112 protein-coding genes, 9 tRNA genes, 1 rRNA gene and 2 riboswitches are annotated in these 107,762 nt (G+C 41.4%); of the genes, 92 read left to right on the forward strand and 30 right to left on the reverse strand.

What is annotated here, in order from left to right:
* The first annotated feature begins 128 nt into the window (after positions 1-128).
* Positions 129-2,216: a BglG family transcription antiterminator gene (locus tag C6344_RS15805; RefSeq protein WP_106073088.1), complete on the forward strand. Its 2,088-nt coding sequence runs from the start codon at positions 129-131 to the stop codon at positions 2,214-2,216.
* 17 nt (positions 2,217-2,233) lie between these two features.
* Here the strand turns inward: C6344_RS15805 and C6344_RS15810 are convergent, their stop codons facing one another.
* Positions 2,234-2,845: a class I SAM-dependent methyltransferase gene (locus C6344_RS15810; RefSeq protein ID WP_060595568.1), complete on the reverse strand. Its 612-nt coding sequence runs from the start codon at positions 2,843-2,845 to the stop codon at positions 2,234-2,236.
* 155 nt (positions 2,846-3,000) lie between these two features.
* On the opposite strand from C6344_RS15810, the gene C6344_RS15815 reads away from it, so the two are divergent.
* Together C6344_RS15815 and C6344_RS15820 are read left to right on the forward strand one after the other, a co-directional pair.
* Positions 3,001-3,870, forward strand: a complete 870-nt coding sequence (locus tag C6344_RS15815; protein ID WP_106073089.1) for an SDR family oxidoreductase — start codon at positions 3,001-3,003, stop codon at positions 3,868-3,870.
* Between the two features lie 293 nt (positions 3,871-4,163).
* Complete coding sequence (locus C6344_RS15820; RefSeq protein ID WP_034664024.1) at positions 4,164-4,586, forward strand: pyridoxamine 5'-phosphate oxidase family protein; 423 nt, start codon at positions 4,164-4,166, stop codon at positions 4,584-4,586.
* 479 nt (positions 4,587-5,065) lie between these two features.
* Here the strand turns inward: C6344_RS15820 and C6344_RS15825 are convergent, their stop codons facing one another.
* Positions 5,066-5,248, reverse strand: coding sequence for a hypothetical protein (locus C6344_RS15825; protein ID WP_106037152.1), 183 nt, complete (start codon positions 5,246-5,248; stop codon positions 5,066-5,068).
* Between the two features lie 13 nt (positions 5,249-5,261).
* Positions 5,262-5,480, reverse strand: coding sequence for a hypothetical protein (locus tag C6344_RS15830; RefSeq protein ID WP_060595569.1), 219 nt, complete (start codon positions 5,478-5,480; stop codon positions 5,262-5,264).
* A 159-nt stretch (positions 5,481-5,639) separates the two neighbouring features.
* Between C6344_RS15830 and C6344_RS15835 the strand changes: the two genes are divergently transcribed.
* Positions 5,640-7,889: a hypothetical protein gene (locus C6344_RS15835; RefSeq protein ID WP_223251109.1), complete on the forward strand. Its 2,250-nt coding sequence runs from the start codon at positions 5,640-5,642 to the stop codon at positions 7,887-7,889.
* Between the two features lie 76 nt (positions 7,890-7,965).
* Here the strand turns inward: C6344_RS15835 and C6344_RS15840 are convergent, their stop codons facing one another.
* Together C6344_RS15840 and C6344_RS15845 are read right to left on the reverse strand one after the other, a co-directional pair.
* A complete protein-coding gene (locus C6344_RS15840; protein WP_034664017.1) occupies positions 7,966-8,262 on the reverse strand; it encodes a DUF3817 domain-containing protein in 297 nt (98 codons plus the stop codon).
* 136 nt (positions 8,263-8,398) lie between these two features.
* A complete protein-coding gene (locus tag C6344_RS15845; protein ID WP_060595571.1) occupies positions 8,399-9,073 on the reverse strand; it encodes a GntR family transcriptional regulator in 675 nt (224 codons plus the stop codon).
* Between the two features lie 154 nt (positions 9,074-9,227).
* Here C6344_RS15845 and C6344_RS15850 point away from each other — a divergent pair, with 154 nt between their 5' ends.
* The 15 genes from C6344_RS15850 (at position 9,228) to C6344_RS15920 (ending at position 28,906) form a co-directional block, all read left to right on the forward strand.
* The gene (locus tag C6344_RS15850) at positions 9,228-10,055 is read left to right on the forward strand and encodes a helix-turn-helix domain-containing protein (RefSeq protein WP_106039311.1); all 828 of its coding nucleotides are present in this window, start codon (positions 9,228-9,230) and stop codon (positions 10,053-10,055) included.
* On the forward strand, positions 10,045-10,977 hold the full coding sequence (locus C6344_RS15855; RefSeq protein ID WP_060595572.1) for a DMT family transporter: 933 nt from the start codon (positions 10,045-10,047) through the stop codon (positions 10,975-10,977). Before C6344_RS15850 ends, C6344_RS15855 begins: the two co-directional genes overlap by 11 nt.
* Before the next feature lie 99 nt (positions 10,978-11,076).
* Positions 11,077-12,132 (forward strand): tartrate dehydrogenase, encoded by a 1,056-nt coding sequence (locus C6344_RS15860; RefSeq protein ID WP_066031305.1) that lies wholly within the window; start codon positions 11,077-11,079, stop codon positions 12,130-12,132.
* Positions 12,133-12,204: 72 nt separating this feature from the next.
* Positions 12,205-14,391: a DNA topoisomerase III gene (locus tag C6344_RS15865; protein WP_106073090.1), complete on the forward strand. Its 2,187-nt coding sequence runs from the start codon at positions 12,205-12,207 to the stop codon at positions 14,389-14,391.
* Positions 14,392-14,588: 197 nt separating this feature from the next.
* A complete protein-coding gene (locus C6344_RS15870; RefSeq protein ID WP_066031303.1) occupies positions 14,589-15,671 on the forward strand; it encodes a glycosyl hydrolase family 8 in 1,083 nt (360 codons plus the stop codon).
* The gene (locus C6344_RS15875; protein WP_066031302.1) at positions 15,652-16,503 is read left to right on the forward strand and encodes a GGDEF domain-containing protein; all 852 of its coding nucleotides are present in this window, start codon (positions 15,652-15,654) and stop codon (positions 16,501-16,503) included. Before C6344_RS15870 ends, C6344_RS15875 begins: the two co-directional genes overlap by 20 nt.
* Entirely contained in the window at positions 16,493-18,208 is a 1,716-nt protein-coding gene (locus tag C6344_RS15880) for a DUF2334 domain-containing protein (RefSeq protein WP_106073091.1), read from the forward strand. The genes C6344_RS15875 and C6344_RS15880 overlap by 11 nt, the downstream gene beginning before the upstream one ends.
* A 37-nt stretch (positions 18,209-18,245) precedes the next feature.
* Positions 18,246-19,469 carry a glycosyltransferase family 2 protein gene (locus C6344_RS15885; RefSeq protein WP_249117116.1) on the forward strand — a complete coding sequence of 408 codons (1,224 nt, stop codon included), beginning with the start codon at positions 18,246-18,248 and terminating at the stop codon, positions 19,467-19,469.
* A 4-nt stretch (positions 19,470-19,473) separates the two neighbouring features.
* Positions 19,474-21,564, forward strand: a complete 2,091-nt coding sequence (locus C6344_RS15890; RefSeq protein ID WP_106048607.1) for a cellulose biosynthesis cyclic di-GMP-binding regulatory protein BcsB — start codon at positions 19,474-19,476, stop codon at positions 21,562-21,564.
* Between the two features lie 66 nt (positions 21,565-21,630).
* Positions 21,631-21,775: riboswitch (cyclic di-AMP (ydaO/yuaA leader) on the forward strand.
* A gap of 112 nt (positions 21,776-21,887) precedes the next feature.
* On the forward strand, positions 21,888-23,714 hold the full coding sequence (locus C6344_RS15895) for an APC family permease (RefSeq protein WP_106073092.1): 1,827 nt from the start codon (positions 21,888-21,890) through the stop codon (positions 23,712-23,714).
* A gap of 70 nt (positions 23,715-23,784) precedes the next feature.
* A complete protein-coding gene (locus C6344_RS15900) occupies positions 23,785-25,506 on the forward strand; it encodes a pyruvate oxidase (protein ID WP_106073093.1) in 1,722 nt (573 codons plus the stop codon).
* Between the two features lie 235 nt (positions 25,507-25,741).
* The gene (locus tag C6344_RS15905) at positions 25,742-27,448 is read left to right on the forward strand and encodes a T7SS effector LXG polymorphic toxin (protein ID WP_486187454.1); all 1,707 of its coding nucleotides are present in this window, start codon (positions 25,742-25,744) and stop codon (positions 27,446-27,448) included.
* On the forward strand, positions 27,438-27,887 hold the full coding sequence (locus C6344_RS15910) for a toxin-antitoxin system YwqK family antitoxin (protein WP_106037116.1): 450 nt from the start codon (positions 27,438-27,440) through the stop codon (positions 27,885-27,887). Before C6344_RS15905 ends, C6344_RS15910 begins: the two co-directional genes overlap by 11 nt.
* Before the next feature lie 10 nt (positions 27,888-27,897).
* Entirely contained in the window at positions 27,898-28,599 is a 702-nt protein-coding gene (locus C6344_RS15915) for an endonuclease V (protein ID WP_106037153.1), read from the forward strand.
* Positions 28,600-28,681: 82 nt separating this feature from the next.
* The gene (locus tag C6344_RS15920; RefSeq protein WP_003214145.1) at positions 28,682-28,906 is read left to right on the forward strand and encodes a hypothetical protein; all 225 of its coding nucleotides are present in this window, start codon (positions 28,682-28,684) and stop codon (positions 28,904-28,906) included.
* A 39-nt stretch (positions 28,907-28,945) separates the two neighbouring features.
* On the opposite strand, the gene C6344_RS15925 is transcribed toward C6344_RS15920, so the two are convergent.
* From C6344_RS15925 to C6344_RS15940, 4 genes are all read right to left on the reverse strand, one after another.
* A complete protein-coding gene (locus tag C6344_RS15925; RefSeq protein ID WP_106073094.1) occupies positions 28,946-29,209 on the reverse strand; it encodes a response regulator in 264 nt (87 codons plus the stop codon).
* Positions 29,210-29,307: 98 nt separating this feature from the next.
* Entirely contained in the window at positions 29,308-29,877 is a 570-nt protein-coding gene (locus C6344_RS15930; protein ID WP_034663987.1) for a GNAT family N-acetyltransferase, read from the reverse strand.
* Between the two features lie 70 nt (positions 29,878-29,947).
* On the reverse strand, positions 29,948-31,225 hold the full coding sequence (locus C6344_RS15935; protein ID WP_034663985.1) for an Nramp family divalent metal transporter: 1,278 nt from the start codon (positions 31,223-31,225) through the stop codon (positions 29,948-29,950).
* Positions 31,226-31,448: 223 nt separating this feature from the next.
* Positions 31,449-31,709, reverse strand: a complete 261-nt coding sequence (locus C6344_RS15940; protein ID WP_034663984.1) for a GlsB/YeaQ/YmgE family stress response membrane protein — start codon at positions 31,707-31,709, stop codon at positions 31,449-31,451.
* Between the two features lie 157 nt (positions 31,710-31,866).
* Between C6344_RS15940 and C6344_RS15945 the strand changes: the two genes are divergently transcribed.
* On the forward strand, positions 31,867-32,697 hold the full coding sequence (locus C6344_RS15945) for an EcsC family protein (protein ID WP_106073095.1): 831 nt from the start codon (positions 31,867-31,869) through the stop codon (positions 32,695-32,697).
* 24 nt (positions 32,698-32,721) lie between these two features.
* On the opposite strand, the gene C6344_RS15950 is transcribed toward C6344_RS15945, so the two are convergent.
* Positions 32,722-33,819 carry a DctP family TRAP transporter solute-binding subunit gene (locus tag C6344_RS15950; RefSeq protein ID WP_034663982.1) on the reverse strand — a complete coding sequence of 366 codons (1,098 nt, stop codon included), beginning with the start codon at positions 33,817-33,819 and terminating at the stop codon, positions 32,722-32,724.
* Between the two features lie 67 nt (positions 33,820-33,886).
* Here C6344_RS15950 and C6344_RS15955 point away from each other — a divergent pair, with 67 nt between their 5' ends.
* The 8 genes from C6344_RS15955 (at position 33,887) to C6344_RS15990 (ending at position 42,581) form a co-directional block, all read left to right on the forward strand.
* The gene (locus C6344_RS15955; protein ID WP_060595634.1) at positions 33,887-35,506 is read left to right on the forward strand and encodes an ATP-binding protein; all 1,620 of its coding nucleotides are present in this window, start codon (positions 33,887-33,889) and stop codon (positions 35,504-35,506) included.
* Positions 35,503-36,186: a response regulator gene (locus tag C6344_RS15960; protein ID WP_060595580.1), complete on the forward strand. Its 684-nt coding sequence runs from the start codon at positions 35,503-35,505 to the stop codon at positions 36,184-36,186. Before C6344_RS15955 ends, C6344_RS15960 begins: the two co-directional genes overlap by 4 nt.
* A 124-nt stretch (positions 36,187-36,310) precedes the next feature.
* Positions 36,311-37,579, forward strand: coding sequence for a C4-dicarboxylate transporter DctP (gene dctP, locus C6344_RS15965; protein WP_034666695.1), 1,269 nt, complete (start codon positions 36,311-36,313; stop codon positions 37,577-37,579).
* Positions 37,580-37,790: 211 nt separating this feature from the next.
* Positions 37,791-38,813: an AI-2E family transporter gene (locus C6344_RS15970; protein ID WP_034663979.1), complete on the forward strand. Its 1,023-nt coding sequence runs from the start codon at positions 37,791-37,793 to the stop codon at positions 38,811-38,813.
* 64 nt (positions 38,814-38,877) lie between these two features.
* A riboswitch (cyclic di-AMP (ydaO/yuaA leader) is annotated at positions 38,878-39,011 on the forward strand.
* 77 nt (positions 39,012-39,088) lie between these two features.
* Complete coding sequence (locus C6344_RS15975; protein WP_060595581.1) at positions 39,089-40,330, forward strand: dicarboxylate/amino acid:cation symporter; 1,242 nt, start codon at positions 39,089-39,091, stop codon at positions 40,328-40,330.
* 126 nt (positions 40,331-40,456) lie between these two features.
* The gene (locus C6344_RS15980) at positions 40,457-41,383 is read left to right on the forward strand and encodes an ABC transporter ATP-binding protein (RefSeq protein ID WP_066031295.1); all 927 of its coding nucleotides are present in this window, start codon (positions 40,457-40,459) and stop codon (positions 41,381-41,383) included.
* Positions 41,361-42,128, forward strand: coding sequence for an ABC transporter permease (locus tag C6344_RS15985; RefSeq protein WP_060595583.1), 768 nt, complete (start codon positions 41,361-41,363; stop codon positions 42,126-42,128). The genes C6344_RS15980 and C6344_RS15985 overlap by 23 nt, the downstream gene beginning before the upstream one ends.
* Positions 42,129-42,245: 117 nt before the next feature.
* Positions 42,246-42,581 (forward strand): hypothetical protein, encoded by a 336-nt coding sequence (locus tag C6344_RS15990; RefSeq protein ID WP_003214381.1) that lies wholly within the window; start codon positions 42,246-42,248, stop codon positions 42,579-42,581.
* A gap of 103 nt (positions 42,582-42,684) precedes the next feature.
* Here C6344_RS15990 and fbpB read toward each other — a convergent pair whose 3' ends face one another.
* Positions 42,685-42,834: a Fur-regulated basic protein FbpB gene (gene fbpB / locus C6344_RS15995; RefSeq protein WP_106037120.1), complete on the reverse strand. Its 150-nt coding sequence runs from the start codon at positions 42,832-42,834 to the stop codon at positions 42,685-42,687.
* Positions 42,835-43,184: 350 nt separating this feature from the next.
* Positions 43,185-43,505 (reverse strand): thioredoxin family protein, encoded by a 321-nt coding sequence (locus tag C6344_RS16000; protein WP_034663973.1) that lies wholly within the window; start codon positions 43,503-43,505, stop codon positions 43,185-43,187.
* Between the two features lie 184 nt (positions 43,506-43,689).
* On the opposite strand from C6344_RS16000, the gene C6344_RS16005 reads away from it, so the two are divergent.
* From C6344_RS16005 to C6344_RS16035, 7 genes are all read left to right on the forward strand, one after another.
* Positions 43,690-44,772, forward strand: coding sequence for a D-alanine--D-alanine ligase (locus tag C6344_RS16005; protein ID WP_060595585.1), 1,083 nt, complete (start codon positions 43,690-43,692; stop codon positions 44,770-44,772).
* Positions 44,773-44,853: 81 nt separating this feature from the next.
* Positions 44,854-46,218, forward strand: coding sequence for a UDP-N-acetylmuramoyl-tripeptide--D-alanyl-D-alanine ligase (locus C6344_RS16010; protein ID WP_060595586.1), 1,365 nt, complete (start codon positions 44,854-44,856; stop codon positions 46,216-46,218).
* A gap of 27 nt (positions 46,219-46,245) precedes the next feature.
* Complete coding sequence (locus C6344_RS16015) at positions 46,246-46,938, forward strand: alpha/beta hydrolase (protein WP_034663968.1); 693 nt, start codon at positions 46,246-46,248, stop codon at positions 46,936-46,938.
* A gap of 127 nt (positions 46,939-47,065) precedes the next feature.
* Positions 47,066-47,404, forward strand: coding sequence for an avidin-fold protein (locus tag C6344_RS16020; protein WP_034663966.1), 339 nt, complete (start codon positions 47,066-47,068; stop codon positions 47,402-47,404).
* 165 nt (positions 47,405-47,569) lie between these two features.
* Positions 47,570-49,060 (forward strand): degradosome RNA helicase CshA, encoded by a 1,491-nt coding sequence (cshA, locus tag C6344_RS16025; protein WP_060595587.1) that lies wholly within the window; start codon positions 47,570-47,572, stop codon positions 49,058-49,060.
* 110 nt (positions 49,061-49,170) lie between these two features.
* The gene (locus C6344_RS16030; protein ID WP_003214135.1) at positions 49,171-49,650 is read left to right on the forward strand and encodes a PH domain-containing protein; all 480 of its coding nucleotides are present in this window, start codon (positions 49,171-49,173) and stop codon (positions 49,648-49,650) included.
* Positions 49,640-51,139 (forward strand): PH domain-containing protein, encoded by a 1,500-nt coding sequence (locus C6344_RS16035; RefSeq protein WP_066031292.1) that lies wholly within the window; start codon positions 49,640-49,642, stop codon positions 51,137-51,139. Before C6344_RS16030 ends, C6344_RS16035 begins: the two co-directional genes overlap by 11 nt.
* Positions 51,140-51,195: 56 nt before the next feature.
* Here C6344_RS16035 and C6344_RS16040 read toward each other — a convergent pair whose 3' ends face one another.
* On the reverse strand, positions 51,196-51,801 hold the full coding sequence (locus C6344_RS16040; RefSeq protein ID WP_060595589.1) for a rhomboid family intramembrane serine protease: 606 nt from the start codon (positions 51,799-51,801) through the stop codon (positions 51,196-51,198).
* Positions 51,802-51,895: 94 nt separating this feature from the next.
* Here C6344_RS16040 and acpS point away from each other — a divergent pair, with 94 nt between their 5' ends.
* The 14 genes from acpS (at position 51,896) to C6344_RS16110 (ending at position 62,892) form a co-directional block, all read left to right on the forward strand.
* Positions 51,896-52,261, forward strand: coding sequence for a holo-ACP synthase (gene acpS, locus C6344_RS16045; protein ID WP_034663960.1), 366 nt, complete (start codon positions 51,896-51,898; stop codon positions 52,259-52,261).
* A 160-nt stretch (positions 52,262-52,421) separates the two neighbouring features.
* Positions 52,422-53,438: a LolA family protein gene (locus C6344_RS16050; RefSeq protein WP_106037124.1), complete on the forward strand. Its 1,017-nt coding sequence runs from the start codon at positions 52,422-52,424 to the stop codon at positions 53,436-53,438.
* 136 nt (positions 53,439-53,574) lie between these two features.
* The gene (gene alr, locus C6344_RS16055) at positions 53,575-54,756 is read left to right on the forward strand and encodes an alanine racemase (RefSeq protein WP_106037125.1); all 1,182 of its coding nucleotides are present in this window, start codon (positions 53,575-53,577) and stop codon (positions 54,754-54,756) included.
* Between the two features lie 293 nt (positions 54,757-55,049).
* The gene (locus C6344_RS16060; RefSeq protein WP_012008995.1) at positions 55,050-55,331 is read left to right on the forward strand and encodes a hypothetical protein; all 282 of its coding nucleotides are present in this window, start codon (positions 55,050-55,052) and stop codon (positions 55,329-55,331) included.
* A gap of 4 nt (positions 55,332-55,335) precedes the next feature.
* On the forward strand, positions 55,336-55,686 hold the full coding sequence (gene ndoA, locus C6344_RS16065; protein ID WP_003214169.1) for a type II toxin-antitoxin system endoribonuclease NdoA: 351 nt from the start codon (positions 55,336-55,338) through the stop codon (positions 55,684-55,686).
* Positions 55,687-55,803: 117 nt separating this feature from the next.
* A complete protein-coding gene (locus C6344_RS16070) occupies positions 55,804-56,679 on the forward strand; it encodes an RsbT co-antagonist protein RsbRA (RefSeq protein WP_045210228.1) in 876 nt (291 codons plus the stop codon).
* Positions 56,639-57,007 carry an RsbT antagonist protein RsbS gene (gene rsbS, locus C6344_RS16075; RefSeq protein ID WP_003214235.1) on the forward strand — a complete coding sequence of 123 codons (369 nt, stop codon included), beginning with the start codon at positions 56,639-56,641 and terminating at the stop codon, positions 57,005-57,007. The genes C6344_RS16070 and rsbS overlap by 41 nt, the downstream gene beginning before the upstream one ends.
* A gap of 2 nt (positions 57,008-57,009) precedes the next feature.
* Positions 57,010-57,411, forward strand: coding sequence for an anti-sigma regulatory factor (locus C6344_RS16080; protein ID WP_060595592.1), 402 nt, complete (start codon positions 57,010-57,012; stop codon positions 57,409-57,411).
* Between the two features lie 10 nt (positions 57,412-57,421).
* Complete coding sequence (locus C6344_RS16085; RefSeq protein ID WP_060595593.1) at positions 57,422-58,429, forward strand: PP2C family protein-serine/threonine phosphatase; 1,008 nt, start codon at positions 57,422-57,424, stop codon at positions 58,427-58,429.
* A gap of 59 nt (positions 58,430-58,488) precedes the next feature.
* Positions 58,489-58,818, forward strand: a complete 330-nt coding sequence (locus tag C6344_RS16090) for an anti-sigma factor antagonist (protein ID WP_060595594.1) — start codon at positions 58,489-58,491, stop codon at positions 58,816-58,818.
* On the forward strand, positions 58,815-59,303 hold the full coding sequence (gene rsbW, locus C6344_RS16095) for an anti-sigma B factor RsbW (RefSeq protein ID WP_060595595.1): 489 nt from the start codon (positions 58,815-58,817) through the stop codon (positions 59,301-59,303). Before C6344_RS16090 ends, rsbW begins: the two co-directional genes overlap by 4 nt.
* Complete coding sequence (gene sigB / locus C6344_RS16100; RefSeq protein ID WP_099679665.1) at positions 59,269-60,057, forward strand: RNA polymerase sigma factor SigB; 789 nt, start codon at positions 59,269-59,271, stop codon at positions 60,055-60,057. The genes rsbW and sigB overlap by 35 nt, the downstream gene beginning before the upstream one ends.
* Positions 60,057-60,656 (forward strand): PP2C family serine/threonine-protein phosphatase, encoded by a 600-nt coding sequence (locus tag C6344_RS16105; protein ID WP_034663944.1) that lies wholly within the window; start codon positions 60,057-60,059, stop codon positions 60,654-60,656. Before sigB ends, C6344_RS16105 begins: the two co-directional genes overlap by 1 nt.
* A 76-nt stretch (positions 60,657-60,732) precedes the next feature.
* On the forward strand, positions 60,733-62,892 hold the full coding sequence (locus C6344_RS16110) for a Tex family protein (RefSeq protein WP_060595596.1): 2,160 nt from the start codon (positions 60,733-60,735) through the stop codon (positions 62,890-62,892).
* A gap of 19 nt (positions 62,893-62,911) precedes the next feature.
* On the opposite strand, the gene cmpA is transcribed toward C6344_RS16110, so the two are convergent.
* The gene (gene cmpA, locus C6344_RS16115; protein WP_095286213.1) at positions 62,912-63,046 is read right to left on the reverse strand and encodes a cortex morphogenetic protein CmpA; all 135 of its coding nucleotides are present in this window, start codon (positions 63,044-63,046) and stop codon (positions 62,912-62,914) included.
* Between the two features lie 99 nt (positions 63,047-63,145).
* On the opposite strand from cmpA, the gene C6344_RS16120 reads away from it, so the two are divergent.
* The 16 genes from C6344_RS16120 (at position 63,146) to C6344_RS16195 (ending at position 75,066) form a co-directional block, all read left to right on the forward strand.
* Positions 63,146-63,613 (forward strand): SprT family protein, encoded by a 468-nt coding sequence (locus tag C6344_RS16120; protein ID WP_106073096.1) that lies wholly within the window; start codon positions 63,146-63,148, stop codon positions 63,611-63,613.
* 231 nt (positions 63,614-63,844) lie between these two features.
* Complete coding sequence (locus tag C6344_RS16125) at positions 63,845-64,822, forward strand: thiamine pyrophosphate-dependent dehydrogenase E1 component subunit alpha (protein WP_060595598.1); 978 nt, start codon at positions 63,845-63,847, stop codon at positions 64,820-64,822.
* Between the two features lie 20 nt (positions 64,823-64,842).
* Positions 64,843-65,880 carry an alpha-ketoacid dehydrogenase subunit beta gene (locus C6344_RS16130; RefSeq protein ID WP_060595599.1) on the forward strand — a complete coding sequence of 346 codons (1,038 nt, stop codon included), beginning with the start codon at positions 64,843-64,845 and terminating at the stop codon, positions 65,878-65,880.
* A gap of 17 nt (positions 65,881-65,897) precedes the next feature.
* Positions 65,898-67,028: a dihydrolipoamide acetyltransferase family protein gene (locus tag C6344_RS16135; protein WP_106048615.1), complete on the forward strand. Its 1,131-nt coding sequence runs from the start codon at positions 65,898-65,900 to the stop codon at positions 67,026-67,028.
* 18 nt (positions 67,029-67,046) lie between these two features.
* Positions 67,047-68,426, forward strand: a complete 1,380-nt coding sequence (lpdA, locus tag C6344_RS16140; RefSeq protein ID WP_106073097.1) for a dihydrolipoyl dehydrogenase — start codon at positions 67,047-67,049, stop codon at positions 68,424-68,426.
* A gap of 108 nt (positions 68,427-68,534) precedes the next feature.
* Positions 68,535-70,382, forward strand: coding sequence for a sigma-54-dependent Fis family transcriptional regulator (locus tag C6344_RS16145; protein WP_106073098.1), 1,848 nt, complete (start codon positions 68,535-68,537; stop codon positions 70,380-70,382).
* A 211-nt stretch (positions 70,383-70,593) separates the two neighbouring features.
* Positions 70,594-70,668 (forward strand) — tRNA-Asn (locus tag C6344_RS16150).
* 4 nt (positions 70,669-70,672) lie between these two features.
* Positions 70,673-70,763: transfer RNA gene (locus tag C6344_RS16155), tRNA-Ser, on the forward strand.
* 9 nt (positions 70,764-70,772) lie between these two features.
* Positions 70,773-70,844, forward strand: a tRNA-Glu gene (locus C6344_RS16160).
* Between the two features lie 20 nt (positions 70,845-70,864).
* Positions 70,865-70,939 (forward strand) — tRNA-Gln (locus C6344_RS16165).
* Positions 70,940-70,970: 31 nt separating this feature from the next.
* Positions 70,971-71,046 (forward strand) — tRNA-Lys (locus tag C6344_RS16170).
* Positions 71,047-71,053: 7 nt separating this feature from the next.
* Positions 71,054-71,136 (forward strand) — tRNA-Leu (locus C6344_RS16175).
* Between the two features lie 48 nt (positions 71,137-71,184).
* A tRNA-Leu gene (locus C6344_RS16180) sits at positions 71,185-71,268 on the forward strand.
* 771 nt (positions 71,269-72,039) lie between these two features.
* A complete protein-coding gene (locus C6344_RS16185) occupies positions 72,040-73,773 on the forward strand; it encodes an ABC transporter ATP-binding protein (RefSeq protein ID WP_106071751.1) in 1,734 nt (577 codons plus the stop codon).
* Between the two features lie 205 nt (positions 73,774-73,978).
* Complete coding sequence (locus C6344_RS16190; protein WP_060595603.1) at positions 73,979-74,356, forward strand: hypothetical protein; 378 nt, start codon at positions 73,979-73,981, stop codon at positions 74,354-74,356.
* A gap of 506 nt (positions 74,357-74,862) precedes the next feature.
* Positions 74,863-75,066 (forward strand): cold-shock protein, encoded by a 204-nt coding sequence (locus tag C6344_RS16195; protein ID WP_003214229.1) that lies wholly within the window; start codon positions 74,863-74,865, stop codon positions 75,064-75,066.
* Between the two features lie 287 nt (positions 75,067-75,353).
* On the opposite strand, the gene C6344_RS16200 is transcribed toward C6344_RS16195, so the two are convergent.
* The gene (locus tag C6344_RS16200; protein WP_106037132.1) at positions 75,354-75,815 is read right to left on the reverse strand and encodes a CarD family transcriptional regulator; all 462 of its coding nucleotides are present in this window, start codon (positions 75,813-75,815) and stop codon (positions 75,354-75,356) included.
* A gap of 272 nt (positions 75,816-76,087) precedes the next feature.
* Complete coding sequence (locus C6344_RS16205) at positions 76,088-77,137, reverse strand: NAD(P)-dependent alcohol dehydrogenase (RefSeq protein ID WP_034666054.1); 1,050 nt, start codon at positions 77,135-77,137, stop codon at positions 76,088-76,090.
* A gap of 205 nt (positions 77,138-77,342) precedes the next feature.
* On the opposite strand from C6344_RS16205, the gene C6344_RS16210 reads away from it, so the two are divergent.
* Entirely contained in the window at positions 77,343-77,744 is a 402-nt protein-coding gene (locus C6344_RS16210) for a MerR family transcriptional regulator (RefSeq protein WP_060595605.1), read from the forward strand.
* Positions 77,745-77,786: 42 nt separating this feature from the next.
* Here the strand turns inward: C6344_RS16210 and bglS are convergent, their stop codons facing one another.
* Entirely contained in the window at positions 77,787-78,518 is a 732-nt protein-coding gene (gene bglS, locus C6344_RS16215) for a beta-glucanase (RefSeq protein ID WP_060595606.1), read from the reverse strand.
* Positions 78,519-78,875: 357 nt separating this feature from the next.
* On the opposite strand from bglS, the gene C6344_RS16220 reads away from it, so the two are divergent.
* From C6344_RS16220 to C6344_RS16250, 7 genes are all read left to right on the forward strand, one after another.
* A complete protein-coding gene (locus C6344_RS16220; RefSeq protein ID WP_034666049.1) occupies positions 78,876-79,454 on the forward strand; it encodes a TetR/AcrR family transcriptional regulator in 579 nt (192 codons plus the stop codon).
* A gap of 72 nt (positions 79,455-79,526) precedes the next feature.
* Positions 79,527-80,966, forward strand: a complete 1,440-nt coding sequence (locus tag C6344_RS16225) for a DHA2 family efflux MFS transporter permease subunit (RefSeq protein ID WP_034666046.1) — start codon at positions 79,527-79,529, stop codon at positions 80,964-80,966.
* Between the two features lie 194 nt (positions 80,967-81,160).
* Entirely contained in the window at positions 81,161-82,054 is an 894-nt protein-coding gene (locus tag C6344_RS16230; protein WP_106037135.1) for an alpha/beta hydrolase, read from the forward strand.
* A 143-nt stretch (positions 82,055-82,197) separates the two neighbouring features.
* A complete protein-coding gene (locus C6344_RS16235) occupies positions 82,198-82,563 on the forward strand; it encodes an MmcQ/YjbR family DNA-binding protein (protein ID WP_106061844.1) in 366 nt (121 codons plus the stop codon).
* 104 nt (positions 82,564-82,667) lie between these two features.
* Positions 82,668-83,429: an SDR family NAD(P)-dependent oxidoreductase gene (locus C6344_RS16240; RefSeq protein WP_060595609.1), complete on the forward strand. Its 762-nt coding sequence runs from the start codon at positions 82,668-82,670 to the stop codon at positions 83,427-83,429.
* 105 nt (positions 83,430-83,534) lie between these two features.
* Positions 83,535-84,299, forward strand: a complete 765-nt coding sequence (locus C6344_RS16245) for a MerR family transcriptional regulator (protein WP_189313036.1) — start codon at positions 83,535-83,537, stop codon at positions 84,297-84,299.
* Positions 84,296-85,306 carry an alpha/beta hydrolase family protein gene (locus tag C6344_RS16250; RefSeq protein WP_060595611.1) on the forward strand — a complete coding sequence of 337 codons (1,011 nt, stop codon included), beginning with the start codon at positions 84,296-84,298 and terminating at the stop codon, positions 85,304-85,306. The genes C6344_RS16245 and C6344_RS16250 overlap by 4 nt, the downstream gene beginning before the upstream one ends.
* On the opposite strand, the gene C6344_RS19265 is transcribed toward C6344_RS16250, so the two are convergent.
* Positions 85,303-85,488, reverse strand: coding sequence for a hypothetical protein (locus tag C6344_RS19265; protein ID WP_248065149.1), 186 nt, complete (start codon positions 85,486-85,488; stop codon positions 85,303-85,305). The two genes, C6344_RS16250 and C6344_RS19265, sit on opposite strands and share 4 nt — an antisense overlap.
* A gap of 461 nt (positions 85,489-85,949) precedes the next feature.
* Here C6344_RS19265 and C6344_RS16260 point away from each other — a divergent pair, with 461 nt between their 5' ends.
* Positions 85,950-87,098 (forward strand): type II asparaginase, encoded by a 1,149-nt coding sequence (locus C6344_RS16260; protein WP_106031694.1) that lies wholly within the window; start codon positions 85,950-85,952, stop codon positions 87,096-87,098.
* A gap of 33 nt (positions 87,099-87,131) precedes the next feature.
* On the opposite strand, the gene C6344_RS16265 is transcribed toward C6344_RS16260, so the two are convergent.
* Both C6344_RS16265 and C6344_RS16270 read right to left on the reverse strand, forming a co-directional pair.
* Positions 87,132-88,031, reverse strand: coding sequence for an alpha/beta fold hydrolase (locus C6344_RS16265; protein WP_106037140.1), 900 nt, complete (start codon positions 88,029-88,031; stop codon positions 87,132-87,134).
* 56 nt (positions 88,032-88,087) lie between these two features.
* Positions 88,088-88,540, reverse strand: coding sequence for a MarR family winged helix-turn-helix transcriptional regulator (locus C6344_RS16270; RefSeq protein WP_060595615.1), 453 nt, complete (start codon positions 88,538-88,540; stop codon positions 88,088-88,090).
* A 239-nt stretch (positions 88,541-88,779) separates the two neighbouring features.
* Here C6344_RS16270 and C6344_RS16275 point away from each other — a divergent pair, with 239 nt between their 5' ends.
* Together C6344_RS16275 and C6344_RS16280 are read left to right on the forward strand one after the other, a co-directional pair.
* On the forward strand, positions 88,780-89,385 hold the full coding sequence (locus C6344_RS16275) for a TetR/AcrR family transcriptional regulator (protein ID WP_060595616.1): 606 nt from the start codon (positions 88,780-88,782) through the stop codon (positions 89,383-89,385).
* A 31-nt stretch (positions 89,386-89,416) separates the two neighbouring features.
* Positions 89,417-90,616, forward strand: coding sequence for an MFS transporter (locus C6344_RS16280; protein WP_060595617.1), 1,200 nt, complete (start codon positions 89,417-89,419; stop codon positions 90,614-90,616).
* Positions 90,617-90,671: 55 nt separating this feature from the next.
* Here the strand turns inward: C6344_RS16280 and C6344_RS16285 are convergent, their stop codons facing one another.
* Positions 90,672-90,974 carry a hypothetical protein gene (locus C6344_RS16285; RefSeq protein WP_223254340.1) on the reverse strand — a complete coding sequence of 101 codons (303 nt, stop codon included), beginning with the start codon at positions 90,972-90,974 and terminating at the stop codon, positions 90,672-90,674.
* A gap of 1 nt (position 90,975) precedes the next feature.
* On the opposite strand from C6344_RS16285, the gene C6344_RS16290 reads away from it, so the two are divergent.
* A complete protein-coding gene (locus C6344_RS16290; protein ID WP_060595618.1) occupies positions 90,976-91,761 on the forward strand; it encodes a GNAT family N-acetyltransferase in 786 nt (261 codons plus the stop codon).
* On the opposite strand, the gene C6344_RS16295 is transcribed toward C6344_RS16290, so the two are convergent.
* Positions 91,756-92,229, reverse strand: a complete 474-nt coding sequence (locus tag C6344_RS16295; protein WP_034666017.1) for a GNAT family N-acetyltransferase — start codon at positions 92,227-92,229, stop codon at positions 91,756-91,758. The genes C6344_RS16290 and C6344_RS16295 overlap by 6 nt on opposite strands.
* 53 nt (positions 92,230-92,282) lie before the next feature.
* On the opposite strand from C6344_RS16295, the gene C6344_RS16300 reads away from it, so the two are divergent.
* The gene (locus tag C6344_RS16300) at positions 92,283-92,552 is read left to right on the forward strand and encodes a YesK-like family protein (RefSeq protein ID WP_060595619.1); all 270 of its coding nucleotides are present in this window, start codon (positions 92,283-92,285) and stop codon (positions 92,550-92,552) included.
* Here the strand turns inward: C6344_RS16300 and C6344_RS16305 are convergent.
* Positions 92,549-93,088, reverse strand: coding sequence for a GNAT family N-acetyltransferase (locus C6344_RS16305; RefSeq protein WP_034666010.1), 540 nt, complete (start codon positions 93,086-93,088; stop codon positions 92,549-92,551). The two genes, C6344_RS16300 and C6344_RS16305, sit on opposite strands and share 4 nt — an antisense overlap.
* Entirely contained in the window at positions 93,085-93,480 is a 396-nt protein-coding gene (locus C6344_RS16310) for a VOC family protein (protein ID WP_034666005.1), read from the reverse strand. The genes C6344_RS16305 and C6344_RS16310 overlap by 4 nt, the downstream gene beginning before the upstream one ends.
* A gap of 192 nt (positions 93,481-93,672) precedes the next feature.
* Between C6344_RS16310 and C6344_RS16315 the strand changes: the two genes are divergently transcribed.
* The 5 genes from C6344_RS16315 to C6344_RS16335 all read left to right on the forward strand — a co-directional run bounded on the left by C6344_RS16315 (position 93,673) and on the right by C6344_RS16335 (position 97,117).
* Entirely contained in the window at positions 93,673-94,215 is a 543-nt protein-coding gene (locus tag C6344_RS16315) for a dihydrofolate reductase family protein (protein ID WP_060595620.1), read from the forward strand.
* A 108-nt stretch (positions 94,216-94,323) separates the two neighbouring features.
* Positions 94,324-94,797, forward strand: a complete 474-nt coding sequence (locus C6344_RS16320; RefSeq protein ID WP_060595621.1) for a MarR family winged helix-turn-helix transcriptional regulator — start codon at positions 94,324-94,326, stop codon at positions 94,795-94,797.
* On the forward strand, positions 94,781-95,404 hold the full coding sequence (locus C6344_RS16325) for a nitroreductase family protein (RefSeq protein ID WP_060595622.1): 624 nt from the start codon (positions 94,781-94,783) through the stop codon (positions 95,402-95,404). Before C6344_RS16320 ends, C6344_RS16325 begins: the two co-directional genes overlap by 17 nt.
* Positions 95,405-95,421: 17 nt before the next feature.
* The gene (locus tag C6344_RS16330) at positions 95,422-96,474 is read left to right on the forward strand and encodes an LLM class flavin-dependent oxidoreductase (protein ID WP_060595623.1); all 1,053 of its coding nucleotides are present in this window, start codon (positions 95,422-95,424) and stop codon (positions 96,472-96,474) included.
* A gap of 349 nt (positions 96,475-96,823) precedes the next feature.
* Positions 96,824-97,117: a hypothetical protein gene (locus C6344_RS16335; protein WP_034665989.1), complete on the forward strand. Its 294-nt coding sequence runs from the start codon at positions 96,824-96,826 to the stop codon at positions 97,115-97,117.
* Positions 97,118-97,150: 33 nt separating this feature from the next.
* Here the strand turns inward: C6344_RS16335 and C6344_RS16340 are convergent, their stop codons facing one another.
* Positions 97,151-97,714 (reverse strand): helix-turn-helix domain-containing protein, encoded by a 564-nt coding sequence (locus tag C6344_RS16340; protein WP_034665985.1) that lies wholly within the window; start codon positions 97,712-97,714, stop codon positions 97,151-97,153.
* 109 nt (positions 97,715-97,823) lie between these two features.
* Between C6344_RS16340 and C6344_RS16345 the strand changes: the two genes are divergently transcribed.
* On the forward strand, positions 97,824-98,411 hold the full coding sequence (locus C6344_RS16345; RefSeq protein WP_060595624.1) for a LysE family transporter: 588 nt from the start codon (positions 97,824-97,826) through the stop codon (positions 98,409-98,411).
* A 4-nt stretch (positions 98,412-98,415) separates the two neighbouring features.
* Here C6344_RS16345 and C6344_RS16350 read toward each other — a convergent pair whose 3' ends face one another.
* Both C6344_RS16350 and C6344_RS16355 read right to left on the reverse strand, forming a co-directional pair.
* Positions 98,416-98,967 (reverse strand): GNAT family N-acetyltransferase, encoded by a 552-nt coding sequence (locus C6344_RS16350; RefSeq protein WP_060595625.1) that lies wholly within the window; start codon positions 98,965-98,967, stop codon positions 98,416-98,418.
* A 127-nt stretch (positions 98,968-99,094) separates the two neighbouring features.
* Positions 99,095-99,988, reverse strand: a complete 894-nt coding sequence (locus C6344_RS16355; protein WP_060595626.1) for a LysR substrate-binding domain-containing protein — start codon at positions 99,986-99,988, stop codon at positions 99,095-99,097.
* A 202-nt stretch (positions 99,989-100,190) separates the two neighbouring features.
* Here C6344_RS16355 and C6344_RS16360 point away from each other — a divergent pair, with 202 nt between their 5' ends.
* The 3 genes from C6344_RS16360 (at position 100,191) to C6344_RS16370 (ending at position 102,329) form a co-directional block, all read left to right on the forward strand.
* Positions 100,191-101,180, forward strand: coding sequence for an aldo/keto reductase family protein (locus C6344_RS16360; protein WP_060595627.1), 990 nt, complete (start codon positions 100,191-100,193; stop codon positions 101,178-101,180).
* A 152-nt stretch (positions 101,181-101,332) separates the two neighbouring features.
* Positions 101,333-101,518 (forward strand): CsbD family protein, encoded by a 186-nt coding sequence (locus tag C6344_RS16365; protein WP_066031265.1) that lies wholly within the window; start codon positions 101,333-101,335, stop codon positions 101,516-101,518.
* A gap of 148 nt (positions 101,519-101,666) precedes the next feature.
* On the forward strand, positions 101,667-102,329 hold the full coding sequence (locus tag C6344_RS16370; RefSeq protein ID WP_060595629.1) for an O-methyltransferase: 663 nt from the start codon (positions 101,667-101,669) through the stop codon (positions 102,327-102,329).
* 36 nt (positions 102,330-102,365) lie between these two features.
* Here the strand turns inward: C6344_RS16370 and C6344_RS16375 are convergent, their stop codons facing one another.
* Together C6344_RS16375 and C6344_RS16380 are read right to left on the reverse strand one after the other, a co-directional pair.
* Entirely contained in the window at positions 102,366-102,686 is a 321-nt protein-coding gene (locus C6344_RS16375) for an AzlD domain-containing protein (RefSeq protein ID WP_106073100.1), read from the reverse strand.
* The gene (locus tag C6344_RS16380) at positions 102,683-103,408 is read right to left on the reverse strand and encodes an AzlC family ABC transporter permease (protein WP_066031263.1); all 726 of its coding nucleotides are present in this window, start codon (positions 103,406-103,408) and stop codon (positions 102,683-102,685) included. Before C6344_RS16380 ends, C6344_RS16375 begins: the two co-directional genes overlap by 4 nt.
* A 296-nt stretch (positions 103,409-103,704) precedes the next feature.
* On the opposite strand from C6344_RS16380, the gene C6344_RS16385 reads away from it, so the two are divergent.
* Complete coding sequence (locus tag C6344_RS16385; protein WP_066031262.1) at positions 103,705-104,580, forward strand: DMT family transporter; 876 nt, start codon at positions 103,705-103,707, stop codon at positions 104,578-104,580.
* An 80-nt stretch (positions 104,581-104,660) separates the two neighbouring features.
* Entirely contained in the window at positions 104,661-105,680 is a 1,020-nt protein-coding gene (locus C6344_RS16390; protein ID WP_066031261.1) for a S66 family peptidase, read from the forward strand.
* 36 nt (positions 105,681-105,716) lie between these two features.
* Here C6344_RS16390 and gltP read toward each other — a convergent pair whose 3' ends face one another.
* A complete protein-coding gene (gene gltP, locus C6344_RS16395; protein WP_034666069.1) occupies positions 105,717-106,967 on the reverse strand; it encodes a glutamate-aspartate/proton symporter GltP in 1,251 nt (416 codons plus the stop codon).
* A 369-nt stretch (positions 106,968-107,336) separates the two neighbouring features.
* Here gltP and C6344_RS16400 point away from each other — a divergent pair.
* The 3 genes from C6344_RS16400 to C6344_RS16410 all read left to right on the forward strand — a co-directional run.
* Positions 107,337-107,413 (forward strand) — tRNA-Arg (locus tag C6344_RS16400).
* A gap of 11 nt (positions 107,414-107,424) precedes the next feature.
* Positions 107,425-107,498, forward strand: a tRNA-Gly gene (locus tag C6344_RS16405).
* A gap of 134 nt (positions 107,499-107,632) precedes the next feature.
* Positions 107,633-107,762, forward strand: a 16S ribosomal RNA gene (locus tag C6344_RS16410); the annotation flags it as partial.

The raw sequence follows: 107,762 nt of genomic DNA on the forward strand, positions 1-107,762 counted from the left end.
GGACGTTGTATTTAATTTTGTCACAGCCCATGTGCCAAAGTCAGATCAACTTAAGATTGCATCGTTTGTTGAAAGCGTTTTATATTAAGGTGTGACAATAGACCTATTTTTGCAGAAGGAGGCATTTCATGTACATAACGGCACGAGAACAGAAGATCATCAAATACATCATTCAGCAAAATCGTTATGTCACCATTCGTGAGATAGCCGATTCTGTTCAGGTGAGTACAAGAACGATTCATAGAGAACTAAAATCGATTAAACCCATATTAAAGAGTTATGATCTTTCACTAGATAAACAGCCGGGGAAAGGCTTGAAGGCAGTCGGTGAACAGGAGGATAAACAGCGGCTTCTTGCTCATATGTCAAATGAGGATCAAATTGAATATAGCTCTGACGAACGGAAGCTCTTAATATTATGTGCCCTGCTTGAAGCAAAGGAACCGGTGAAATTATATACACTCGCAGCCGATTTGCAGGTAACAAATGCGACCATCAGCTATGACTTAGATGAACTGACAGAGTGGATCGCTCCTTACGGTTTGCAGCTGATCCGAAAACGCGGGTATGGCATTGAATTAAAAGGACCGGAAGAAGCAAAACGAAAGATTGTCGGGAACCTTATTGTTGACCGGCTAGATATTCAATTATTTTTAGAAACAATTGAAATGAATATCAAACATCGAACGAAAGCGACGGAAAAGGTGTTTGGCGTTGTCAGCAGAGGGCAGCTGCTTAAGGTAGAAAGACTGCTCTTTCATTTGAAAAATAGACTGTCACTCTCCTTATCTGATAGTGCCTATATTGCCCTTGTCGTTCACTTAACCTATGCCATTGAACGGATTCAGCTTGGTGAAACCATTCGAATGGAAGGGGAAGAGCTGCTTGAACTAAAGCGGACGAAAGAATTTGAATCTTCTCAGCGAATCGCAAGAGCGCTTGAACGTATGTTTAATGTGGAGATCCCTGAAGCAGAGGTCGGATATATGACCATCCACCTGCGCAGTGCCAATCGCAGCTTTGGGGCAGAATACCGTATTGATGAGATCGAGCTGGATATAGCGATCAGAACGAAGAAGCTCATTGATTTTATTTCAAATAAAACCGGCTATCATTTAAATGAGAATGATTCATTGTATGAGGGACTCGTGTCTCATCTTGAACCTGCCATGAACCGTTTAAAGGAAAAGATGAGAATCTATAATCCGCTCACACAACAAATAAAAAAAGACTACTTTTTGCTGTTCATGGCGATTGAAGAAGGAGTCGAGCGTTTCTTTCCAGAGATTGAATTTCCAGAGGATGAAATTGCCTTTATAGTGCTTCACTTTGGCTCAGTGCTTGAAATCAAAAAAGAAGAAACAAACATTCATGCACTAGTCGTTTGTTCAAGCGGGATTGGTTCCTCCAAAATGCTCGCCTCGCGGCTAAAAAAAGAATTACCGGAGATCGCCAAATTCGATTTATCCTCCTTAATGGAGCTAAAGGAAATTGATGCATCGAGCTATGACATGATTGTATCGACTGTTCCGATCCCATATGACCATATCGATTACATCATGGTCAGTCCGCTCCTAAACGAGGATGACGCCATGCGTGTGAAAGCTCATATTAAACGGAAGATCCCTTATATGATCGAGAAAAAAAGAACAAAAGAAGCTGTTAAAGAATCTGTGCAAGAAACGGTTGATATGATGGCGGTTGCAGAGCAGGTGACGAATTATATGTCTGTGATTCGCAGCATCTTGTCCCATTTTACCATCGAAAATAGAGAGACGCTGCCGCAGCATGAGGCAACAATCAGGCAGCTGCTTCGTCAGCTTGAAGAAGAAGGATCTATCACACATGCGGATGATGTAGCGAGCGGCTTACTGGAACGTGAACAGCAAGGCGGTTTAGGGATTCCTGGTACAGAATTTGCTCTTTTTCATTTAAAGCATGAATTCATCAAGGAACCAATCTTTCATATTTACGATCTTGATCAGGCATACGAGGTGAAAAGCATGGACGGCGGGCAGCAAATGATGTCACGAATGCTTATGATGCTGGCGCCGCAAAAGCTTGGCAAGGAAGGGTCTGAAATGTTTAGTCTGATCAGTTCATCCATCATTGAAAGTGAGGAAAGCATGGTGCTTTATGGACAGGGATCAAAGGAAGAGATTGAACAGAAATTGCATCAGCTGTTCTATCAATTTGTAAAAGAAGCAAAATGGTAAGAAAAAAAGCCGAGAGCTTATTCGCTTCTCGGCTTTTTGGCTGTGACACAGACAGCAAGTGTTGGACGAATTTCCTCATACTCAACAGAAAAATGGTCAAACCCCGCAAACTGTAAGTCATTCAATATGTTTTCACCCATCTCTTTTGTCCGGCTCGCATCAGCACCTTTTTCTCTTGGCTGCATCACAATGACGAGTTTTCCGCCTGGTTTCAACGTGTGATAAAGGTTGAGTAGGCCAGTCTTTGGATCATCCCAAATCGTAAAGTTGTTGACAGACAGTACTTTGTCATACTGCTCTCCGGGCAAGCGTGTTTTCTCGATTTTCCCTACATACAGCCGGACCTGTTTGTCTTTTGACCGTTTGCTGACGCGGGACTGTGCTTGCTCCTGCATGGTGGCGGAGGCATCTAGACCATCAATGTGAAGATCTTCATAATGCTTAAGCATATGTTTGATGCTGTAGCCGGGCCCATAGCCGATTTCCAAAATGTTTTCACTATCTGTCAGATCTAAGTGCTGGATGGCCCACTGATTCAATGCTTTATTTTCATTTGCCATAATGAAGCCTGCGATGCTTCCGAGCCAGCCTTTTGGTCTGCTAAAGGTTTTCGAAATGGTTGACAGCATTTGAGAACGCTCCTTTTTAATGATCATGTAACCGATTTTTCCCATCTTGAAACATGCCAATTTACAAAACGCATCTGTGCAGTTTAGGGATGTTTGAGTAAAAAAAAGAGGTGGTAATGAAAGGATACATCAACAAATCAAGGAGGAGCTTACACATGGATTTACGTGAATACTTAACAAATGGCATTCCGCGCCAAACACAGGATCAGCAGCCAGGCAGTGAAAGAGAAATGAATCCTGCGCCGATCTTTGAGGATAAATCATATCAAGGATCTGGCAAGCTCAAAGGGAAAGTCGCACTGATTACAGGCGGAGATAGTGGAATTGGACGTGCTGTATCTGTTGCCTATGCAAAAGAAGGTGCACACGTCGCCATTGTGTACTTAAATGAACATGAGGATGCAAAGGATACGCAAAAGCGCGTAGAACAGGAAGGCGTTAAATGTTTAACGATTGCAGGAGATGTCGGTGACGAAGCCTTTTGCGAGAAAGCGGTAGAAAAAACAGTTGAAGCCTTTGGGCAATTAGATATTTTAGTGAATAATGCGGCTGAACAGCATCCGAAAGAACGGATTCAAGATATTTCTAGTGAACAGCTTCACCAAACCTTTAGAACCAACTTCTATTCTTATTTTTATTTTACGAAGAAAGCACTGGATTACTTAAAACCGGGAAGTACAATTATTAATACAACATCCATTAACCCATATCGAGGCAACAAAGTGCTGATTGATTATACGGCGACAAAAGGGGCCATCAACGGCTTTACGCGTTCTATGGCACAGTCGCTTGTGAAAGATGGGATTCGGGTGAATGGTGTAGCGCCAGGTCCAATTTGGACGCCGCTCATTCCATCTACATTTGATGAGGATAGTGTGGAAAGCTTCGGGGCAGAAACCCCAATGGGAAGACCAGGACAGCCTGTAGAGCATGTCGGCTGCTATGTGCTGCTTGCTTCTGACGAATCGTCTTATATGACAGGACAAACACTTCACGTCAACGGCGGTTCCTTTATGAATACATGATCAATAGCGCCACCGCCCAGCTTTGATTGGGCGGTGTGTTTAGTATTTTTTGCGATTCTTCTGCACAGATGAGACAGACCATACGATAATGCCCACAACAACTGCCGCAATGACAAGTGAACTCAAATGGAACATCGTTTCATGATGCATGTTCAACTTCTCCCTTCATTGAGCCTGTTTTCTATAGCATCAGCCAGAAGATCTCTTTTTATGAAAAACACATTTCTTTGTTTAATGAATGGATTGTCGTGGAAACCTAAGAGTACGGATGAAATTTGAAGGAGTGAAACGATATGTCACAAGAAGAATTAAAACAAAAGGTACTCAACCTATTAGATGAACAAAAGGTCGGGACACTGGCGACCGTTGAACAGGATAAGCCGCATACCCGCTACATGACTTTTTTCCATGAAGGGCTGACATTATATACACCAACGAGCAAAGAAACACATAAAGCAGACGAAATTGAAAAAAACCCGAATGTCCATATTCTCATTGGTTATTCAGGTGAAGGATTCGGTGACACGTATGCAGAAATCGCAGGTACCGCAACATTAACCGATGATCCAGAACTGATCGACCGCCTTTGGTCTGAGGAGATGGAGAAATGGTTTAAAGGAAAAGATGATCCGAATCTAGTGATTCTGAAGATTGATCCAACCTCCATTCGTTACATGAATGAAGGAAGCCGTACGCCAGCAGAATTATCACTTTAACACTTGCGTAAGCTGGGGGTATGTGTTATAATTTTATATTAAGTGTTGAAATAAGCAAATAAATAAAGAAAGTAAACTTTCTTTTTTCTATGACATAATGAGAAGCAATAGAGCTTCTACTTGATAAGAACGAGACGCTGTCAAAGCGAACAACTTATTCTTTTCCTTCTGCACCCGCCCCCTATAAAAGCGGAAGAGTGGAAAAAAGACGTTTTGATTTACAATTCACACTGGCACGGCTTCGGAGCCGTAAGGACGAATGAGAGGTAGGGCTTTCGTTGTCTTGTTATCCAGAACTTCCATGGCGTTTACTTTCAAACGTAGGTTCACTCGGAACACATATGACACACTGATATGATCGAATCTTAATTCATACACTCCGTAACGGAGATCACACATTGATTATTTATTTGCATGAAAAGAGCAAGGAAAAGGCTGCCATCTATTTGGCAGCCTTTTTCATTGGGTTCATTTCATGATCACTCACTTCTTCCTTTCTTCTGATAATGCCAAATCCGCCCGATAAAAAAGAACATCACTGCAAACAAAATAGAAAAGACGAACATGTCCAAGAGTGTCACGCCTCTATTTGGGTGCACAATGCCAAACCAAACCCATTGCAGAACAAAAGAGATAGCAAAATAACTGATGGATTCTTTCATGATTTTCCCCATTTCACTTATTTTTTTGACCTTTTAGCCACAACATCCAAATGAAGAAGGAAGCAATGACACACGTAAGCAAAGTGATGGGCGGCAAGGTATGCCAGCTAGTCAGCCCCTTTACAAAACACATATAAAAAAAGAAAATGGAAATGGATACGAGCACCCATTGCTTGAACCAACGAGGAACACGCAGCCAAGCCGCTAGAAAGATAGAAGATAGCTTATCCAATGAGAAAAACTCCTTTTTTGAATCTGATTGGATTTTATCGCAAACAACGAAGTTTGTAAAATATGGAATTCGAAGGCTGGAATGGTATTCTTCTAGCACGAAACATTCTCGCTGCACTAACGTATAAGGTAAAGGAACCTCATGAAAGGAAGCGATCAAGTGAAAAGAATACCAGTGATTTCCCTCAGATATATTGTCTTCTTTATTCCAGCAATCATTCTTAGTGTCTTGGTGTGGAACCATTACCAAGATGATTTGTCAGCAGGGAAAGCGACGCAATATGACGTCAAACGAATTTTTACATTTGATGAAGGAAAACGAGTGGTGAGTGCTGTATCAAAAGACCAGCAGCTCCATTTTGGAATGTATGATCCTCAATCAGGAAAAAGAATCAGTGAATGGACCACGGAAAGCGATACGTTTAATGAAATGTTTCCATCCATTCAAGGTAACAATCTCTTACTTGCTTTAAAAAATAAAGAGGGGCAGCTGTTGATCGAGAAAATAACGCCAAGTGGAGAAAAGAAAGAGCTCGTTAAGCAAAATCTACTGATCCCCTCATTTTTAAAAACGAATACATATCAATGGAATGGACAGCTCGTGTTTACAGGAGAAATGGAAGGCGCCGCTGCAGTCCTCGGTGAGCTAAAGAATGGTCAGTTTCATGTGCACAATCTCAACGAGCTAAAGCTGCCAGCAAGGCCAGTCTCCATGGATGTCGTCATGAATTCCTTTAGAGGGCAGACGCCTATTCCTATATTTGAATTGACTTTGAAAAATGACCAGAAGGCATATGTTAGCGGTATCTCAAACGAGAAGCATCAGCTTGGTGTCTATGTCTCCAAAAACGCTGATCCGTTTAGCCTCATTGAAGATACAGTTGAGCAGAGGCTGCAAAAAAAGATTGGATCATCACAAAACTTTGCTGTCGCCGTAGAATCGAATTATCCAAAAAGGGCAAGGAAAGTGAATGCAGAGGGAAGGCTTGGGAAAGTCGTCCCAACACCAAAACCAATTTATCAAACCTATATCTACCAGCTTAATGAAGAAGAAGTTCTTATTGCAGGCTCTACTGCAAAGGACGAAGCAAAAGGCAAACTGACTGGATATATTTATAACCATCGCACGAATAAGGCGACGTCTGCCAGCAAGCTTTTTCAATCGTTGTCATATGAATCCTTACAAAGAGAAGAGCTCACTTTCAATAAAAATGTGAAGAGCGATTGGATCTATTATTCATTCGACAATCAATTAACGGGTGCATATGAGACGACGAGCAGCCAGCTAAAGGAATTTCCTTTGAAAAAAGTCATCTCAATCGAAAACGCGAGTCCTGCTCACCAAACGTCTGTTGACACCTTTATGCAATATGTCATGAAAGGCGGGCCACTCATTCTCAACTGGGCGATATGGCTGTTTATTCCACTACTGTTATTTGTACTAGCCATCTTCCTGCCGCCGATTTTGAGACTGGTGAGAAACAACAAGATTAAAGACAGTGTCACATTAGAAGCCAATATTGTATCTGTCAAAGAAACGGGCACCTACATCAACGAACAGCCGCTTGTCAAAATGCAGCTGCAATTTCAATATGATGGGGAAAACATCGAGAAGACGGTTAAAACAGTTGTATCCTTTACCCAGATACCGCAGCCGGGTCAGCGTATCGCCATTCTCTACAATCCGAAGAAGAAAAAAGCGATGCTCTTAAAAGAGGGGGACTTCTCACAGACAAGTGAGCCAAAGTTCATCAAAGGCGCTGTTTTAAGAAATATAGAATCATATGAAACCGTAGGACGAGGCACTGTCTTATCGCTTACATTTGAAGCAGATCAGAAAAGGTATACCATTCCGATGATTCAAGCCGCTGGTTTTGAATTTAGAAAAGGAGAAAAAGCCGATCTCGTCGCCATCAGCGGTCAGTTGAAAATGGCAGCCTATGGCCATGAAGTGCGGAATCGATCGGGGAAAGATGTGACGTTAACAGGAACCATTCAGCGAGTGAAGCAATATCCAGTCACGATTCATGGACAAAAGCCTGTCATGCTGGATGTGACGGTTTCAAGCGGAGATCAGTCTATTACAAAAACGGTCAGCCAATTCATCCCTGATCATATGCAGGTCGCACCAGGAACTCCAATCACGATCCAGACAAAGAAAGAAGAGCTGGATAGAGAAATCGGTCTCATGCAAGAGAAACAAGGAAGTGCAAAAGTGACCCATGTCGCATTTGCTGGCGTCATCGGCAACCAGCCGCTAGCAATCATTCAGATTGAGAGAGATGGCATGCTGTATGAAGTGAAACAGCCAATCGATCCAATGACTAGTGTACTGCCAGGTGATGAATTATGGGTGGCGTATGACGAAATGACGCGTCAAGCAGCCATTGTGAAATATGCATCAATTTAAAAAAGCGTTCCTTTAACAGAACGCTTCAGCGTGTAGACAAAGGGCTAAAACGACATTCGATTTAGCCCTTTTTTGATTAAGCCTTTGTATCATACTGGCGGAGCACCTTATCATAGGCGAAGTTGCCGAAAGGAATGAACGCTGCAAAAAAACCAGCGATGGACCATTTCAAATGCCAGCGAACTTTAAAAGTCACATATGCCAAAACAAGCATATAGATGACAAACAATGCGCCATGAAGAGAGCCTACAATGGTGACTGCCATCGGAATATCCGCAAAATATTTCAGAGGCATGGCAATTAAAAGAAGGGTTAAAAGAGACATACCCTCAATAAAACCCGCCTGTCGAAGACGGCTAATACTTGTATGCATATACAAATCCTCCTGTATAAAAGCTAGTTTCTCATCTTCTAATATAAACGAAAGATCGTCTGGACATGCTAAAATCTACGAAAAATTCAAAATATGTTCATGTAATGCTTAAAAAATGGGAAAAAGGAAAAATCACTTAATCCTTGTTTGTTTCAGAGAGTACTTGCTTTAAGTGCATCACATCATGTAATAAATGATCCGTCATCGCTTGAACGGCTTCTGTGGAGCGGCGCTCTTTCATTTCAGAATAAATGGCAGCATGCTCTTTTTGAATCGTCTCAGCACGCGCTCCGCCGCTAAAATGAAAGATACGGCAAAAATGAATGAGTGCATTCACATGATTCAATTGTTTACATAAGCGGTGATTGTGACTCGCTAGAATAATTTTTTGATGAAAGGCTTCATGTAACTGGACGATTTCTTTAGATGGCAGCTGCTGCTTGATTGCTCCGTCTGCCTGCTTGAGGACCTGCTCAATATCATCCAGCTCTCTTTGCGCGGCTTCCTTGCATGCAAGCTCAACAGCTAGCGTTTCTAGGGCGATTCGAACTTGATAAAGCTCCTCGACATCTTTTTCCGTTAACGTATAGACAGAGTAGCCTGACCGATGATCAGCGATCAAGAGCTCATCTTTTTCTAAAAGCCTCATCGCCTCTCTAACCGGTGATCGGCTTACACCAAATTGTTTGGCAAGCTGTGTCTCATTGATGCGTTCCCCTGGCTGAAACTGCCCATCAAATATCATTTGCTTCAGCTGTTCATAAAATTGCATATGGTATGGTGCTGGTCTTTTCATCTCGAATGAATTCATCCCGTCATTCCCTCATTTACACATCATCTTTTGTCTCATGTTATCCAAGTTTTTCCCTCTAGGCAAGCCTGCATCGGAAAAGTCAATATCGTACAATTCAAGAGAAAAAGGGTGTGCTACACTAATGATCAGTTCAGTGAAAGAGGGGATCGACATGAAAACACAAGAAGAACGAACGGTACATTTTGATCAGGACTTGCAATTAGAGGCGTATCGCTTTCATGGCATCATGCAAAAGTTCCCGAATCATTTTCATACATACTATGTGATTGGATTTATTGAGGACGGTCAAAGACGTTTGATCTGCCAAAATGAAGAATACATCATTGAAAAGGGAGACATCCTTCTTTTCAATCCATATGACAATCACGCATGCGAGCAGATTGATCACAGGACACTAGATTATCGTTGTTTAAATATAGAAGCAGATGTCATAGAGAAAATGTTTCAGCACAAGCCACATTTTAAAGCCCCTGTGTTTTCACAAAGTGAACTGACAAAGCCATTATATGATCTTCATCAAATGATCACAGAAGAAGCTCCAGCTTTGAATAAACAGGAAACGTTTTATTTCTTTATGAAGCAGCTGATTGAAGCCTATGCTGATACATCAGAGGAAAAAGCGTCAGCAGCGCATGCCGCCGAACAGAAAGTCCAAGATGTACAGCAATATATTGAAACATACCGCACGGAAAATATTTCGTTAGACGACTTAGGAGAGCTTGTGTCTATGAACAAATACTCCCTTCTTCGTGCTTTTACAAAGTACAGAGGGATCACGCCGTATCGTTATTTACAGACAGTGAGAGTGAACTATGCGAAGGAGCTTCTCGCCCAAGGAGTGAAGCCTGTAGATGCGGCAGTCTCCGCTGGTTTTTCTGATCAAAGTCACTTGAGTCATTTCTTTTCAGAATTTATTGGGCTCACCCCAGGGCAATATCAGCAAATTTTTGCAAAGCAGGTAACAGCAGATGAAAAATAAACAGCTGCTTGGTCATCTAGCGGCCATGTTCACTATTTTTCTATGGGGTTCGACCTTTATCTCAACCAAAATATTATTAACTGCTTTTTCTCCCACAGAGATATTATTTTTTCGCTTTTTTATTGGGTATCTGGCTCTGATGATGATCTATCCGGTCACCATGAAGGTGCAGCGTAAAAAGCATGAAGCGATGTTTGCGCTCGCAGGATTATGCGGTGTGGTCTTATACTATTTTTTAGAAAATGTCGCACTCACCTATACGTTCGCTTCGAATGCAGGTGTCATCAGTTCAGTTGTGCCATTCTTCTCATTTTTATTGGCTTATTTTTTATTGAAAGATGAGCCGCTGCATCGCCGATTTTTCATAGGCTTTTTTATCGCGATGACAGGCATTGTGCTGATTAGCTTTAATGGAATGACGACGTTCCAATTGAATCCACTCGGTGATGTGCTAGCATTAACGGCGACCATTGTCTGGGCCTTCTATTCTATTTTATCGAAAATGATCAACCAATATGGATACCATATCATTCAAGTGACGAGGCGTGTCTTTTTTTACGGCTTGCTTTGGATGCTTCCCCTGATCTGGCATTTTAAGATTCGTTTAGACTGGGAGCGATTGACGAACCCGTCGTTTGCCTTTCACTTGCTGTTTTTAGGCCTGTTCGCATCTGCCATTTGTTTTCTAACATGGAGCTTTTCGGTGAAAACGCTCGGTGTGGTGAAATCGAGTGTGTATATTTATGGCGTTCCTATTATTACGATGGTCATTTCAATGATCGTTCTTCATGAGAGATTGACCCTCATGTCTGTACTCGGAACGGCACTGACCTTAGGAGGACTGCTGCTTTCAGATAAAAAAGATGCGGGGAGGAAGAAACAGAAACCCTCGATGCTTTTCCAGGATAAACAGGCGCTTTGATCAAAAAAGCGTCTTTTGTCCATTGAAAGAACATGAACTCTCTAGTAAACTCAAATTTAAACGGTCGACGGTCGACCGACGATAAAGGGGGAGAAATGAATGAAGCATGTTTCAATTGCGGCGATACCAGGTGACGGGGTTGGGAAGGAAGTTGTACCTGAAGCCATACGAGTATTGAAAGCGGTGTCAGAATTACATGGCGGTTTGTCTTTTACCTTTCAGGATTTTCCGTGGAGCTGTGAATATTATTTAGAGCATGGCGAGATGATGCCAAAGGATGGATTACATCAACTGAAAACCTTTGACAGCATTTTCTTAGGGGCTGTCGGAGATGCCAATTTAGTGCCGGATCACGTATCGCTTTGGGGACTGCTTATTAAGATTAGGCGGGAATTTGAACAGGTGATAAACGTCAGACCTGCAAAACAGCTGAGCGGCATTCGCTCACCGCTTACGCAGCCAAAGGATTTCGATCTTCTAGTTGTCAGAGAAAACGGTGAAGGTGAATATAGTGAAATTGGAGGCCGTATTTATCAAGGAGAAGATCAGCTTGCTGTTCAAAATGCAGTGTTCTCAAGAAAAGGGACAGAGCGTGCGATGCGTTTTGCCTTTCAATTAGCAGAAAAAAGACGAAAGCATGTGACGAGTGCAACCAAATCGAATGGGATCGTCCATACCATGCCTTTTTGGGATGAAGTGTTTCAAGACGTAGCAAAGGATTATCCAGAGGTGGCAGCAGACTCTCAGCACATTGATGCGCTCTCAGCCTTCTTTGTAACAAGACCAGAAAAATTCGATGTGATTGTGGCCAGTAATTTGTTTGGTGATATTTTGACAGATCTTGGGGCAGCCATTATGGGAAGTATTGGCGTAGCGCCTGCCGCCAACATCAATGTAAATGGCAAATACCCATCCATGTTTGAGCCTGTACACGGATCAGCTCCAGACATTGCGGGAAAAGGAATCGCCAACCCAATCGGTCAAATTTGGACTGCTAAGCTGATGCTTGATCATTTCGGAGAGGAAGAGCTGGGTACGCACCTTCTCAGCACCATCGAATCAGTCACAGCAGACGGCTTTTTAACAGCGGACATCGGCGGATCCTATCAAACACAAGAAGTCACAAACGAAATCATCAAACGATTGAAGAAATAATCCGTCATTAGAACCGCATCTCCACGTCTGCTATAATAAAAGGATGGATAGAAGAAAGAGATGTGAAATCTAGTGTCAAAAACAGTTGTATTAGCAGAGAAACCTTCAGTAGGACGTGACCTTGCGCGTGTGCTGAAGTGTCATAAAAAAGGAAATGGTTTTTTAGAAGGAGATCAATACATTGTGACATGGGCGCTTGGCCATTTGGTCACACTGGCTGATCCAGAAGGCTACGGAAAAGAATTTCAATCCTGGCGTTTAGAGGATTTACCAATCATTCCAGAGCCGCTTAAGCTTGTTGTGATGAAAAAGACAGGAAAACAATTCCAAGCAGTGAAAGCGCAGCTTGCGAGAAAAGATGTCAAAGACATTGTCATTGCAACAGATGCTGGACGTGAAGGGGAGCTTGTCGCAAGATGGATTCTTGAAAAAGCACATGTGAAAAAGCCCTTGAAACGACTATGGATCTCATCTGTCACGGACAAAGCCATTCAAGAAGGCTTCAAACGATTAAAAGACGGCAGAGAATACGATAACCTGTATCGCTCAGCAGTTGCACGTGCAGAAGCAGACTGGATTGTCGGCATCAACGCAACAAGAGCGCTGACAACCAAGTTCAATGCACAGCTTTCCTGCGGACGGGTACAAACACCAACGATTGCCATGATCGCCAAACGAGAAGAAGACATTCAGCAATTTCAGCCGAAGCCGTTCTATGGATTGATTGCACAAGTAGATGGACTGACTTTGACCTGGCAGGATGCCAAAACAAAGCAAAACCGGACATTCCAAGAGAATGTGATCAAAGAGCGCTTGGCAGCATGCGAAGGAAAACCAGCAGTGGTTGATGCGTTGAAAAAAACAGCGAAAAAAGCTTTTGCACCGGGCCTGTACGATCTGACTGAATTACAGCGTGATGCGCATAAACGCTATGGCTTCTCAGCAAAAGAAACATTATCTACGCTTCAGCGATTGTATGAGCAGCATAAGCTCGTGACATATCCACGTACAGATTCACGGTTTATTTCAGCGGATATCGTTCCCACATTAAAAGACCGATTAAAAGGAATGAACGTCAGACCATACGCGCAGCATGTGAACCGGATTTTACAATCAGGTGTTAAAGCGCACAAAGGCTTCGTCAATGATGCAAAAGTGTCAGATCACCATGCGATCATTCCAACCGAGGAAGAGCTGTATCCAGGTGCATTAAGTGATAAAGAGCGTAAATTATATGACCTTATTGCCAAACGATTCCTTGCGGTACTCATGAATCCTTTTGAGTACGAAGAAACAACGGTTATCACCAAAATAGGCAGTGAAACGTTCACAGCAAAAGGGAAAATCGTGCAATCAGCTGGCTGGAAAGCCGTGTACGATGATTCCTATGAAGAAGAGGAATCAGCCGAGGTGGATCAACATTTGCCGCTGCTTTCAGAAGGACAGTCACTAGACGTACGACAGCTGAAAGAAACAAGAGGAGAAACGAAACCTCCTGCACGTTTTAATGAAGCGACCCTATTATCTGCCATGGAAAACCCAGCGGCATTTATGCAGAAAGAGGAAAAAGACTTAGTGAAAACCCTTGGTGAAACAGGTGGTCTAGGGACAGTAGCAACAAGAGCAGATATTATTGAAAAGCTGTTCAATAGCTTCCTAATCGAGAAAAAGGGCAAAGACATTTTCATTACATCGAAAGGGAAGCAGCTGCTCTCGTTAGTGCCTGAAGACTTAAAGTCTCCTGCGTTAACAGCGGAATGGGAACAAAAGCTTTCTAAAATCGCCAAAGGGCAATTGAAAGCTTCTCAATTCATGAGTGAAATGAAATCGTATGCCAAACAAGCCGTATCCGAAATCAAACAGACGAACCAAACCTTTAAGCATGACAATGTCACTGGCACCCATTGTCCAGACTGCGGAAAACTGATGCTGAAAGTGAATGGAAAACATGGAACGATGCTTGTTTGCCAGGACCGGGAATGCGGCCATCGTAAAAATGTGGCGAAGAAAACAAACGCACGCTGCCCGAACTGTCATAAAAAGCTCGAGCTGCGCGGAGAAGGCGATGGCAAAATCTTTGCTTGTGTGTGCGGCCATAGAGAAAAACTGTCTGTCTTCGAAAAACGCAAATCTCAATCCAATCAAAAGAAAGCCAGTAAGCACGATGTGTCTAAATATTTGAAGAAACAAAAGAAAGTGGAAGAACCAATTAATAATGCACTAGCTGAACAATTAAAGAAATTAAAATTAGATCAATAGTTTTATAAAAGCCCGTGCGGAAACGCATGGGTTTTTTAGTTTTACCGAGCATATCGATATATTGTTTTTCTGAAAATGGGAATAAATGTGCGAAAAGACTCGTAATTTGGTATAAAATATTTATTTAAATTTATACAAAAACGCTCTATAATAAATCGTTAGATGCTTAGAGAACGGGGAGTTGAAAGGGGACACGAATGCATACACGCATATATCGTACAGCAATTGTTTTACTCATTGTCATTCTACTAGGCGGATGTACCTGGAAACAGCAGAAAGAATCAGCTGATCCAGTATCAACACAGCCTGTTTTGCCTGGAGAATATTTTATCACTCACCACTTAATGACAGATGAAGGCTTGATTCGTACCTCTTTTGCAGAGGAACATATCTACTTATCTGAATCACTTGGACTTTGGATGGATTATCTTGTTCGAAAAAAAGATCAAAATTTATTTGACCAACAGTTGAGTGTTTTACAAGATCAATTTTTACTTGACCATCATCTTCTCAGCTGGCAAATTGAATCTGAACAAAAAAGTAAGGCCAATGCTTTAGTTGATGATTTACGTGTAGTGGCGGCACTTCAAAAGGCAAATCGTTTGTGGAAGAAGTCAGCGTATCAAACGACAGCAAAAGAAATCGCTCAAGCGTTAAAAGAAAAAAACATGTTCAAAGGCATATTGTCCGATTACTATGATGCATCAACAAATCGAACTTCACACACAATCACACTCTCTTATATAGATCCAAAAGCAATCAAAGAATTGGAATCCCTCCAAATATTCACGAAACAAATGACCAGTAACCAATTAGCCATTCTAAAACAAGCACCGAGAAAAAAAGGATTCTTTCCTAAGTCCTATGACATAAAGAAAAAAACATATTCATTCGACCAAGAAATTAATATGATCGATCAACTTTATACAGCTTTACATGCACACCATGCAAAGGTAAATACGTCCGAGATCATGAAATGGCTTAAAACGTCGTTTAAACAAGAAGGAAAACTGTACGGAAGATACAAACTGAGCACATTGCAGCCATCTGTCACATATGAATCGCCTTCGGTATATGCACTCGTCATTTTGTATGCCCTTAAACAAAATGAGCTGAAATTCGCAAAGACTGTCTATCAACGCATGAAAGAATTACAAACCCAAGATCCTCTCAAGCCTTATTACGGAGGATACATGAACGAAAAAGAGACACACTCATTTGATAACTTATTGCCTCTAATTGCAGAAAGGGAGCTCCTAAATGAATCGGTTGTTCAGTAACACGTATCGCTTGTACTATTCTCTGCTCCTCACGTTTGCAGGCCTTATTTTGTTTATGGGCTACCTTAACGTACAAGATGCAGAGAGCTTTATGATCATCGCACTGACATTTGTCGTGTTAGGCTGCGGTATTTTATTTGGTATCCTACCAGCATTAATTTTCACCTTACTGATTTTGTTCTTTATAGGAAGCGCCATGTTCTTTACAGAGCTTGGCCATGAAAATTCCCTTTTTTCAAATCAAACATTGCAAGATGTAGTGATTTGGGGCGTAGCACTTCTTTTTTTCGCTATTTCAGCGGGAAGCTTGCATGAACGGATTAATACGCTGCGTCACACCATTGAACAACAAAAGCAGGCCATCAAACAATTTGTGGCGATTGACTCGACAACAGGATTTGACAATGCTGAGCGGATGAAGCTCGAATTGTCTGAGGAAATGAAACGGGCAGAACGGTACAAACAGCCATTTGTCTTTATCCTTCTTCATATGAATTACGCAGCGGAATTCAAATCGTTATATGGAGAAAAAGAAATGCAGCACCTATTTCAGCAATTAAGTCTCAAGATTCGTGAAAGCGTAAGAGAAACCGATAAGAAATTTCGATTATCCGAAGAGCGAATAGGCTTGCTGTTAACTCATACACCAGAAGAAAATGTGTCAGTTGTCCTTGATAAGCTAAAGGGTAAATTGCAAACGCATGTCCTATTAAACGGTCGTGAAGTGACCTTGACATTTCATGTCTGTCATTTAACAAGCAGCTCGGATTATCGTACGCCACAGCAGTTTTTAAAAGAACTAGAAAAAGAGATGATGATGAATGAACTGTAATTCTTTGATGAAATGTTGTTTGATGATCACGCTTTTTACGATTCTTTCGTTTAAACACATTACTTCAGCCGATGCTCTTGTCACGCAGCCAAATACACTGATCGTTTATTCCACACCATCTGGGGAAGTGACTCCAGCCGTTCATATGCTGGATCTACTCGCCGGTCATTTTTCAAAACAGACGACGATTGTATCCGATGAACATTTGGCTGAAAAGAGGATCAATGAATTTCAGCAAGTCATTTATCTTGGTGAAATAAAGAGAACCTTGTCAAAACAAACCATTCGTGCGATGAACGAATCACAGCAGGTCATCGCCATTGGATACAATGCGGAACAGCTTCGCCCATTCTCCAAGCTTACTTTTCACAAACAAGATCATATCAGTCAATTGAAACATACACATGATCAGACATACCGTCAGCTAGAGAGAAGTATCAATGTGTTAACGGTTCGAGGGGCGGACTTGGAAAATGAATTTCTAGTGAAGAAACGTCAATCTGATCTGCCATTTGTGACTCAAACAAAAGAAGGTGCAGCATATATCGGTATCTTAGATGTCGTGCAGCACAACAAGCTTCTTGCAGAAGTGCTAGAAAAATACATGCCATCTTCTGCGCAAATGGCGACAAAATACTTAATGCTCGGGAACATCAGCCCAGCAAGTGATGAGAAAAAGCTGCTTGAACTTGGACAATACGTATCCGCACAGCATATTCCTTATCAAATTGCAGTGACCCCTGTTTGGATAGATCGAGCAACAGGTGATGAAGTCACACTGAGTGACCGCCCGAAGCTCGTGAATGTGTTAAAACAAATGCAAGAAAATGGAGCGAGTATCATTCTTCATGGCTTTAGCCGTACGTATCGAACGGAGGAATCTGGTCAGGGATTTGAGTTCTGGGATGCAAAATATGATCAGCCCATCGCGTCAAATGACCCCAAAAAAGCTGAGAAGAAACAAAGTAAAAGCCAATTCCCAAATGAAAAAGACTTTCATACGTATACCAAATCGTATCAGCAGCAAGAAATCGCCTATACAGAAGAAAAACTGACAAAGGGCATTGAGCTTCTTGCTAGGCAAGGCTTATATCCTCTTGCGTTTGAGGTGCCGCATGATGCGATATCACAACAAGGGTATGAAGTAATTTCAAAGCATGTGTCCAGTCTATTTGGACAGGTGCAGCTGTCAGACCGCACTTGGAAATCAGTCAGCGCATCGCCGCTTGTGACGTCTCCTGCCATGTTACATGGCATGACTTTATATCCTCAGCAGCAAGTTGAGCAAGCGTCTAATAAAGAAGGTTCAAATGTTTTAACTGAACAGACGATTCAATCCGTGCAGCATCTGCAATCAGCCGCAATCGGACTGTCCTATGATGTAGAATCAGGAATAGTCGGATTACAGGAGCTGATCACACAGATGGAGGCAATCCCTTCTAGCGAATGGCTGGATGTAAAAAAAACAAAACAGACGGTCCAAACTGCACATGTAAAAATCCAAACATCACGGAATGGACATATTCAAGTAGAGGAATCCAACATCGCCGAAACAAAAACAATCAAACGAAGTGGCATGGAAAATATGCTGCGAATTCTTACAGTCGTGGTGATGCTATTTATTGCGGCATTTGCTTTATACACATTGTATTTAAGACTGACAATGAAAAAACGAATTTTTAAGGAGAGAAAATTAGGTGGCTGATGTCTTATTTTATCTTTCATTACTACTGATTTGGACTATGCTCCTATACCACATGTTTCTCATGCAGGGCGGCTTTCAGCATTACCTCACCTATGAAAAAGTGCTGCCTAAATGGACAAAACAAGGGAAAGAGCTGCCAACCGTCAGTATCCTGATTCCAGCTCATAATGAAGAAGTTGTCATTCGGCAGACGTTAAAAGCGATGGTCCAGCTATCTTATCCTAAACACCTCCTTGAAATCATTGTGATTAATGACAATTCCTCTGATCGCACAGGAGATATTGTGCAATCATTCAGTGAGCAATATGATCATGTCCATATGATTGAAACGAAGCCGCCATTTGCAGGGAAGGGAAAATCTACTGCACTGAATGAAGGATTGAAGGCTTCGACAGGAGAAGTGATTTGCGTATACGATGCAGATAACATGCCGGAACAAAAGGCTGTCTATCATTTGGTTCTTGGGTTATTGAATGATCCAAAAGCAGGCGCCGTTGTCGGGAAATTCAGAGTGATCAATGCAGCCCAAAATTTGCTGACCAAATTTATTAATATTGAGACCATCTGCTTCCAATGGATGGCGCAGGGCGGGAGATGGAAGTGGTTTGGGATTGCGACAATACCAGGCACCAACTTCGCTATCCGCAGGCACATTTTAGAAGAACTCGGCGGCTGGGATGTCCAAGCTTTGGCCGAGGACACCGAATTAACGATCCGTGTGTATAACCTTGGATATGTGATTCGATTTTTCCCAGCTGCGATCACATGGGAACAAGAGCCTGAGACATGGAAGGTCTGGTGGCGGCAAAGAACGCGCTGGGCTAGAGGTAATCAATATGTTGTACTCAAATTTTTAAGACAGTTTATGAAGCTGAAACGAAAACGAATGATTTTCGATTTGTTTTATTTCTTCTTTACGTATTTCTTATTTTTCTTCGGTGTTCTGCTCTCAAATGGCATCTTTATTGTGAACCTATTTGTTGACCTTCACTTATCTGTAGGGGCTGTCGCACTGATCCTGTGGGGATTAGCCTTCTTCCTCTTTCTAACAGAAGTGATGATTACATTAAGTATTGAGAAAACAGAGCTCACCAAACAAAACATTCTCATTGTGGTCCTCATGTACTTCACCTATTCTCAAGTATGGATTGCGCTTGTCGTGTACTCCTTATGTGTAGAGGTGAAGAGCCGATTATTGAAACAAGAAGTGAAATGGTACAAAACGGAGCGTTACGATCAACAACAAAAGAAAAGCGGGTGACAAATTGAAATCGGTCAAATGGATGATTTTTATATTAGCGCTATCCCTTGCCATTCAGCCTTTTTTCATGGCAAGTCAAGCAATGGCGCAATCCAATCGAGTACAAGTGAAAGACGATTGGGTTCGCTCATCAAAAGGAAGTCAAACAGAAACGCAGCATCTATCAGAAGATGTGGTGACCTTGTATGGACAAGAAGACCGCACTGAATTTTCCTATCAAATGGAGAAAGAAAAAGTAGAGTCTAGCACTCTTACATTAAATATAGAGGCTTCACCATTACTCATTTCGCCATCGTCTTTCACAGTGATGATCGATGGAGAGATTGAAAAGACAATCCCTGTATCAGGGAAAAACCAAAAAAAATCGATTCAAATCAAATTGAACAAAGCGCAATTGAAAAAAGGATCTCATCAAATTCAGCTCGCATTTTATGGTGTGTTAAAAGAAGGTGTGTGTATCAACCAAGAGACACCTGCCAATTGGCTGAAAGTATATCCTGAAAGTGAGCTGGCGTTCAAAGGAGCTCAAACGAAAGACGTGACGTTAGACAGCTTCCCTTCACCTTTTATTCCATCAGGTGAGCAGAAAGAACAAACAGATATTGTGATTCCAAATACACCGGAAGCGGCTGAATTAGAAGCGGCTATGAAAATCTATCGTACGTTGAAAAACAAAGACCGTCTAGCAGACCTCAAACTCGTTCAAGAAAAGGACCTCAAGCAAATTGCGCATCCAACCATTGCTGTGGGAGCAAAAGGAAGCTGGAAAGGACGTATGAAATCGATCGAGCAAGCTGCGGGCATTAAAACAGAAAGCAATCAACTTACGTTAGCGGTGAGAACCCTGACAGCAAAGAAAAAAGAACAGCCCATTTTATTTGTCTCTGCTGAACAGCCAAGGACAATTGCTGAAAAAATCAATGTCCTGACTCAACCAGAACTGACGGGTCAGCTCACTGGTACCGACTTGCTGCTGCAAAAGGTGACAGCTAATGCTTCTAAGCCATCGCATCATATTCGTTTAATAGATTTTGGCGGAGATGATGTCACAGTTGGAACCAAAAAGACGGCATCTGATCACTACTATTATCCGAAAGCATTAATCGCTCAACAAAAATCAGGTGCAAAACTAAATCTATCATTTAAAAAATCGGATCCAGCGAACAAAGCGGAACGTCTAACAGTGATGATCAATAACGAACCGCACGACATACCGTTAACAAAACTAGGAAACAAAGATGAGAATGGATTCTATCATGTGTCCATTCCAGTAGACTCGCAAGTACTTCAAAAGAACGAGTATGTGGACTTGCAATTTGTCACAACGGGTTTTAAAAGCATGGAATCGTGCAGACATACGGATGAAGAAGGCTGGATTTACATTGACAAGAACAGCTCTCTTCAAATACCAGAAGGAACAAATAGTGATACACCGGATTTAGCCGCATGGCCGCTTCCTTACACTTCAAAAACGCAGCAAGGAAACACATTGATCATTATGCCAGATCAAATCAATCAAGCAACGATCAATCAAATGGCGATGCTGACAGAATCATTTAGTCAGCCGGAAGCTGCTCAATATCATTTGATCGAAGCATCGAATGTGACAAATGAACAATTGAAAAATAACTCTCTCATTTTTATCGGGGGCATCCAGACATTCTCTCTTTTAAAAGAAAAAGCAGACGATCTCATCGTTCCGGCGAAAAAGGGTCAATATGATGTATCCTCATTTGGCATGATCAACGAAACAACAGCTCGTATTGTATGGACGCAGCCATCTGTATGGAATAAAGAACAAACCATGACCGTTTTTGCAGGAATGACGGCAGCTGACGCTGATGTATCAAATGAAGTGATACGTTTCCTTCAAACAAATACGGAGACCGCAACAGTTGCAATAGAAAGCAAGAACAAAGATATGTTTTCTAACAATCAAACAGTCAGCAATGCAAAAAATGATCTTAAAAAAGGTGAAAAGCAAGGCGGCGGTGAGTCTTGGATTTACTTTGCCTGTATCGCTGTACTGATCATTTTTGTCGCTTTGATGATTGTTTATTTCGTACGAAAAAACCGCAAAAAGACTGATGAATAAACGGTCAAAAGACCTCGAAAAAATCTCTTTACTTTGGTGTCAAACGGGAGTATGATCTCTTTTATAAAAGACCAATCGCTGAATCATTTCGATGAGCGGGGGAACCAATTGTGGTGCAAGGCACCACGTGGGGTGAATCCTTTTTAGGTAGGGCAAAGTCTCATGCGCCCGAATCCGTCAGCTAACCTCGTAAGCGTTAAAGAGAGCAAAGACCAACCTGTGATCTAAAGAATAGGCACAGGGGCATTCTATTGCCTCTGTGTCTTTTTGGCGATCCATCTTTTGCAACTTAAATCGTTTGACACTAAAGGAGCGGGCATCACATGTACAGTTTGATGAAGCGTATTTTAATTGGTAAACCATTAAAATCACAAGCAGCAGGAGAACAAAAACTATCAAAAATCAAAGCGTTGGCATTATTGTCATCGGACGCATTGTCATCAGTTGCATACGGTACAGAACAAATCTTAATTGTTCTTTCTGTCGTTAGTGCAGCAGCATTTTGGTACTCACTCCCGATTGCAGGTTGTGTATTAATTCTTTTAATGGCGTTAATTCTATCTTACCGCCAGATCATTTATGCTTATCCAGAAGGCGGCGGGGCATATGTCGTCTCTAGCAGAAACCTAGGTGAAAAACCAGGATTGATCGCTGGTGGGTCATTGCTTGTAGACTATATTTTGACTGTAGCAGTGAGCATATCAGCGGGTACTGATGCCATCACATCGGCTTTTCCAGTACTATATCCATATCATGTTTTGATCTCAATTGTATTGGTCATCGTGATTATGGTGCTCAACCTTCGTGGATTGACAGAATCGGCATCTATCCTGGCTTATCCTGTATACTTGTTTGTATTTTCACTCCTTATCTTAATTGGAGTAGGTGGCTTCAAATTATTAACAGGAGGCGTACCACCAGCACCTGAGCATACAGCGGTAGGCACGCACGTACAAGGCATTACATTATTTCTGTTATTAAAAGCTTTTTCATCTGGCTGTTCTGCTCTGACTGGAGTAGAAGCCATTTCAAATACCATTCCATCCTTTAAAAAACCGGCTGCTCAAAATGCAGCAAGAACATTATTGATGATGGGTGGATTACTAGCCGTTTTATTTGTGGGAGTCACATTGCTTGCGTTTGGTTTTGGCATCTCGCCAAAGCCAGAAGAAACGGTTGTATCACAAATTGCATCAGACACTTTTGGACGTACGTTTTTCTATTACGTGATTCAGGCTGTCACAGCGCTAATCTTAATATTAGCGGCAAATACCGGCTTTTCAGCCTTTCCATTATTGGCTGTCAATTTAGCAAAGGATAAATATATGCCGCGTATGTTTACTGTAAGAGGAGACCGGCTTGGTTACTCCAATGGCATTATCTTTTTAGGCGTAGCCTCTATGCTGCTCATCTGGTTGTTTGATGGGAAAACAGAACACCTCATCCCGCTATATGCTGTCGGTGTGTTCATTCCATTTACCCTGTCGCAGACCGGCATGTGTGTGAAGTGGATTCGAGAAAAACCGCAGGGCTGGAAAACGAAAATGCCAATCAATATAGTCGGAGCACTGATTTCTTTTACAGTTTTCATGATACTCATTTTGACCAAGTTCCATCTCGTATGGCCAGTATTCGTTTTCATGCCTATTGTTCTATTTATCTTTCATTCCATTAAAAAGCATTACCTGTCTGTTGGAGAACAACTGCGTTTATTGAATGAAACAGAGCCTGTTGAGATTAAAGGGAATGTGGTCATCGTACCGATAGCAGGTGTAACACGTGTCGTCGAACAATCTGTCCAATATGCAAGGTCTTTGTCAGATCAAGTCATAGCGGTTCATGTATCCTTTGATAAAGAAAAGGATAAGAAAATTGAAGAGGATTGGGAAAAACTAAACAGCGGTGTACGGCTTGTGATGCTGCATTCTTCCTATCGAAGCCTCATTCACCCGCTTGATAAATTTCTTGAAACCATTGAGGCAAAAGCAAATGCACATCAATATAAAGTGATGGTGCTCGTGCCTCAATTTATCCCGAAAAAAAGATGGCACACCATTTTGCATAATCAATCTGCCTTTTTATTAAGATTCCGCCTATTATGGAAGCGTGATATTGTGGTGGCGACCCTTCCATATCATTTTAAAAAGTAGCAAAAGCAAGTTGAAACGTTTGATCAAAAGGATGCGGTGGTATGGAGTAAGAAAAAAGGAGTTTTCTCACATGCCGCAAAGAACCGCAGGAAAAGAAGTAACAGCGCTACTGGAAGAGTGGGGCGTGAAACATATTTATGGAATGCCCGGCGACAGCATAAACGAATTGATTGAAGAACTTAGGCATGAATCAAGCCAAATACAATTTATACAAACGAGACATGAAGAAGTGGCAGCACTTTCAGCGGCGGCTGATGCCAAACTAACAGGTAAACTCGGTGTCTGCTTATCAATCGCTGGACCGGGTGCTGTCCACTTATTAAATGGACTATATGATGCAAAAGCAGATGGTGCACCAGTTTTAGCAATTGCAGGGCAGGTTGCTTCAGCCGAAGTAGGCAGAGACGCATTCCAAGAAATCAAATTAGAGCGGATGTTTGACGATGTCGCTGTCTTTAATCAGCAGGTACAGACAGCAGAAGCGCTGCCTGACTTATTGAATCAAGCCATCAAAGCAGCTTATACCCATAAAGGTGTGGCAGTTCTCACCGTATCGGATGACTTATTTTCTCAAAAAATTAAGCGTAAACCCGTTTATACATCTCCTCTTTATGTGGAGGGAGAAGTACGGCCAAAGAAAGATCAACTGCTAAAGGCAGCTCAGCTGATTAACAATGCGAAGAAGCCTGTCATCTTAGCAGGTAAAGGATTAAGACATGCAAAAGAAGAGCTTCTTTCATTTGCAGAAAAGGCAGCTGCTCCTATCGTCATCACACTCCCTGCAAAAGGGGTTGTGCCAGACAGGCATCCATACTTTTTAGGTAACCTAGGTCAAATTGGAACGAAGCCGGCATATGAAGCGATGGAAGAATGTGATCTCTTAATTATGCTTGGAACCTCCTTTCCATATAGAGACTACTTACCAGAGGACACGCCAGCCATTCAACTGGATATTAAACCAGATCAAATCGGTAAAAGATATCCGGTAGATGTGGGAATCGTGAGCGACAGCAAGAGTGGTTTACATGAACTGACTTCCTACATTGAATATAAAGAGCAGCGTGGTTTTCTTGAAGCTTGTACAGAGCATATGATGAAGTGGCGAGAAGAAATGGCTAAGGAAAAATCCGTTGCTACTTCACCGATTAAACCACAGCAAGTCATTGCTAGATTAGAAGAAGCAGTCGAAGAAGACGCCATTCTTTCAGTTGATGTTGGTAATGTGACGGTCTGGATGGCGCGTCATTTTGAAATGAAACAGCAGGATTTCATTATCTCCAGCTGGCTTGCCACAATGGGCTGTGGTTTACCTGGTGCGATTTCGGCTAAGTTAAATGAACCGAACCGACAAGCCATTGCTGTCTGTGGTGATGGAGGCTTCACAATGGTCATGCAAGACTTTGTGACAGCTGTAAAATATAAGCTGCCGATTGTTGTCGTGATCTTAAACAACAACAATTTAGGAATGATTGAATATGAGCAACAGGTAAAAGGAAACATGAATTATGGTATAGAGCTGGAGGATATTGATTTTGCTAAGTTTGCAGAAGCATGTGGCGGCAAAGGGATCTCTGTGTCATCACATGAAGAATTAGCGCCAGCCTTTGATACAGCCCTTCAATCTGATAAACCAGTTATTATTGATGTCACTGTCGCCAATGAACCCCCGTTACCTGGGAAAATCACTTACACCCAAGCAGCAGGCTTCAGTAAATATTTATTGAAAAAATTCTTTGAAAAAGGTGAGTTGGATATCCCTCCACTCAAGAAAAGCCTCAAACGCTTTTTCTAAACACAAGGTAGTCGGTCTTCTGAAAAGAAGGCTGACTTTTTTTTGTGATGATTAGGGGAAATCATTTCAATTGTCACTTGCTTTCATCTCTATTGAAATTAAAGGATATTATTTTTGTAACTTAAAGCCTATTTTTCCAATTCGTTGATAAAGGTAAAATAGACTTTATGATCAATAATGGAGGGAGTGACTTCTTCTGGGCAAGATACTTGATGCAAAAGCACTAACAAGTGCCATGGACACAAGGGCAAAACACTACCAGGAACTCCGCGAACAAATGGTAGATTTAAAAAAAGCATTACAAGGTGTTTCTAATCTCGGTGACGACTTCACTGGGAAAGGTGCCGATAACATTAAAAGCTTCTACAAAGAGCTCGCTGGAAATGTAGACATGTTTATCAGCTTCATTGATAAGCAAAAGGCCTTTCATGAAGGTGTTTCTGGGACACTCGATGATACAAACTTTGGCGGCGATACCTTCGTAGAAGAACACTTTTTAGACAACGCAGTACATATGGGCATCAAAAACGCCAAAAGCATTGTAAAGGATCAAAAAAAGGCACTTAAAACCATTTTTCAGGACATTGATGACCTCATTTCTCTAGAGGTATTTGACAGCAAAACCTTTGATGAAAAAATTGCAAATGCAGAAGATGAACGAAAAAAGACAGTAAAAGACCTAAGAGAGCTTGATCAAAATTTAAAAGATGAATATGCTTTGTCAGAGACGGAGCAGCAGGCTACATTGGCATTGTACGCAGAAATGATGAATGCCACAAATGACGGAAAAGCGATTTCGCCTATGAATTTTGACAAGAAAGCGTATCAAAATAGCGAAATCTACAAGGCAAAAAGCGATATTGAGAAGCAAACTTCTGAATATCTCAAAATCAAAAAAGAACAAGAAGAAGCTAGAGAAATCGCAAAGGAACAAGAAGCACTCGCCAACCGCCCTTGGTATGAAAAAGCACTTGATTATGGTGGAAATATCGTGAATGAACTGACTGGAGTAAACGATGCAAAACGCGCCGCAACGGGCGTTGACCCGATCACAGGCGAAGAACTTACCGCAGGACAGCGCGTCGCCGCAGGCGGCATGGCAGCAGCGGGTTATATCCCAATCGTCGGCTGGGCAGGTCGCATTTTCAAAGGCGGAAAAGCTGTTTATAAAACAACTCAAGCCACCTCGGCCGCAGTCAGAGCAGTCGATATTTACAAGACATCGCAAAATTCTTTTGACGCCTTAAAAACATCGCAAAAAGGCTTATACGGCCTCACCGCCACCAACGGATTCAGCGAAGCAATTACAGGTAGAGACATGTTTGGGAATAAGGTCTCGAAAGAACAGCAGGAAGCGAGCATGAACGCGGCGCTGGGAATGCTTTTGCCGTTTGGGGCGAAAGGGTTTCATGGGAAGATGGGGATAAAAGAGACTGAGAAAAGGCGCATCGACTATTTGAGAAATAAATATGGGAAGATTGATTCCAAAGAATTAAATGAAAGAATTAATTTACGTGGAGAAACGATAAAAGAACTAAATAAATTAAAAGATAGTGGTATTAGCAAAAAGAAAATGGGACCCGCCTTTGCTGGAGTTTATGATAAACAGACTGGGAATTACTCATATGCAATAAATGATTATGATGGAAAGTTACCAGAGTTACACCCCTTAATAAATGCCAAATATGATAAAATGCCAAAAGAGGTTATAGATTCATATACATTTACAAAAGGTGCGGGGTCACATGCAGAGGTGATCGCATTGAATAATGCCTTAAAGGCTAACCCAGGCGCTAGTTTGGATAATTTTATATTGAATGTTGTTAGAACAGGTCAAAGTAGAGTGAAACCGGCGGGAATGATGTTTCCAAGGTGCCCTCATTGTGCTTACCTTACAGATGGGTCTAAAATTATCACGGAGGTTCCCAAAAATGTTAAATGATATATTGCAAAAAGATTTTATTTTAGAAAACGGCACTGAGTTTGAAGAATGCTTAGAATATGGAGGACCTTACGAACTAGCAATAGTGAGATACACTGAGGATGGTAAAGAAGAACTGTTTACGGGGTTAGCCTATGATATATATGAAAACGGGAATATTGAGAGTTACTTCTATGTAGAACAAGGAGTTAAACAAGGGAAGTATGTTGAATTCTATCCGAACGGAAATGTCAAGAAAATAGGACATCTAAGTAAAAATGCCGCAGATGGATATCAAGTTGAGTTTTTTGAGAATGGAAATAAAAAGTATGAATCTGAATGTGTTGCCGGTCGAGAAATGAATTATATAAAGTATGACGAGAATGGAAATGTTTTAGAGGAAAAAGCAGAACCTAATGAATCCGACTTGAAATATGCCGAAAAATTCAACAATTTATAATGTGGTTTGTATGAATAGTGAGGAAATGAATGAGTTATTAGAAAGATTTAAAAGTGAACAAAACGCTCTCTTGCCTAAAGTGCAATTAAAAAATAATTTTCAACTAGAGAACATAAGGTATATTGCAGGGGTAGATGTAGCTTATTTTGATATTAAAGGGAAAACAAATGGTGTTTGTTGTATCGTCGTCTTTGATTTGATAGAAAAACAAGTGATAGAAAAAGTGCATAGCCATGGAGAAATAAGGGTTCCATATATAGCAGGTTTTCTTGCTTTTCGTGAAATGCCATTAATCAAAGATGCAGTAAAAAAGCTAACGAAACAAGTGGATGTCTACATGTTTGATGGAAATGGTTATTTACATTATAGACATATGGGTATTGCTACCCAAGCCTCTTTTTTCTTAAATAAGCCTACCATCGGTGTGGCAAAAAGTTATTTGAAGATTAATGGAATAGATTTTACCATGCCTCAAAATAAAGAAAATGAATACACAGATATTGTTATAAATAATGAAATATATGGGAGAGCCCTCAGAACTAGAGTGAATGTTAAGCCTATTTTTATTTCATGTGGTAACTGGATCGATTTAGATACAACTACAGAAATTGTTATGAAACTTATTGATAAGAACAGCCGATTGCCAACCCCTGTAAGATTTGCAGATATTGAGACTCATGCTATTCGAAAAGAATTATTAGCAAAAGAATAGAGAAATTGTGAAAATACACATTCTATAGCTTTATTGAAAAGGTACCAAAGACACCAACCACCACAAAAAAGGAGAATAAACCATGCTATGGATCCTCACACAAAACCAGCAAACTCTGATTCATGTCCAAGAAGTCTCAGTAAGCGGCAAAAAAATTGAAGGGATGATCTTGGGAAGTACTTCTTGGGCAAAGATGCTCGGCAAGTATGACTCAAATGATCGCGCAGCCGAGATCCTGCAAGACATGATGAAGACGATTGAAGAACATCCAAATGCCACGATGACATACCGAATGCCACTTCAATAAAAAAGAAACCACCTTTCATCGCGAAAAGGTGGTTTTTGTTTAGGATGGTGTTTTTCCAAAGGCTAAGAATAAAGGGATGCCTGTGCCGACAAGGGTTGTGGTAAATAGGAACATACCGCAAATAAATAGAAAATGGCTGGCTGAAAAGACGAGTGCCAGAATGAGAAAAACGATGCTGAGTCCTACCATGCTATAGGATGGGACAAAGCGGCGTTTGTAGGTGGCTTTCTTTGTTAGGAATGAGAAGAAAATACCAAATACCAAAGGGACAATCCATAAGTAAAATAAAATAATAAGAGACATACATCATACCTCGATTTTTCCTTCTATTTTATCAGATGCCGATCACAACGGATACTACAAAGCTTCACTTTGTAAAATAATTCATGCAATCGACACAATTAAGTAGGCTGATTCATCGAATACGTTTTTTGTTTCATATATTCAGGCTGTAAAAGGGCGTACACACAATGATCGGTAAAGCGATTGCCCAGCCATTCACATTGCCTTAATATTCCCTCAAGCGAAAAGGATAATCTCTCTGCAATGCGTCTGCTTTTCTGATTGTCGACAGCAGCCCTAATCTCAATACGGTGCAGTCCGCACTCTTCAAATAAATAGCGAATGACCGCTTGGCAGGCTTTTGTCATGATGCCTTTTCCTTGATAGCCTTCTCCGAGCCAATAGCCGATTGAAACGGTCCTATTGATCCAATGAATTTGATGGGTGCCAATGATGCCGACGAGTTCTCCATGTGACCAGATGCCCGCTTGAAAACCGTTGTTCTGCATCGCTTGCTGCATGGCGCCTTGGATAAACGCCATACTGTCTTCCTCTGTCTGCGTTGAATCCACCCAAAGCATCCATTCACGTAAATGCTCTCTCGACCGCTGAATGAGCAAATACAGACTTCTTGCGTCTCTTGGCTCAAGCAGCCGCATGGATATCTCTTGATCCTGATAAACAAACATGAACCCACATCCTCTCAGGGGAATTCTACCATAACCAAATGGAAAGAAAAAGACAGCTCAACACTGTCTTTTACATAAACGTATCTACAATTAAGAAAAGATTAAGTGCTACAACAAGAGCTGCTATCACCCAAGATATTCCTGTCACCCAGCGGGCATTCGTTAATTCGCCCATAATTCGCTTTTTACTTGTAAATAAAATGAGCGGAATTAAAGCAAAGGCAATACCAAAGGATAAGACGACCTGACTCATCACAAGCGCGGAGGTCGGGTTCACCCCAGATGCAATGATCGCAATAGGGGGAATGATGGTAATCAGCCGGCGGACATATAGCGGGATTCGGTATTGAATAAAGCCCTGCATAATGATATCGCCTGACAGTGTACCAACAGAAGAGCTGGATAGTCCGGCTACAAGCAGACCTACACCAAATAAGATGGCTGATACAGGCCCTGCGAGTGTACCAAAATGCTGAAACGCAACATCCAGATCTTCAACAAAGAGACCATTTTTATAAAATAAAGCGGCTGCCACAATCAACATGCTGGCATTGATGGCCCCGGCGACTATCATCGCAATGAGGATATCTAAAAACTCAAAGCGGAAAATCTGCTTTTTCTCCTTTTCCGTTCTGCCGACGACTCTTCTTTGGGTTAAAGCTGAATGTAAGTAGATTGCGTGAGGCATCACAGTGGCACCTAAAATTCCAGCTGCAAGCAGCACGCTGTCTGCGCCATCAAATTTTGGAATGAACAGTCCGCCAGCGACACTTGCGATATCTGGTTTGGCGACAAAGGTTTGCACAGCGAAAGCGATCACGACAACGAACAGCATGCCTGTAATACCTGCTTCTAATGCTCGATAGCCTCGTCTTTGCAGCTCTAATATCGCAAATGAACCGATAGCGGCGATAATAGATGCTTCAAGCAGCGGGATTCGAAAGAGCAAGTATAAACCAAGTGCCGCCCCGATAAACTCAGCTAAATCCGTGGCAATAATGACGAGCTCTCCCTGAATCCATAAACCGATTGAAACGGGTTTTGGAAACTCTTCACGTGCGATTTCAGGTAAGTTTTTACCTGTCGCGATTCCAAGCTTTGCGGATAAGGACTGGATGAGCAAAGCCATGAGATTTGATATGAGAATGACCCATAAAAGGAGATATCCGTATTTGGAGCCAGCCGCAATGTTGGTGGCGAAATTTCCTGGATCAATATATGCAATGGCTGCGATAAAAGCAGGGCCGAGAAAAGGAAGGAGCCTTCTAAATCCTTTGACCTTTCCTTCAAGTGCACGCTCAGCTGCCGCTGACATGTGTGCCTGTGCCTCGATGTATTTGTTTGTCATATGTCATCACCTAGATTCTACAAAAGTTTTGCTTTGGCACAAAAAGTTTCCTTGATGCAATTTTTAATCATCATATGCCCATCTTCATGAAAAGTCAACTATCTGAACTAATAGGTTTGTTTATCATATGTAAGTGAAAAAAATAGATACCTTGTCAATCCATCACATAAAAAACACCGCCTCTTAGACGGTGTCCCTACTGCTTCCTCTGTTATTCGTTTTTTTAAGATACCCTTGATCCCACACTACGGAAGATCAGGCTTAAGATAATGACAAAGATCGCTGCTCCTAAGATTGCTGGAAAGATCGCAAAGCCTGCCAGACTAGGACCCCACGTTCCAAGTAATCCATGACCAATCCAAGCACCTGCAAGCCCGGCAATCATTGAACCGATCCATCCTCCTGGTACACTACCTCCAGCGAGTGCACTGCCAATAAGGCCGATGACAATCGCCACAACTAATGAAATCAGAAATCCTAACATGTTGATCACTCCTCTTTTTGTTTGTGTATTAAGCAATAACCGTTTTGAAAAAGTTTCAAACCTTTCGAAACCGCTTCAATGTTCTATACGTATGATGAACAAGGATTGTGTATAATAACAAACAAATACTTGAGCGGCATCTAAGGAGGCAAATGGCATGGAGGAAAGAGAGTGGCTAAAAGCACAATTAAAGGAGATTGAACAGTGGGAGAAAGACCAGCAAAAGGTATGGTTTTGGGAGAAAATCAGCCGCCTTCCATTTCAAATGCTGGACAAGCTGACGCCTGCCTTTATTCAGAAAAAAATTGGTGTACTGCTAGATGAAATGGGGCATTACATTCAATCAGGCGGTGCCTATTTGACATCAGAAAAAGGCATCATCCATCAATTTCAAAAGAAATGTGCTGATGATTCCATTCAGCGCATAGAAGATATTGAAAAAGCTCCTATTGAAATCATGGATGCCATTAGTGAACATATGGGGAAAAACAGGACGAACCTCGCCACGGTACAAGGTGCCACAACTGGTGTCGGCGGTATGTTTACGCTGGCAGCAGATATTCCTGCGGTACTGGGTCTTTCCCTTAAAACATTACAGGATATTGCCGTCACCTATGGCTATGATCCTAAAAACAAGGAAGAGCGGGTCTTCATCATAAAATGCTTACAGCTGAACTCTGCTGATGTGGTGGGGAAGAAATCTATATTAAAAGAGCTGAGGAGCTATCAAGCTTCAGAAGGAAAGCACGAAAACATGATTTCCCAAATCCAAGGGTGGCGTGAAGTGGTGTATAATTACCGGGATTCGTTTGGCTGGAAGAAACTGTTTCAGCTTGTTCCCATAGCAGGCATTTTGTTTGGCGCAGTCTCCAACCGCTCACAACTAAAAGGTATTGCCGAAACAGGCATGATGCAATACCGAAAGCGAAGAATTGTCACAAGATTAGAAGAGCTCACGCAGCAAGAACAGAGTGAATCTGGTGCATAAAAATCCCTTTCTCAAAGGGATTTTTTATTTGGTCTCATCCTCATCTTGAAAAGCATGGATAGGAGAATGTTCATAACGCGCACGCAGCTCGCGAATCTGCTTGATTAGGGTGGAACCAATGGTTTTTTCGGCTTCCTCATACAAAGGATCGAGGGCTTTCACCCATTTTTGTCTTTCTGCTGGCGTCAATTCATGAATGGCAATCGGCGATTCCCGTTTAATGTCCTCTAGCTGATCTTTGTTCATCTGTTCTGCATGTTTTTCATTCCAAGCTGTTGTTTCTTCCATGGCTTCAAGTAAAATTCGTTTCGTTTCAGGTGTCTGGCGTTCAAAGAAGGATTGATCTGTTAAGACCACATAGCCCAAATACCCGTGATTACTGATCGTCATATAGTCTTGTATATGATAGAATTTTTTTGAATAAATATTTGAAATGGTATTTTCTTCACCGTCTACTTTTTTTGTCTCTAATAGCTGGAACGTTGAATTAAACGATTCCTGATAGGGCTTTGCGCCAAGAAGTTTGAATTGTTTTTCAATCATGTCGCTTTGCATAATGCGGAGAGATTGGTTTTTTAAATCACCAGGCTGTTTGATTGGACCTTTATTAGAGGTGATTTGCTTAAAGCCATTTGTCCAATAGGCCATTCCCTTTAGCCCGTCTTTTTGCAGGGTGCCAAACAATCTTTGGCCAATTGCACCGTGTAGGCCTTCTTGAACCGCATCATAATTAGAAAAAGCAAAGGGAAGGTCAAGAGCCAGCCACTCAGGGGACAGCATGCCGAGCTTCGAGGTAGACGGGGCGATAAATTGAACTTGATTCTCTTTAAGTGCATTAATTTCTTCTATATCAGAATAAAGACTCCCGTTGGAGAAAATCTGAATGCTGATCTTCCCATCAGATTTTTCGTGCACAAGCTCAGCAAATTTCTTTGCGGCAAGTCCTTTTGGTGTATTATCTGCCACGACATGGCTAAATTTGAACACAAGCTGATCCTTCAGCCCTGTCTGTTCATCATCAAAGGTCGTCGCTGATTTTGGCATCATATGATAAAAACCAAAGTATAAAGCGGTTACAAAACCGATTATGAGCAATAGTGTATAGGCGAGTAAATTCTTCATGCGTCCGATCCCCCTTATGTCAAGCATACTTGACCGAGGAAGAATTCGTAAAGATACAGGTGAAAAAATGATGAGAAATCGATTGAAATTACAACAATTATCTATTAGATGGAAGCTCACCATCCTCACATATTTCGTTGTCATTTTCGCCCTTTTAATCGGAGGAATTGTCCTTGTTGGGGGAATCCAGCAAACAGAGGAACGAGAGCTTCGAAAAAGGCTCATGAACACGGCGAGAACAGTGGCTGAGATGAATGAGGTGAAGCAGGCGTTAGCTGATCAAACAAAGGAACGTAACCGATTACAGCATGCCATCGAAGAGATTCGGATTATTCAAGACGCTGACTACATTGTCGTCATGGATATGGATCATGTGAGATTAACGCATCCAGTAAAAACAAGGATTGGTCAGCGCTCGGAGGGGACAGATGAAGAGCCTGCTTTTGCAGAGCATATTTATTTCTCAGAAGCAGAGGGAGAGCTTGGGACAGCCATCAGAGCCTTTTATCCAGTGAAGGATGATCAATTTAATCAAACAGGGGTTGTCCTTGTAGGGAGAACGCTGCCAAGTATGATCGATATATTAGGAGAAATGAAGCGGGATATCCTCATGATCCTTCTGCTGACGCTCAGCTTTGGGCTTGTAGGCTCATTTTTGCTCGCCCGTCATATTAAACAGCAAATGTTTAAGCTGGAGCCGCATGAGATTGTCAGAATGCTAGAGGAGCGCACCGCAACCTTCCACTCTATTAATGAAGGGGTCATCGCCATTGATAATCAGCACATGATCACCATTTTTAATGAAAAGGCGAAGCAAATTTTTGGTGTGACAGGGGATGTCGTAGGCCGGAATATTTGGGATGTGCTGTCTGACACAAGACTCCCTGAGATCATTGATCGCGCTGAACCCGTTTACAATGAAGAAATTCATATGAGCGGAAAGCGGATTATGAGCAGCCGGATTCCGATTGTCATGAAAAAGAAAATTATCGGAGCGGTCGCCATTTTTCAGGACCGGACAGAAGCGGCAAAATTGGCAGAGGAGTTAACCGGAGTCAAGAACTTTGTTGACGGTCTGCGGGTGCAAAACCATGAGCATATGAACAAGCTTCATACGATTGCCGGGCTGATTCAGCTTGGTAAACCCGATCAGGCGCTCGATCTAGCCTTTCAAACGACGGAAGAACAGGAACTTGTGATGGACTTTCTTCACCGCGTCATTCAGCATGATGCCGTTGCGGGATTATTGATGAGCAAAATCAGAAGGGGCAAGGAGCTAGGCATAAAGGTCGAAGTAGACGAACATAGCTGTCTGCGTGATTTCCCTGAGCGTCTAGATCAGCATGATATGACGAAGCTGCTTGGCAATCTGATCGAGAACGCCTTTGCCTCGTATGATACTGTAGAAAGAAACACAAAACGCATTTCTATTAGTATTGATCAAACCGAGGATGTCCTCGCGATGTTAATTGAAGACAATGGCTCCGGGATTGAAGAGGAAATGATTCCTTATATTTTCGATAAAGGTTTCACACACGGCAAAGAAGGCGGAACAGGCTATGGCCTGTATATTGTAAAAACGATTATCGACAAAGGAATGGGAAATGTAGAAGTCACATCAAGCATCGGCATTGGTACCACCTTCTCAATCGAATTCCCAATGACAATAGAGGAGAGAGACAGATGACTCAGATTAAGGTGCTATTAATTGAAGATGACCCGATGGTGCAAGAAGTGAATAAAGAGTTCATTAAGAGTGTTCCTGGCTTTCAAGTTGCGGCAGTCGCAGGTAATGGGGAGCAGGGCATCCAGCTGATCAAAGAAATTCGTCCAGACCTTGTTGTCCTCGATGTATATATGCCAAAAAAAGATGGCGTGAAGACGCTTCAAGACATTAGAAAGCAAAAGATACAGGTGGATGTGATCGTTATTTCTGCGGCAAAGGACAAAGAGACCATTGGCATCATGCTTCAAAATGGCGCACGAGATTATATCATCAAGCCGTTTAAGTTCGAACGTATGAAAGAATCACTTGAAAACTATAAAGCGTTTAAATCTAAAATTCGCACAGCAGCAGAATTTTCTCAGGAGATGCTGGATGATATCATACGAAAGCCTGCTGTTAAGCAGGAGGATACTTGGCTCCCTAAGGGGCTGAATGTGCATACGATGAATGAAATTAAAGCCTATATGGGCTTGCAGGAAGGCCCGCAGTCTGCAGAGGAAGTTGCCAATGCACTCGGCATTGCCCGTGTCACGGCACGCCGGTATTTAGACTTCTTAGTGAAAGAAGGCGAGCTGAAATTAGATATGCAATATGGCGGGGTTGGCCGGCCTGTCAATAAATATATCGTACATTCTGACTAAGAGACCAAAAAGACCAAAATGTACGATATGTCCATAAGCTTCACAGCCTTTGGTGAAATCGCTATCATTTAGCTACAGATAACAGTTAAGCGTTTACATCAAAGGGTGAGGGAGTTGATTTTTTATGAAGAGGCTTTTGAAGAACCTGACATTTCAGGTGATTGCAGCTGTCATTATCGGGATCATTGTCGGGATGGTTTGGCCAAACGTCGGAAAAGAAATGAAGCCGCTTGGTGACACCTTTATCAATGCCGTTAAAATGGTCATCGCGCCAATCATTTTCTTAACCATTGTTCTTGGTATTGCCAAGATGGGGGATATGAAAAAGGTTGGAAAAGTTGGGGGAAAAGCATTTATTTATTTTGAAGTCGTCACGACGCTTGCTTTGGTCATCGGTCTTTTTGTGGTAAATATCATGAAGCCGGGTGCAGGTCTGGACTATAGCAAGCTTGAAAAAGGGGATGTTTCACAGTATACCCAAAATGGGGGACAGGGTATCGACTGGATGGAATTTGTCACACACATCGTACCATCTAATATGGTAGATGCTTTTGCAAAGGGTGATATTTTACAGGTCTTATTCTTCTCTATTTTATTCGGTGTTGCGCTTGCTGCACTTGGCGAGAAGGGGAAAGGAATCATTGAGTGGCTTGATAAGCTGTCACTTGTTTTCTTTAAAATCATTGGATATATCATGCGTGCTGCGCCGCTCGGTGCATTTGGGGCAATGGCTTATACGATCGGACACTTTGGTTTGGCATCGATTAAACCGCTAGCGAGTCTGATGCTCTCCGTATATATGACCATGTTCCTGTTCATCTTCGTTGTGCTGAACATCATTTGTAAAATGTATGGCTTCAGCCTGTTCGGTTACCTGCGGTTCATCAAGGATGAAATTTTAATTGTTCTTGGCACAAGCTCATCAGAATCCGTGCTGCCAAGAATGATGGATAAAATGGAACGCTACGGGTGCTCTAAGTCTGTGGTTGGTCTTGTCATCCCAACAGGGTATTCCTTTAACTTAGATGGAACCTCGATCTACTTATCGATGGCTGTGGTCTTCTTGGCACAAGTGTTTGGTGTAGACTTGTCCATCGGTCAGCAGATCACCATCATCCTTGTCCTGATGCTCACCTCAAAGGGAGCGGCTGGGGTGACAGGAAGCGGATTTATCGTGCTGGCTTCTACACTCGCTGCACTACAGGTCATTCCGCTAGAGGGGCTTGCACTTCTGCTTGGAGTCGATCGATTCATGAGCGAAGGAAGAGCCATTACAAATCTTATTGGAAATGGAATTGCAACAATTGTTGTTGCGAAAAGTGAAGGTGAATTTGACGAAGCGAAGAGTAAAACAGCCCTTCAAGAAATGCGCAATATGAAGCAAGCTGTATAGTATAAAAACAACCTAAAAACCGAAACCTTATGTTCTACATGGGGTTCGGTTTTTTCTTGTGCTGAAAAGAAAAAACATTAAAGCTTGATAAAATTAAAACGAATCGTAAGACCTTATTGACCTTTTATTATATAATTTACAGAAAGATCCGATATAATGTATATCAGATCCGATGAAAAATAGACTTTAGTCCTGGCAGGTGTGTAACGTAATGGCGGCATTTTTTAAATTGTTCGAAAAACCCGGTGTTAAGCGGTTTTCTGTATTTGTAGTATTAGCCACAGCCTTATATCTATTAAGAGGAATGATGAATTTAATTCTCTTGACCTTCATATTCACCTTTTTGATGAATCGGTTAGAAGAGGTCATTAGAGGTTTTTTAAGTCACTTCCTGAAAATAGGACAGAAATCGGTTATCACCATTTTGTATATTCTTTTGGCTGGTGGATTGACGTTTGGCGGATTCGTGTTTGTGCCAATTATCGCCAAACAGGTGGAGCAGCTATTTCATTTAGGAAAGAAAATTGCAGATCATCCACAAGATTTACCCTTCTTTGATGTCATCACCAACGTATTCGGAGATTTTAAAATATCAGCTTACTTTGAGAAAGGGTTTAATTTCCTCTATACATACTTAACAGATTTCAGCACGTTCAGTATCCAGGTCATTATGTCCTTAATATTAAGCATGTTCTTCCTGTTCGAAAAGGAACGCCTCATTCAATTCATGAACAAGTTCAAAACGAGTAAAATCTCAGTGTTCTATCATGAAATAGCCTTCTTTGGACGTAAATTTTCCAGAACGTTTGGAAAGGTACTCGAAGCACAGTTTATTATTGCAACCGTTAACTGTGTCTTAACAACCATTGCGCTAGGCATTATGGGATTCCCGCAATTATTTGGATTAGCGGTCATGGTCTTTTTGCTAGGCTTAATCCCAGTAGCGGGTGTGGTCATCTCACTTATTCCACTCAGCATCATTGCGTATACCCTTGGAGGCGGCATGTATGTCCTTTATATTGTGCTGGTGATCGTCATCATCCATGCCATTGAAGCCTACTTCTTAAACCCGAAACTCATGTCAGCAAAAACAGAACTCCCTATTTTCTTCACATTTATTGTGCTGATCTTCTCTGAACACTACATCGGGATTTGGGGACTCATTATTGGTATACCAATCTTTGTGTTTATCCTAGATATTTTGGAGGTCACCAACAAGGAGGAAAGTAGTTAAAAAGTTCATTTGAACCTGTTTACAATTTTCTAAAAATAAGGTATAAATAGTATGAAAATATCATAATAACCACACGCTTAATCCTTCTAAAGGAATGGGGGACCCACTATTTTGGGGTGAATTTTTCTCTGTTGAGAAAAAAGGACATCTCTTCGTCCTAACCCGTCAGCTAACCTCATCGGCGTGAAGAGAGTAAACGGTGGTATATGTAAGGACACGCAGACCCACGAGAAAACTCTCTCGTGGGTCTTTTTGACGAGGAAGGGGAGATTTTATTGAAGCTGGCTACAAAAATTATTATTGCCCTTATTGCAGGTGCAATCACGGGACTTTTGCTTAACATTTTCGCTCCAAATGTATTCAAAGTGTTAGATCCTTATCTATTCACACCTCTAGGTCAAATCTTCTTAAATCTAATCAAAATGCTGGTTGTGCCAATCGTCTTCTTTTCCATTACACTTGGTGTGGCAGGCCTCGGAGATCCAAAAAAACTAGGCCGTATTGGAGCAAAAAGCATCTTATATTTTCTACTGACCACAACCTTCGCTATTATCATTGCGATGTCTTTAGCATTATTAATTAAACCGGGTTCCTTTGGTTCATTCGATACAAAAGGGGCAGAATACGAACCTCAAGAAGCACCATCTACGACAGACACTTTATTAAACATCATTCCATCAAATCCAGTTCAATCTTTAGTTGAAGGAAATATGCTGCAAATCATTGTTTTCTGTGTATTCTTAGGACTAGGAATTGCAGTGCTAGGCAAAAAAACAGAAGGATTACTCAAAATATTAGAACAAGGCAATGAACTCATGATGTACCTTGTAGGAGTGGTCATGAAATTTGCTCCATACGGGACATTTGGCTTAATTGTGACGGCTATTGGGAGTCAAGGTCTTGATGCCATTAAAGCCATGGGACTGTATTTTACAGTGGTGTTAGTAGCACTATTGGTGCATTTCTTTCTCACATATGGCTCAACCTTGGCTTTATTTGCAAAACGAAATCCATTTACATTCTTTAAAGACTTTTCGCCTGCGATGGTCGTAGCCTTTAGTACGTCTAGCAGTAGTGCGGTTCTCCCTGTATCAATGGAAACCGCTCAAAAGAAACTGAAAGTACCTGAGCCGATTTCTAGTTTCGTGCAGCCGTTAGGCGCTACGATCAATATGGATGGGACAGCCATTATGCAAGGGGTTGCAACCATCTTTATTGCACAAGTGTTTGGTGTGGAGTTAACGCTGATGCAAATGCTCACAGTTGTATTAACCGCCGTATTAGCCAGTATCGGGACAGCCGGCGTACCGGGAGTAGGCTTGATCATGCTCGCAATGGTCTTGAACTCGGTTGGGCTTCCTGTTGAAGGTATTGCGCTCATCCTTGGCATAGACCGCTTATTAGATATGGCAAGAACCGTTGTCAATATTACAGGTGACGCCGCATGTGCGGTGATTGTGACAGAAACTGAGAAAAAACACGAGAAAGACGCAGCATCACCGAACCTATCCATGTAATGTAAAAGAAGGGCTGACTCGATCAGCCCTTTTTTTCATGGGCCTCTTGTCTTGCGTGATATACTTTTAAAAGAATGAGCGGTCTTATTTGCCGCCATAGGCTTTACATCAGAAGGAGGAAACACTTTGCAGTCTGCTGTTCTAAAAGTAGAGAAAGTCGATAAACGAATTGGTCGGAAATTGATCTTACAAGATATATCTATAGAAATAGGGAAAGGAGAAATCGTCGGCTTACTAGGACCAAATGGGTCTGGAAAAACAACCTTAATTCGCTTGATCGTTGGTTTGATGAAAAAAAACAATGGCCGAATCATGATCAATGGATATTCACAGGATGAGGATTTTCTACACGCAATGTCATCTGTTGGTGCGATCATAGAAAATCCCGAATTTTATTCTTATTTAACAGGCTTTGAAAACCTTGAACTATATGCGGCGATGCACGATGGAGTGACGGAAGAACGCATGCAGGAAGTGGTGAAAAGAGTTCGTCTGGAGCACGCCATTCATCAGAAGGTGAAGACGTATTCACTGGGGATGAAACAAAGGCTTGGGATTGCACAAGCCATATTACATCAGCCGAACCTGCTGATTTTAGACGAACCGACAAATGGACTTGATCCTGCAGGTATGAAGGAATTCAGGGAGCACTTGCAAATGCTCGTACGAGAAGAAGGAACGTCCGTGTTATTTGCCACACATTTATTGCATGAGGTAGAAGAGCTATGTGACCGCATGATCATCATTCAAAAAGGACAGATCAAAGCCAGTGCGAAGCTCCGGGACATGGAGGGGAAAGAACAGATACTCATGAATATTCAGCCAGTGGAAAAGGCGGTTTCGTGGCTCGACACGCAGGCCTATACATATGAACGAAATGGAGCGCGTGTATTACTTCATTTGAACAAAGAACAAGTGCCTGAGCTGAACAAACAGCTTGTTATGGCTGGGTTTGATGTACTTGAAATGACGCCTCAAAAGCCATCAATTGAAGAGGCATTTATGAAATGGACGGAAGGCGGGACGGCAGATGCTTCAACTCATCAAGAATGAGCATAAGAAAATGATGAGGAAAAAGATCACATTCATTGCTCTTGGATTGATCGTTGTGTTTCAATTGGCGATGGCTCTAGCGTTGAAACGAGTCATTTCCAGCTTTGGTGGACAAGACACTGTCGCCAACTATTTTGCTTATTCCACGAATGTCGTATTTATTTTACAGGTGCTCGCAGTTGTCATTGGCGCGACCTTGATCTCAACAGAATTTCAAAAAAGAACAATCAAGTTTTTATTGATCCGGCCCAAAACAAGGCTGCAAATTTTTCTGTCAAAATACATCACACTTGTGCTGACGGTCATATATTTGTTTGTTTTTTATTATGTATTAGCTTTTTTATTTGGCTTTATTTTCTTTGGTACTGAATTTGATGAAAGTACGGGACGATTATTTCAGCATACGTTTGCTGTTATCGGATCTCAGTGGGTGGAAGTGATGATGATGGCAAGCTTCGCTTTTATGTGTTCCAGCTTGTTTAGGAACAGCCTCGTTGCGCTTGTGACCTCGTTTTTTGTTTTATATGCGGCGAAATCACTTGTGCCTATTATGTCTCTTTTAGAAAATCAGTGGGGGAAAATCCTGCTTTTTGCTAATACGGACTTTACTCAGTACAGCTTTCAAGGACCGCCGCCCTTTCATGGCATGAGTCCTTTGTTTTCTCTATTTATGGTAGGGGCGCATTTTGTTTTCTTTGTTGGCACGGCTTGGGTTCTTTTTTGGAAGCGTGATGTAAATGTGTAAAAATTGTGTCAAATAACAAGAAAAATTCGTGACATCTTTGTGAAAACGAGTCTGCATTTCACGATAACCGGCTGATTTTGTCTTATAATAAGAGGGAGTCTTGGAGGTGGCACTATCGTGAAAAATTTCATTACGGCTTTACCCATTTTGTTGTTGCTGTCGTTTTCGTTTGTGTCTTTTGCCTTCCAGTTTGATCATCTTATTTATTTCAGACTAGCGCTGGGGATCTTTTCGTTAGCGGGTCTTTTCTTTCTGTATACACTTAAAAGAAACATGAAATGGTTCATGGTTTATTTATATGCGAGCTGGATCATTCTTGCTGCCGTCACAACCTTTGAGGAGCCTGTCTTTTCTCAGTTCTTCTTCGGTGGTTTAACAATGACAATGGGTTATCTCACATATATGCTCATTTATTTAGGAATGAAGCAGGACCGTGTAGCGAAATCACATTAAAACAAAAGCCGATAAAATCACATCATAGATTTTATCGGCTTTTTTCTTTTTGTTGAAAAAGACAAAAGAGACGAGCAGCCAGCTGTGACTGCTCGTCTTATGTTTATGATTCACGTCCAGCAGCTGCAAGCTGCTCCTGATGCTTTTTGTCGATTGTTTCGTATATACTTTCCATCATTTTAGGGTCGCGCATGATGGCCTTCTTGTTCTCTTCAATCAATTGCTGATATGTTTTGATTTTCTTCTTAGACATGTGACTCATCGCTCCTTTATATAAGTATAGACGTCTATAGGATTTCATATAGTTGAAATTGATAATCATTATCAATTATCAACTCTATTATACAAAGCAAAATGTCAGAAGTAAAGAATCTATTCAGAAAATTCACGTAACCGACAAATTCGAAGCCTAATCGACGCTCATTCTTTCCCAGGAAATAATTCCTGTCATTTCTTGTCGTAAGTGAAACATCTATATAAAACATTCTTTTGCTCATTGAAACGTTTTGGATGTGCAACTCGTCTTATGGAGAGATTTGATGTAAGAGATGGGGAAGGAAAAAGACACCAGCAAGCGTTTGCTGATGTCCTTCGTTTAACCAATTAAGAAACGTGCCCTTGAAGAAACTCTGTCACTTCTTCAGGTGATTTTGCGTTTGCGCTGTGTAAATGACCTGTTTTTTCGCCATTTTTGAAAATCAACAGGCTTGGAATACCCATGACCTGATACGTTTCTGCTAATTCAGGGAAATCATCTTTGTTTATTTCAAACCATTCATGGTGAGCATAAGCCTCTAAGATGTCTGGAATGAACATGTCCATTCTTGTACAGTCAGGACACCATGTTGCAAAGAATTTAACGATGACTTCTTTGTCAGATTGAATGATTTCATTGAATTGTTCAGTACTTGTGATTTTTTTCAATTTGTCACAACTCCTTTTCAATGTCATTTTAATATAAAATAATGGCGAATGACATACAAATGCTCGGGAGGCGCTTACAACCTTTACAAATCATTTCAATTCCGTAACAACAAAAATTAATTAGAGCATTTTTGCTTGAAAGTGATAAGATAGTAAAGATGAATTTTAGTGGGGGGAGTATCCATTGAAAATAAGTTTAGGATTGATTTACGGCGGAAAGTCAGCCGAACATAATGTATCACTGCAAACAGCCCTTGCAGTTACAAAAGCACTTAACACTGAGAAGTTCGATATACATCCAATTTATATTACAGAAGAGGGCGAATGGCTAAGAGGAGAAAAACTCACTGAACCAGTTTCAAACGTCAAAATGCTTCAATTTGAACAGAACGCAAAGACGTTTTTACCAACTTCTTTAAATGAGAGCATGTTCCCGCAGCCTGCATCTGCTGATGAGAAGATTGATGTTGTCTTCCCATTGCTGCATGGGCCAAATGGTGAAGATGGAACGATGCAAGGATTACTTGAACTGCTAAATATCCCGTATGTCGGCAACGGCGTTCTTGCTTCTGCCGCGGGTATGGATAAAGTCATGATGAAAGATGTTTTTGCTCAAGCAGGACTTGCACAAGCAAAGCACCTTTCCTTCAATAAAAAAGACTATGAAAAGGCCACACCAGACAGCTTAGAACAGGTGGAACAAATACTTGGCTATCCATGCTTTGTGAAACCTGCCAACATGGGGTCAAGTGTTGGAATTAGCAAATGCCGCAGCAAAGAAGAGCTGCAAACCGCATTCGACTTGGCTTTCCAATATGATCGTCGTGTGGTCGTCGAAGAAGGCGTCGTTGGAAGAGAAATCGAAATTGGTGTATTAGGAAATGACGAGCCGAAATGCTCTGTCGTTGGTGAAATTGCACCTAAAACAGATTTTTATGACTACAAAGCAAAATATGAAGATGGCGATACAGATTTGATCATTCCTGCAAGCGTGTCAGAGGATGAATACAAGACGATTCATGATATGGCGATTAAGGCATTTAAAGCCCTCGATGGATCTGGTCTTGTACGTGCAGACTTCTTCCTCACAGAAAAAGGCGAAGTGTTGATCAATGAAGTGAATACAATGCCTGGATTCACACCATTTAGTATGTTCCCGCTGCTTTGGAAACACACTGGTGTAGAGTATCCAGAGCTGATTGAAAAGCTAGTGTCACTTGCAATTGAACGCCATCAAGAAAAACAAACCATTAAAACGACTTTTTAATGTGAGCAACAAGCAGACACTATCTTTAGGTAGTGTCTCTTTTCCTTCAAACGTGAAATGAGAAAGAGAGGCGAAAAAATCATGATCAAACGTACAGTGAAACAAATCGCCCAAATGGCTGGTGGGACACTATCTAATCAAGCTTTTGGCGAAGAGCAAATTCACGGAGTGACAACAGATACACGAAAAGTATCAAAAGGTGCATTGTTTATCCCCCTAATTGGAGAACATTTTAACGGTCACACATTTGCTTCTAAAGCAGTGGAGCTTGGAGCCGCAGCTGTTCTTTGGAATCAAAAAGAAGCCAATCCACCGTTCGGTGTACCTGTCATTCTTGTAGAGGATACACTGGCAGCACTACAACAGCTGGCAAAATCATACTTGAAAGAAGAAAAACCTCGTGTTGTCGGTATTACAGGAAGTAATGGGAAAACCACAACGAAAGACATGATTCATTCCGTCTTACAAACGGCTTATCAAGTTCATAAAACAGATGGTAACTTTAATAATCATATCGGTCTACCGCTCACCATTCTTGCAATGCCGGAAGGAACAGATATTGCTGTGTTGGAGATGGGGATGAGTGCAAAAGGTGAGATCGAGTTTTTGTCAAAACTCGCTGAGCCTGATGCAGCAGTCATCACCAATATTGGAGAATCTCATATGCAAGATTTGGGATCAAGAGAAGCCATTGCTGATGCAAAATGTGAAATCACAAAAGGATTAAAAGAGGATGGCATCTTTTATTACTTAGGAGATGAACCCTTGCTGCGCGAGAGAGCGACTGCACTTTCGCAGCGTGTGAAAACCTTTGGAGAAGCAGAAGACTGCGATATCAAGGTAACGCATATCAACCAGCTTGCAGAAGGAACTGAATTTCAAGTCGAAGGGTATGCCCAGGGGTTTCTCATTCCTGTATTAGGGAAACATAATGTAAAAAATGCCCTTGCTGCAATTGCCATAGGCCAGCACTTTGAACTGAATGAAAGACAAATCGCCCAAGGACTCATGCAAACAAAGTTGACAGGGATGCGTCTTGAGCTGTTTAAAACAGAGAAAGGAATCACTGTTATCAATGATGCGTATAATGCAAGTCCTACTTCCATGAAAGCTGCAATTGATCTTGTAGGAGATATGGACGGCTTCGCTAATCGCATTCTTGTCCTTGGAGACATGCTCGAGATGGGCAGCGAAGAAGAAAGGTATCATTATGAACTAGGCCGCTACATCAAGCCTGAATTTATTGATCATGTGATGACGTATGGCCGCCTAGGTGCATTCATCGCTGAAGGAGCAAAGAAATCATTCGGTGACGCGCGCGTGTCCTCATTTATGGACAAAGAGGAACTGAAGAAAAAACTTGCTGACGTAGCAGGTCCTGACGATGTTGTTCTAGTCAAAGCCTCACGCGGCATGAGATTAGAAGAAGTCATTACTGCACTATAAAGAGTGAGCGGCAAAGAAGGTGACAGAATGATTGGCTGTCTATGTATACATGGATTCACTGGCGCGCCCTATGAAGTGGAACCGCTGGCGCAATATTTAAAGCAGAAGACAGATTGGAACGTTCAGTCAGTCACGCTTCCGGGGCATGGAGATGAGCTTCAGCTCAAAGGCATTTTCTATCAAGAATGGATTGCAACAGCTGAATTAGAACTGCTATCTCTTTACCGAACATGCGACACCATTTTTTTGATCGGCTTTTCCATGGGGGGAATGATTGCTTCTTATCTAGCAGCGAAGTATCCGGTTGCTCGTCTCGTTCTTTTAAGTGCTGCGGCTAAATATGTGAATCCAAAACAAATGATTCAAGACACAAGGCAGATGTTGAAGGAATCACTGTCTGGGCTGATTGATACGAATCCTTTGTATGATAGATACCGCCATAAGCTAACGAGCACGCCGCTGTCAGCTGCTGTAGAATTTATGAAGCTGGTGAAGCAAACGAAGAGCTCCCTTGAGAAGCTTCACCTCCCTGTGTTAATTGTTCAAGGTGAAAGTGATGGGATTGTGCCCGCTTCAAGTGCAGAATTTATTGATCATAAAATCCCGTCTCGTCAGAAAGAAATGTTTTATTTACCTGATTGTAAACACCATGTTTGTCACGAGCCATGTGCACAGCAATTGTTTGAAAAAGTAGAGCAATTTCTAAAAAAAACAATTTAATCTATAGAAAAGCGAAAATGTGGCTAAACTAATATAAATTGAATCCCACTTGTTAAAAATTGCATCATTTTTGTCGAATGAGTGACAAGCCTATGGTACAATAGGAAAGAAAAGGTGGTTGATTCGGTTGTTTCATTATGACGGAAAAACCTTTGTCCCGCAGTCTAATTCGAGTAACGGAGAAGTATCGGCAGGAACCATATTTCAATATCGTCAGGACGGGAATATATTAACGGGCACATATCAAGGCGGCAGTATTGTATCTGGTGTACTTGTAGGAACTGTGAATGAGGATGGAACACTTCATTTTAGGTACCACCATGTCAGCAAAGACGGCAGCATGAGAAGCGGGTCTTGCAATTCTACACCTAAGCAGTTGGATAACGGAAAAATTCAACTGTTCGAAAAGTGGAAATGGATGGATGGAGATCAAAGTGATGGTGAATCTGTCATTGTGGAACAGTAGATATATCCATTTCTGTCTTGTTGAAAAACAAATAGTGTAATGGTAAGATATAAGGTAGGGTAATTCGGGCTTTGTATATAATGGACCTGTCCTTTCGGAAAAGGGCAGTTTTTAATGATCATTCACGAGATTACTGAAACAGCAATTAGAAGGAGTTTGAATAATTTGACTATAACGTTTCAAGATTTTCAATTAAGCGAAAGTCTCATGAAAGCTATTAACCGCATGGGATTTGAAGAAGCAACACCGATTCAAGCGGAAACAATTCCTCTCGGTCTTCAGAATAAAGATGTCATTGGACAAGCACAAACAGGAACAGGAAAAACTGCAGCATTTGGTATTCCTCTTGTAGAAAAAATCGACCCAGCGTCTCCAAATATCCAAGCGATTATCATTGCGCCAACAAGAGAATTAGCGATTCAAGTATCTGAAGAGCTATACAAAATTGGCCAAGACAAGCGTGCGCGCGTACTTCCGATTTACGGTGGACAAGATATCGGCCGCCAAATCCGTTCGCTCAAGAAAAATCCTCATATCATCGTAGGGACTCCAGGACGTTTACTCGATCACATTAACCGTCGTACAATGCGTCTTCAAAATGTTGAAACAGTTGTGCTTGATGAAGCAGACGAAATGCTAAACATGGGTTTCATCGAAGACATTGAATCGATCCTTTCAAATGTACCAAGTGAACACCAAACACTTTTATTCTCTGCGACAATGCCTGCACCAATTAAGCGCATTGCAGAGCGTTTCATGACAAACCCAGAACATGTAAAAGTAAAAGCAAAAGAAATGACTGTCTCTAACATCCAACAGTTCTACTTGGATATCCACGAGCGTAAGAAGTTTGACACATTGACTCGTCTTCTTGACATTCAATCACCTGAGCTTTCAATTGTCTTCGGCCGTACGAAACGCCGTGTTGACGAATTGACAGAAGCGCTTAACCTTAGAGGTTATACAGCTGAAGGAATTCATGGTGACCTGACACAAGCAAAACGTATGGTTGCGCTTCGTAAATTCAAAGAAGGTTCAATCGATGTGCTTGTAGCAACAGACGTTGCAGCACGTGGACTTGATATCTCAGGCGTAACACACGTGTATAACTTTGACGTGCCACAAGATCCAGAGAGCTACGTACACCGTATTGGACGTACAGGACGTGCTGGACGTACAGGTATGGCGGTGACATTTATCACACCGCGTGAAAAAGATATGCTTCGTGCGATTGAGCAAACGACTAAACGTAAAATGGAACGTATGAAAGAACCAACTCTAGATGAAGCAATTGAAGGTCAACAGCAAGTAACCATTGATCGTCTGCGCACAATCATCAGTGAAAACAACTTAAACTTCTACATGACAGCTGCTGCTGAATTGCTAGAAGATAATGATTCTGTCACAGTGGTTGCGGCTGCCATCAAAATGATGACAAAAGAGCCAGATGCAACGCCTGTTCGTTTGACAGATGAAGCACCAATGATTTCAAAACGCAATCGTAACAACCGCAGCTCTTCTAAACGTAGAGACGGTGGCGGCGGAGGCGGCTATCGCGGGAAAAGCCGTTCATCTTACGGTGATAAAAAGCGTTCTTCAAATGACCGCAATCGTTCTTCTAACGATCGTCGTCAAAAGAAATCTTATAACAACTAATTCAAGAGCGAATCCTTTGCAGGATTCGCTTTTTTTAACAGGTTTGTTGAAACTTTTTAGGCTTTGTTTCGTAATATATTGATAGAAAAGTAAGAGAATGGGGGAAGAATGTGAGAAAACAGCCGCAACGTCAAATTAGTTTAAATGGTTTAAAGGTATGGCGTCTTCAAAATGGAATTATCTCATTGATTTTCTTACTCATCATCATTGGGGTATTTGTTGCTAGTTATTATCTTCAATGGCCATATTGGATTGGCGCCATCCTCGCCGGTTTATGGGTCTTACAGGTCATTTTTGGCATTTGGCTTATACCGAAAATCCGTCATCGCATCTGGCGCTACGAAGTATTCGAAAATGAAATTGAAATTCAGCATGGACTCATTCGTGTCACACGTGTGATTGTGCCGATGGTGCGAGTCCAGCATGTCGATACATCGCAAGGACCGCTTTTAAGGCGCTACCGTTTGGCATCTGTTCAAATATCGACTGCTGCTACAGTTCATGATATACCGGCGCTAGAATTAGAAGAAGCAGATGAGCTTCGTGATTACATATCTCGTTTAGCAAGGGTGACGGAAGATGATGTCTGAACCAAAACGTGTACATCCAATCTCGATGTTCATTGATTTTATATCAGATGCCGTATCCATGATCAAAAACTTCATTATCCCTTTTTTCGTGCTTATTTTTGTGAACTCGAATTCGAGCATTCGTTTTTATGCATTTATCATTCTTGGTGTGCTTCTTTTATGGAAAGCTGTTTCAACCGTTTTAGCATGGAGGCGATTCACCTACCGGATGGAAGATGATGAATTTCGCGTGGAATCCGGCGTCATCACAAAAAAGAAAAAATATATTTCGTTAGAACGAATTCAAACGGTGAATACAAGTGAAGGTATCTTCCAGCGGATTTTCGGCTTGGTGCGGGTCCAAATCGAAACAGCAGGCGGAACGGACGGTCCGGAAGTGAGCCTGACGGCGATTACAAAAGCAGAAGCGGAACAATTAAAGCAATCAATTTTCAACCGGAAGAAAAGCTTGCAGCAAGAAGAGGTGTTGGATGAAAATAGGGATGTTCCGCATGATCCTCTGACAGCGCAACAACCTGTAGAAGAAGAAATGAATGTTTCCTATCGGATGGGTGTACCAGAGCTGCTTTTGGCTGCGACCACTTCAAGCGGAATCGGAGTCATTATTTCCGGGTGTCTTGCCATTTACACACAAATAGATGAAATTCTTCCTTTGGACGGATTCTTTAAGCGGTTCTCTTTTTTAAGTCATGCGAGTGTTGAGATTTATGCGATTCTCATATTTCTTGCCGTATTGATTGCGTGGATTCTTAGTGTTGGGGTAACAGCCCTTCAATATGCGAATTTTACCGCAAAACGAAAAGGGAAAGACATCATCATCACAAGAGGGCTCATCGAGAGGCATCAAATGACCATTCCACTTGCGAGAATTCAAGCAGTGAAAATCAAAGAAAATATTCTCCGTGAGCCTTTTGGCTTTGCGACGGTGATGCTTGTGAGCGCAGGAGGTTCTATTACAGAAAAAGAAACCTCTTCCGTCTTATTTCCGCTTATTCGGAAGAAAAAAATCAACGAACTGCTGTCTCAATTCACAGATCATTATCACTTGGCGCCAGAAGCTGAACTGAAAAAGGTGCCAAAGCGTTCACTCAAACGCTACCTGATCTCTTTCGGTTTTGTGCCATTACTTGTCGGCGTGATCCTATCTGTACGTTTTCCGCCATGGGGGTATTTGGCACTTATTCCGCTTCCTATTGCTTTGGTTTTTGGCTATTTAGCTTATAAACAATCAGGCTATACGATCAAAGATCCATTGATTCAACTGACATCAAGAGGCATTGGCAAAACCACTGGCATTGTCTTGAGAAAACGAATGCAAAACTATACGATGACGCAATCTTTCTTCCAAAAGAAAGGCCGATTGGCGAGTATTCACACCTTTGTGAAATCCTCTGCACTGCTTGATTCCTTTGGTGTGCATCACCTTGAGGAAGAAGATGCTGCTCGTGTAATGGATTGGTATTCGTATGAAAAAAATAAATCTTCTTAAACAAAAAATGTCGATCAGCTTCCCGTTCATAGGAGTGATCGACATTTTTTATGAGGTTAGTAGCGTCTTTTTTTTGAATGGAAAAATAGCGTAAGAGGTGCTAAAAGCATGCCGCCGATCAATCCAAATAAGTGAGCCATAATATTGATGTTTGAGTTAACGAAAGTCATGATGACAGAGACTGCAAGAATCGTTATGATCACCTGAGAATTGCCGCGGTCCATCATGTGCGGTTTAAATAGAACAAGGTATAAATAAACGCCAAACAAACCGAAGATGGCACCAGAAGCGCCGACATGTACATACTCTAAAGGCTCTACCCAATAGGTTCCGAGATTGCCAATGAACCCTGCACCAAGATAGATGATCAGAAATCGAACTTTCCCAAGCAAATACTCAAGCGCTGGAGCGAATAAGAACAAGGACATAGAATTGAACAAAATATGGGTCAGACTTCCGTGAAGGAAAATAGGTGTGACGAGCCGCCACCATTCTCCGGCAGCTACCCCATAATTGAAACCGACGAGATGGTCGTGACCAAGCTGTATAAGAGGGATAGGAATCGCAAATATAAGCCACAGACCAATTTGCAAAGCAAGGATCGTTGTTACGATTGGATACGATCTAATAAATTGTTGAAAGCTCTCCGTTCGAATAAACATAACAAACCCCTTTTGACTAGATAATGGTAAGTTTATAGTAACACGTTTATGAAGAGAACATCCAAATTAGTACGAGTATCATAGGAGGTACCTCATGATTAAAGGAATAGGCATTGATATTGTAGAAATCAACCGGCTCGCGCGAGTGCTTAACAGACAGCCTCGTTTACCAGAACGAATTTTAACGTTAAGTGAACAAGACATCTTTAACGAACTCAGTGAAAAGAGGCAGCTGGAATTTTTGGCGGGACGGTTTGTAGCAAAGGAAGCTTTCGCTAAAGCTTACGGAACGGGAATCGGCCGGCATTTAAGCTTTCATGACTTGGAAATCCAGAAAGACGAACATGGAAAACCTTTCATCAAAAGCAAGAAAACGATGGGCGACCAGGTTCATGTGTCCATCACTCACACGAAAGAATATGCTGCTGCACAAGTTTTAATTGAAAGGTTGTCAAGCTAGTCTGCATATTGTTTGTCCCCCCTTCATATATTGGGTAGTGCGATAAGGAAGGGCGAGTTGCTAACAGGCTTTGATGGTTCGCGGTACGCAGTTAACTCTTGAGGCGTACTGTTAAAGTCAAACAAGCGGTTTCTTCCTTTTAACACAATTAACGAAGGGGTTGAAAAGGGTGAGAAAAAGCTTTGTTTTGCTTGTAACGGGAATCCTTTTTGTACTGATTCTCTCCGCATGCGGTCAAAAATCTCAGCAGGATATCGTTGGAGATTTAAACAAAAAGGCAGAGGAAATGACATCATACAAAGCCAAAGCAAAAATGACCATTGAGACAGGAAATGACCCGCAGGAGTATCGAGTAGAAATTTGGTACAAGAAGCCGGAACTTTACCGTGTCTATTTAGAAAATCCGAAAAAGGATCAGAGTCAAGTCATTTTAAGAAATGGCAATGGTGTGTTTGTGCTGACACCTTCATTGAACAAGAGCTTCCGTTTCCACAGTGATTGGCCAAATAATAGCAGTCAGGTCTACTTATTTGAGTCACTCGTGAAGGACATTAAAAATGACAGTGCAGCTCAGTTCAAAGCGAAAGATTCAAAGTATGTGTTCGAAACCAAAACCAATTATCAGCACAACCAAATGCTGCCTACCCAAGAGATTACCTTTCATAAAAAAACAATGGCGCCTGCCAGTGTGAAAGTACTGGATAGCGACAAAAAGCCAATGGTGAAAGTGGAATTCTCTCACTTTGAATTCAATAAATCCTTTGACAAAGATGCATTTGATGAGAAGAAAAACATGACACTCTCTCAAATGGATGTAGCCACAAGTGCAGACTCATCTGACAGCTTTGCGGTGAAAACGCCAGTTGATATGCCAGAGGGCGTGAAGAAGATGGAAGAGAAAGAAATGATGACAGATGCTGGGAAACGTTATGTGATGACGTATGGCGGTAAGAAATCCTTCACACTCATTCAGGAAAAAGCGAGAGTAGCTGAAGCATCTACGCCTGTGACGATGAACGGCGAGCCAGTCGACCTTGGCATGACAGTTGGGGTTCTCACAGATCAATCCCTTTCATGGACATCTGACGGAGTGGACTACTTGATTTCTTCAAGTGATCTATCGAAGGAAGAGCTCTTGATGGTTGCAAAGAGTGTAGAAGGCCAGTCAGCTAAATAAATATCTCAGGCGAGAGCCTTGGAAATGAAACATCAGCCCTATGCAAGGGCTGATGTTTTTTGATTTGTTTCACATTATTCTTGATTTTTAGTATCATAATGAAGGTATTGAATCATTCAATAGGGAAGTGTGACGGATGGACACAAATGCCTTTTATAGAGACACATGGGCAGAAATTAATTTAACAGCAATTAAGCATAATGTTTCACATATGAAAGATCATATTGGTCAAAGTGTTCAACTGATGGCTGTGGTGAAAGCCAATGCATATGGACATGGAGATATAGAAGTGGCAAGAGCTGCCCTCAAAGCAGGAGCAGACTTATTAGCCGTAGCCTTTTTAGATGAGGCCGTTTCTTTAAGAAATAAAGGCATCAAAGCACCGATTCTTGTACTCGGCGCCGTACCGCCGGAATATGTCAAAGCCGCCGTTCGATACAATGTCATCATGACCGCTTACTCCATCGATTGGCTGAGAGAAGTCACCACAATGATGAAAGGGCAGATGGGACAACCTATACGTTTTCATTTGAAAATAGACAGCGGAATGAACCGATTAGGTGTGAAAACGATAGAGCAAGTGAACGAAGTGAAAAAGCTTGTCAGTGAACACTCTTATTTACAGCTGGAAGGCGTATTTACTCACTTTGCGACAGCAGATGAAAAGGATGAGGCCTACTTTGATCGGCAGGTCGATACCTTTCAAACATTGCTCGAGCCGCTTCATACGGACAAGCTGCTCGTTCATTGCGCCAACAGTGCAGCAGGTCTAAGGTTTAAAGACGTTTTGTTTAATATGGTTCGCTTCGGCATCAGTATGTACGGGCTGTCACCGTCAGAAGAAATCAAGGATGAATTGCCTTTCAAGCTGGAAGAAGCCATGTCTCTTCATACAAAGCTTGCCCATGTGAAGCACATTCAAAAGGGTGAGAGTGTCAGCTACGGGGCGGCGTATACAGCCAATCAAGATACGTGGATCGGCACGGTTCCAGTCGGCTATGCAGATGGGTGGATCAGGAAGCTGGCAGGAACGGAAGTGCTCGTTGGCGGAAAGCGCCGGAAGATCGCAGGAAGGGTTTGCATGGATCAATTCATGATTGAACTGAAAGACAATCTTCCAGTAGGGGAGCCGGTCGTTTTAATTGGTAAGCAAGGGGGAGACATGGTATCAGTCGATGAAATCGCAAAAAGGCTTGAAACCATTAACTATGAAGTCACTTGCTCGATTGGCCACCGCATCCCAAGAGTATATATGGAGGACGGCAAAAGAGTGCATGTACGGAATCCGCTGCTTCAAAGCGGGCCAAGCTTTTTATAAACAGTGTTCAAAAGAACGATGGTCAAACTGACTTCGTTCTTTTTTATTCGACAAAAGTAGGGTAAACATTCTCCCTTTTTTAGAGATTTTGGAAATACCGTATGATTTTCGGAAAAAAGCGTATAATGGGAAAGAGGAACTCCATTATCATCTTGATTTACGGGTGGCGAGCCGCTTCATGTTCTAATAAGAAATCATGAAAAAACAGCTTTGCTTGTGCATTGAATAATGGTATGATTAGTCTTGGAATGGATCGATACGGTATCCGTAAGTTTTGTGGAGGTGTATGTTTTTTGTCTGAATCCAGCGCAACAAACGAAATGAAGATTCGACTGCCGGAGACTTTAATGTCTGAGATCGAACGAGTAGCAGAGCAGGATAAGGTAACAAGAAATGAATTGATCTACCGAGCGACAAAAACGTATATTCGTGAACGTAATATTCGACAAAATCGTGAATCGATGAGACGCGGCTACATGGAGATGGCGAAAATTAATCTGAATATCTCTTCAGAGGCACAATACGCAGAGTTTGAGGCTGAGAATACAGTTGAGCGATTAGTCAGCGGGGGTTAAACATTTGATTGTTAAACGCGGTGATGTTTACTTTGCTGATTTATCTCCTGTTGTTGGCTCCGAGCAGGGCGGGGTTCGCCCAGTATTGGTGATTCAAAATGACATTGGAAATCGCTTCAGCCCGACTGCTATCGTTGCAGCCATAACAGCCCAAATACAAAAAGCGAAATTACCGACTCACGTCGAAATCAATGCAAAGCGCTACGGCTTTGAACGAGATTCTGTCATTCTTTTGGAACAGATTCGTACAATCGATAAACAAAGATTGACAGATAAAATCACACATCTTGATGATGAGATGATGGAGAAGGTTGATGAAGCCTTACAAGTTAGTTTGGCTCTTATTGATTTTTAATATGGTGATATTTGGTTGCTCTCCTGTGAGCAACTTTTTTTTGTGTTCATTTTTTATTAAGGCTATAATGGAGAGAGAATGAAAGTTATTGTTTTTTATGTATGTAGGGGGTAAAATATGTCGAATCATATCGTGTTAGCTTTTGCGAGAGCGCACCAAAAGGAATTAGAAAAAGAATGGACTGACATCTTCAAACGACTCGGAGAAGAAGAAACGGACATGATGCTAAACGATAAAATGTATGAAACGATTTGTTCCGAATATGTCCAGCTTATTCTAGCATCCCTTTCAGAGGCGAATGCTGAGGATTTTGAAGAAAAAGTGCAATCTTTTGCTTTAAAAATTGTACAAATGGGTATATCACTTAAGTTACTGGCAAAAGGGCTAACGGAAATCCGTTCACACTTATATCACAAAATGAACAGTGACAAAAATACTGAACAAGGAAGTAATGAGCTCATATGGGAAATTGATCGGTTCATCTCACCAGTTCATAACGAAATATTGAATCACTACTCCATCTCATGGGAGAAAACCGTCAACCTTCAAAAAATTGCGTTACAAGAACTTTCTGCTCCGCTGATTCCGGTGTTTGAGCACATCACTGTCATGCCTCTTGTCGGAACAATTGATACAGACCGTGCGAAGAAGATCATGGAGAATCTGTTAAATGGCGTTGTGAAGCATCGGTCACAGGTGGTCTTAATCGACATCACCGGTGTACCTGTCGTCGATACAATGGTGGCACACCATATCATTCAAGCGTCAGAGGCTGTGAGATTAGTAGGTGCAAAATGCTTATTGGTCGGTATTCGTCCAGAAATCGCCCAAACCATCGTCACCCTTGGAATTGATTTATCTCAAGTTACAACAAAGAATACCCTTCAAAAAGGAATTCAAACTGCTTTAGAAATGACAAATCGAAAAATTGTTTCATTGGAGGGGAAACCCAGTGAGAAATCACCCGAAGATTCCAATCTTAAAATTATATAATTGTCTTCTAATTTCGATACAGTGGGAGCTTGATGACCAAACAGCCCTTCACTTTCAAGAAGATTTGCTGAATAAAATTCATGAAACAGGAGCGAACGGCGTTGTCATTGACCTAACATCTGTTGATATGATCGATTCATTTATCGCAAAAGTATTAGGCGATGTCATCACGATGTCAAAGCTCATGGGGGCAAAAGTTGTATTAACAGGAATACAGCCGGCAGTCGCTGTAACACTCATTGAACTTGGTATATCACTGGAAGAAATTCAGACAGCATTAGATCTTGAACAAGGGCTTGAGACATTGAAGCGGGAATTGGGGGAATAGATATGAAAGACCAATCCTGTGTGAAAATTTTGACGGAATGGGACATAGTTGCGGCAAGACAACTGGGACGAAATGTTGCTAAAGAATTAGGCTTTGGAACAGTTGACCAAGCAAGAATTACGACGGCTATTTCTGAATTAGCACGAAACATCTATTTATACGCTGGTAAAGGTCAGATTTGTATAGAAGAAGTGATGGAGCGCGGAAAGCGTGGACTCAAAATCATTGCAGCCGATGAAGGACCTGGCATCATGGATATACGTAAAGTGATGGAAGACGGTTTTTCTACATCAGGCGGACTCGGAGCAGGTCTTCCGGGAGTCAGAAGACTGATGGATGATTTTAAATTAGATTCTACACAAGAACAAGGAACGGAGATACAAGCTGTCAAGTGGCTTCGCTAGGAGGGAAACCATGGATTTTAAGGAGGTAATGGAGCAGCGGTATCATCAGCTGCTCAGTCGTTATATCAGTGATCTAACTGAAACATCGCTTTATCAAGCTCAAAAATTTAGCCGAAAAACCATTGAGCATCAAATACCTCCTGAAGAAATAGTGAGTGTTCACCGAAAAGTGATTCAGGAGCTATACCCTGATTTGCCGGAAGATGTCTTTCATTCACTAGACTTCTTAATTGAAGTCATGATTGGGTACGGACTTGCCTACCAGGAACATTTAACACTCAGAGGCATCCAGCAAGAAATTAAATCAGAGATTGAAATTGCTGCAAATGTTCAGCAAACCCTTCTGGAAACGAAAATACCAGAAGGTGACACCTTTGATATTGGTGCCATTAGTGTGCCGGCAAAACAGATGAGTGGAGATTATTTTCACTTTGTCACCGATCACGATACAATCAATATCGCGATCGCAGATGTGATTGGGAAAGGCATCCCGGCTGCGCTCTGTATGTCGATGATTAAGTATGCGATGGATTCCTTGCCGGAGTCAGGGAGCGGCCCAACAAAGGTCCTAAAAACCCTTAATCGTGTTGTCGAACAAAACGTAGACCCAAGCATGTTTATCACCATGTTCTATGGCAGCTATAATACAGAAACACATGAATTTAAATACGCATCGGCTGGTCATGAGCCGGGCTTTTTCTATTGCAAAAAAGAGAATCAATTTTACGATTTAGATGCTAGAGGACTTGTCCTTGGAATCGCACCAGACTTTGACTACAAGCAGTATGAGAAGCACTTGGACGCAGGAGATATGGTGATCTTATTCTCTGATGGTGTCACAGAATCTAAGTCAGAGGACGGTTTCTTAGAGCGGGAGGATATCAAAGCGCTTATAGCAGAGCACCTATCCTACTCAGCTCAGGAAATGGTCGATGCCATCTATGCCAGCTTACTCAAGCTGCAAGATTTTCAGCTTCACGATGACTTCACTTTACTTGTGCTCAAAAGAAAGGTTTAGAAAGTGAAGATGCGGGTATATAAAATTCTAGGAAACAAGAATTTCGAGGTGAATGCATAATGAATATGACAGTGAAAGAGCATCAAATAGATCAAAAAACGAAAATTAGTGTCAGCGGAGAAATCGATGTGTACTCCGCACCTGAGCTAAGAGAAACGCTCATGCCTAAAGCCGAGGCGGGAGAGCATCTTGAAATCTGTTTGAAGGATGTTACGTATATGGATAGTACAGGATTAGGTGTATTTGTTGGGCTGTTTAAAGCGGCTCAAAAAGCAGGTGGAACATTAAAGCTTGAGAACTTGTCAGATCGGCTTGTAAGGTTGTTTGAAATTACTGGACTAAAGGACATCATTGACATTTCTGCAAAGACAGAGGGTGGGGTACAATGAACGAATCAGTAGATCTAATCGAGATGAAAATCCCAGCGAAACCAGAATACGTAGGCATCATTCGCCTGACTCTTTCAGGCGTAGCAAGTCGAATGGGCTATGTTTACGAAGAGATTGAAGACTTAAAAATTGCCGTCAGTGAGGCTTGTACAAATGCAGTTCAGCATGCCTACAAAGGTGAACATGGCGAAGATGGAGAGGTAGCTGTTCGCTTTCTTGTCTACGAGGATCGTCTAGAAATCATTGTCGCGGACAAAGGCGGTAGCTTTGACTTTAAGCAAAAGCAGGAAGACCTAGGACCGTACACATCTGCTCATACGGTCGATCAATTGGCAGAAGGAGGTCTTGGTTTATACTTAATGCAAACATTGATGGATGAAGTCGAGGTGCAAGCAAACTCCGGAGTTACCGTTGCGATGACAAAGTTTTTAAACAGGGAGCGAGTTGACCATGACACAACCATCCAAAACTATGAAACTAACTAAAGATGAAGTGGATCGCCTCATCCAAAGCTATCAAACCAATCAAGACGAGCAGGCGCAGCTCACGCTTGTCGAATGTTATACAAATCTGGTCGATATGCTGGCGAAAAAATATTCCAAAGGGAAAAGTTTTCATGAGGATCTCAGACAAGTTGGAATGATTGGTTTACTCGGCGCTATTAAGCGATATGACCCGCTCGTCGGTAAATCATTTGAAGCCTTTGCCATTCCAACCATCATCGGAGAAATCAAACGCTTTTTACGAGATAAAACATGGAGTGTCCATGTACCAAGGCGGATCAAAGAGCTTGGACCAAGAATCAAGATGGCAGTTGATCATCTGACAACGGAGACGCAAAAGTCACCTAAAGTTCAAGAAATTGCAGAATACCTAGATGTCACAGAGGAAGAAGTACTGGAAACCATGGAGATGGGCAAAAGCTATCAAGCGCTGTCTGTTGACCAAGGCGTAGAGGCTGATTCTGAAGGAAGTACAGTCACCATTTTAGACGTTGTCGGCTCACAAGAAGAGGGCTACGAACGTGTAAACCAAAAAATGATGCTTGAGAGTGTGCTTCATGTTCTGACAGATCGAGAAAAAGAGATTATCAATCTGACTTATTTACAAAATAAGAGTCAGAAAGAAACAGGCGATTTACTCGGGATATCCCAAATGCATGTATCGAGACTGCAACGGAAGGCAGTTAAAAAGCTACGAGATGCATTATCAGAAGATGCGTCTATGGAGCTAGGGTAATGAAGCAGATTGAACAGCATGAGCATGTGAATGCTATTATCTATCAATCGAATAAAGAAGGGAAATCATGCTGCGGGGACAGTTTTTTTATTAAAGCAGATGATGAAGAACTAATTTGTGCTGTGGCAGACGGATTAGGCAGCGGTCAGTTCGCCAATGAATCATCTTCTTTAGTCAGCGAAATTGTCGAAGAATATGGACATGAGGATATGACGACCCTCATCGACAGATGCAATCAGGCTATGAAAAATAAACGCGGGGCCACAGTTGCGATCTTAAAGGTGAATTTTTCCCAGCAGCAATTTACCTATTGTTCGGTTGGTAATATTCGGTTTATCTTGAATGCCCCTTCTGGCGACTATATTTATCCACTTCCGACATCAGGATACTTATCAGGGAAACCTAGAAAATATAAAACTTACACCTATTCCTACGAAAAAGGATCGACATTCATTATGTATTCAGACGGACTGAATGTGCCAAACATGAGAATGTGTTTAAAGCATAGTCATTCAGTTGCAGACATTGCCAAACAGCTTGAAACATACACACAAGACAAGAAAGACGATCTCACCTATGTACTTGGTCAGCTCATGTAAAATAGCTGACCTTTTTTCTGTTTTGCCGGTTTTTTTGATACACTAAAAGAGAAGACACAGTGAGAGGATGCAAAGTATGAAGACATCTGACTTTTTATTGAAACAAATTGCAACAGAATTAAAGCTTTCAACAAAACAAATTGAAAGTGTCATCAAGCTCTTAGAGGATGGCAACACCGTCCCGTTTATTGCCCGTTACCGGAAAGAGCAGACAGGCTCACTGGATGAGGTGCAAATTCAAACCATTTCAGAGCGCTATACATATATCCAAAATGTCATGAACCGAAAAGAAGAAGTCATTCGCTTAATCGCTGAACAAGACAAACTGACGGATGAATTAAAACAAAAAATTGAACAAGCTCATAAACTGCAAGAGGTCGAAGATTTATACCGGCCATTCAAACAAAAACGTAAAACAAAGGCGAATGTAGCCAAAGCAAAAGGGCTCGAGCCGCTGGCGGAATATGTACTCGCGCTGCCAAGCGATGAGATCGAGAAGAAGGCTGCTTCTTTTATCAACGAAGAAAAGGAAGTAAGAAGTGTAGACGAGGCACTTGAAGGCGCGCAGCACATCATTGCTGAACAGCTGGCTGATGATCCTGATATGCGGAAATGGATTCGCAGTGAAACGTACCAAAAGGGCAGTCTGGTCACATCAGGAAAAGACATCGAGAGCGATGAGAAAAACGTCTATGAAATGTATTACGATTATCAAGAGCCCATCAAAAAGATAGTGCCCCACCGTGTACTAGCGGTCAATCGTGGAGAGAAAGAAGGCATCTTAAAGGCAGCCATCGAACCACCTGCTGAAAATATTCGTTTCTATCTCGATAAGCAAGTCATAAAAGGCAAGCAGACGACGGCGAGACCGTTTATTGAAGCGGCAATTGATGATGCCTATAAGCGCCTCATTCAGCCTTCAATCGAACGAGAAATACGCAAAGAGCTGACAGAAAAGGCAGAAGAGCAAGCGATTCATATTTTTGCTGAAAACTTAAGAAAACTGCTTCTTCAGCCGCCGATGAAAGGGAAGCGTGTACTAGGAGTCGACCCTGCATTTCGTACAGGCTGTAAGTTAGCCGTCGTGGATGATACGGGCAAAGTCCATCATATTGGCGTCATTTACCCGCACCCGCCTGTGCAGAAAAAAGCGGAAGCCAAACAAAAAGTGAAAGAGATCATTCAATCATCAAACATTGAAGTCATTGCGATTGGAAATGGAACAGCCTCAAGAGAGACCGAACAATTCATCGCAGACCTGATTCAAGAGCTGGATCAGCCGGTGTCCTATTTAATCGTGAATGAAGCAGGGGCAAGTGTATACTCTGCGTCTGCACTGGCGCGAGAAGAGTTTCCAGACCTGCAAGTCGAAGAACGAAGTGCCATATCAATTGCTAGAAGATTACAAGATCCTTTAGCAGAGCTTGTGAAAATTGATCCCAAGTCTGTCGGGGTGGGCCAATACCAGCATGACGTGAGCCAAAAGCAATTAAACAGCTCGTTAACCTTCGTGGTGGAGACTGTCGTCAACCAAGTCGGTGTGAACGTCAATACGGCCTCACAGGCGCTGCTGCAATATGTGTCAGGTCTTTCAAAAGCTGTCGCAGGAAATATCATCAAGCGCCGCGAAGAGATTGGGAGATTCACAAGCAGAAAAGAGCTCAAGGATATTCCAAGACTTGGTGCTAAGACTTATGAGCAGTGTATCGGCTTCCTGCGCATCGCAGACGGACAAGATCCACTTGATCGTACAGGCATTCACCCAGAGAGCTATAAAGAAACAAAACAATTCTTACGCATGATCAAGATGACGCCAGACGATCTTGGCACAGAGCAGTTAAAGGAGAAAATTGCAGAGGTCAAACTGGACGAAGCAGCAGAGCAGCTTGATATTGGTATCATTACACTTCAGGATATCATCGATCAGCTGACAAGACCTGAGCGTGATCCGCGCGATGAAGTCCCAAAACCTCTTTTGAAAACAGATGTGTTGAAATTGGAGGACTTGAAGCAAGGAATGGAGCTGCAAGGAACGGTGCGAAACGTCGTAGACTTCGGCGCATTCGTTGATATTGGTGTAAAGCAGGACGGGCTTGTACATATTTCAAAGCTAAGCAACCGTTTTGTGAAGCATCCGCTTGACGTTGTATCAGTTGGTGACATTGTAACTGTATGGGTGGACTCCGTTGACCAGGTAAAAGGCCGCGTTGCCCTCTCCATGCTGAAACCAGAGTAAACAAAAAACGAGGCGCACCTTAGGATGGGGTGTGCCTTGATGTGACTGAATGTTTTTTTCTGTAGAAGTACCAGCATTGATTCAGCAATTTGATTTGGTAATGATTTTTTTCAAAAAATGCCTTCTGCATCTGATTTTTCAGCCAGTTGGGCATCGCCCATTCCTCCTTTGATCGAAACAGTGGGTGTACCTTCAATGTATGCAAAGGGGAAATTGTCCCGTTCGAGGTTTTTATAGAAAGGAACGATCTTGATTGAAGGAGAGAGAGTTACAGCAGTTAACAGAGCATATTTCTGAGCAGTTCTTTGGTAAGGCATTCCGCCATCAAGCTGTTTTTAATGACCGTCTCAAAACGACAGGCGGAAGATATTTGCTTGGTACACACAATATTGAGTTAAATCGCCGATATTTAGAGGAGCATGGAAGAGACGAATTGATCGGTATCATCAAGCATGAATTGTGTCATTATCATCTGCACCTTGAGGGGAAGGGCTATCAGCATCGGGACCGGGATTTTAAAGAGTTATTAAAACAAGTAGGAGCCCCGCGTTTTTGTACACCGCTAAAGACGGTACAAAATAAACGGCGTGTACAGAAACGTCATGAATATGTCTGCACAGGATGCGGTCAGTATTTTATCAGGAAAAGACGATTTGATACCTCTCGTTATGTGTGCGGCGTCTGCAAAGGAAAATTAAAATGGCGGCGTACAATCGATTAAGAGTGAAAAGCATTCCTTTATGGGATGCTTTTTTTTGTCCAATGGAACTGAGCATCGTGATATATAGGAGATGAAGTAGACATATTGAGACAAATAGAGACGCAAGTCTCATTTTGTCTCTTTTTTGATCGGTGTGAATCGTTCAAAACCTAAGTTTTCAAGTGCCATGATGTTGGCACGTTTTTTGCTTGTATATAAGTGCAAGCAAAAAAAGATAGGAGGTTTTACCATATGGAAATGGCACTCACAAAAGAAAAAGCCGTTTGGATGTATCAAAAAATGCAGGAAATCCGCCAATTTGAAGATCAAGTACACACGCTTTTTACAAAAGGGATCTTGCCAGGCTTTGTCCATCTTTATGCTGGCGAAGAAGCTGTTGCTGTAGGAGTCTGTGCTCACCTGAATGAACAAGACAGTATTACAAGTACACACCGCGGCCACGGCCATTGTATCGCTAAGGGCTGTGATCTAAAAGGAATGATGGCAGAAATCTATGGAAAAGCCACAGGTCTTTGTAAAGGAAAAGGTGGATCCATGCACATTGCAGATTTTGATAAAGGAATGCTCGGTGCTAACGGAATTGTTGGAGGCGGCTTTCCACTTGCGTGCGGGGCAGCCCTCACGGCTAAATATAAAAAGACAAATAATGTAAGCGTTTGCTTTTTTGGGGATGGTGCAAACAATCAAGGGACTTTTCACGAAGGAATCAATCTCGCCGCCATCTGGAAACTGCCTGTCATTTTCATCGCAGAAAACAATGGTTACGGGGAAGCGACGCCATTTTCCTATGCTTCAAGCTGCAAATCGATCGTGGATCGAGCCGCCAGTTATGGCATTCCGGGTATTCAAGTAGATGGAAAAGATGTGACAGCCGTTTATCAAGCAGCAGAACAAGCGATAGAACGAGCAAAAAATGGAGAAGGTCCGACATTGATTGAATGCATGACATATCGGAATTATGGACATTTTGAAGGAGATGCCCAGCGCTACAAAACAAATCAAGAAAAAGCAGAACACCAAGAAGAGAAAGATGCCATCGCTCTTTTTAAAAATGAATTATTAAAGAAGCAGCTGCTGACGAATCAGGAGATATCAAGTATTGAAGCGGCTGTAGCAGAAGCGATAGATGAAGCCGTTAGATTCAGTGAAGAAAGTGAATATCCAGATCATACCGAATTACTGACCGATGTGTATGTTTCGTATCAATAAATCAGAAAGGGGAGAGGAAAATGACAAGAGAAATCAGCATGTCTAGTGCTTTGAATGAAGCGATTAAACTGGCAATGAGAAGAGACGAAGATGTCATTTTAATGGGGGAAGATGTTGCGGGAGGCGCTCATGTAGATCACTTACAGGATGATGAAGCATGGGGCGGAGTTCTTGGAGTAACAAAAGGAATCGTACAGGAGTTTGGACGTGAGCGTGTCCTAGACACACCGATTAGTGAAGCTGGCTATGTAGGCGCGGCCATGGCAGCTGCTTCAACAGGGCTAAGACCAATTGCGGAACTTATGTTTAATGATTTTATCGGTACTTGTCTGGACCAAGTGCTGAATCAAGGAGCAAAATTTCGATACATGTTTGGCGGAAAAGCAGAGGTGCCGATCACGATTAGAACGACACATGGGGCGGGTTTTAGAGCAGCAGCCCAGCATTCGCAAAGTTTGTATGCGTTATTTACAAGCATTCCTGGATTAAAAGTAGTTGTGCCTTCTTCACCTTATGATGCCAAAGGGCTGCTGCTGGCAGCCATCGAGGATCAGGACCCTGTCATCTTTTTTGAAGACAAGACGCTTTACAATATCACAGGAGATGTGCCGGAGAGGTATTACACATTGCCGCTTGGTAAAGCAGATGTGAAGAGAGAGGGTTCTGATGTAACCATCTTTGCAGTAGGCAAACAAGTGCATACAGCACTCGAAGCGGCAGAAGAGTTAGCTGCTCAAGGTATTGAAGCGGAAGTGATTGATCCAAGAAGCTTGTCGCCGCTCGATGAAGAGGCCATTCTGACTTCGGTAGAAAAAACAAATCGGCTTGTCATTGTGGATGAAGCAAATCCAAGGTGCGGAATTGCCGCAGATATCTCTTCTTTGATTGCAGATAAAGGATTCGATTTACTTGACGCTCCAATCAAAAAAGTGACGGCTCCTCATACACCAGTACCATTTTCACCACCTCTTGAAGATATATATCTGCCGACACCTGATAAGGTTGTGAACACCGTATTAGAGATGATTGGCAAGAGTCATGACAAGATCTTGAACTAAAGAAAGGAGAGAGGGAGATGGCTGTCGAAGTTGTGATGCCTAAATTGGGTATGTCGATGAAAGAAGGAACGGTATCTGTCTGGAATAAGGAGGTCGGTGAGACCGTAAATAAAGGGGAAAGCATTGCAAGCATCAACTCCGAAAAAATTGAAATGGAGATCGAATCACCTGCTGAAGGAACCATATTGGATATAAAAGTGTCTGAGGGAGAAGGTGTACCGCCTGGCACGGTCATTTGCTATATCGGTGAAGGAAATGAACAGGTGGAGGAAAAGAAAGAAAGAGACGTCCAGTCAAAACCAAAGAAAGAGAGAAAGAAAATCTCCCCTGTTGCTCGTAAAATTGCGAATAGCGCAAACCTAGACATTGATACGCTGGTGGGGACAGGACCGGGGGGAAGAATTACGAAAGCGGATGTGCTTCATGCGCTTCCTGAACGGGCAGAGAAAAAACAAAATGAGACAGAGCATCAACCTGTTAACACGATGCGGAAAACAATTGCCTCAAGAATGATGGAAAGCCTGCAAACAAGTGCACAATTAACCATTACGATGAAAGCGGACGTGACAAAACTTACAAACTTACAACAACAGCTGAATGAAACAGCCATAGCCCGTCACGAGACAAAATTGACCATGACCGATTTTGTAGCCAAAGCAACGATCCTTTCATTACTCAAACACCCTGCGATGAACAGTCAATATCAAAATGAAAGAGTGGAAACTTTTGAGTATGTTCATCTTGGGATAGCTGCTGCTTTAGAAAACGGCTTAGCTGTGCCAGTTATTCGACATGCTGAGAGACTAGCGCTCATTGAGCTAGCGAAGACCATCAAATTGTATGGCAAAAAAGCACGTGAAGGCAAACTTCTTCACGATGAAATCGAAGGCTCTACCTTTACGATCACCAACCTAGGTGCATATGGTGTAGAGCATTTCACTCCGATTTTGAATCCGCCGGAAGCCGGTATCCTTGGCGTCGGAACAATGTATGAAACCCCTGTATATCGAGAGGATGAATTGTGCAAAGGGACCATCCTGCCACTCAGTCTTACGTTTGATCACCGCGTGCTGGACGGAGCGCCGGCATCCGCATTTTTATCAACGGTCAAAGCATATTTAGAAGAACCAATATCCATTCTTTTATAGGAAGAAGGTGAACGTATCATGACACTGGTCATTATAGGAGGCGGACCAGCAGGTTATGTGGCGGCCATAACAGCCGCCCGTTTTGGCAGGGAGGTTGTGTTAATTGATCAAGGTCAGCTGGGGGGTACCTGCCTCAATGAAGGCTGTATTCCGACGAAAGCGCTTTTGCAAAGCGCCGATATGTTTGAGCATGTGAAATCGGCTGTACATTTTGGAATTGAGCTTCCAGAACATGAGCCTATCATCCAATGGGATGTCGTTCAAAAACGGAAACAGTCTGTCGTCAAGCAACTAACTGATGGCGTTCGCTACTTGATGAATAAAAACAAAATCAGCGTGTTGAAAGGGAAGGCGTCATTTCTATCGGCACACGAGCTATTGGTAGAAAGTGAAGGGAAGTCTGAAATCATTCAAGCAAAACAAATCATTATTGCATCAGGGGCAGCGCCTGCTGCTTTACCTTTTGCACCTTTTGATGGGGAATGGATCATTCACAGCAAGGATGCCATGTCACTTTCTTCGATACCAGATTCGCTTTGTATTATTGGGGGAGGGGTGATCGGCTGTGAGTTTGCAAGCATATTTAGCAGAATGGGGACAAAAGTTGTCATGGTTGAGCGGGCAGTGCACATTTTACCTGAAGAAGATTGTGATATAGCACAATGTCTTCACGAGCAACTCGAAGAAACGGGTGTAGACATTTTGACGTCCGCCGCAGTCAAACAGCTTGATTCTTCTTCAAGAAAAGTAGTGGTAGAGAAAAATCAAGGAGAGCAGTGTGAAATCCAGTCTGATCGTTGCTTAGTGGCAATTGGCAGAACTCCGCAGCTTGGAGAGTTGAATCTTGATCAGGTCGGCATTGAATTTGACAGAAACGGAATCTACGTCAATGAACATATGCAAACCAATCTCCCGCATATCTATGCGTGCGGTGATGTGACAGGTGGGGTCCAGCTTGCTCATACTGCTTTTCATGAAGGAACGGTTGCGGCATCCCATGCATCAGGTGAACATGTAAAAGTCAATGAACAAGTGATTCCAAGATGCCTCTACACCTCTCCAGAAATCGCCAGTGTTGGTTTAAATGAAGAGAGTGCTAGAAAACAATATGAGGAGATTCAGATAGGGACATGTGCATTTTCTGCAAATGGAAAAGCATTAATCTTAAATCAACCAGCCGGTCAAGTAAAGGTCATTGTAGAACCGCAATATCAAGAAATTTTAGGTGTATCAATCATTGGACCGAATGCAACAGAACTGATTGGACAAGCGGCGGTGATGATGCATACAGAGCTGACCGCTGATACATTAGAGGAGTTTATTGCGGCACATCCGACACTTTCAGAGGCGATACACGAAGCCTTGCTGCAAACAATGGGACGAGCGGTGCACTGCTGAAAAAGACTCTATTTCTATCCGATTGACTTCTTGGGTTAGCCAATGTTAATTGAAAGCGCTTTTATAATTATCTATAATGAATAAAAAGCCCCCAGAGGAGAGGATGGAATGAATCCGACGCCTTGTTATTTAAATACGTGGAAACGTTTTGTTCGTGAAGGTTTGCTTGATCAGTCTCGTCTGAATAAGAGAGTGATGGAATCATGGCACAGGTGTAAACAGGCAAATGTTAATCCGTATTTAGATAAAGGACAGTCGTTGTTAGAAAAGGAATTATTCAGTGCCCAAAAAAAGAAATACTCATTATTCCTCAATGCTGCTCTTCCTTACTTAAATAAAATCAGTCAGCAATTAAAAGAATCTGACATGCTGGCCTTACTTATCGATGCAGACGGTTATGTGCTAAGTCTGACAGGAAGCCAAAGAACGATGGTAGAAGCAAGAAAAATTAATTTTATGGAGGGGTCGCGCTGGACCGAAACAGATGTAGGCACGAACGCTATTGGAACGGCACTCGTCATCGGGGAAGCTGTGACGATCAACGGAACTGAGCATTTTTCTGTCGCCTCTCACCATTGGAGTTGTTCAGCCGCTCCTATTCGTGATGCAGACGGTACGATCATAGGGGTGATTGATATCTCCTGTATGGCGGATAACAAGCACCCTTTTATGCTTGGAATGGCTTCAACAGTTGCTTATGCCATAGAGAGAGAAATTCAAGTCCAGCAAAAAAGGAGAGAGATGGAGCTGATCACTCATTGTCTCCAGCAGGTGGAAGCAGACGAACCGTATGTGGTCTGTAATGAAAAAAAGCAAATTGTTTCTGCAAGCAGGTCGATTAGAGAACGATTTTCTGACTGGTACGGAATGGATGTCGAGCGGCTTAAGGGTCATCCATTTGTTATCCGGGGAACGCAGATCATTCAATCAGAGCAAGATGGAAAGATGCTGGGCATGTCCCTTTCCCTTGAAGAAGCAGCGAAAAATAGCATCACCGTTTCTTTTGCTCAATTTCCCGGGGAATCCGGAACAAGCAAGGTGTTTCAACAGACGCTCAGCGAGATGAAGAGAGCGGCACAAACAGATGCCAATGTATATATTTGGGGCGAAACAGGTACAGGGAAGGAACTGGCCGCTAGGGCCATTCACTCAGCCAGTGAAAGGCATAGAGGACCGTTTATTGCTGTTAATTGCGGAGCCATTCCTGAAAGCCTGTTAGAAAGCGAATTATTTGGCTATGCTGAAGGGGCTTTTACAGGAGCAAAACGTCACGGAGCTAAAGGGAAGTTTGAACAAGCTCATAAAGGAACACTCTTTTTAGACGAAATTGGCGAAATCCCATATGCGATGCAAGTAGCACTTCTTCGGGTGATAGAAGAAAGGAAAGTCGTACCGCTCGGCGGGACACACGAAATCCCTTTGGATATTCGAATCATTACAGCGACTCACCGTAATATGAATGAACTACTGAAGGAAGGAAAAATACGAGAAGACTTGTATTACCGTCTTCATGTCTATCCGATCAACATCCCGCCGCTTAGAGAAAGAAAAGAAGACATTCGTGATTTATATCGTTATTACCAAAATAAGTACCACTGGAATGCGGTATTTCCTGAATCATTTTTTCAGACATTGCAGGAATACCACTGGCCGGGAAACATACGAGAGCTTTTTAATCTGTTTGAACATCTAAGGGTCCTCTTTCCGAAAGGCGGATGGATTGGTGAATCGCAATATGCTTCAGTATTAGAGACGATTGATCAGAAAAAGCAGAAGCTGCATCCAGCAGAGTGTACCGAGATTCCAAAAGAACTCACGTTTAGGGAGCGCATTCAAAAGCAAACAGTGATAGAAGCACTGCATAAAACAAAAGGTCATGTGTCAGAAGCAGCGAAGTTAGCAGGGGTGCCAAGAAGTACTTTTTATAAGTGGATGCGAAAGTTTAAGCTGTCTTAGTCTCCTGAGGAAGGCTGCATCAAGGCCCTTGGTCTACGTGAAGAGGTCGGGGGCTTTCTGCCAAGTTAAACAAATGGCATGGAAAAAGGCTTGACTGTTATATTAGTATATGTTAAATTATAAAAGCCGTCGCAAATGGGCCAGGAATGAAACGCTTAAAAATTCTTGACACATTTTTCTGGCATATATATAATGAAACATGTCTTATTATTCCGCAGTAGCTCAGTGGTAGAGCTATCGGCTGTTAACCGATCGGTCGTAGGTTCGAGTCCTACCTGCGGAGCCATAATGGAGAAGTACTCAAGTGGCTGAAGAGGCGCCCCTGCTAAGGGTGTAGGTCGCGTAAGCGGCGCGAGGGTTCAAATCCCTCCTTCTCCGCCATTATTGTATGGCCCGTTGGTCAAGCGGTTAAGACACCGCCCTTTCACGGCGGTAACACGGGTTCGAATCCCGTACGGGTCATGTTTTGTTTTTTGATTCGTTGGGCTATAGCCAAGCGGTAAGGCAACGGACTTTGACTCCGTCATGCGTTGGTTCGAATCCAGCTAGCCCAGCCATTTTATATATATGTTTTTCTGCATAGCAGATGAGCCATTAGCTCAGTTGGTAGAGCATCTGACTTTTAATCAGAGGGTCGAAGGTTCGAGTCCTTCATGGCTCACCATTGTCACGCGGGTGTGGCGGAATTGGCAGACGCGCTAGACTTAGGATCTAGTGTCTTTATGACGTGGGGGTTCAAGTCCCTTCACCCGCATTGTTTTTTCAAACAGTGCACTTATGAATATATGAGCACATCATACACGCGGTCGTGGCGGAATGGCAGACGCGCTAGGTTGAGGGCCTAGTGGGTGAATAACCCGTGGAGGTTCAAGTCCTCTCGGCCGCATCTAAGAAACCAAAGGTTGTAGACCTTTGGTTTTTTTGTGCTCTTTTTTATTAAGAAAGCTATCACAAATAACTCCTAAAATGTGAAAACATATTGATTTAAACTCTATTTTCTATTTAAGAACTGCTACTATAAAACCTTGTGTAAAACTAGAAAATTGGAAATATCGTAAAGTTTCAAAATTCAGATATTCGTTCGTTATATACTGTAGGAACAACAGTAACTATTGAAGGTCAATCTCTTATATCTTCAGCTAGTATAACTTCTGTTTAATCAACCTTCCTGTAAGCATCATCAGTGCAGATTTACGCAATAATTAACCTGTTGACCGATTGTAAATATGGATTTAAGATACTTTAAATATTGTATCTCGTCAAACAATTTTATGAGTTCTTCCAGGCAACATTAGACAATATATTTTTATAATTGTGGTTTGTTTAGAGGAACTACGTGATAATATATTGATCAAGATTATAGTCATAGTACAAATGGCGATTACATAAAGACGTTAGAAATATATACATATTCTATTGAAAAGAAATATACACATCTGGGTTTGAGGTATCATTTATCAAATGATATATTTTCTGGTTCTGGTTCATTAGGATAGTTAATCGTAATATAAAAAATACTAATTATATGGAGCTACCTGTGATGAACATTAATATATATGAGTCTAACTCTTAATTTTTTATTTATGACTTTTGATTGAAATGTAAGATAGATACTTTGTGGTGAATGTGGATAGTCTATAGCAGAAAGGATATTATTATGAAACCTAAAAATCCCTTATTCTTTTTATTACGTAAAATAAAACTGCCATTATTATTAATTTTATTTGCTATAACTATTTCATCTGTAGGGAGTATTAGTGGTTTGTTTATACCTCTATTTACTGGTAAAGTTGTTGATAAATTTTCTGAGAACACTTTTAATTTGGGATTTATAGCGCTTTTTTTATGTATGTTTCTAATAAATGCGGTCTTGAGTGGTATTGGTTTATATTTGCTCAGTAAAATTGGAGAAAAAATGATTATGGCAATTCGTTATATGCTGTGGGAGCATATAATAAAATTAAAAATCCCTTTCTTTGATAATAATGAGAGTGGTTCAATAATGAGTCGTATCACAGAAGATACTAATGTTATCAACGCTTTTGTATCTCAAAAATTACCGAATATAATCCCTTCTATAATAACTGTTTTAGGCTCTATTATTATCTTATTGAGAATGGATTGGCAAATGACTCTAATAACACTTATTATAGTGCCTATATTTTTAGCCATAATTATACCTTTAGGGGGAATGGTGAGAAAAATCTCAAAAGCAGCACAATCAGAAGCAGCTAGCTTTAGCGGATTATTAGGTCGTGTCTTAACCGAAATACGTTTAGTAAAGATATCGAATACTGAAAGTTTAGAATTAAAAAATGCTCATAGTAATCTTTTTGAAATATATAAATTAGGGTTAAAAGAAGCCAAAATCATTTCAATTATACAACCATTAACTAGCTTTATTCTTTTACTGACTATAGGAATTATTCTGGGATTTGGTGGTATAAGGGTTTCAACGGGGGCAATATCTGCAGGTACTCTAGTAGCTATGATTTTCTATGTAATACAATTATCTGGCCCTCTTACTAATTTTTCAACCCTACTTACGGATTACCAACGAGCGATAGGAGCTAGCCAGAGATTGAGCGAAATATTACTCGAACATAAAGAAGAACTAGATTCTAATAGACATGTTTCAAATATTGATTTCAGTAATAGAAATTTGAAATTTTCAAGCGTTAGTTTCAAGTTTGATGATAAACAGATTTTGAATAAAATAACTTTTGATATCCCAAGTAGAAAGGTTACTGCTTTTGTAGGTCCGTCTGGTTCTGGTAAAAGTACTATTTTCAATTTAATTGCACGATTATATGAATTGCCTTTGAGCAATGGGAGCATATCACTTGGAGGAATACCCATTAATGAATTTAATCTATCAGATTGGCGAAATAAAATTGGCTACGTAATGCAAACTAACGCGATGATAAATGGCACGATAAAAGATAATATAGTGTACGGCATTAAAAAAGAAATTAGTGAAGAAGAAATCATAAAATATTCTCAATTGTCTAATTGCCACGAATTTGTTACTTTGTTAGACAAAGGGTATGATACAATAATTGGAGAAAAAGGATTAAAGTTGTCAGGAGGTCAACGTCAACGAATTGACATTGCAAGAAACTTTATTAAAGACCCTGATATCCTATTATTGGATGAAGCAACAGCAAGTTTGGATAGTGAGAGTGAGAGGAAAATACAAGATTCACTAGAAGAATTAATGAAAAAAAGAACCACAGTAATAATAGCTCACAGATTAGCAACTATTAAAAAAGCAGATCAGATCATATTCTTAGACCAAGGAGTAATTACTGGTAAAGGAACTCATGACCAATTAATGCGTAACCATGATAAATACAGGCGATTTGTGTCAGCCCAAAAATTGGTTGACTAAATAAATTTTTGTATCTCTTTATGATTGATTTTAATTAACATTTGGATCATTTATGTTAAATGTATTAAGGAAGATAAAAAGTTTAGTGTAACCTTAAGATATAAAGTAATAAGATTATTTCTGCTAATTGACTGCATATACTTCAATTAAATAACATAAAATGGTTATGGTTTTTCAAGTATTTATCGAAAAAGGAGTTATGATAATGTTAAAAAGGTTTTTTTTGATTTTGCTCACATTAATTATGTCCATAGTATTAGTGCTAGTAGCTGCCAAAAATTCTCCTGGGGATAATGTCATTTCATTTGATGAACCTCGTATCTTAATGATATCAATGGGAATAGTTGCATTTTTATTCATTCCGCCGTTAATTATGTCTTTTTTTAGTAATTTTGTTGTAAGGGTTATATCTGGTGTATACCAATGTTTTATTGTTCTTTCCTTTCTGGGGCTCATTCCAATAGGGTTTTTTATTCCGAACGGCTTTTTGACTATTGTTGTTTCTATTGCAGGAACTTTAATTAGCATATTTAGCGTTATAGTAACCTTATCTATTGATAAAAATAAAGAAGTTAAATCTTAACTGAATAAATAAAAAACTTTAGAAAGCTCTATCCTTATTCGAGGAAAAGGGCTTTCTTTTTTAAGTTTTCTGTTGTGGATGACTAAATCTTTGATAACGTATTGTGCTTGTAGGGGTAGTTTTTCGAAAAGCAAAGTTTTAGAACGTAGCCATTAATACGCTGCAAAGTAGTAAAGAAGCGCTTAATATAATAACTATGTGTTAGTCATCCTCCTATCAATGCTCCAAGTATCAAGGACATCTTCATTAGCACAAGTTGGATAGTTATCTAAAAAAGAAGATATGTTAAACTCAAATTTTTTATAATACTTTTTATAATAGCTATTCTCAATTTTTTGACCTTACACATTTAAAAATTGCAATTATTTCCGATTCATGTTACAATAAGAATAATTATTTTTGTTCGGCGTAAAGGATAGCATGAAGAAAGACTTTTCGTCTTGAGGATACTTTGGGCAAGGATAGTATAATACATTGTGTGGTAAACGCACTAGGAGGCAACAAACATGGAACAAGGTACAGTAAAATGGTTTAACGCAGAAAAAGGTTTTGGATTTATCGAACGTGAAGAAGGCGACGATGTATTCGTACATTTCTCAGCTATCCAAGGTGACGGATTCAAATCTTTAGACGAAGGTCAAAAAGTAACATTTGACGTAGAGCAAGGTTCTCGTGGAGCTCAAGCTGCTAACGTTCAAAAAACTGCTTAATCTTCATTTTTAAAAACAGGTTCTCTGTAGAGAGCCTGTTTTTTTGTGTTTTCATTTATTTCTTCAATAAAAAACCCTACTCAGCGTACAAGTAGGGAGATGTTACAAGGTAATCGTAAAAAAATTCATGCTTCAAAGGTTTATCAACAGTATAGCATATTGGATTTACAATATGCGGAATTTGCCTAAATAAATTCTTTTTTCTTTCATAAGTTGAAGGGTGGATAGGTTCTTAGAGAACATGTAATCAAAAATGGTGAGGGGTGCCCAAAAGAGCGGCAGAGTTCTTAACAGAAACTTTTTATTTGCTTTTCTGTAATCCCTTTGATGACTTCTAATTCACTTAGCAAAAATTCATGGGCATCATCTAGCATTTTCTTTTCACTTGCATTTAGTGCTTTCTCTTTCTTCATACGCATCAGGTCACGTACAACTTCAGCACCGTCTTGGATGTTACCCGTTTTTATTTTGTTTGTATTAATTGTATGACGTTCTTTCCATGTCAGTATTTGATCTGATTTGCCATGCTGGAAAATGTGTATCACACTGTTTAATGCCAGTATATCTGTAACAGGTCTAATACGTGAACCCGACATTTTCCGTGTTGGTATCATCACTTTCATATGACTGATTGACATATTAATCACATAATACTGTTGTTTTTCATCAGAAAATTCTTTTTCTTCTATGGCTTCAATTATACCTGCTCCATGCATTGGATACACAATGTTATCACCAATTTGAAACATATCATCCACCTCCATATTAAGTACCTACTATAAGGGTACCACAAATCGATCCGAAATAATCAAATTTTTAATAATAACATGTTTATTTATTTTTTGTCAATAAATTTAGTTCTAAAAAAGAGAGATTATTTTGAAGAAATTTTGGGTGTGATTGTTTTTTTATTATCCATGATTTTTGAACATATCCTCTAGAATCCTCGCTATAAGAAAAACAGGATATCCACCATTAAAAAAGACCAGCCATTGAGCTAGTCTTTCAAAATAGAATCCGATCATAATGTCGAAATATCAATGACAAACCGATAACGCACATCACTTTTCAGCACACGTTCATACGCTTCATCAACTTGACTTGCGTTGATCACTTCAATTTGTGGTGCGATATTGTGAGCAGCTGCGAAATCGAGCATTTCTTGTGTTTCTTGTATGCCTCCAACGAGTGAACCGGCAATGCTGCGACGGCCAGTAATCAATGAAAAGACGTGGAATTGATCTGGCTCAGGTGGTGCACCGACGTTCACCAAGGTTCCATCCACACGAAGTAGGGACAAATAGGCGTCTATATTGATATTGGCAGAGACTGTGTTGAGAATGAGGTCATACTGACCGGCTAGTGACTGAAAGGTATGAGGATCACTTGTAGCAAAATAATCTTTTGCACCAAATGACAGCGCCTCTTCTTTTTTATTCAAAGAGCGGCTCAATACCGTGACTTCAGCGCCAAGTGCACGTGCGAATTGAATGGCCACGTGACCGAGTCCGCCCATTCCGACGATGGCAACTTTTTTACCTGGCCCTGCCTTCCAGTGCTTTAACGGTGAATAAGTTGTGATTCCAGCGCAGAGAAGAGGACTTGCGGCATCAAGGGATAGTTGATCTGGAATGCTGACGACAAAGCGCTCTGTCACGACAATCTTCTGACTATAGCCGCCGTAAGTCGGTTCCCCGTCATAATCGAGGTTATTATAAGTTTGGACGACCCCTTTCGTGCAATATTGCTCGTCTCCATTTTGGCAATATTCACAGGTGCCGCAGGAATCAACAAAGCAGCCAACACCTACACGGTCTCCGATCTGAAATTTCGTCACATCATCACCAACAGCGGCAACGACTCCAGTAATCTCATGACCCGGAACCATTGGGAAAATACCGCCGCCCCATTCATCAAAGGCACTGTGGATATCTGAATGACAGATCCCGCTAAATTGAATATCGATTAAAATATCATGTGGACGAAGCGCTCTTCGTTCAATGGTTGTCCGTTCAAAGCTCGCTTTTGCATGTGAAACACTTAAAACGTTTGAATGGTGCGTCTGACACATTCTTGATCATCCTTTCAAGTAAGATTCTTTACTTCTATACTGTACGTCTTAAAGTGAACTCTAAGTCAATAGAGAACCCTCTTCAAGCTTTTCAACATCCTTAAATAAAGAATTGAGCCAAAAGCATCTTGCGTTCTCTATCAAATTGGAGATGATGAGAAGAAGGAATTTCATAAGGTGAGAGAAGAAGAGAAGGGTGAAAACAATGAAAATAGCACAAGCTGCAAAGCAGCTCGATTTATCTACTGCTACGCTCAGATACTACGAGAATATTGGTTTAATTCGACCGATCCGGCGTGATGAAAACGGAGTTCGTGATTATGCTGAAGAGGATATTCAATGGATTGAATTTATCAAATGTATGAGAAATGCCGGTCTCTCAATTGATGCACTTCGAGAATATACGGCTTTATTTATCGAGGGCGAGGATCGTACCCTGTCCTCGCGGAAAAGTATTTTGGTCAATGAGAGAGAAAGACTTGTAGAAAAACAAAAGGAAATCGAAGAGACGATTAAGCGGTTAGATTACAAGATAGAAAGTTATGAAGATATTATCCACAGCTATGAACAAAAGCTGGTTCATCAACTAAAAACCAGTTCAATTTAAATGAAGAAAAACCTGTGACTTTTCACAGGTTTTGTGATGTGGTTATCTTTTTGTGTAACGCACCCAGTTATAATGTGCGTGGAGCGGTGTAACACCGTTATAGGAGCCGAGCCATTCATCGACACCTGCACCATTCCAGAGGTTCATCATAATCTTTCCTGGAGTTTGAGGGATTTGAGTAGTGGCAGTATGTTTTAATTGTCCATCTACATACCATTTAATCGAGTTAGGCTGCCAGTCAAATGCATACGTGTGGTAAGAGTTTGCTGCATCAAAACCAAGGTTGACGATCTTTTCATGATTTCCTACACCATTGGTATAGTAGTTAAACTGAACCTTTGTCGTATCTTTTCCTAGAAATTCGATATCAATTTCATCCCAAGGCGTACCATCAGTCGGTCCCGTATAAGTAAAGAACGAAGACACGATCCCAACATTTTTGGCTGGTTTCATGCTGACTTCATAAAGCCCGTAGCCATATGTTTGAGTGGAACGGTTTTCTCCGCAGTCAAACTTATTATAGGAGGGACTTGTGAGCGATAATCGCATTTCACCTAATGACGTCATGGAGACATTATTTGCACGCCACGTACAGTTAAACATGTTTCCATTCGAGTACCCATCGGCTTTTTGCCATAACCCCGTATTATAGTTGTTAAAAGGCTCGTAAAACGACCCGCCTGTTTGTGCCGAGGCACCCGCAGTAAATGTGGACAAACTCAAGACTAATCCAGTGACAAGCAGCATCAACATTCGTTTCAAACGGTAAGACATGTAGGCATTCCCCTCTCCTTTTTTGAAAGCGTTTTCCTAATTGATCATACATGATTCTCTCAAAATGGAAAATCGGTCTAATATATGATATTAAAGAGGATTTTTTGCTAGATTCTTCTCTTATTTCATAGGAAGTTACTAAAGAAAATGGTATAAACAGCAAAAGATCATCAAAAACTCATTCGTTAAAATTGAGTTTTTGATCTTTTCATGCCATTTAATAAAGAATGATTGACAAAGCGGACAGTTGTCCGTAAGATAATATCGGGACAATTGTCCTAATGAGAATCAAAAGAGATGAGATTTAACACATAGAGATAAGTGCAATATGGATGAAGGTAAAGAAGGTGAGGCATCATGGAAAAGGATATTGGAAAGGAAATTGAAGAGGTCGCTTTTTCTTTGTTTCAGGAATTTGGCGTGGAAAATGTCAGCATGCATAAAATTGCCAAAACGGCTGGTGTTGGGCAGGGCACTCTTTACCGCCGCTATGCCAATAAAAGTGATTTGTGCCTTTCTATCCTTGGAGAAAGATTTGAACAGCTGATCCCTGCTTTGCATCTTTACTTGAGCAAAATCAGTGACCAGCCGGTTCGTGAACGTTTGCGTTATGTGCTCGAAGAAATTCATCTCATCGTCGGTCATCATTTAGACTGGATTCGGATGCTTACAATCTCTGGAAATTTAGAGCAGACAAGTAAAGTGTATGATTGTCATTACAGTCAATCGCTTAAACAAATCATTCGTGATTTGCTGGAGGAAGCAGAAGAAAAAGGGGAAGCGAACATACAGGATATTGAGCTGACGACATTATGTATGTCCTCTCCGATGACGCCTGAACTGATGTTTTATATTTGTGAATCTGGTTATTCAATCGAAAAAATCGCTCAATTCGCTGCAGAGAAACAGATTTTATCTGTTTTCAATAGACATTGAAGTGGCTCATTTCTGACCAGCCTGACTTCCTATGATTGATCTAAATTGAAAAAGAAAAGGAGCCAACCTACTATGAACAAACAGCAAGCAGCAGCTTCTCATATTCGAACGCTGCCCATTATTATCTCATTTATTACAGCTGGTTTTATTGGCTTGTTCAGTGAAACAGCACTAAATATGGCGCTGAGAAGCTTAACGTTAGACTTTGGTATTGAAGCAACGACAGCTCAGTGGCTGACAACAGGATATTTATTAACACTTGGTATTCTCGTACCAATTTCAGGACTCATTCTTCAGTGGTTTACAACAAGACAGCTTTTCATTACGTCGCTCATCTTTTCGATCATTGGAACATTTATTGCGGCGGTTGCGCCAGTCTTTAGTATTTTAATGGTGGCACGTGTCGTACAGGCAGTCGGTACAGCATTGCTTCTTCCATTGATGTTCAATACGATTTTGGTGATCATCCCGCCTCATAAACGAGGCAGATCAATGGGGATTATAGGTCTTGTGATCATGTTTGCACCAGCTGTTGGTCCAACAGTCTCTGGTCTTATTTTGAAATCGCTGACTTGGCATTGGATTTTCTGGATTTCACTTCCGTTATTAATAGCTGCACTCGTCTTTGGTTTTATCTTTATGCAAAATATTACGGAGCCAACAAGACCAAAAATCGACATTTTATCGATTGTGCTTTCAACCATTGGTTTCGGAGGAATTGTGTATGGCTTTAGCAGTGCCGGTGAAGGCGGTGGCTGGAGCAGTATGCATGTTATCGTTGCAATTGTAGTAGGTGTCATTGGGATTCTTGTATTCTCTCTCAGACAGTTGAATATGAAGGAACCGATGTTGAACTTAAGTCCGTTTAAATATCCGATGTTTGTCATTGGGTTACTGCTGATCTTAGTGTGTATGATGGTGATGCTGTCTGCTATGATGATTTTGCCATTGTATCTGCAAACATCCTTGGCACTAACGACATTTACAGCAGGTTTAATGCTATTGCCTGGTGGAATTATCAACGGTCTGCTATCTCCAATCATGGGTGGGCTATTTGATAAGTTTGGACCAAAATGGCTTGTGATTCCAGGGCTTGTCATTGTCGCAGCGACGATGTTTGGCTTCACGAATTTAAGTGTGAATACATCGATTGGATACATTGTGACCCTTCATATTACGTTAATGGTCGGAATCGCGATGATCATGATGCCTGCACAAACAAATGGATTAAATCAGCTGCCGCCAGAGCTATATCCGCATGGTACAGCGATTATGAATACATTGCAGCAGGTGTCAGGAGCTATTGGTACTGCGGTCGGTATTTCGATCCTTTCATCAGGGACCCGCAGCTTTATGGAAAATGTGGCTGATCCCGCAAATCCGATGAACCAGCTGCTCGCCTTTACAAATGGCGTCCAGCATGCATTTATCTTTGCTGTGATCATGACCGTCATTGGTTTGATCATCGCTTTCTTCATTAAACGAGTGAAAGTAGAACAGCAAGTTTCATAAAATAGATGAAAAGCACTGAGGACCTAGCGCCGCAGTGCTTTTTTGATTTGCCCAATGCTTGTTTCAAAGAGAGCGAAAATGGGGAGATAGATAAAAAGTGAACCAATGAGAATGTGCTGCTGATTCAGTAGAAGGAAAAGAGGAAAAAGGAACGAATGAGTTAGAAGAAATGAATAAGATAGGAGACTGAGATCATGAACTTAGAAGAACAAATCAAAATCGCTGCGTCATTACGTCAACCAGCTGAAGGTTCATTACCGAGTCAATCGGAACTAAAACCAGTCCATCCTCCTGAAGTAAACAAAATGGAATATGACATTCCAACAAGTGCTGGCGAAACAAAGGTATGGGTATTTAAGCCGGTCAACACATCAAAGCAGCCGCTTCCTGTTTTTGTGAATTTACATGGCGGAGGATTTATCCTAGGCAGTGCTGAAATGGATAACCACTGGTGTCCGGTCATTGCAGACCGAGCGCAATGTATCGTCGTCAATGTGGAGTATCAGCTTGCCCCAGAGCACCCTTTCCCGGCCGCTCTTCATGAATGCTACGATGTGCTGAAGTGGCTGTATGAACACCCTGATGAGCTTCAAATAGATCCCAAAGCAATAGCCATTGGCGGACATAGCGCAGGAGGAAACTTGGCAACGGCTGCTTGTCTCTTAAATATTCAAAAAGGGAACAAACTCCCGATTGTCTATCAAGTGCTTGATTATCCGCCGCTTGATTTAGCCACTGATCCAGCACAAAAACCAGCGTTTGAAGAAGCGATCCCAGTTGAAATGGCGAGACTCTTTAATGCCTTCTATCTGCAAGGCCAAGATCCGCACAATCCGCTCGTTTCTCCGATCTTTGCCGATCGTTCATCCTTGGCACAAATGCCACCAGCTCTCGTTATCACAGCTGAAAGAGATTCGCTAGCTCAAGAAGCCGAACAATATGCGGAGAAGTTAAAAGAAGCAGGGGTAGATGTCACGTACAGACAGTTTAAAGGAGTCCCTCACGCCTTCACGCATGCCGGAGATTTAGCAATAGCTGAAGAGGCTTGGCATCTGATGAGTGATCAATTGAAGAAGGCATTTGAATAAGATAAGAACAGTGATGTAAAAGCACAGAACCCAGCGGGTCTGTGCTTTTATTGTTGTTAAGTGAATGAAAAAGATCAGATATCTGCCTTCATTGTCGATATAATAGAAAGAATAGAAGACGACTTAAAAAAGGAGCGAATCTAATGGAAAAAGAGAAACTACAGGCATTTTGTCTTTCTTTAAAAGGAGTAACCCATGATTATCAGCCAGAATGGCATGCAGATCGTTATCATATTGGTGGAAAGATGTTTGCTATGATGGGCGGAGATGCGAGTCGAAAACCTGTCATCACTTTAAAATGTGACCCTCAACGAGCTGAAGAACTAAGAGAGGCGCATGAGGGGATTATTCCGGGCTATTATATGAATAAGACTCATTGGAATTCGATTTACCTTGATGCGGACATTCCATCTTCATTTGTAGAGGAGTTAATCGAACATTCCTACCAATTGGTTTTTCACAAATTAACAAAAAAATCTCAACATGACATCCTCCAACATGATGAATGAAGTGAGACAAGTTAATAAACCGTGTGATTCTCTTCAAAATTGACTAGAGCGAAGTGCTGTCGTTATAATTTAACCAGTTAGAAGACGTTAATAGGGGGATATAATTGAGCTATACAGTCATTACAGGAGCAAGTTCAGGTATTGGGTATGAGGCGGCGCTAGCCTTTGCAGCACGAGGCAAAAACCTTATTTTAGCTGCACGCCGGCTCGAGAAACTCCAAGAACTGAAGAAAGAGATTCTTGATCAATATCCCGAGATCAAAGTAAACATACAGTCTGTCGATTTAACCGACATGGAGCAAGTGTATTCATTTTATGAATCGTTGGCTGAATATGAGCTTGACACCTTCATTAATAATGCAGGGTTTGGCCATTTCGGTTCAATAGGAGAACAGGATGTAAGTAAAATTGGGGATATGCTTCATCTGAATATCGAAGCCTTAACGATTTTATCCACTTTATTTGTTCGTGATTATGAGCAAGTAGAAGGGGCTCAGCTGATCAACATTTCTTCAAGAGCGGGCTATACAGTCGTCGGCAATGCCGTCACCTATTCAGCCACGAAGTTTTACGTGAGTGCCTTTACAGAAGGACTGGCACTAGAGTTGAAAGAAAAAGGAGCTAACTTACAGGCAAAAGTATTAGCGCCTTCCGCGACAGAATCAGAATTTGCAAAGCGTTCATTAGATGTAGACCAATTTGAATATGAAGGCAATATCAAGAAATATCATACATCAAAAGAAATGGCAGCTTGTCTGCTCGAGCTTTATGATCATGAAAAAACAGTCGGTATTGTTGACGGCAAGACATTCGACTTTGAATTGAAAGACCCGATTTTTACACATGCTGGTCCAAGTATGAAATAGAAATGACACATCACTGAGGGCAGATTTCCTCGGTGATTTTTTTATGGCATGATTGACTGTGTGGTAACCACATGGTTTAGAATGTGTACACAAGGAGGGAATCTAGTGACGTATGTAACAAGTGGAGAAGTATGTAAGCTATTAAACATCACAAAGTATACGCTTCGTCATTATATAGAACAGGATCTCGTACGCCCTGCGAAGGTTGCTCAAAATGGATACCAATTATTTGATGAAAAAGAGATTTACACCCTTTATCAAATCCTCTTCTTAAAAAAGGCGGGCTTCTCTTTAAAAGATATAAGCGAGACCTTTTTGAATGAACAAAGTATCACTCTGTCCTACCAAGAAATGCTGGATCAGGTCGAGAAGCAAATACAGGAACTAAGCGAAGTGAAACAGCGTCTGGAGCATATGCTGTCGATTCAAAACAGCCTTCAGCTTAATAAAACAACCATCCAAGATCGGCCAATTCGGTATTTAAAACAGATCCCGCATCATCTTCTAAAGGGTGAAACAGAGCTGGACTTTAAACAAATCGTTCATCAAAAGGAGCTGGATCTGTCTCTTTTTGAGGAGAGATATTATGTGATCAATCTGCAAGATGACACAACAATTTCTTATTATGTATCAAATGAACGTGATTATGATGTGAGACTGGATGCAGGTTCTTACGCGGTCAAAAGCTTTTTAGCTGGAGATGAAGAGAAGGTCATTGAAGAAATTGAGGCTTTTCTACATGAAGTACCTTTTACACAAGAGAGTGCACAACCTTCTTCTATCATCTTATATGAGAATGTACCAGTCTCTGTCACGTACCAAAATTCAATGGTGTACACAGTTGAACAAGGAGCGGGGAATAGAAGATGAAAAAAAGGATTTGGCTGATCATCGCAGCAGCAGTACTCATTTTCATCGCAGCATTTGTAGTTTATGAAAACAGCTTTGCTATGAATGAAAAGGAAGTCGTCATGGAGACTGAAAATGGGACATTATCAGGTATCGTGACCACGCCTAAGAAAGCGCCAATCAAAGGAGTTGTGCTTTTTGTACACGGGGATGGTCCTCAAAATGCCACATATGACGGAGGATACAGACCCTTAATGGAACGCTTTGCAAAGCAAGGCTATGCATCTATATCATGGGATAAGCCCGGGGTGGGTCAATCAGAAGGAAACTGGCTCCATCAATCCATGGAGGATCGTGCAAAAGAAGTAGACAATGTGATCAAATGGGCGAAAAAAGAGCCTGATCTTCAATCAAAACAAATCATCTTATGGGGAGCAAGCCAAGCAGGCTGGGTGATCCCAAAAGTAATGGCTGATCGAACAGATATCACAGCCTCCATTCTTGTCGGGCCTGCTGTCAATTGGATGAGACAGGGAAGGTACTATACACTTCAAACATTAAAAGAAGCGGATGCATCTAAAGAACAAATTCAAAAAACACTCAAAAAAGAAGATGAGCAAAACAAATTATTAGTAGAAGGCGCAGCATTTCGCACATATCAAAAGAAAACGGACGATCAAGAGATGACAAAAGATCGATTTGAATTCATTCAAAAGAACATGAAAGCCGATGCAACTTCAGATATCAAGTGCATCCAATCACCGACCTATTTGGTTTTGGCGCAGAATGACCGAAATGTAGATTCTGCTGAAACAAAAAGGATCTACGAAAAAGAAGTAGCACCTAAATGGTTGCATGTTCAAACAATTAGAGGCGTAGAGCATTCAATGCTGAATCCGCTCATTCATCATTCAAATACCCTGGTCACATTAGCAGCGATCGCCGCACCGAAAGACTTCCTGCTTAGCCAAGCGTACTTGGATCACTGTGAAAACATACTAGAGCAGCTAAAAACACCTTTGCATTAGGTGTTTTTTTCATGCGTTCTTTGATAAAACAAAGAATCAAAGATCCAGTAGATGAGACTGCTCATGATGACGATAGGCACAGATGCCGAGCTCCCAATACCATCAATGACAAAAAGCATGACAACCATTGCAATCAGTAAATAAGCGGCTAAATAAAGAGGATGGAAAGCCTTTGGTTGCAAAGAAAACAACAACTGCAAAGGAACCGCAAAAACGAAATAATAAACAAAAAAGATGGGAATGTAAAATACCAGGAACGCAGGCTCTCCCTGAATCGGTGGATAGAAGCATACGAACAGACTGAGTAAAATCGAACTAAGGAATAGTGTTATTAGGATTTTGTGAAATGATTGAAGCATTTGCAATACGTATACTCCTTTTTTGTAAAATTTACTATATTTTATCATAAATTGATGATCTAGTATTGTTTACTTTTATTGATTGAACAACCTCAATATCTCCTCTTTTAAAAGTAAAGTTAGGTATTTAGATGTAAATAAATGATTGTGATAATGACCATTTTTCCTTTATTTGGTTCTGTATCTTTCGCCTCATGCCGATGAATGAAGGAATGGTATAAAGTAAACCCTATAGAAAGAGATCTAGCTTTGAATCCATCACATTTAAGAAGAGAGATGATCGAATGAACGTAACAAAATGGTTAGGTGCTGTCCTTCTTTCTGTTTTATTACTGTCGACAGCAGCTTGTGCCAATACAAGTACCCAAGAGAAAAATCAAAGCGAAAAAGAAAGCGCAACTAATCAATCAAAGGACAAAACGACAGCCGTAGAAACAGGGAATAAGTCCTTATCTAATATTAAGGTATTAGCGACAGGCGGGACGATTGCTGGCAGTTCGAACAGTGATACAGATACGACAGGATATAAATCCGGTTCACTTGGCATCGATAAAGTCATTGCTTCAGTTCCTCAGCTAAAGGATATTGCAAACGTTACCGGTGAGCAGGTAGCGAATGTTGGCAGTGAAAATGTTGATAATGCCCTTCTTTTAAAATTAGCCAAACGAGTGAATCAACTCTTAAATGATGATCAGGTGGATGGCATAGTCATCACGCATGGAACAGACACACTTGAAGAAACAGCTTACTTTCTACATCTGGTTGTCAAAAGTGATAAGCCAGTTGTGGTCGTTGGCTCAATGAGACCAGCGTCTGCTATCAGTGCGGATGGTCCGCTGAACTTGTATCATGCTGTCAAAATTGCCTCTATAAAAGAAGCAAAGGGCAAAGGTGTCATGGTCACGTTAAATGACCGAATTGCATCAGCTCGATTTATTTCAAAGACAAACACGACCACAACCGATTCCTTCAAGTCTCTTGAGCATGGCTACATTGGAGAAATTGCTGGTGAAGTGGTTTCCTTCTATAACGAATCAACAAGAAAACATACGACTGAAAGTGAATTTGATGTATCAAAAATAAAAGAATTACCGCAAGTTGATATTTTATACGGCTATCAAAATGATCATAAATACATGTATGATGCAGCAGTAAAAGCAGGAGCGAAAGGCATTGTCGTTGCCGCAGCAGGAAATGGAACGATGTCAACAGAAGCCATCAAAGGGGCAACAGATGCAGTGAAGAAAGATGTGGTCCTCGTGAGATCAAGCCGTGCGGGAAATGGAATTGTGACCCACGAAAAAATGGATGATGAACATCACTTTGTGTCATCGGATTCATTAAATCCACAAAAAGCACGCATTCTGCTTATGCTCGCTCTAACGAAGACAAAAGATCCAGATAAAGTACAGACATATTATGAAAAATATTAATGAAGAAAGGGACCCGAAGTTTCGGGTCTTTTTTTATGCATGTTCCTGATGATACTTTTCAGCACGTGTTTTTAAAGAGAGTAAAATATCTCGCCATATATCGTCTACATCTGTAAGAAAATGTCCCGCTTGATCTATATAATAGGTTTTGACGTTTGGAATCGTTGGAGCCATTTTTTCTATTTCTACAAATGGAGCCATTGTATCCTCTTTTCCATGCCATACATCAACAGGGATTTGTATATCTTTCATATCGAATGCCCATGGCTGCGAGAGCAAATATGGTTCATGAATACATTCATCCACCGATTGACGAGTGGCTTCGTGTAAATGCATCATCATCATCTCTAACTGCTCATCGGTTTGAAGGAATTGACGGTCCCATGGATGTAAATGTTTGTTCCCATTTTTGGCCAGCTTCTTAAATTTCTCTGGTTTTTTCTCAATCATTTTTTTCTGGGAACGATAGCTTGCTTTCAATAGCCAAGGGAACTTCTTACTGAGGAAAAAAGCCAATTTGTTCTCTTTCAGCATACTTTTAGGCGGTTTTCCGTCCTGAAAAGGAGTTGTACTTGAGATCAAAGCGGCTGAAAGGACTCGATTCGGCAATTGGTAGGCACAGCCAGCAGCGAATGCGCCGCCTCCAGATACACCCATCACTGAAAAATGGTGAATGCCTAGATGATCTGCTACTTCCAGCACGTCTTTTGCCCAGTCTAAAATCGTACGGTCAGGTTGAGGGGTAGATAAACCAAATCCAGGTCTGTCTAGACAGATGAGGCGAACACCGAGCTCTTTAGAGATTGGGTCATCATCTAAAAACATGACTCTTGATCCAGGTGTTCCGTGAAAAAAGAATACTGGAAACCCTTCAAGATCACCGTATTCACACAAACCAATATGACGTCCATCTTGTAAATGAATCCTACCCATATTTTCATCCCCTTAATAGTTTATCTAACTTAAATGTTGATGAGAGAAACACCGAATTAAGGCGCTTCTTTTGCAATCTGATAGATTTTTTCGTATAGAGATAATAATGTTTTTAAATCTTCTTTTGGAAGCCTTGCATAGTATTTTTGAATAAGGTGCAATTGAATTTCTTCCGTATTCTTGTGATAGTCATGACCCTTTTGAGCAAAATCAACAATGATTTCTCTTCGGTTATGTGGATTAATTTCTCGTTTGACATAGCCAAGCTGCTCAAGCTTTGATACAAGCTGGCTAGCGGCACTTGCCGAAATTGAAAAGTAATCAGCTAGTTCGTTGATTGTTCTCGTTTTTGTCCGTAATAATTCAAGTGTCAGCTCTTGTTTGGCTGATAAATCTGCATACTCATGTTTTAAAAATCGTTGATACTCTTCTACATAGATAGAGCCTAGTGCATTTGAGTATTCAATGATTTTTTTACCGTAATGAATGATTTCCTCATCCAATGACATCACCTCTATTCTATTATAGGCAATCCTTATTGTTAAGTGAAGTTAAATATTAAGAATTATTAAATGATGAGAGGGCATAAATGACTGTATTGTTTGTTTTCACATGATTCACTCCTTATGAATTCGATGACTTTTTCATTGTATTTTGAAAAAGATCCATTTATAATAAAAAAATAAACCAACTGGTCGGTTTTGATTTGTCCTTGCAAAGAAAAGCAAGGTAGAAGGGATTGTGAAAGATGACAAGTACACAAAGCGGGGCTGGAAAGAGCGAGAAGACGAAGCAAAAAATCGTCACCGCTTCTCGTGATTTATTTGCGAAAAAAGGATATTCAGAAACATCCGTGCGGGATATTCTAGAGGCTGCTGAGGTTAGTAAAGGCAATCTCTATCACCATTTTAAAGGAAAAGAGTTCTTGTTCCTTCATATCATGGAAGAGGATCACCGTTTGATGATGGAGACGTGGCATCAGGAGAAACAAACGATGCACCGGGCCATTGATAAGCTCGCCGGATTTGCAGAGCTGCTCAGTCAAATGGGGATTAACTACCCATTAATGAGAGCGAGTGAGGAATTCTGTGCAAGTGCCTTTACATCAGACGAGGTCATGGAACGGCTGAACAAGATTGATGCCGATTTTGATGATGTGATGAGAGACATCTTACTTGAAGGAAACGAAGATGGCAGCTGGTCAATTCAGCATGTGGAGTCAAAAGTGAAAATATTACTTTCCGTTTTTTACGGATTAGACGTGTTATATAAAAGTGACACCATCCAACAGAAGAAAGAGTTACAAAAAGAGGCGATCTCATTGTTTATTCACGGAATCAACCATCATGAGTAACAAGTGAGTCAGTAAAGGAGAAACAAACATCATGCAAAAACCGATTCGTGAGCAAAAAGCTGTACTCGTTATTTTATTAAGTAATATATTTATTGCGTTTTTAGGCATCGGTCTCATCATTCCTGTCATGCCGCTATTCATGAATGTAATGCATCTAACAGGGAGTACGATGGGATACCTTGTGGCGGCGTTTGCCGTGGCTCAGCTCATTGCTTCACCTATTGCAGGGAGATGGGTAGACCGCTACGGAAGAAAGATTATGATTGTGTCAGGACTGTTTCTATTTGCGTTATCAGAACTCGTCTTCGGTCTTGGGACACACGTGTATGTGCTGTATTTTGCAAGGCTGCTAGGCGGCATTAGTGCGGCATTTATCATGCCGGCTGTCACTGCTTATGTCGCAGATATCACGACCGTTCAAGAAAGATCAAAGGCAATGGGCTATGTGTCAGCGGCCATTAGTACCGGTTTTATTATTGGCCCGGGCATTGGCGGATTTATCGCAGAATATGGCGTACGCCTGCCATTCTTCTTTGCAGCAGGGATTGCGTTTATTGCCGTCATTTCGTCTATGTTTATGCTGAAGGAGCCATTAACAAAAGAAGAGCGAGCGAAACAAATGGGTCAAGTGAAGGAATCTACTTTCTTTAAAGATTTGAAAAAATCGATTCATCCAAGCTATCTCATCGCCTTTATCATTGTGTTTGTCCTCGCTTTTGGACTATCTGCGTATGAAACAGTCTTTAGCTTGTTTACAAATCATAAGTTTGGATTTGGACCAAAAGATATTGCCGTCATCATTACCGTCAGCTCGATTGTGGCGGTCATCATCCAAGTACTTGTGTTTGGTAAACTGGTTAATGCCCTAGGGGAGAAAAGAGTCATTCAGCTATGCCTGATTGTCGGTGCGGTCCTTGCTTTCGTTTCGACAGTCGTTTCAGGCTTTTTGGTTGTACTGATTGTCACATGTGTCATTTTCCTTGCGTTTGATTTATTGCGACCAGCATTAACGACCTTCTTATCCAAAATCGCTGGAAACCAGCAAGGATTTGTCGCAGGGATGAACTCCACCTACACAAGCCTAGGTACGATTTTCGGCCCAGCACTTGGCGGCATTTTATTCGATCAAAATATACATTTCCCATTTCTATTCGCAGGTGTTGTCTTATTTCTCGGGTTAGGCTTAACCCTTATTTGGAAAGGGAAGGCAGAAGAGCCTGCGGCAGAATAACAGACAAGAGACCTTTATTGAGGTCTCTTTTTTTATGACTGTGGCTTCAGACGATTCAATGCCTGTGCCATTTTTTGATTTTGATGCTTTTTGTAAACAGAAAGGCGATGATATGACCAGTCAGTGTCAGAAAGGCAATGCCGTTGAAATAAGGCATAATCAATTGCAGTAAAGCAGTCGAATATAACGCGACCGCCCCTAATTGAAAGGCTAAATTGATGGCGGTGGAGATGAGAATGTTGACAGGTGCAGGGATGGTAAAGTAGTTCCACGGTAAAGGGTAAAAAGAGTCACTGCATGCGCGCAGCTTTTTATTTATAATGGAAGGAAAGAACATGTTCGTGAAAGGAGGGAGCACTGTGCATCTCTTGGAGAAGCAAAGGTCACCATCGATGAAAGAAGGAATTCGCCAGATCGACCCGGCATATCCAGTGTTTGTAGATGCGGTCATGGATGGTTTCATACAAGGGCATCTTTATGTAGATGATGTAGAGCACCCTCTTGTTTTTTTTCTTGAAGCTGCATGCGGCATTTATTATGTTGCAGGCAAGAGAGAAGCGGAGCTGTCACGCTGCTTGGCCTTCATTGTGGATGTTTACGAAAGACAGAGAAGACAAAACGGCCGGTTTACCGTATTTTCAGCGAATCAATCAACAGATGTGATGATGAAAAAATGTCTTGGTTCACATCTAAATGAGATGGAAAGACATGCGTACGTTTTTCCGCAGGCACATTCTTATGTCCATGTGCCTCATCCGGGCTATAGAGTAGAGCGGACAAATGAACAGGTGATCAATGCAAGCAGGGCTTTTCCTCCTAGCTATTACGAAGCCTATTGGGGGAGAGCGGCGCGCTTTCTATCAAAAGGAATCGGAGTTGCCATCTTAGATGGAGAGAACGTGGTGAGTGAATGTGTCTCCATTTTTTCAAGTGAAGATCGTGTGGAGATCGATATTTGGACAGAAGAAGCCTGCCGGGGGAAAGGTTTGGCGCAGCTGGCAGGTCAGCATATGATCAGGAGCTGTCTTGAAAATAAGAGGACACCGCATTGGGATTGCGATGTCCATCACCTAGCTTCGATCAAACTGGCAGAGAAGCTAGGCTTTCAGCAGACAAAAACCTATCGAGTGTTTTATGGCTCATGATGAGAAGGTTTTGAGATACCAAGCATCCATCGCAGAATGCTCAGAGCCATCAATCGGTTCAGAGAGAAGAGAAAAGCCATATCGCTGATAAAGGCCGGTGGCTGCAGTTAATTCTTGGCGGGTTTCTAAATAACATGCTTCGTAGTATGTAGAGGCATATTGCAGCGCCGTATCCATCAGTTTTTTGCCCGCACCTTTTCCTTGTGCCTTTGGACTTAAATAAAGCTTTTGTAATTCACAGATGTCGTTTGTAAATGGAGCAATGCCTACGCCGCCTACAATGTCACCATTCTCTTCAGCAATCCAATAGGCTGCATGAGTCAATGATTGATAGTATTCGAAAAGCTGGTCAAGGTGGGGATCAGTGTAGGCGGTTCCTTCAATCGCCAAATTCGCCGATTCTAGTGACTGGCGGATAATCGCTGCGATATACGGATTGTCTTTTTGCTCAATGGGTCTAATGTTCATTGGAAGTACCTCCATTGTTATAAGATAAAAAAGAGAATGGGAGTTGAAACAACATGTTTTGGCTGCAAACCGCTATTTTTACAATCGTTGTATTGTGTCTCTCATGGTGGGCAGGGAAAAGACGCAGACACCGTCATGCGGGGCTAATCCTCCCTATATGCTTCATTCTATTTGGATTGGTTTTATTGATATCCAGTTTCTTCATTGGCAGATGGGAAGGCATGGCGCTTAGTATATCAAGCATCTCTATCGTTCTCTCTTCCATGATTTGTTTGATCATCGTCACAGCGATTCAATTTTTTAAAAAAGATGACCCTTCTTAAGCGGGGGCATCTCCACTGTTCATCTGATTGTATTCTTCACGAAGGATGCCCATGATGATCACATCTGAGTAGGTTCCATTGAAATAGAGTGCTTGGCGTCTTTTCCCTTCATATTGAAATCCGGCTTTCTCATAGCTTCTGAAGGCTCTTGGATTATGGGAAAAGACTTCGAGCTCAAGACGATTGAGTTCTAATGTATCAAAGGCGAATGCTTGAACCATCCGGACAGCTTCTGTACCATAGCCCTTTTGGAAATGTTCTGGTCCATGAAGCGCAATGCGGAAGCTTGCCGTATGATTAATTGGATCAATGTCCACAATCGCCGCATCCCCAATCATTTCTTTCGTGTCTAGCAGACAAATGGCGAAATCTCGTCTGCTGTCATCTTGTAAAAATCGGGTATAGGCTGAACGAATCTCTTCTAGTGTGAACGTTTTGCGTGTGCCAGTCATATAAAGAGTTTCTGCATGCTGGCATCCTCTTTGAATACCAGGATAATCCTGCTCTTCGATCGGTCTCAAAAATAAGCGGGTCATGACGGATCACCCTCCTCTATATATCGAGAAATTTCAATTAAATTCAGATCAGGATCACGGATATAAACAGATTCAATCGGACCTAATGTACCTGTGCGCCTGACTGGCCCTTCTTCAATAGGAACCACTTGCTTGCGAAGGTGCAGCAGCAGACTATCCATATCTAAATCGGTGATAAAGCACAAATCACTAGAGCCAGGAAGTGGGTGAGCCGCTGCCCGCTCAAATTCATGACCAGCTTCATGAAGGTTGATCTTCTGTAAACCAAAACGAAGCGCTTTACGGCCTTCTCCAAAGGTTTCTTCCTTCATTCCTAATACGTTTGTATAAAAGCGAATGGTGTCCTCCATATGTTGTACAGTCAACACGATATGATCAAGTCGTCGTATCATCAGTCTCTCCTCCAAGTATGATCATTGATTGAACTGACTTTATTATATCATTACCTGAAGAGGATACCTTATTGAATCACGGTGTTGAAGACATGAAAATGGAAGATGGCAAACCCTTGTATCCTTTGTCTTTCCTTTCTGATACAATGGGGATAGAATATATGTTCTTATTTAGGGTAAGGAGTGATGGGATTGAGTCAGAAAAGGAAGCTGCTTTTTTATGGGGCGATGAGTATCGATGGCTATTTAGCGAGAGAGGATCACCGGCTCGATTGGCTAATAGGGACAGAGGGTGAAGAAGATACGAACTATGATGACTTTTATGCGTCAGTTGATACGCTGATCATGGGGCGCAATACATATGAACAGGTTCTTCAGCTGTCACCAGATGAGTTTCCTTATGAAAGAAAGACTTGTTATATCATGTCACGTACTTTACAAGACAGTCTGAAAGGAACTCATATCATTCGAGAAGATATCTTATCATTTGTGAAAAAATTAAAAGATGTACCAGGTCAGCATATCTGGATTGTCGGCGGCGGGGAACTGCTTCAGTCTTTCATAAAAGCAGGATTGGTTGATGAGCTTTACCTTCAAATCGCACCTGTCATGATTGGGAGAGGCATTCCTCTGTTTTCCCCAGCGGATATGGAATCCAGGTTTTCATTAAAAGAAGTACGACAATACAAGCAGATAGCTGAAATGCATTTTGTCTTAAAAGAAGAGGATCACTGACCTGAGGTGGTCTTTTTTTATGAAACAAACTCGTTGACAATAAAATATCCTAGTGTTAGGATAAATTTATCCTAGTTTTAGGATTTCTTGAAAAAAGGAGTAGTTGCCATGGTGCAGCATGAATATGAATTAGACTTAAGGCTATTCCGCGTGTGGATGAAAGCCTATCAAGCTCTTTTTACAAATATCCAAACAGACATTGAACGTTATGATATCGGATTTGAGAACTTTCAGATCCTTGAATTGCTCTATAGTAAGGGGCCGCATCCTGTCCAAAAGATCAGCGACATCCTGTCAATCCCAAGTGGAAGCATGACATATGTCGTGAACAAACTAGAAAAACAAGAGCTGGTGAAAAGGCAATGTGCACCCTCTGATAAACGTGTATTTCATGTATTGCTGACGGAAAAAGGAAAGCAATTGTTTGATGACATTTTTCCTAAACACACAGATGTCATTTCGCAAAACCTATCCTTTATTGAAAAAGAAGAAAAAGAACGGCTCATTGAATTACTAAAAAAAATCGGTTTAGGTGCAAAACAACTTCACGAAAAGGGGAAACACGATGACACTCAGCTTTGATACATTGGTACGTGAAAGACGATCCGCATCAAATTTTTTGCCAAATATCTCGATTTCGAGAGAAGAGCTTAACAGCATATTTGAAGAAGTCAAAATGGCACCATCTGCTTTTAACTTACAGCACACACAATATGTCGTCGTCCAAACAGAAGGTCTCAAAGAACAAGTAAGAGAAGCTGCATTTGGACAATATAAGGTGCATTCCGCCTCAGCAGCGATCATTGTACTGGGAGACCCAAAAGCTTATCAGCAAGCGGGGAACATCTATGAAGGTCTGAAAATGCTTGGCATTTTAAACACGCAGCAATACGAAGAAATGGTCAGAGAGACGATGACCTTTTATGAACAGAGAGGAGCGGATTTTCAGAAAGAAGAGGCGATCCGCAATGCTTCATTATCTGCGATGCTGTTTATGCTCGCCGCCAAAAACAAGGGATGGGACACGTGCCCAATGATCGGTTTTGACCCTGAAGCAATGAAAAATGTGTTGAACATCGAGTCGGATTTGGTTCCTGTATTAATGATCACACTCGGAAAAGAAAAAGTAGAGAGCAGACAAGCGAGAGGCTACAGAAAACCAGTCTCTGAATTCGTAACATACTTATAAGATAGGGGGTTCCATTCATGGAACTAGGAATTAGTACATTTGTAGAAACAACACCTGATTTTCAAACAGGAAAAACAGTCAGTCACGCACAGCGTATTCGAGAAGTAGTCGAAGAAATTATTTTAGCAGATCAAGTCGGCCTTGATGTATTTGGAGTAGGTGAGCATCATCGACAAGATTTCGCTGCATCGAATCCTGCTGTCGTCTTAGCGGCTGCGGCAACACAGACAAAGAATATCCGTCTGACAAGTGCAGTGACAGTCCTTTCATCAGCAGATCCTGTTCGTGTCTTTCAGGATTTTGCAACATTAGATGGACTATCCAACGGGCGTGCAGAGATCATGGCAGGCCGTGGTTCATTTATTGAATCATTCCCGCTCTTTGGCTATGACCTGAATGATTATGAAGAATTATTCGAAGAAAAGCTTGATTTGCTGCTCAAATTACAGCAGTCCGAGCGTGTAACATGGAGCGGACAGCATCGCCCATCTATTCAAGATGTTGGGGTATATCCAAGACCCGTTCAAGATCCGCTTCCAATCTGGATCGGCAGTGGGGGAAACCGTGAATCTGTTGTACGTGCTGGATTATTGGGGCTGCCGCTAGTACTTGCTATCATTGGCGGGAGTCCTAGACAGTTCGCACCGCTTGTACAGCTGTATAAGCAAGCGGCAGTGCACGCTGGACATGACCCAGAGAAATTAACCGTAGCGTCACATTCGCATGGATTTGTTGCGGAAGAAACAGATCTTGCAGCAGACCAATTCTTCCCTTCCACACAGCATGTGATGAACACATTAGCAAGAGAGCGAGGCTGGGGTCCATATACTCGTTCTACATTTGATGCAGCGAGAACGTTAGAAGGCGCCCTGTATGTAGGAGATCCAGATGCAGTGGCAGAGAAAGTGATTCACCTTAGAAAAAATGTAGGAATCACGCGTTTTATGCTTCATGTACCGGTTGGTTCCATGCCGCATGATCAAGTATTAAAAGCCATTGAGTTATTTGGAAAAGAAGTCGCTCCTAAAGTAAGAGAAGAGATTGCCCGCTGGGAAGCAGAGCAAGCATAACGAAAAAGGTCGATCAAGTGCATAGGTTTGATCGACCTTTTTGATGCTTAAGGATCAATAACACAAGGTTTCACTGTAGGACATGAAGCAGCAGAAGCAAGTGGTGTGGTCGTCAAGGTGAAGAGGAAAACAAGTTGAAAACAGATGAGCCATTTTTTCATGAAATCACCTCCGTTCACAATTGTTTGACGGAATGAGATGAGGATAAAAGCATAGAAGTATAGAACACTCTCTATCCAACATAAGACAATCATATCATAATTTTCAAAAAAATGAAAAAATAACTTATAAAAGGACTAAATTATGGTATGGTTAATATGTTCAACAAAAAAAGGGAGGGATTTTTTTTATGAAAAAGGTCATGTCTTCAGTTTTGGTTGGAGCAATTGTCTTAACAGGTGCCGGGGTCACAGCTGCTCCAGTGGAAGCAAAGGAGCAAACAAAAAGTGAAATAACCGTTCAGGCGAGTCGAACTGTCTCAGAAACAAGAACGTATACGACCTCGAACATCCCAGAAAGTATTGTCTATGCAAAGGATGGCTGGGTCGGTATTTTAAAACAAACCTCTATTGAAGAATTAGGATTAGGAAAATACAGAGTCACATTTACTGGAACGGTTGTACGTGATCCGGGATTTAATTAAATAAAACGCAAAGCTGACAGGTGGACAAGCCTGTCAGCTTTTTTCATGAGGATAATAAAGAATCATTTGCAGCCGTACCATTTGTTCTCCGGTTTGTTTATATGCATGCGAACGGTCCGCTTTAAAACGAATGGAGTCGCCGGCCTTTAAGCTGTATTGCTCATCACCAATGGATATATCAAGCGCTCCCTCAAAAACAGTGATCAATTCCTCTGTTCCGCCAATATGTTCATTCGCATGCAGCGACCCGCCAGGATCAATTTCTACTCGGTACACTTCAAATTTTCCCCGGTCATCAAAGGGAAAAGTCGTATACACGCGATATCTCCCGTCATCTTCCGTTAAAATCTGTGCATCTTCCTTGCGTACCACCTTGATTTCAGGCTGTGGTGCGTAAATGAGCTCACTAAAAGACACCTTTAATCCGTTGGCGATTTTCCACAAAGTCGTGATGGTAGGGGTTGATTCTCCTCTTTCAATTTGTCCAATCATGGTTTTACTGACACCAGTTAATTCTGCCATCTTTTCTAGGCTTAATTTTTTTTGATCTCTAAGAAGCCTCACATTTTTAGAAATAATCGATTGTACATCTTCCATGAAAAAACTCCTTTCTCTATTTACTTTATAAAGACCGAACGTTACAATAAAACGTAACATACGCAATGAAGTAATTAAAGTCTTAATAACGCACGAGGGGGGCGGCAACTTGATTCTTTCTATGTTGATCTATGCTTTTGTGAGCAGCTTTACCCCGGGGCCAAACAACATCATGGCCATGGTCTTTACGAATAAATATGGGGTCAAGCAAACATTTCGATTTTGTTTAGGTGTGGGCATCGGATTTCTCGTCATTTTGTGTTTGAGTTGCTTCTTTAATATCATTCTTTATCAAGTGATGCCGAAAATAGGCTGGGTCATGGCGTTCATCGGAGCCGCATACATGATTTATTTAGCTGTCAAAATCATGAAAAGTAAAGGCGGGGATGACGAAACCCTTGACCGCTACAATCATTTTGTTCCTGGTATGATGCTGCAATTTATCAACCCAAAAGCGATCTTGTATGGGTTGACCGTGATTTCAACCTTTGTTTTGCCATATGGACAATCTAATATGCAGTATGTGATATGGACATTGATTCTCGCACTTATTGGCTTTCTCGGTACATTCAGCTGGAGCCTATTTGGCTCTTTATATAAGCGCTTTTTGACTGCTTACGAAAAACCGTTCCAGTTTGTCATGGGGCTGCTTCTGATATACAGTGCGATTTCAATGGTATGGGGCTATGTGATGTAAGTAGTCAGAAGCTTGGCCTCTGCCTGCCCATCACAACAGTATTGTAATAAAGTCCATCTGCCAGCCGTTTATCATTTTTTAATACCCCTTCAATCAGAAAGCCATGGCGCTCATATAACCGAATGGCTTTTTGGTTGGTTTCCAGCACGTGAAGTGACATCTTCTGGATGCCTTGCTGATCAGCCCAGTCAATAGAAGCGGCTAAAAGCTCTTTGCCAATGTGATAGCCCCAGGCATCCTTTTGTATGGCGATGCCAAATGTCACTTTGTGAGCAGAGCGCTTGAGTGAATGTCCCTCACATCTAGAGAAACCGACAATCTCTCCTTCAATATCAGCGACCAAAAATAAATGCCTGCTTTGTTTGGCATCCTCTTGAATCAAAACCTCAAAATCTTTTTCATGAAGAAAGGCTTCGCCTGGTTCACGGTCTAAATATTCTGTTTCACCATCAATTTTCAGTCTGAGAGCTGATAACTGCTTGGCATCGCCAATTGCAGCAGACCGAATACGATAGGTCAAACCACGAACGGTGAATATGTTTTCAGAGATGATCATTGAACAGAGCACCAACCTTTCTTTCCATTATGTCTATCATACCTGAAACGTGTACATTGCAGGTTAAAGCTTTTAAGCCTGTCTTATAGATAAGTATTTTTTAATCCAGCTGACCCTGTCTGGATCTTCATGATTTAGACTGAGAACTTAAATAAGCTTCTCTCACAACTGTTAAAAAGTGGTCAGCGACGGTTGATGTATCATCTTGTCTCCATGAAACATATAAATTTACTTTTGGTGTAGTTTCTTGGATTTTTCTATAAACAACCCCTGCGCGTTTTACGCTTTCTACTGAGGATGGAACCACAGAGATTCCCATTCCTGCAGCAACTAAATTAACAATCGTATGCATTTGAATAGCTTCCTGAACTACGTTTAAACTTATGCTATTTTCCCAAAAGTAGCTGATAATTAAATCATAAAATGCTGCACCTAGATGACGTGGAAACATGATAAATGGTTCATTGGCTAATAAATGAATTGGAACTTTGGGAAATGAAGCTAAAGGATGATTTTCTGGCAAAACCAAGCTTAATGATTCCTCACAACAAATTTCTGAGGTAAGTATCTTATTATTTTGGTTAGAACGAATAAATCCTATTTGAATTTCTTTCTTATATAGTGCTTTTAACTGCTGTTCTGTAGCCATTTCACATAAGACAAGATGGATGTTAGGAAAATTTTCTCGAAACCTTTTAATAATATCGATCACAATATCAGTAGAATCTACGAAACCGATCTTTAACTGACCTATCCTTCCGTCATCTGCAAGTTGTGTTGCTTTAATCGTTCTATCTACTTGAAGAAGCGTACGGCGGGCTTCTTCTAAAAATACTCTCCCCGAATCTGAAAGTTTAACCTGTCTTTTCGTTCTATGAAAAAGCGTAACACCTAACTCTTCTTCTAATTTACGAATTTCTTGACTTAATGGAGGCTGTGCCATTTTAAGACGTTCAGCTGCCCGGCTAAAATTTAGTTCTTCAGCAACCATTATAAAATAACGTATTTGTCTCAGATCCATTTTTTATGCCCCCCTATAAATTTCATACTTGCTTATTGTGTAAAATGATTACAAAGGATTGTTATTAAACAGTTTTGCGCTTTTTTAATGGAAATATTTTTAATTATATAAAATATATATATATTTATCTGAATATATATATTATACATATTAACGACCTCTTTTTATAATGAAAGTATTCTTTCAAAAGGAGGGCATTGTTATGGAGTATAGTAAACTTGGATCTAGTGGATTAACAATTAGTAAACTTGCTTACGGAAACTGGATTAATCATGGTGGTAAGATAAATGAAGAAACTGCCCATGATTGTGTGAAAGCTGCTCTTGATGTTGGTATTACGACGTTTGATACTGCTGATGTTTATTCAGACACCAAGGCTGAAGAGATACTAGGCAGGTCTTTAAAAGGGATCCGGCGGGAGAGTATTGAACTTTGTACAAAAGTATGTCATCCAACTGGTACTGGGAAAAACGATAGAGGATTATCACGCAAGCATATTTTGGAAAACTGTAATGCCTCTTTGCGACGTTTACAAACGGATTATATTGATATTTACTATGCACACAGGTTTGATCCAACTACACCTCTGGAAGAAACGATGTTAGCTTTCGCAGATCTAGTAAGACAGGGTAAAGTGAACTATATTGGTGTAAGTGAGTGGACAGCAGAACAAATTACTCGAGGGGCAGCGCTTGCACGAGAGCTAAATGTCCCCCTTATCGCCAGCCAACCTCAATACTCCATGTTATGGAGAATCATTGAAAGTGATGTAATACCGACCTGCCAGCGTGAAGGACTTGGCCAGGTAGTATGGTCGCCTTTGGCGCAGGGGATCCTTACTGGAAAGTATCTCCCAGGAAAATCACTTCCGACTAATTCGCGTGCTAACTCATCTGCTGGAAAACCTTTTTTTAAAAACCTTGCTCAACGCTGGATGAATAATAACACCTTAGAGGCGATCCAAAAGCTTAAGCCCGTCGCACAAGAGGTTGATCTTACTCTCGCTCAGCTTGCGATAGCATGGGTACTGCAAAACCAGAACGTTTCTGCAGCAATTATTGGTGCTTCTAGTCCAGAACAGGTGAGGGAGAATGCTTTAGCATCTGAGGTGAAAATTGAAACTGAGATGATGAATCAGATTGACGAAATTCTAGGTGATCTGGTTGAATACGATCAGAGTAAAACAGGTTAAAGCTTTTAAGTCTATCTTATAGATCATTATTTTTAATCCAGCCGACCTTGGCTGGATTTTCATGTTGCTGTAGTTTCTTGGATCGCACACTCAGATGTTTTGTATCTCTCAAAAAGGCTAAATGAATAGTATCAAACGTGGAGGTGGAACAAATGAGTGAAGAAAAAGGACATATGGATAAAGCGAAAGGAAAAACAAATCAAGTCAAAGGTCAAGTGAAAGAAAAGCTTGGCGAAGCAACAGATCATCAAAATCTGAAATCAGAAGGGAAAAAGGATCAGGCAAAAGGAAAGCTTCAAGATAAAAAAGGGGATTTGAAAAATCACCTCAACCAGTAAATCCGAAAACATGGCACTGCTTCATGTCTCCATCATGACATGTCTTTCATCAATAAAATGAATAGATGTGTGAAAAGAATTGATTATACGCGCTCGCTATCATCATGTAGACTTGAAACAGAAGACATGATTAAGGGAGATGGTTGAGATGAAGCAAGTGTGGGAGAAAGTTGACGAGTATCTCACAGACAAGTTGATTCCTAAAGATGATGTTTTGGAGCAAGCTCTTACTATTAATAAGCAAGCAGGCCTGCCAGAAATTGATGTGTCACCAGCTCAAGGGAAAATGCTTTATTTATTAGCAAAAACCAAGAATGCAAAGCGCATTTTAGAGATCGGGACACTCGGTGGATACAGTACCATTTGGTTGGCGCGTGCTCTTGAAGAGGATGGAGAACTCATCACATTAGAGGCTGTCAGCCACCATGTACAGATTGCGCAGCAAAACATCAGCAGAGCGGGCTTATCGGAACGGGTGAGCATTTTGCTAGGAGAAGCATTGGATACGCTATCTCAGTTAAAAGAGAGGGATGTGCTTCCATTCGATTTGATTTTCATTGATGCAGATAAACCGAACAACCCGAAATATCTAAAGTGGGCGTTACATTTCTCGAAAAAGGGAACAGTCATTATTGCAGACAATGTCGTCAGAAATGGAGCAGTCCTTCATGACTCTGATGGGGATGAACGAGTGCAGGGAACTCGTGAATTTTTCAATTTACTCAAACAAGAGTCAAGAATAGAGGCTACAGCCATTCAAACTGTTGGTGAAAAGGGTTACGATGGATTTGTATACGGAATCGTAAAATGAAACAAAGCTTAACCACATGCGGTTAAGCTTTTTCTTTTAGAAAAACCATCTAGCAGTTCCCATCAGCATGACGCCTACAAGAACAGTAAGTGACAAGCTTTTTGTCCAAATAGCGATCAGTACGGTCGGAACTAAGACAGTAAGGTACATCCAGTGAATGGTGACGCCTGTTGTGGTATGAATGAACAGATGCTCTGCAATCAAAGCTGTAAAGATACAAATGGGAATAAACGATAACCACTTAAGCACCACTTCAGGCAGCTCGATACTTCTTACAAATAAAAAGGGAACGACCCTTGGAATGACGGTTACAATCATACAGCCGAGAATCAGCCATATCATAAAACTGCTGATCATTTATCTGTCACCACCCCAATGGTTGCGACAATCATGGTGGCTAACAGAACAGCCACGTGTGAGGGAACAAAATGAAGCAGAACAAACATTGCAACGACCATATACAAAACAAGTGACAGGCGATGGGTTAACTTACTTTTAGGCACAGTTTGCAAAGAAAGAACCAACAGCGCAGCAAACATAGCGGAAAGGGCAAAATCAAGACCAAGGGCTTCAGGATTTGAAATCCAGTGTCCAAAAATGCCGCCAAGTATACAGGCAGCAATCCAGCACAAATAAGCCGTTATGTTCAGCCCATGCATCCACCGATTATTCAGCTTGCCATGCTGAGCTAATTTATTCATGGCTACGCCAAAGGATTCATCAGTCAGCAATAGACCGAATCCAATGTTTTGTTTCACAGAGTAGCGTGTAAAATGAGGAGCCAGCGTCAGGCTGAGCAATAAATGACGCAGATTCACAATAAATGTAGTGAGAATAATAGCGGAAAGGGGACTTCCAGTGACAAGCAGTGCACAGATAATAAACTGTGAAGCACCTGCATAAATAAAGATTGATAGAAGCGCAATGTCCCATAAGCTCAACTGTGCGCTAATTCCAACAATTCCGAAGGCAAACCCAATACTCATATAACCAAGCAGGGTTGGCACACAATCTTTTATTCCCTCGAGAAATGGTTCATGCTCCGTGCTGGGAATGTGTTTTCTAGCTTCAATATCCAACGACCTCTACTCCTTTTCTGCGTGACCATCTATAGTTTTACTTACTATATGAAAACGAATTCAGCATGTCAATAGCCGCTTATCTTCTATTATATGAAGAAAAAAGGTGACAAAAAAGGATTGAAGTCAACCAGAATTTGTTATAAAGTATCAGAAAATAAAAATAATTGGAGTGACGGCAATGCTATGGAAGCCTTTGTTTGAACATGATGTTCCAAATGCCCTCCGTCCATAACGGAGAGTGATCTCCGTTTGTGGATATGGTCATCAAAATATCCAGTAACGGAGGGAAAAAGATGAATGAAAAATATATAGGCGCCCTTTACCTAGCAATCGCTGCAAGTATTTGGGGCGGAATGTACGTTGTTGTCAAAGTAACAGTAGCGGTTGTTCCGCCACTTGAGCTCGTTTGGATGAGATATGCTGTAGCAGGAGTCGTTTTGGTGTTCGCCATTTGGCGCTTGGGCTATTCCTTTCGATTAGATAAAAAAGATATCCCGCTTATAGTGGTGATTGGGCTGATCGGAAATTTTCTTTCCATCGTGACCCAAGAAATCGGGACGATGTATACGTCTGCACAAATGGGGGCCGTTATCACATCTGCAACACCTGCGTTTATGGTGCTGTTTGCGTTCTTTCTATTAAAAGAAGCCATGACTGTTCGAAAGTGCGCATCCATCCTGCTTGCTACAGCAGGTGTATTGCTCATGATTGGACCAGTCGCAGTGCAAACAGATGAATTTGTTGGCGGTCTTTCATTGGTCATCGCTGCTTTAACATGGGCGCTTATGTCTGTTTTGCTAAAACGAGTTCCAGGAAAATACCCTCAGGTGGTGACAACCACATATGCGATCATCATTGCATTCATTGTTTTAACACCGCCAGTATTATTTCGTTTACCTCACCTAGATGTGGAGCAGATGGCAAGGCCAGAGATTTGGGGCGGTATTCTTTATCTAGGCATCATTTCAACAGCTTTAGCATTCTTTTTGTGGAATAGAGGGCTTCAATTGATGGATGCCTCAAGCGGAGGTCTATTCTTTTTCTTTCAACCGATCGTAGGTGCCATTCTTGGCTGGCTGCTTTTGGGAGAAGAAATGGGATTACGCTCATTCATTGGAATTCTATGTATATTTGCAGGGGTCTATACTGTGCTGCGTCAAAAGGAATAAGAGGAGATGTCCCTTGTAAAAGGGGCATTTTCTTTAAAATGGGTAGGTTTGAGAGATTGAGAGAGGATGGGGGAAACAGGATGATACAATTTCCGCATTTACAAAAAGGACAAACGATTGGTGTCACAGCACCTTCCTCAGGTGTACAGCCATCTTTGCATGACATGTTTCAGCTCTCATGTGAACGAATGAAAAACAGAGGCTATGATGTCATATGTGGAGAGACGGTATGGCACCAGGAAAAGGCAAAATCAGCGCCTGCCATAGAACGAGCAAACGAGCTTCAGTATATGATGACGTGCGATGAGATTGACCACATCATCCCGCCATGGGGAGGACAGCTTTTGATGGAAGTGCTAGAGCACCTTGATTTCTCAACGATGCACAAAAAGTGGATTCTTGGTTACTCAGATACGAGTGCACTCTTGCTGGCATTTACATTAAAAACAGGCATTGCTACAGCACATGGCCCAAACTTAGTGGATTTACGAGGGGAAGAGTCTGATCAAACGACTGCTATGTGGGAAAAAGTGCTTTCCACAGAAGAGGAGATGGACATTACTCAGTTTTCTTCATATAAGTATCAAAAGGAATGGCAGCATGACACCCCGAGTCAACATGTCTTTCATTTAACAGAGCCTACAAGATGGCGCACGGTTCATCTGCAGGAGATGGCGGTGAAGGGGAGACTGATGGGAGGCTGCATTGATATCATACGTCACTTAGCGGGGACACCTTTTGGAGACGTTAAAGCTTTTCAGGAAACATTCATAAAAGGTGAACCGATTCTCTGGTACTTCGAAAACTGCGCATTAAATGCTGCAAGTATGAAGAGATCACTTGTTCAATTAAAACTAGCCGGGTGGTTTGACCACTGTTCAGGTATCATGTTTGGGCGAAGTGCAGTTGATGTGCCAGTGGAAGGGTATCAATATCGGGACGTATATGAAGAATTACAAAAGGAATTACAAATCCCCATTTTCTACGATATAGATTGTGGGCATGTCCCGCCACAAATGACGCTGATTAATGGCGCATATGCAGAAGTGCAGCTGCAACCTCAAGGCAAAGCGGTCCTAAAGCAAGCATTTTTATCATAAGAAAAGGAAAGGGGAACCCCTTTCCTTCATATAACATTACATCCCTTTTGTTTCCTCACCTGCTTTTGGAACTTCCCATGCGGACTCACGGAATACTTTTTCCCATTTCGATACGACAATACATGCAACGGCATGCCCTGGAACATTCACACCTGTTCGTGCCATATCCATAATTCGATCAACACCGGCGATAATGGCGACGCCTTCTGCTGGAAGACCTACTGCATGGGCGGTTGCCAAAAGAACGACGAGTGAACCGGATGGCACTGCTGCAATCCCTTTACTCGTTAACACAAGAACAAGCATCATCAAAAGCTGCTGTGACAAACTCATGTCGACACCAAACGCTTGTGCAAGAAACACACAGGAAACCGATAAATATAAACTTGATCCATCACAATTGAGAGAGAGACCAGATGGAATGACAAAGGAGACGATTCTTTTTGGACACCCGTATTTCTCCATTCGTGACATAAGCTGAGGAAGGACAGTTTCTGTACTTGTAGTAGAGAAGGCAACCAAGAACAAATCCCAAATCATTTTTAAAACTTCGAAGTAGTTAAAACGGAAGATCAGTGCGACCAGAGGGAACAAAGCAAAGAGAATAATGAATAATCCTAAAAATACAGTCCCGACAAGCTTCATCATTGGGATTAATAAAACAATGCCATATTGGCCAACGGAAGCAGCCATTAATGCAAGAACTCCAATAGGTGCTGTCACCATGACCATCTGCGTTAGCTTAAACATAATTTGTGCCACTGATTCAAAGAAGGTGAGAACAGGAGCGGATGCTTTACCGATGCCGCTTGCGGCTACACCAAATAATATGGCGAAGAAAATGACAGCAAGTAAATCATTCTGAGCCATGACATCGACGATATTCGTTGGAATGATATCGAGTACCATTTGTTTAAAGTCGACGACTTTCTGCGTATAGCCATCTAATTCACCAATATCTTTCTTAGCTAATTTAGAGAAATCAAGGCCAACGCCAGGCTTTAGAACATTAGCCAGCAATAGACCAATTCCTAGAACGATGGTTGTGATGACCTCAAACCAAATGATCGTCTTTAATCCTAGGCTGCCCATTTTCTTCATACCGCCACTGCCAGCTGCACCAATAACAATGGTAGAGAAAACGATAGGAACAACGATCATTTTAATCAATCTGATGAATCCATCTCCAATTGGCCGCAGTGCCATCCCGAAGTCAGGAAAGAAATGGCCGATAAGAGCTCCTATCACCAAAGCGATCATGATTTGAAAAGCGACGAACTTTTTCATCATCTCCTACCTCCTTTAAATGCTTGGAAAATATTAAGAATTTTCCAATAAATAAAAATTCTATGTGACCATGTTTTGTCCTCCTTTGGATTTAGAAAGATTTTATTTAAGAATCATTAGAATTATGAAGAAAGAGAAGAAAATAGGGCTATTGCATCTCTATTTATCTAAGAAAAAACCACTTCTTAAAAAATATGAAACTTTTTTAGAAAAATGTATTGACCCATTTATGTGATCCATGGTATATTTTTATTCGTCGCTGATGACGTATTTGAAACAAAGACATTCAAACACATGCGACAAACAAATTTTAAAAAGATGTTGACTTGATAAAAACGATATGTTAAGATAATTAAGTCGCCTGATTAAGCGCCCGTAGCTCAATTGGATAGAGCGTTTGACTACGGATCAAAAGGTTAGGGGTTCGACTCCTCTCGGGCGCGCCAATACAAATCACGCGGGTGTAGTTTAGTGGTAAAACCTCAGCCTTCCAAGCTGATGTCGTGAGTTCGATTCTCATCACCCGCTCCATTTTGAAACGTGATCTTTGAAAACTAAACAAGACAAAACGTACCTGTTAATTCGAGTTTTTATAAAAAAATCCTATGAAACATCATAGGTAGTCAGTCAAACGCTGACGAAAAACAAAACTTCGGTTTTGTACTTTTTCGGAGAGTTTGATCCTGGCTCAGGACGAACGCTGGCGGCGTGCCTAATACATGCAAGTCGAGCGGACAGAAGGGAGCTTGCTCCCGGATGTTAGCGGCGGACGGGTGAGTAACACGTGGGTAACCT

The sequence above is a fragment of the Bacillus sp. GBSW19 genome (genome assembly GCF_002998655.1).
Lineage (GTDB): Bacteria > Bacillota > Bacilli > Bacillales > Bacillaceae > Bacillus.

What these genes read in the sequence shown, in the direction of transcription:
- C6344_RS15820 (WP_034664024.1), top strand. Translation starts at nt 4,164, where the DNA reads ATGTCACAAGAAGAATTAAAACAAAAGGTACTCAACCTATTAGATGAA.
- C6344_RS16070 (WP_045210228.1), top strand. Translation starts at nt 55,804, where the DNA reads ATGTCGAATCATATCGTGTTAGCTTTTGCGAGAGCGCACCAAAAGGAA.
- C6344_RS16105 (WP_034663944.1), top strand. Translation starts at nt 60,057, where the DNA reads ATGAAGCAGATTGAACAGCATGAGCATGTGAATGCTATTATCTATCAA.
- C6344_RS16280 (WP_060595617.1), top strand. Translation starts at nt 89,417, where the DNA reads ATGCAAAAACCGATTCGTGAGCAAAAAGCTGTACTCGTTATTTTATTA.
- C6344_RS15935 (WP_034663985.1), bottom strand. Translation starts at nt 31,225, where the DNA reads ATGACAAACAAATACATCGAGGCACAGGCACACATGTCAGCGGCAGCT.
- C6344_RS15945 (WP_106073095.1), top strand. Translation starts at nt 31,867, where the DNA reads ATGGAGGAAAGAGAGTGGCTAAAAGCACAATTAAAGGAGATTGAACAG.
- C6344_RS16010 (WP_060595586.1), top strand. Translation starts at nt 44,854, where the DNA reads ATGATCAAACGTACAGTGAAACAAATCGCCCAAATGGCTGGTGGGACA.
- C6344_RS16015 (WP_034663968.1), top strand. Translation starts at nt 46,246, where the DNA reads ATGATTGGCTGTCTATGTATACATGGATTCACTGGCGCGCCCTATGAA.
- dctP (WP_034666695.1), top strand. Translation starts at nt 36,311, where the DNA reads ATGAAGAGGCTTTTGAAGAACCTGACATTTCAGGTGATTGCAGCTGTC.
- C6344_RS16375 (WP_106073100.1), bottom strand. Translation starts at nt 102,686, where the DNA reads ATGATCAGCAGTTTTATGATATGGCTGATTCTCGGCTGTATGATTGTA.
- C6344_RS15920 (WP_003214145.1), top strand. Translation starts at nt 28,682, where the DNA reads ATGCTATGGATCCTCACACAAAACCAGCAAACTCTGATTCATGTCCAA.
- C6344_RS16080 (WP_060595592.1), top strand. Translation starts at nt 57,010, where the DNA reads ATGAAAGACCAATCCTGTGTGAAAATTTTGACGGAATGGGACATAGTT.
- bglS (WP_060595606.1), bottom strand. Translation starts at nt 78,518, where the DNA reads ATGTCTTACCGTTTGAAACGAATGTTGATGCTGCTTGTCACTGGATTA.
- C6344_RS16365 (WP_066031265.1), top strand. Translation starts at nt 101,333, where the DNA reads ATGAGTGAAGAAAAAGGACATATGGATAAAGCGAAAGGAAAAACAAAT.
- C6344_RS16355 (WP_060595626.1), bottom strand. Translation starts at nt 99,988, where the DNA reads ATGGATCTGAGACAAATACGTTATTTTATAATGGTTGCTGAAGAACTA.
- C6344_RS15880 (WP_106073091.1), top strand. Translation starts at nt 16,493, where the DNA reads ATGAACTGTAATTCTTTGATGAAATGTTGTTTGATGATCACGCTTTTT.
- C6344_RS16350 (WP_060595625.1), bottom strand. Translation starts at nt 98,967, where the DNA reads ATGATCATCTCTGAAAACATATTCACCGTTCGTGGTTTGACCTATCGT.
- C6344_RS16040 (WP_060595589.1), bottom strand. Translation starts at nt 51,801, where the DNA reads ATGTTTATTCGAACGGAGAGCTTTCAACAATTTATTAGATCGTATCCA.
- C6344_RS16235 (WP_106061844.1), top strand. Translation starts at nt 82,198, where the DNA reads ATGGAAAAAGAGAAACTACAGGCATTTTGTCTTTCTTTAAAAGGAGTA.
- C6344_RS16335 (WP_034665989.1), top strand. Translation starts at nt 96,824, where the DNA reads ATGAAAAAGGTCATGTCTTCAGTTTTGGTTGGAGCAATTGTCTTAACA.
- rsbW (WP_060595595.1), top strand. Translation starts at nt 58,815, where the DNA reads ATGAACGAATCAGTAGATCTAATCGAGATGAAAATCCCAGCGAAACCA.
- C6344_RS16265 (WP_106037140.1), bottom strand. Translation starts at nt 88,031, where the DNA reads ATGGGTAGGATTCATTTACAAGATGGACGTCATATTGGTTTGTGTGAA.
- C6344_RS15940 (WP_034663984.1), bottom strand. Translation starts at nt 31,709, where the DNA reads ATGTTAGGATTTCTGATTTCATTAGTTGTGGCGATTGTCATCGGCCTT.
- sigB (WP_099679665.1), top strand. Translation starts at nt 59,269, where the DNA reads ATGACACAACCATCCAAAACTATGAAACTAACTAAAGATGAAGTGGAT.
- C6344_RS15840 (WP_034664017.1), bottom strand. Translation starts at nt 8,262, where the DNA reads ATGCATACAAGTATTAGCCGTCTTCGACAGGCGGGTTTTATTGAGGGT.
- C6344_RS16320 (WP_060595621.1), top strand. Translation starts at nt 94,324, where the DNA reads ATGGTGCAGCATGAATATGAATTAGACTTAAGGCTATTCCGCGTGTGG.
- C6344_RS15985 (WP_060595583.1), top strand. Translation starts at nt 41,361, where the DNA reads ATGCTTCAACTCATCAAGAATGAGCATAAGAAAATGATGAGGAAAAAG.
- C6344_RS16190 (WP_060595603.1), top strand. Translation starts at nt 73,979, where the DNA reads ATGTTAAAAAGGTTTTTTTTGATTTTGCTCACATTAATTATGTCCATA.
- C6344_RS16385 (WP_066031262.1), top strand. Translation starts at nt 103,705, where the DNA reads ATGAATGAAAAATATATAGGCGCCCTTTACCTAGCAATCGCTGCAAGT.
- C6344_RS16125 (WP_060595598.1), top strand. Translation starts at nt 63,845, where the DNA reads ATGGAAATGGCACTCACAAAAGAAAAAGCCGTTTGGATGTATCAAAAA.
- C6344_RS16260 (WP_106031694.1), top strand. Translation starts at nt 85,950, where the DNA reads ATGAACGTAACAAAATGGTTAGGTGCTGTCCTTCTTTCTGTTTTATTA.
- C6344_RS16275 (WP_060595616.1), top strand. Translation starts at nt 88,780, where the DNA reads ATGACAAGTACACAAAGCGGGGCTGGAAAGAGCGAGAAGACGAAGCAA.
- C6344_RS16145 (WP_106073098.1), top strand. Translation starts at nt 68,535, where the DNA reads ATGAATCCGACGCCTTGTTATTTAAATACGTGGAAACGTTTTGTTCGT.
- C6344_RS16230 (WP_106037135.1), top strand. Translation starts at nt 81,161, where the DNA reads ATGAACTTAGAAGAACAAATCAAAATCGCTGCGTCATTACGTCAACCA.
- C6344_RS16035 (WP_066031292.1), top strand. Translation starts at nt 49,640, where the DNA reads ATGATGTCTGAACCAAAACGTGTACATCCAATCTCGATGTTCATTGAT.
- C6344_RS16200 (WP_106037132.1), bottom strand. Translation starts at nt 75,815, where the DNA reads ATGTTTCAAATTGGTGATAACATTGTGTATCCAATGCATGGAGCAGGT.
- C6344_RS16305 (WP_034666010.1), bottom strand. Translation starts at nt 93,088, where the DNA reads ATGACCCGCTTATTTTTGAGACCGATCGAAGAGCAGGATTATCCTGGT.
- C6344_RS16220 (WP_034666049.1), top strand. Translation starts at nt 78,876, where the DNA reads ATGGAAAAGGATATTGGAAAGGAAATTGAAGAGGTCGCTTTTTCTTTG.
- C6344_RS15845 (WP_060595571.1), bottom strand. Translation starts at nt 9,073, where the DNA reads ATGAATTCATTCGAGATGAAAAGACCAGCACCATACCATATGCAATTT.
- C6344_RS15955 (WP_060595634.1), top strand. Translation starts at nt 33,887, where the DNA reads ATGATGAGAAATCGATTGAAATTACAACAATTATCTATTAGATGGAAG.
- lpdA (WP_106073097.1), top strand. Translation starts at nt 67,047, where the DNA reads ATGACACTGGTCATTATAGGAGGCGGACCAGCAGGTTATGTGGCGGCC.
- C6344_RS15810 (WP_060595568.1), bottom strand. Translation starts at nt 2,845, where the DNA reads ATGCTGTCAACCATTTCGAAAACCTTTAGCAGACCAAAAGGCTGGCTC.
- C6344_RS16110 (WP_060595596.1), top strand. Translation starts at nt 60,733, where the DNA reads ATGAAGACATCTGACTTTTTATTGAAACAAATTGCAACAGAATTAAAG.
- C6344_RS16130 (WP_060595599.1), top strand. Translation starts at nt 64,843, where the DNA reads ATGACAAGAGAAATCAGCATGTCTAGTGCTTTGAATGAAGCGATTAAA.
- C6344_RS16205 (WP_034666054.1), bottom strand. Translation starts at nt 77,137, where the DNA reads ATGTGTCAGACGCACCATTCAAACGTTTTAAGTGTTTCACATGCAAAA.
- C6344_RS15875 (WP_066031302.1), top strand. Translation starts at nt 15,652, where the DNA reads ATGAATCGGTTGTTCAGTAACACGTATCGCTTGTACTATTCTCTGCTC.
- acpS (WP_034663960.1), top strand. Translation starts at nt 51,896, where the DNA reads ATGATTAAAGGAATAGGCATTGATATTGTAGAAATCAACCGGCTCGCG.
- C6344_RS15870 (WP_066031303.1), top strand. Translation starts at nt 14,589, where the DNA reads ATGCATACACGCATATATCGTACAGCAATTGTTTTACTCATTGTCATT.
- C6344_RS15915 (WP_106037153.1), top strand. Translation starts at nt 27,898, where the DNA reads ATGAATAGTGAGGAAATGAATGAGTTATTAGAAAGATTTAAAAGTGAA.
- C6344_RS15855 (WP_060595572.1), top strand. Translation starts at nt 10,045, where the DNA reads ATGAAAAATAAACAGCTGCTTGGTCATCTAGCGGCCATGTTCACTATT.
- C6344_RS15970 (WP_034663979.1), top strand. Translation starts at nt 37,791, where the DNA reads ATGGCGGCATTTTTTAAATTGTTCGAAAAACCCGGTGTTAAGCGGTTT.
- C6344_RS16210 (WP_060595605.1), top strand. Translation starts at nt 77,343, where the DNA reads ATGAAAATAGCACAAGCTGCAAAGCAGCTCGATTTATCTACTGCTACG.
- C6344_RS16270 (WP_060595615.1), bottom strand. Translation starts at nt 88,540, where the DNA reads ATGTCATTGGATGAGGAAATCATTCATTACGGTAAAAAAATCATTGAA.
- alr (WP_106037125.1), top strand. Translation starts at nt 53,575, where the DNA reads ATGGACACAAATGCCTTTTATAGAGACACATGGGCAGAAATTAATTTA.
- C6344_RS16340 (WP_034665985.1), bottom strand. Translation starts at nt 97,714, where the DNA reads ATGGAAGATGTACAATCGATTATTTCTAAAAATGTGAGGCTTCTTAGA.
- C6344_RS15895 (WP_106073092.1), top strand. Translation starts at nt 21,888, where the DNA reads ATGTACAGTTTGATGAAGCGTATTTTAATTGGTAAACCATTAAAATCA.
- C6344_RS16090 (WP_060595594.1), top strand. Translation starts at nt 58,489, where the DNA reads ATGAATATGACAGTGAAAGAGCATCAAATAGATCAAAAAACGAAAATT.
- C6344_RS15805 (WP_106073088.1), top strand. Translation starts at nt 129, where the DNA reads ATGTACATAACGGCACGAGAACAGAAGATCATCAAATACATCATTCAG.
- C6344_RS16360 (WP_060595627.1), top strand. Translation starts at nt 100,191, where the DNA reads ATGGAGTATAGTAAACTTGGATCTAGTGGATTAACAATTAGTAAACTT.
- C6344_RS15925 (WP_106073094.1), bottom strand. Translation starts at nt 29,209, where the DNA reads ATGTCTCTTATTATTTTATTTTACTTATGGATTGTCCCTTTGGTATTT.
- C6344_RS15825 (WP_106037152.1), bottom strand. Translation starts at nt 5,248, where the DNA reads ATGAAAGAATCCATCAGTTATTTTGCTATCTCTTTTGTTCTGCAATGG.
- C6344_RS15860 (WP_066031305.1), top strand. Translation starts at nt 11,077, where the DNA reads ATGAAGCATGTTTCAATTGCGGCGATACCAGGTGACGGGGTTGGGAAG.
- C6344_RS16295 (WP_034666017.1), bottom strand. Translation starts at nt 92,229, where the DNA reads ATGAACATTAGACCCATTGAGCAAAAAGACAATCCGTATATCGCAGCG.
- C6344_RS16310 (WP_034666005.1), bottom strand. Translation starts at nt 93,480, where the DNA reads ATGATACGACGACTTGATCATATCGTGTTGACTGTACAACATATGGAG.
- C6344_RS16185 (WP_106071751.1), top strand. Translation starts at nt 72,040, where the DNA reads ATGAAACCTAAAAATCCCTTATTCTTTTTATTACGTAAAATAAAACTG.
- C6344_RS16250 (WP_060595611.1), top strand. Translation starts at nt 84,296, where the DNA reads ATGAAAAAAAGGATTTGGCTGATCATCGCAGCAGCAGTACTCATTTTC.
- C6344_RS15815 (WP_106073089.1), top strand. Translation starts at nt 3,001, where the DNA reads ATGGATTTACGTGAATACTTAACAAATGGCATTCCGCGCCAAACACAG.
- C6344_RS15930 (WP_034663987.1), bottom strand. Translation starts at nt 29,877, where the DNA reads ATGTTTGTTTATCAGGATCAAGAGATATCCATGCGGCTGCTTGAGCCA.
- C6344_RS16370 (WP_060595629.1), top strand. Translation starts at nt 101,667, where the DNA reads ATGAAGCAAGTGTGGGAGAAAGTTGACGAGTATCTCACAGACAAGTTG.
- C6344_RS15885 (WP_249117116.1), top strand. Translation starts at nt 18,246, where the DNA reads ATGCTCCTATACCACATGTTTCTCATGCAGGGCGGCTTTCAGCATTAC.
- C6344_RS15905 (WP_486187454.1), top strand. Translation starts at nt 25,742, where the DNA reads ATGGACACAAGGGCAAAACACTACCAGGAACTCCGCGAACAAATGGTA.
- C6344_RS16085 (WP_060595593.1), top strand. Translation starts at nt 57,422, where the DNA reads ATGGATTTTAAGGAGGTAATGGAGCAGCGGTATCATCAGCTGCTCAGT.
- fbpB (WP_106037120.1), bottom strand. Translation starts at nt 42,834, where the DNA reads ATGTCTAAGAAGAAAATCAAAACATATCAGCAATTGATTGAAGAGAAC.
- C6344_RS16300 (WP_060595619.1), top strand. Translation starts at nt 92,283, where the DNA reads ATGTTTTGGCTGCAAACCGCTATTTTTACAATCGTTGTATTGTGTCTC.
- C6344_RS15960 (WP_060595580.1), top strand. Translation starts at nt 35,503, where the DNA reads ATGACTCAGATTAAGGTGCTATTAATTGAAGATGACCCGATGGTGCAA.
- cmpA (WP_095286213.1), bottom strand. Translation starts at nt 63,046, where the DNA reads ATGCCCAACTGGCTGAAAAATCAGATGCAGAAGGCATTTTTTGAAAAA.
- gltP (WP_034666069.1), bottom strand. Translation starts at nt 106,967, where the DNA reads ATGAAAAAGTTCGTCGCTTTTCAAATCATGATCGCTTTGGTGATAGGA.
- C6344_RS15850 (WP_106039311.1), top strand. Translation starts at nt 9,228, where the DNA reads ATGAAAACACAAGAAGAACGAACGGTACATTTTGATCAGGACTTGCAA.
- C6344_RS15910 (WP_106037116.1), top strand. Translation starts at nt 27,438, where the DNA reads ATGTTAAATGATATATTGCAAAAAGATTTTATTTTAGAAAACGGCACT.
- C6344_RS16390 (WP_066031261.1), top strand. Translation starts at nt 104,661, where the DNA reads ATGATACAATTTCCGCATTTACAAAAAGGACAAACGATTGGTGTCACA.
- C6344_RS16325 (WP_060595622.1), top strand. Translation starts at nt 94,781, where the DNA reads ATGACACTCAGCTTTGATACATTGGTACGTGAAAGACGATCCGCATCA.
- C6344_RS16330 (WP_060595623.1), top strand. Translation starts at nt 95,422, where the DNA reads ATGGAACTAGGAATTAGTACATTTGTAGAAACAACACCTGATTTTCAA.
- C6344_RS16135 (WP_106048615.1), top strand. Translation starts at nt 65,898, where the DNA reads ATGGCTGTCGAAGTTGTGATGCCTAAATTGGGTATGTCGATGAAAGAA.
- C6344_RS15900 (WP_106073093.1), top strand. Translation starts at nt 23,785, where the DNA reads ATGCCGCAAAGAACCGCAGGAAAAGAAGTAACAGCGCTACTGGAAGAG.
- C6344_RS15950 (WP_034663982.1), bottom strand. Translation starts at nt 33,819, where the DNA reads ATGAAGAATTTACTCGCCTATACACTATTGCTCATAATCGGTTTTGTA.
- C6344_RS16225 (WP_034666046.1), top strand. Translation starts at nt 79,527, where the DNA reads ATGAACAAACAGCAAGCAGCAGCTTCTCATATTCGAACGCTGCCCATT.
- C6344_RS16195 (WP_003214229.1), top strand. Translation starts at nt 74,863, where the DNA reads ATGGAACAAGGTACAGTAAAATGGTTTAACGCAGAAAAAGGTTTTGGA.